Annotated in this window: 93 protein-coding genes (1 of these 93 running past the window's edge); 26 read left to right on the top strand and 67 right to left on the bottom strand. The window is 51.6% G+C overall.

The window, feature by feature from the left end; translation table 11 throughout:
* Positions 1-228: 228 nt before the first annotated feature.
* Both EHSB41UT_RS11415 and EHSB41UT_RS11420 read right to left on the bottom strand, forming a co-directional pair.
* Positions 229-1,005: an AraC family transcriptional regulator gene (locus tag EHSB41UT_RS11415; protein ID WP_087109900.1), complete on the bottom strand. Its 777-nt coding sequence runs from the start codon at positions 1,003-1,005 to the stop codon at positions 229-231.
* Between the two features lie 138 nt (positions 1,006-1,143).
* Complete coding sequence (locus tag EHSB41UT_RS11420) at positions 1,144-3,567, bottom strand: hypothetical protein (protein WP_133060481.1); 2,424 nt, start codon at positions 3,565-3,567, stop codon at positions 1,144-1,146.
* A 194-nt stretch (positions 3,568-3,761) separates the two neighbouring features.
* Between EHSB41UT_RS11420 and EHSB41UT_RS11425 the strand changes: the two genes are divergently transcribed.
* On the top strand, positions 3,762-4,193 hold the full coding sequence (locus EHSB41UT_RS11425) for a DUF333 domain-containing protein (RefSeq protein WP_087109904.1): 432 nt from the start codon (positions 3,762-3,764) through the stop codon (positions 4,191-4,193).
* Here EHSB41UT_RS11425 and EHSB41UT_RS11430 read toward each other — a convergent pair.
* The 12 genes from EHSB41UT_RS11430 to EHSB41UT_RS11485 form a co-directional block, all read right to left on the bottom strand.
* Complete coding sequence (locus EHSB41UT_RS11430; protein ID WP_087109906.1) at positions 4,190-5,404, bottom strand: phenylacetate--CoA ligase family protein; 1,215 nt, start codon at positions 5,402-5,404, stop codon at positions 4,190-4,192. The genes EHSB41UT_RS11425 and EHSB41UT_RS11430 overlap by 4 nt on opposite strands.
* 10 nt (positions 5,405-5,414) lie before the next feature.
* On the bottom strand, positions 5,415-6,260 hold the full coding sequence (locus EHSB41UT_RS11435) for an ABC transporter ATP-binding protein (protein ID WP_242667295.1): 846 nt from the start codon (positions 6,258-6,260) through the stop codon (positions 5,415-5,417).
* A 169-nt stretch (positions 6,261-6,429) separates the two neighbouring features.
* Positions 6,430-7,677, bottom strand: a complete 1,248-nt coding sequence (locus EHSB41UT_RS11440) for an ABC transporter substrate-binding protein (protein WP_087109910.1) — start codon at positions 7,675-7,677, stop codon at positions 6,430-6,432.
* Positions 7,678-7,744: 67 nt separating this feature from the next.
* The gene (locus EHSB41UT_RS11445) at positions 7,745-8,818 is read right to left on the bottom strand and encodes a branched-chain amino acid ABC transporter permease (RefSeq protein WP_087109912.1); all 1,074 of its coding nucleotides are present in this window, start codon (positions 8,816-8,818) and stop codon (positions 7,745-7,747) included.
* On the bottom strand, positions 8,815-9,708 hold the full coding sequence (locus EHSB41UT_RS11450; RefSeq protein ID WP_087109915.1) for a branched-chain amino acid ABC transporter permease: 894 nt from the start codon (positions 9,706-9,708) through the stop codon (positions 8,815-8,817). Before EHSB41UT_RS11450 ends, EHSB41UT_RS11445 begins: the two co-directional genes overlap by 4 nt.
* A complete protein-coding gene (locus tag EHSB41UT_RS11455; RefSeq protein ID WP_087109917.1) occupies positions 9,705-11,657 on the bottom strand; it encodes a long-chain fatty acid--CoA ligase in 1,953 nt (650 codons plus the stop codon). The genes EHSB41UT_RS11450 and EHSB41UT_RS11455 overlap by 4 nt, the downstream gene beginning before the upstream one ends.
* The gene (locus EHSB41UT_RS11460) at positions 11,654-12,460 is read right to left on the bottom strand and encodes an ABC transporter ATP-binding protein (protein WP_087109918.1); all 807 of its coding nucleotides are present in this window, start codon (positions 12,458-12,460) and stop codon (positions 11,654-11,656) included. The genes EHSB41UT_RS11455 and EHSB41UT_RS11460 overlap by 4 nt, the downstream gene beginning before the upstream one ends.
* A gap of 156 nt (positions 12,461-12,616) precedes the next feature.
* Positions 12,617-14,572, bottom strand: a complete 1,956-nt coding sequence (locus tag EHSB41UT_RS11465; RefSeq protein WP_087109920.1) for an RING finger protein — start codon at positions 14,570-14,572, stop codon at positions 12,617-12,619.
* Positions 14,573-14,690: 118 nt separating this feature from the next.
* The gene (gene cyoD, locus EHSB41UT_RS11470; RefSeq protein ID WP_087110585.1) at positions 14,691-14,996 is read right to left on the bottom strand and encodes a cytochrome o ubiquinol oxidase subunit IV; all 306 of its coding nucleotides are present in this window, start codon (positions 14,994-14,996) and stop codon (positions 14,691-14,693) included.
* A 5-nt stretch (positions 14,997-15,001) separates the two neighbouring features.
* Positions 15,002-15,601, bottom strand: a complete 600-nt coding sequence (locus tag EHSB41UT_RS11475; RefSeq protein WP_087109922.1) for a cytochrome c oxidase subunit 3 — start codon at positions 15,599-15,601, stop codon at positions 15,002-15,004.
* Positions 15,598-17,598 carry a cbb3-type cytochrome c oxidase subunit I gene (locus EHSB41UT_RS11480; protein WP_087109924.1) on the bottom strand — a complete coding sequence of 667 codons (2,001 nt, stop codon included), beginning with the start codon at positions 17,596-17,598 and terminating at the stop codon, positions 15,598-15,600. The genes EHSB41UT_RS11475 and EHSB41UT_RS11480 overlap by 4 nt, the downstream gene beginning before the upstream one ends.
* Positions 17,595-18,509, bottom strand: a complete 915-nt coding sequence (locus EHSB41UT_RS11485) for a COX aromatic rich motif-containing protein (RefSeq protein WP_207626626.1) — start codon at positions 18,507-18,509, stop codon at positions 17,595-17,597. Before EHSB41UT_RS11485 ends, EHSB41UT_RS11480 begins: the two co-directional genes overlap by 4 nt.
* A gap of 190 nt (positions 18,510-18,699) precedes the next feature.
* Between EHSB41UT_RS11485 and EHSB41UT_RS11490 the strand changes: the two genes are divergently transcribed.
* Positions 18,700-20,061 (top strand): SPFH domain-containing protein, encoded by a 1,362-nt coding sequence (locus tag EHSB41UT_RS11490; protein WP_242667296.1) that lies wholly within the window; start codon positions 18,700-18,702, stop codon positions 20,059-20,061.
* 81 nt (positions 20,062-20,142) lie between these two features.
* Here the strand turns inward: EHSB41UT_RS11490 and EHSB41UT_RS11495 are convergent, their stop codons facing one another.
* The 4 genes from EHSB41UT_RS11495 to EHSB41UT_RS11510 are packed head-to-tail and all read right to left on the bottom strand — an operon-like array spanning position 20,143 to position 22,116.
* Positions 20,143-20,574: a hypothetical protein gene (locus EHSB41UT_RS11495; RefSeq protein ID WP_087109928.1), complete on the bottom strand. Its 432-nt coding sequence runs from the start codon at positions 20,572-20,574 to the stop codon at positions 20,143-20,145.
* A gap of 57 nt (positions 20,575-20,631) precedes the next feature.
* Positions 20,632-21,126: a GNAT family N-acetyltransferase gene (locus tag EHSB41UT_RS11500; RefSeq protein WP_087109930.1), complete on the bottom strand. Its 495-nt coding sequence runs from the start codon at positions 21,124-21,126 to the stop codon at positions 20,632-20,634.
* Positions 21,119-21,889 (bottom strand): hypothetical protein, encoded by a 771-nt coding sequence (locus tag EHSB41UT_RS11505; RefSeq protein WP_087109932.1) that lies wholly within the window; start codon positions 21,887-21,889, stop codon positions 21,119-21,121. Before EHSB41UT_RS11505 ends, EHSB41UT_RS11500 begins: the two co-directional genes overlap by 8 nt.
* A 35-nt stretch (positions 21,890-21,924) precedes the next feature.
* A complete protein-coding gene (locus EHSB41UT_RS11510) occupies positions 21,925-22,116 on the bottom strand; it encodes a hypothetical protein (protein ID WP_087109934.1) in 192 nt (63 codons plus the stop codon).
* 135 nt (positions 22,117-22,251) lie between these two features.
* On the opposite strand from EHSB41UT_RS11510, the gene EHSB41UT_RS11515 reads away from it, so the two are divergent.
* Positions 22,252-22,941 (top strand): cupin domain-containing protein, encoded by a 690-nt coding sequence (locus EHSB41UT_RS11515; protein ID WP_087109936.1) that lies wholly within the window; start codon positions 22,252-22,254, stop codon positions 22,939-22,941.
* On the opposite strand, the gene EHSB41UT_RS11520 is transcribed toward EHSB41UT_RS11515, so the two are convergent.
* From EHSB41UT_RS11520 to EHSB41UT_RS11575, 12 genes are all read right to left on the bottom strand, one after another.
* Complete coding sequence (locus tag EHSB41UT_RS11520) at positions 22,929-23,429, bottom strand: rod shape-determining protein (RefSeq protein ID WP_087109938.1); 501 nt, start codon at positions 23,427-23,429, stop codon at positions 22,929-22,931. The genes EHSB41UT_RS11515 and EHSB41UT_RS11520 overlap by 13 nt on opposite strands.
* A gap of 30 nt (positions 23,430-23,459) precedes the next feature.
* Positions 23,460-23,678 carry a DUF4177 domain-containing protein gene (locus tag EHSB41UT_RS11525; RefSeq protein ID WP_087109940.1) on the bottom strand — a complete coding sequence of 73 codons (219 nt, stop codon included), beginning with the start codon at positions 23,676-23,678 and terminating at the stop codon, positions 23,460-23,462.
* Positions 23,679-23,691: 13 nt separating this feature from the next.
* Positions 23,692-23,946 (bottom strand): hypothetical protein, encoded by a 255-nt coding sequence (locus EHSB41UT_RS11530; RefSeq protein ID WP_087109942.1) that lies wholly within the window; start codon positions 23,944-23,946, stop codon positions 23,692-23,694.
* Between the two features lie 38 nt (positions 23,947-23,984).
* A complete protein-coding gene (locus EHSB41UT_RS11535; protein ID WP_242667297.1) occupies positions 23,985-24,695 on the bottom strand; it encodes an esterase/lipase family protein in 711 nt (236 codons plus the stop codon).
* Position 24,696: 1 nt separating this feature from the next.
* Positions 24,697-25,275 carry a hypothetical protein gene (locus EHSB41UT_RS11540; protein ID WP_087109943.1) on the bottom strand — a complete coding sequence of 193 codons (579 nt, stop codon included), beginning with the start codon at positions 25,273-25,275 and terminating at the stop codon, positions 24,697-24,699.
* Between the two features lie 26 nt (positions 25,276-25,301).
* Positions 25,302-25,970 carry an HAD family hydrolase gene (locus EHSB41UT_RS11545; protein ID WP_087109945.1) on the bottom strand — a complete coding sequence of 223 codons (669 nt, stop codon included), beginning with the start codon at positions 25,968-25,970 and terminating at the stop codon, positions 25,302-25,304.
* Positions 25,970-26,434 carry a hypothetical protein gene (locus EHSB41UT_RS11550; RefSeq protein ID WP_087109946.1) on the bottom strand — a complete coding sequence of 155 codons (465 nt, stop codon included), beginning with the start codon at positions 26,432-26,434 and terminating at the stop codon, positions 25,970-25,972. Before EHSB41UT_RS11550 ends, EHSB41UT_RS11545 begins: the two co-directional genes overlap by 1 nt.
* 161 nt (positions 26,435-26,595) lie before the next feature.
* Positions 26,596-26,994 carry a GFA family protein gene (locus EHSB41UT_RS25025; protein ID WP_087109948.1) on the bottom strand — a complete coding sequence of 133 codons (399 nt, stop codon included), beginning with the start codon at positions 26,992-26,994 and terminating at the stop codon, positions 26,596-26,598.
* A 122-nt stretch (positions 26,995-27,116) separates the two neighbouring features.
* Entirely contained in the window at positions 27,117-27,536 is a 420-nt protein-coding gene (locus tag EHSB41UT_RS11560; RefSeq protein ID WP_087109950.1) for a GFA family protein, read from the bottom strand.
* A gap of 593 nt (positions 27,537-28,129) precedes the next feature.
* On the bottom strand, positions 28,130-28,492 hold the full coding sequence (locus tag EHSB41UT_RS11565) for a hypothetical protein (RefSeq protein ID WP_087109951.1): 363 nt from the start codon (positions 28,490-28,492) through the stop codon (positions 28,130-28,132).
* Between the two features lie 129 nt (positions 28,493-28,621).
* Positions 28,622-28,906, bottom strand: coding sequence for a MazG nucleotide pyrophosphohydrolase domain-containing protein (locus EHSB41UT_RS11570; protein WP_087109953.1), 285 nt, complete (start codon positions 28,904-28,906; stop codon positions 28,622-28,624).
* Positions 28,907-29,318: 412 nt separating this feature from the next.
* Positions 29,319-29,975, bottom strand: a complete 657-nt coding sequence (locus EHSB41UT_RS11575) for a TetR/AcrR family transcriptional regulator (protein ID WP_133060482.1) — start codon at positions 29,973-29,975, stop codon at positions 29,319-29,321.
* Between the two features lie 228 nt (positions 29,976-30,203).
* Here EHSB41UT_RS11575 and EHSB41UT_RS11580 point away from each other — a divergent pair, with 228 nt between their 5' ends.
* Both EHSB41UT_RS11580 and EHSB41UT_RS11585 read left to right on the top strand, forming a co-directional pair.
* Positions 30,204-31,289, top strand: coding sequence for a hypothetical protein (locus EHSB41UT_RS11580; RefSeq protein ID WP_165767230.1), 1,086 nt, complete (start codon positions 30,204-30,206; stop codon positions 31,287-31,289).
* A gap of 68 nt (positions 31,290-31,357) precedes the next feature.
* A complete protein-coding gene (locus EHSB41UT_RS11585) occupies positions 31,358-33,154 on the top strand; it encodes an amidohydrolase (protein ID WP_165767231.1) in 1,797 nt (598 codons plus the stop codon).
* A 63-nt stretch (positions 33,155-33,217) separates the two neighbouring features.
* Here EHSB41UT_RS11585 and EHSB41UT_RS11590 read toward each other — a convergent pair whose 3' ends face one another.
* Positions 33,218-33,853, bottom strand: coding sequence for a CatA-like O-acetyltransferase (locus EHSB41UT_RS11590; RefSeq protein ID WP_165767232.1), 636 nt, complete (start codon positions 33,851-33,853; stop codon positions 33,218-33,220).
* Between the two features lie 95 nt (positions 33,854-33,948).
* On the opposite strand from EHSB41UT_RS11590, the gene EHSB41UT_RS11595 reads away from it, so the two are divergent.
* Together EHSB41UT_RS11595 and yghU are read left to right on the top strand one after the other, a co-directional pair.
* Positions 33,949-34,284: a DUF1904 domain-containing protein gene (locus EHSB41UT_RS11595; protein ID WP_087109962.1), complete on the top strand. Its 336-nt coding sequence runs from the start codon at positions 33,949-33,951 to the stop codon at positions 34,282-34,284.
* A 118-nt stretch (positions 34,285-34,402) separates the two neighbouring features.
* Positions 34,403-35,266: a glutathione-dependent disulfide-bond oxidoreductase gene (yghU, locus tag EHSB41UT_RS11600; RefSeq protein ID WP_087109964.1), complete on the top strand. Its 864-nt coding sequence runs from the start codon at positions 34,403-34,405 to the stop codon at positions 35,264-35,266.
* 2 nt (positions 35,267-35,268) lie between these two features.
* Here the strand turns inward: yghU and EHSB41UT_RS11605 are convergent, their stop codons facing one another.
* Positions 35,269-36,846, bottom strand: a complete 1,578-nt coding sequence (locus tag EHSB41UT_RS11605) for a hypothetical protein (RefSeq protein ID WP_087109966.1) — start codon at positions 36,844-36,846, stop codon at positions 35,269-35,271.
* Between the two features lie 150 nt (positions 36,847-36,996).
* Between EHSB41UT_RS11605 and EHSB41UT_RS11610 the strand changes: the two genes are divergently transcribed.
* Complete coding sequence (locus EHSB41UT_RS11610) at positions 36,997-40,254, top strand: hypothetical protein (RefSeq protein WP_133060484.1); 3,258 nt, start codon at positions 36,997-36,999, stop codon at positions 40,252-40,254.
* A gap of 10 nt (positions 40,255-40,264) precedes the next feature.
* On the opposite strand, the gene EHSB41UT_RS11615 is transcribed toward EHSB41UT_RS11610, so the two are convergent.
* Positions 40,265-40,771: an MgtC/SapB family protein gene (locus EHSB41UT_RS11615; RefSeq protein ID WP_087109970.1), complete on the bottom strand. Its 507-nt coding sequence runs from the start codon at positions 40,769-40,771 to the stop codon at positions 40,265-40,267.
* 49 nt (positions 40,772-40,820) lie between these two features.
* On the bottom strand, positions 40,821-42,653 hold the full coding sequence (locus EHSB41UT_RS11620; RefSeq protein ID WP_087109972.1) for a hypothetical protein: 1,833 nt from the start codon (positions 42,651-42,653) through the stop codon (positions 40,821-40,823).
* Between the two features lie 306 nt (positions 42,654-42,959).
* On the opposite strand from EHSB41UT_RS11620, the gene EHSB41UT_RS11625 reads away from it, so the two are divergent.
* From EHSB41UT_RS11625 to EHSB41UT_RS11635, 3 genes are all read left to right on the top strand, one after another.
* Positions 42,960-46,118: an inositol phosphate phosphatase SopB gene (locus tag EHSB41UT_RS11625; protein ID WP_165767233.1), complete on the top strand. Its 3,159-nt coding sequence runs from the start codon at positions 42,960-42,962 to the stop codon at positions 46,116-46,118.
* 155 nt (positions 46,119-46,273) lie between these two features.
* On the top strand, positions 46,274-48,973 hold the full coding sequence (locus EHSB41UT_RS11630) for a hypothetical protein (protein ID WP_087109977.1): 2,700 nt from the start codon (positions 46,274-46,276) through the stop codon (positions 48,971-48,973).
* A 222-nt stretch (positions 48,974-49,195) separates the two neighbouring features.
* A complete protein-coding gene (locus tag EHSB41UT_RS11635; protein WP_087109979.1) occupies positions 49,196-54,475 on the top strand; it encodes a 5'-nucleotidase C-terminal domain-containing protein in 5,280 nt (1,759 codons plus the stop codon).
* 113 nt (positions 54,476-54,588) lie between these two features.
* Here EHSB41UT_RS11635 and EHSB41UT_RS11640 read toward each other — a convergent pair whose 3' ends face one another.
* The 3 genes from EHSB41UT_RS11640 to EHSB41UT_RS11650 form a co-directional block, all read right to left on the bottom strand.
* A complete protein-coding gene (locus EHSB41UT_RS11640; RefSeq protein WP_087109981.1) occupies positions 54,589-54,990 on the bottom strand; it encodes an SMI1/KNR4 family protein in 402 nt (133 codons plus the stop codon).
* 102 nt (positions 54,991-55,092) lie between these two features.
* Positions 55,093-55,485: a hypothetical protein gene (locus tag EHSB41UT_RS11645; protein WP_087109983.1), complete on the bottom strand. Its 393-nt coding sequence runs from the start codon at positions 55,483-55,485 to the stop codon at positions 55,093-55,095.
* Position 55,486: 1 nt separating this feature from the next.
* Positions 55,487-56,527, bottom strand: coding sequence for a DNA/RNA non-specific endonuclease (locus tag EHSB41UT_RS11650; protein ID WP_087109985.1), 1,041 nt, complete (start codon positions 56,525-56,527; stop codon positions 55,487-55,489).
* Between the two features lie 185 nt (positions 56,528-56,712).
* Here EHSB41UT_RS11650 and EHSB41UT_RS11655 point away from each other — a divergent pair, with 185 nt between their 5' ends.
* A complete protein-coding gene (locus EHSB41UT_RS11655; RefSeq protein ID WP_087109988.1) occupies positions 56,713-57,075 on the top strand; it encodes a hypothetical protein in 363 nt (120 codons plus the stop codon).
* A gap of 550 nt (positions 57,076-57,625) precedes the next feature.
* Here EHSB41UT_RS11655 and EHSB41UT_RS11660 read toward each other — a convergent pair.
* Positions 57,626-58,447: a formylglycine-generating enzyme family protein gene (locus EHSB41UT_RS11660; protein WP_165767234.1), complete on the bottom strand. Its 822-nt coding sequence runs from the start codon at positions 58,445-58,447 to the stop codon at positions 57,626-57,628.
* Positions 58,448-58,499: 52 nt separating this feature from the next.
* On the bottom strand, positions 58,500-59,297 hold the full coding sequence (locus EHSB41UT_RS11665; RefSeq protein WP_165767235.1) for a formylglycine-generating enzyme family protein: 798 nt from the start codon (positions 59,295-59,297) through the stop codon (positions 58,500-58,502).
* 612 nt (positions 59,298-59,909) lie between these two features.
* On the opposite strand from EHSB41UT_RS11665, the gene EHSB41UT_RS11670 reads away from it, so the two are divergent.
* Together EHSB41UT_RS11670 and EHSB41UT_RS11675 are read left to right on the top strand one after the other, a co-directional pair.
* Positions 59,910-61,598, top strand: a complete 1,689-nt coding sequence (locus EHSB41UT_RS11670) for a type I secretion system permease/ATPase (RefSeq protein ID WP_087109993.1) — start codon at positions 59,910-59,912, stop codon at positions 61,596-61,598.
* Positions 61,595-62,908: an HlyD family type I secretion periplasmic adaptor subunit gene (locus EHSB41UT_RS11675; RefSeq protein WP_087109995.1), complete on the top strand. Its 1,314-nt coding sequence runs from the start codon at positions 61,595-61,597 to the stop codon at positions 62,906-62,908. The genes EHSB41UT_RS11670 and EHSB41UT_RS11675 overlap by 4 nt, the downstream gene beginning before the upstream one ends.
* A 15-nt stretch (positions 62,909-62,923) precedes the next feature.
* On the opposite strand, the gene EHSB41UT_RS11680 is transcribed toward EHSB41UT_RS11675, so the two are convergent.
* Together EHSB41UT_RS11680 and EHSB41UT_RS11685 are read right to left on the bottom strand one after the other, a co-directional pair.
* Positions 62,924-64,540, bottom strand: coding sequence for a hypothetical protein (locus tag EHSB41UT_RS11680; protein ID WP_133060485.1), 1,617 nt, complete (start codon positions 64,538-64,540; stop codon positions 62,924-62,926).
* 11 nt (positions 64,541-64,551) lie between these two features.
* Positions 64,552-66,000 (bottom strand): hypothetical protein, encoded by a 1,449-nt coding sequence (locus tag EHSB41UT_RS11685; protein WP_087109999.1) that lies wholly within the window; start codon positions 65,998-66,000, stop codon positions 64,552-64,554.
* A gap of 164 nt (positions 66,001-66,164) precedes the next feature.
* On the opposite strand from EHSB41UT_RS11685, the gene EHSB41UT_RS11690 reads away from it, so the two are divergent.
* Both EHSB41UT_RS11690 and EHSB41UT_RS11695 read left to right on the top strand, forming a co-directional pair.
* Positions 66,165-67,490, top strand: a complete 1,326-nt coding sequence (locus EHSB41UT_RS11690) for a DASH family cryptochrome (RefSeq protein ID WP_087110001.1) — start codon at positions 66,165-66,167, stop codon at positions 67,488-67,490.
* Positions 67,480-67,647: a DUF2256 domain-containing protein gene (locus tag EHSB41UT_RS11695; protein WP_207626637.1), complete on the top strand. Its 168-nt coding sequence runs from the start codon at positions 67,480-67,482 to the stop codon at positions 67,645-67,647. Before EHSB41UT_RS11690 ends, EHSB41UT_RS11695 begins: the two co-directional genes overlap by 11 nt.
* On the opposite strand, the gene EHSB41UT_RS11700 is transcribed toward EHSB41UT_RS11695, so the two are convergent.
* The 13 genes from EHSB41UT_RS11700 to soxR form a co-directional block, all read right to left on the bottom strand.
* Positions 67,642-68,025 (bottom strand): DUF4345 family protein, encoded by a 384-nt coding sequence (locus EHSB41UT_RS11700; RefSeq protein WP_087110003.1) that lies wholly within the window; start codon positions 68,023-68,025, stop codon positions 67,642-67,644. The genes EHSB41UT_RS11695 and EHSB41UT_RS11700 overlap by 6 nt on opposite strands.
* Before the next feature lie 167 nt (positions 68,026-68,192).
* On the bottom strand, positions 68,193-68,741 hold the full coding sequence (locus EHSB41UT_RS11705) for a sugar O-acetyltransferase (RefSeq protein WP_087110005.1): 549 nt from the start codon (positions 68,739-68,741) through the stop codon (positions 68,193-68,195).
* 153 nt (positions 68,742-68,894) lie between these two features.
* Entirely contained in the window at positions 68,895-69,386 is a 492-nt protein-coding gene (locus tag EHSB41UT_RS11710) for an HAD family hydrolase (RefSeq protein WP_087110007.1), read from the bottom strand.
* 77 nt (positions 69,387-69,463) lie between these two features.
* Positions 69,464-69,979 (bottom strand): GNAT family N-acetyltransferase, encoded by a 516-nt coding sequence (locus tag EHSB41UT_RS11715; protein WP_087110009.1) that lies wholly within the window; start codon positions 69,977-69,979, stop codon positions 69,464-69,466.
* Positions 69,980-70,135: 156 nt separating this feature from the next.
* Positions 70,136-72,220 (bottom strand): AAA family ATPase, encoded by a 2,085-nt coding sequence (locus EHSB41UT_RS11720; RefSeq protein WP_133060486.1) that lies wholly within the window; start codon positions 72,218-72,220, stop codon positions 70,136-70,138.
* The gene (locus EHSB41UT_RS11725) at positions 72,195-72,632 is read right to left on the bottom strand and encodes a hypothetical protein (RefSeq protein ID WP_087110013.1); all 438 of its coding nucleotides are present in this window, start codon (positions 72,630-72,632) and stop codon (positions 72,195-72,197) included. The genes EHSB41UT_RS11720 and EHSB41UT_RS11725 overlap by 26 nt, the downstream gene beginning before the upstream one ends.
* Positions 72,629-73,744, bottom strand: coding sequence for a hypothetical protein (locus tag EHSB41UT_RS11730; protein ID WP_087110015.1), 1,116 nt, complete (start codon positions 73,742-73,744; stop codon positions 72,629-72,631). Before EHSB41UT_RS11730 ends, EHSB41UT_RS11725 begins: the two co-directional genes overlap by 4 nt.
* Complete coding sequence (locus EHSB41UT_RS11735) at positions 73,741-74,742, bottom strand: ComEC/Rec2 family competence protein (protein WP_087110017.1); 1,002 nt, start codon at positions 74,740-74,742, stop codon at positions 73,741-73,743. The genes EHSB41UT_RS11730 and EHSB41UT_RS11735 overlap by 4 nt, the downstream gene beginning before the upstream one ends.
* Before the next feature lie 503 nt (positions 74,743-75,245).
* Positions 75,246-75,707 (bottom strand): NfeD family protein, encoded by a 462-nt coding sequence (locus EHSB41UT_RS11740; RefSeq protein WP_087110019.1) that lies wholly within the window; start codon positions 75,705-75,707, stop codon positions 75,246-75,248.
* A 1-nt stretch (position 75,708) separates the two neighbouring features.
* Positions 75,709-76,632 carry an SPFH domain-containing protein gene (locus tag EHSB41UT_RS11745; protein WP_087110021.1) on the bottom strand — a complete coding sequence of 308 codons (924 nt, stop codon included), beginning with the start codon at positions 76,630-76,632 and terminating at the stop codon, positions 75,709-75,711.
* Positions 76,633-76,738: 106 nt separating this feature from the next.
* A complete protein-coding gene (locus EHSB41UT_RS11750) occupies positions 76,739-77,632 on the bottom strand; it encodes a DMT family transporter (RefSeq protein WP_087110023.1) in 894 nt (297 codons plus the stop codon).
* A gap of 73 nt (positions 77,633-77,705) precedes the next feature.
* Entirely contained in the window at positions 77,706-79,112 is a 1,407-nt protein-coding gene (locus tag EHSB41UT_RS11755; protein ID WP_087110024.1) for a DASS family sodium-coupled anion symporter, read from the bottom strand.
* Positions 79,113-79,192: 80 nt separating this feature from the next.
* A complete protein-coding gene (gene soxR / locus EHSB41UT_RS11760; protein ID WP_087110026.1) occupies positions 79,193-79,666 on the bottom strand; it encodes a redox-sensitive transcriptional activator SoxR in 474 nt (157 codons plus the stop codon).
* A 109-nt stretch (positions 79,667-79,775) separates the two neighbouring features.
* On the opposite strand from soxR, the gene EHSB41UT_RS11765 reads away from it, so the two are divergent.
* The 3 genes from EHSB41UT_RS11765 (at position 79,776) to EHSB41UT_RS11775 (ending at position 82,611) form a co-directional block, all read left to right on the top strand.
* On the top strand, positions 79,776-80,348 hold the full coding sequence (locus EHSB41UT_RS11765; protein ID WP_165767237.1) for an FMN-dependent NADH-azoreductase: 573 nt from the start codon (positions 79,776-79,778) through the stop codon (positions 80,346-80,348).
* A 90-nt stretch (positions 80,349-80,438) separates the two neighbouring features.
* A complete protein-coding gene (locus EHSB41UT_RS11770; RefSeq protein ID WP_207626627.1) occupies positions 80,439-80,885 on the top strand; it encodes a GNAT family N-acetyltransferase in 447 nt (148 codons plus the stop codon).
* 166 nt (positions 80,886-81,051) lie between these two features.
* Positions 81,052-82,611: a SulP family inorganic anion transporter gene (locus tag EHSB41UT_RS11775; protein ID WP_087110030.1), complete on the top strand. Its 1,560-nt coding sequence runs from the start codon at positions 81,052-81,054 to the stop codon at positions 82,609-82,611.
* A gap of 71 nt (positions 82,612-82,682) precedes the next feature.
* Here the strand turns inward: EHSB41UT_RS11775 and EHSB41UT_RS11780 are convergent, their stop codons facing one another.
* From EHSB41UT_RS11780 to recC, 6 genes are all read right to left on the bottom strand, one after another.
* Positions 82,683-83,495, bottom strand: a complete 813-nt coding sequence (locus tag EHSB41UT_RS11780; RefSeq protein ID WP_087110032.1) for a hypothetical protein — start codon at positions 83,493-83,495, stop codon at positions 82,683-82,685.
* A 181-nt stretch (positions 83,496-83,676) separates the two neighbouring features.
* Positions 83,677-86,448 carry a hypothetical protein gene (locus tag EHSB41UT_RS11785; RefSeq protein ID WP_087110034.1) on the bottom strand — a complete coding sequence of 924 codons (2,772 nt, stop codon included), beginning with the start codon at positions 86,446-86,448 and terminating at the stop codon, positions 83,677-83,679.
* A 32-nt stretch (positions 86,449-86,480) separates the two neighbouring features.
* Positions 86,481-87,803, bottom strand: a complete 1,323-nt coding sequence (locus EHSB41UT_RS11790) for a protein kinase domain-containing protein (RefSeq protein ID WP_165767238.1) — start codon at positions 87,801-87,803, stop codon at positions 86,481-86,483.
* 104 nt (positions 87,804-87,907) lie between these two features.
* On the bottom strand, positions 87,908-89,734 hold the full coding sequence (recD, locus tag EHSB41UT_RS11795) for an exodeoxyribonuclease V subunit alpha (RefSeq protein ID WP_087110038.1): 1,827 nt from the start codon (positions 89,732-89,734) through the stop codon (positions 87,908-87,910).
* On the bottom strand, positions 89,728-93,360 hold the full coding sequence (recB, locus tag EHSB41UT_RS11800; protein WP_087110040.1) for an exodeoxyribonuclease V subunit beta: 3,633 nt from the start codon (positions 93,358-93,360) through the stop codon (positions 89,728-89,730). The genes recD and recB overlap by 7 nt, the downstream gene beginning before the upstream one ends.
* Positions 93,360-96,716 carry an exodeoxyribonuclease V subunit gamma gene (recC, locus tag EHSB41UT_RS11805; protein ID WP_087110042.1) on the bottom strand — a complete coding sequence of 1,119 codons (3,357 nt, stop codon included), beginning with the start codon at positions 96,714-96,716 and terminating at the stop codon, positions 93,360-93,362. The genes recB and recC overlap by 1 nt, the downstream gene beginning before the upstream one ends.
* A gap of 191 nt (positions 96,717-96,907) precedes the next feature.
* Here recC and EHSB41UT_RS11810 point away from each other — a divergent pair, with 191 nt between their 5' ends.
* Positions 96,908-98,728, top strand: a complete 1,821-nt coding sequence (locus EHSB41UT_RS11810) for an HAD family acid phosphatase (protein WP_165767239.1) — start codon at positions 96,908-96,910, stop codon at positions 98,726-98,728.
* Here the strand turns inward: EHSB41UT_RS11810 and EHSB41UT_RS11815 are convergent.
* The 4 genes from EHSB41UT_RS11815 to EHSB41UT_RS11830 form a co-directional block, all read right to left on the bottom strand.
* Positions 98,697-100,244 carry an FMN-binding glutamate synthase family protein gene (locus EHSB41UT_RS11815; protein WP_087110045.1) on the bottom strand — a complete coding sequence of 516 codons (1,548 nt, stop codon included), beginning with the start codon at positions 100,242-100,244 and terminating at the stop codon, positions 98,697-98,699. The two genes, EHSB41UT_RS11810 and EHSB41UT_RS11815, sit on opposite strands and share 32 nt — an antisense overlap.
* 121 nt (positions 100,245-100,365) lie before the next feature.
* A complete protein-coding gene (queE, locus tag EHSB41UT_RS11820) occupies positions 100,366-101,028 on the bottom strand; it encodes a 7-carboxy-7-deazaguanine synthase (RefSeq protein WP_087110048.1) in 663 nt (220 codons plus the stop codon).
* Positions 101,028-101,735 carry a 7-cyano-7-deazaguanine synthase QueC gene (gene queC, locus EHSB41UT_RS11825; RefSeq protein ID WP_087110049.1) on the bottom strand — a complete coding sequence of 236 codons (708 nt, stop codon included), beginning with the start codon at positions 101,733-101,735 and terminating at the stop codon, positions 101,028-101,030. The genes queE and queC overlap by 1 nt, the downstream gene beginning before the upstream one ends.
* Before the next feature lie 97 nt (positions 101,736-101,832).
* Entirely contained in the window at positions 101,833-102,993 is a 1,161-nt protein-coding gene (locus EHSB41UT_RS11830; protein ID WP_165767240.1) for an RBR family RING finger protein, read from the bottom strand.
* Between the two features lie 667 nt (positions 102,994-103,660).
* On the opposite strand from EHSB41UT_RS11830, the gene EHSB41UT_RS11835 reads away from it, so the two are divergent.
* Together EHSB41UT_RS11835 and EHSB41UT_RS11840 are read left to right on the top strand one after the other, a co-directional pair.
* Entirely contained in the window at positions 103,661-104,800 is a 1,140-nt protein-coding gene (locus EHSB41UT_RS11835; protein ID WP_242667298.1) for a serine hydrolase, read from the top strand.
* A 78-nt stretch (positions 104,801-104,878) separates the two neighbouring features.
* Entirely contained in the window at positions 104,879-107,155 is a 2,277-nt protein-coding gene (locus EHSB41UT_RS11840; RefSeq protein ID WP_087110054.1) for an ATP-dependent helicase, read from the top strand.
* Here the strand turns inward: EHSB41UT_RS11840 and EHSB41UT_RS11845 are convergent, their stop codons facing one another.
* The 3 genes from EHSB41UT_RS11845 to EHSB41UT_RS11855 all read right to left on the bottom strand — a co-directional run bounded on the left by EHSB41UT_RS11845 (position 107,156) and on the right by EHSB41UT_RS11855 (position 109,481).
* Entirely contained in the window at positions 107,156-107,641 is a 486-nt protein-coding gene (locus EHSB41UT_RS11845) for a DUF2147 domain-containing protein (protein ID WP_087110056.1), read from the bottom strand.
* The gene (locus EHSB41UT_RS11850) at positions 107,638-108,348 is read right to left on the bottom strand and encodes a hypothetical protein (RefSeq protein WP_133060487.1); all 711 of its coding nucleotides are present in this window, start codon (positions 108,346-108,348) and stop codon (positions 107,638-107,640) included. The genes EHSB41UT_RS11845 and EHSB41UT_RS11850 overlap by 4 nt, the downstream gene beginning before the upstream one ends.
* A gap of 146 nt (positions 108,349-108,494) precedes the next feature.
* The gene (locus tag EHSB41UT_RS11855) at positions 108,495-109,481 is read right to left on the bottom strand and encodes a GlxA family transcriptional regulator (protein ID WP_087110060.1); all 987 of its coding nucleotides are present in this window, start codon (positions 109,479-109,481) and stop codon (positions 108,495-108,497) included.
* A gap of 138 nt (positions 109,482-109,619) precedes the next feature.
* Between EHSB41UT_RS11855 and EHSB41UT_RS11860 the strand changes: the two genes are divergently transcribed.
* The 4 genes from EHSB41UT_RS11860 to EHSB41UT_RS11875 all read left to right on the top strand — a co-directional run.
* Positions 109,620-111,458, top strand: a complete 1,839-nt coding sequence (locus EHSB41UT_RS11860; RefSeq protein ID WP_087110062.1) for a beta-ketoacyl synthase — start codon at positions 109,620-109,622, stop codon at positions 111,456-111,458.
* A 186-nt stretch (positions 111,459-111,644) separates the two neighbouring features.
* Entirely contained in the window at positions 111,645-113,297 is a 1,653-nt protein-coding gene (locus tag EHSB41UT_RS11865) for a ricin-type beta-trefoil lectin domain protein (protein ID WP_087110064.1), read from the top strand.
* A gap of 79 nt (positions 113,298-113,376) precedes the next feature.
* Positions 113,377-114,324, top strand: a complete 948-nt coding sequence (locus tag EHSB41UT_RS11870; RefSeq protein WP_087110066.1) for a hypothetical protein — start codon at positions 113,377-113,379, stop codon at positions 114,322-114,324.
* 116 nt (positions 114,325-114,440) lie between these two features.
* A protein-coding gene (locus EHSB41UT_RS11875) for a DUF4139 domain-containing protein (protein ID WP_087110068.1) crosses the window boundary here: on the top strand, positions 114,441-115,343 show its 5' portion. 498 nt of this gene lie beyond the right edge of the window; 903 of the gene's 1,401 nt are visible here — the first part of the coding sequence; it begins with the start codon at positions 114,441-114,443; its stop codon lies beyond the right edge, outside the window.

The raw sequence follows: 115,343 nt of genomic DNA on the forward strand, positions 1-115,343 counted from the left end.
CGAGCTGATGTGATGATATTCCATCATCTATGTATTCGCTGGCAATGATACGTTTCAGCTCTGGGCTGTATTTGGACATAAAAGTAACCCCCAATAATTGGGTGTCCAACTATTGGGGGTCACTTCACAAAGATATTTGGAAATGGTCTTTTTTTTGTTGGAATCGGACACCGCCTTAAGAAGACGACATCTTGTTGATTTGTATCAACGCTTAACAAATTATATCTGTCAAGAGACTGTAAAGTATTGCTTGGGTGTGACCCCAAAAGTGCGGCGGAAGAGGGCAGTAAAGCTACTTTGACTCTGGAAGCCAACCTCCAGTGCGACCCGGGAGGCGGATGCCCCTTCAGAGAGCTTGCGCACTGCCATCAACAGGCGTATCTGCTGGCGACAGGTGGTGTAATTCATACCCAGCTGACTCTCAAACAGACGGCTTAGCGTGCGTACACTCATGCCAAGAGTGTCGGCCCAGTCCTGCAGGCTACGGTTATCGGACGGATTATCGTAATAAAAATCCAGAATCCCCTTCAGCCGCAGCTCACTGGTAAAAGGCAGGTAGAGCGGATCGACCGGTGACTCGATCAATTGATCCAGCAATACCTGAATCAAACGGCCATGGGCACCTTTCTCATCGTAAGGACGAGGAAGCTTCATAATCTCCAGAATCAGTTCCCGTACAAGCGGTGAGATTTGCATAACCGTTACACGCGATGGCAGTGAACGACTCATCTCCGGTGTGATAAACAGATCACAGCGCAGGGCTGACTTGGTCACTTCTACTTGATGGGGCTGATGAGCGGGAATCCAAACGGCCCGTTGGGGAGGTACAACCCAGGTACCTTGTTCGGTAGCAACAATCTGGGAGCCGCTTAATATGCCGGTCAGCTGTCCCAGTGTGTCCGAGTGCCACGGTGTTTTATAGCCGGCCGGGTAGTCGGATGCGATAGGAACAACCGGCTGGGAAGATTCCTGCAGCAGGGAGAAAATCTGATCCAGGGTAAGCACGCGTATCACCTGCAGCGGAAAAAGCGCGAGAGTCTAGCAACCCTGAAAACGGACGACAAAGACCGGAAAAACCGAAGGACATTGTCGCAGAGTTAATCTGGCCTGTACCGTTATTGTTCTTTGTTTCCAGCAGGGCGATTAAAGCGCGGTATCTTCCTCCTCATTCTCGTCTGTGGTGAGATCCGTCATTTGTTGTGTGAGAACCTCCACATCATCACCCTTGTTGTGAACCAAGAGTTGGGTCATCCCATCGTGCTCGCTTTCTGAGTGTGGTGCAGTATTCACGCCCTGCACAAACTTACCAACGGTCTGCCCTCCGAGCAGGGGTTCGATAGTGAATGGGGGAACGTCAATTTTTTCAATGTAAGTATCCTGGCGACTACGGGGAATAGCATGATTTTTTCGTATTTGGCAAATCCCGTTATTCGGTAAAAGTGTAAACCCGTCGTCGCCTTGATTGAGCATTTTGTCCAGATCTTGTTTTTCAGGATTCCAGCTCCAGGCGGCATAGGGTACCTGTCTGGTATAAGCATCTGCCCGTATAGCCGCATCAAAAGGTTGCCCGCCTACCATAACTGTCTCGGACTGTATAAAGTCATTCAACAGCATGCCACTCTGGGTAATGCCTTCAGGCATTAGAAAAGACTGGGGAGAGACCTTTAACTCGAGACTGTTATTCTTATAGGAAAGATCCGTAAACAAGGGATAGAGGCTAATATCCAGCTTGTCATCAGTACTGGTTCGCATCAAGTCACCAAGCACCAGCCAGTTCATGCCGCCACTTATGTTGACGGATACGGCTTTATCCCGGTTTTGGTGATAGATATGCCAGCTCTCACCACCATAACGTAATACCACGGAATAGAGGGTGTCTTGAATTCCTTTCTCTTTGTCTTCTGGGCTGTAATCGATACGTAAACCAAGCCATGGCGATTGCTCTTTCCGGGTTATACTCAATCTCATTCTGTTGCCACCAGAAACAAACTCATGGCTTTGGATCACATCTTCAAAAGGCCATCCCAGCTCCTCCAGGAACAGGAACTGCTGGCTGGCATCAGGTATGCTCCAATTGATGATTTCACCCTGAAGCTGTTTCTTTTGCCAGGGGGATTGGCTGATTTCTCCCCGGTCGGATATCTGCACCACAACCGCAGGGTCAAATGAAAAATCGGGTAGGATTTCATGTTTTTCGATGGGTTTGTCGGGGGTAGCTCCAATGGTGATGCGGTGAGATATCCGGTTTCCTCCCTCCAGACTATCAGAGATCAGCAGAATCTGGCTGTCCATGTGCGACACCTGTCTGGTTTCACACTTCACATCAAGGCTTCGAGAGGTCTGGCCCGTTTGGTGGAGTGTTAAAATGACCCGCCCCCGATCGAGGTTGTTCAGATAGGTACCTACACTCTTGCCATCGGCTGTATAGCGCCAGTAATACAGACCTCGGTCCACTTCCAGCGCGCTGGTAAACCGAGCGGTGATATCATTTAAACGCCCGCCAGATCTCGCTTGAGCAATTTTTAGCAGTACGGCACTCTGGTGCATATCATCGGGGAGGGTCTCAGTATGTTTTTTTCGCATTGGGTGGAAGCACCCAGGGCAGGGCAGGTTTTCTGCAATTGTCTCTGTCGTCGCATTTTGTCTGCTTTTACGGGTAGCCTGCTGGCAGTTCTCACATAATGGAAGCTCTCTGCGCATTGGGACGCTGCCGACTTTCATCAATGGCATGACCTGGTTCAACTGAAAATAGGAGCGGACGCTGTGGGCGAGTGCATGGGGGTAAGGTAGACTCTCAACTTCGATTGTCCCATCCGTGATCTGTTTCCATAAAGGCTGTACACCAACCGCCTGGCAATGAAACCGAAAATGGTTGTCCAGTTCATGCTCGGGAACGGATACACCACACAGCTCACAATCAACCTGCTCGCTATGGGTTTGCTGGTGCCGTTCGCTGTATTCATGCAGGTAACTGCGCTTGCAGGTTTCACATTTTATCGATTTCTTTGCGCATTCCGCTTGATGGCGCTCCAGTTGTGAAAATGCCCCCTGCCAATTACAGCCGTATTTTGCATTCCCGCAGAAAACCTGTTGGCTATTCAGTTCACTTTCAAACCAGGAAGGCGGTGCAGTAGATAATTTATAGCTGGGCTGAAAAATCTCCTGTTCTGTGGCATCAGCATTATTGGAGGCTCTAGCAGGTGAGAATTCTGAACAGACAGAGCAGGTAACCAGAGAACTTCTTTCTTTCAGGGCGTGGCTTTTCATGTAATCGTCCACGCAGTCCTTACAGACCAGATGCTGCTTTTTACAGTTCAGCGCCCTCGGGTCGCAGGCGTAGTGGTTATCGCCTTTGGCTAGCCCCTGCAGGCAATGAAGAGCGGGATTGGCGAGAGTGAAATGGGCGTTATTGTATTTATCCCCAAACCCTGCAATAACGGTTGTCGAAATTAACCAAAGACAGATGAAGGTTAACAATTTTCGACTTGATAACCTAACGGACGTGTCCCATTGATTCTTAGTGGACTTCCATTTTCTTTCTTTGAGCCAATCAATATTGTTGTTCATGCACGAGCCTCAAAATGCACGGCAGGAATATAGACAGTATTAATAGAATGAAAATTATTTTTTCGATGGTTTTAGTAAGCGTAATCCCTCGTATCTCGCAAGAGGGAAACAAAGGGTGCTGAACCGTTAAGGCAAAGAAGAGAAGGGATATGCCAGCTACACTTCAGAGTTTTTGACCAGACGTAAATATTGCCATGCGCTCTTCACGTATCCTGAAAATTAGCTGTGCTCTGCTCGGAACGGTGCTTGTACTTGGCTTTCTAAGCGCCTGCAGTTCATTACGGGCGGTGAAACAATCGGACACTCTCAAATACTGTTTTCAGCAGGGCGGCCAGATGATTATTGATGGTGAGACGGGTAATGGCGGCAGCTATCTGATCTGTGTCTTTACCGATAATTATCAGTGCGGACTGAATGCTTTGCACAAAGGCTTGTGCCCTAAAGGCGGGCTAAGAATCACCGGTTATACAACACCGGCCGCTCGATACTGTGTGCTGACTGGTGGGCAATATTCTGTTCAGCCATCGCTGCATAGTCTGCATGAGCAGGGCGTTTGCAGCTTCGACGGGCAGAGGTGCCCGGTACAGGATTACTATACCGGGGGTTGTGAGCTACCGGGTCTTTAGCGGTTATCGACAATAACCAGGTGAGTGTCAGCAAACTCTTCTACGGGAATTTGTCGCACTTGACCTTTCATACGGGAGACTGATTTAAGGCTTTTCTCGATGGTGCCGAGATCGAGTTCGCCCTCTGAGTGGCATAGCAAAGTCATGGTGTCCCTGCCATCATTTATATCAACAACCAGCTGGGCGCGGATGATTTCTGGATGCCTGCGCACAATATCATCTACCTGTTTCGGATGGATAAATAACCCTTTCACCTTAGTGGACTGGTCAGCCCGACCCAGCCAGCCTTTGATCAATGTGTTGGTGCGACCGCAGGAGGAGGGCACAGGCAGAGCCGCTGTCAGGTCACCAGTGGCAAAACGTGCCAGCGGATATTCTTCATTGAATACCGTGACCACAATCTCACCGACATCACCCGGTGTGACGGGTTCTCCAGTTCCGGGGCGAACCAGTTCCAGAATAATATCTTCAGCCACTATCAGCCCTTCCAAAGGATTCTGCTCATAGGCGATCAAGCCAACATCGGCAGTGGCGTAGGCTTGTCGGCACTGAATACCATGATCGGTAAAGAGCTGGCGCAGTTCATCAGGAAGGGGCTCTCCGGAAACCAGTGCTTTGGTAAATGGCAGGGGTTGCTGGTTTTGCTCGGCTTTCTCGATCAGAAGCTTCAGGAACGAGGGCGTTCCACAGTAGCCATTAGGCTGCAGTGTTTGGATAACCTGTAACTGCAGTTCAGTCTGTCCTGTTCCTGCGGGAATCACTGCACAGCCGCAGGCACGAGCTCCGGAATCCATAATAAAACCACCGGGGCTCAGGTGGTAAGAAAGGGTGTTGTGAACAATATCGCCTTCCCGAAAGCCCGCAGCATAGAAAGCCTGACCCATCCGCCACCAGTCGTCTGCTTTACCTTCCGGTTCATGAATCGGGCCAGGGGATTGGAATAGTCGGGCAACCTGGCCTGCATCCATACCATTCAGGCCTCCAAAGGGCAGCTGCTGGCTTTGCAGGGCAATCAAATCGGCCTTGCGAGTCAGGGGCAGAGCCGCCAATGCCTGACGGCTGTTGATGGAAGCAGGATCGATATCCTTTAACGTTTCCCGGTAATAATCGCTATTGGCTTTTGCCCGTTGCAGTGAAGCCTGCAGACGCAATAACAGATAATCTTCCCGCTGCTGTAAGGTCAGGGTTTCCTTGGGACTGAAATACGACATAAGGCCTCCGTTACAACCAACGCTTGCGGCGCTTGTAGGACTTTAAATTTTTGAAGCTTTTGTTGTGATCATTGCCGCCCAGATAGAAGTCTTTGACATCCTGATTATTCAGCAGCTCCTCGCGGGAACCGTCCAGTACGACCTTCCCGGACTCCATGATGTAGCCATAGTCCGCATGTTTCAGGGCAAAGTTGGCATTCTGCTCAACCAGCAGCATGGTTATGCCCTGTTCTTTGTTGATCTTCTCGATAATGCCAAAGACTTCCTTAACCAGCAGAGGAGATAGGCCCATAGACGGTTCATCCAGCAGGATCATCTTTGGATTCGCCATAAGGGCACGGCCAATAGCTAGCATCTGCTGTTCACCTCCGGAGAGATAACCGGCCAGCCCCGTACGTTCTTTTAACCGTGGGAAGTATTCAAAGACCCGTTCAATCTCATTGTTAATATTCTTCTGGTTGCGGGTGTAGGCTCCCAGTTTTAGATTCTCGATACAGGTCATATCCTCGATAATACGACGACCTTCCATCACCTGAAAAATACCGGAACGCACGATTTCTTCGGCGTTCTTCTTATCAATGCGTTCACCCATAAAGCTGATTTCACCACGGCTCACTTCTCCGTCCTCGGTTTTCAGCAGGCCGGAGATGGCTTTCAGGGTGGTGGATTTCCCTGCACCATTGGGGCCGAGCAGGGTAACGTTCTGACCCTGAGGAACATCGAGGCTGACGCCTCGCAAAACCAGAATCACTTCGTCGTAAACGACTTCAATATTATTAATGCTGAGCAAAGGCTCAGGTGTTTCGATCTTTCTTGCTTCCATAGTGTTCTTGTTCTCGAAAGCGTTTGTAGTCATTGAATGTGTAGCATCACAAACGGGCAAAACATTCGTTGTGGAGGGGCGGAGTCATATTGTGTTTTCAAAGGCCACGGATGGCCTGATAGCAGCCTCAGGGCAGGGATAGCCCTGCGGCGCGGAAAATACAATATGATCTCCAAGCCCGGATTGGTGAACACCGAAGCAATCAATAACCCAACCAGTCATCCCTACGTGGCAGTGTCACCTGAGACAGACGATTAATTTTGATATCACCGTCATTCCACTTGGCCTGATAAACATTGACCGAGTTGATGGCACGGTGATCTTCTGCCGTCCAGTTGGCTGGCAGACAGACGCCGTCCATACCTTCAGGCACCCAGTCCTTGGTGGCGTACATGCCTTGCTTGATATTGGCACCGGTAATGCCGCCATTCGCTTTCGCCCACTTCATGGCTTCAGCCATATACAGGGTGGAGCAAACACCGCGGATATAGTGGTGAGTCTGGAAGCTGTCATCACGGCCAGCGGCACGGGCAATGTTTTTCACCGTTTCCAGAGCCGGGACATCATCAGACCAGAACGGCGTTAAGGCCGGGAAGATATAGTTATCAATCCCTTCACCCACGGCGTTAAAGGTCAGCTTATCGCCACCCCAGATATTGGACATAAACTGGATATCCGTGCCCACGGTATTACAGGATTTAATCAGGGAAACAATGGAACCACCGAGGTTGGCGACATAACCGTAGTTGGCGCCGGAGTTCTTGATTGACAGGCACTGAGCCTTAAAATCACCCGGCTTCATGGAAACGACAACCGGCTGCTTCACATCAAAACCCAGCTCCTGGGCATATTCGCCACAAGCCTGCTTGGGCGCGTTGGGGTAAGGGTGGTTATCGCCGATATGGACAAACCCGGGCTGACCACTGCTGCCTTTCTTTTCCCAGTCCTCTTTGGCCCACTGAACCAGTGCCCGGCAGGTATCAGAATATGAGGCGCCATAAAAAAAATTGTACGGTGCGGGTTTGCGTGTCTTGGGGTTCTTGCCGGTTGGGTCGGTCAGGTGACCGGAGTAGGAAGCGGAATAGACCGGGATCTGGTCCTTAGCGACAAACGAGATCAGCGCTTCGGTATCCGCAGTGCCCCAGCCCTGCATGGCGACCATCTTCTTACGGGATTTCCACTTTTTATAATTACTGATGGCCTGCGGCACCTTGTAGGCGTAATCAATGGTTTCCGATTCCAGTGTGGTGCCGTCTATCCCGCCCTGCTTGTTAATCCACTGCAGGGTGTCTTTTATGCCATCGGCATAGTACTTGCCAACAAAGGCGGTCGGGCCGGAGTAGTCCGCCAGATGCCCGACAAACACCTTGTCCTGTGCCGTAGCGCTGGTGGCCAGCAAAGCAGCTCCGGCTGCCAGTGCCAAACCTGTTTTTTTGAGTTGTGTACGCACGGGTTGTCTCCTTGTTTTTATTCTTCTTGTAAAGCGATTCGCAACAACACTGACAACAACAGACGACTCAATATGCGAAAGGGTAAAACTTCCAATAGGCTTTAATTTGCTTCCAGCGGTGAGCCAGACCCTGGGGTTCAAAGATCAGAAACAGAATGATCACCAGACCAATCGCCATCTCCTTGAGATAGGCCATGCCTTCGGTCAGGCTGCCATGGGAAACCAGACCGGTTTCGGCCATTAAGGCAACCGTGCTCTCCAACACCTCGGGCAGTAACACGATAAAGATGGTTCCCAGAATCGCACCTTTTACCGAACCCAGCCCGCCAATAATAATCATGGCCAGAAACTGCACGGACATCATCAGGGTAAAACCTTCTGCAGAGACAAAGCCTAGATAGTGACCATAGAGCGCACCACCTATACCAGCAAAGAAAGACGACACCCCAAAGGAGAGCAGGCGATACCAGTTCAGGCTGATGCCCATAATCTCGGCCGAGAGATAATGGTCGCGCACCGCCACAAAGGCCCGACCGTCGCGGCTGCGCATCAGGTTGGTGGCCCACAGGGTCATAAAGACCAGGGCGAACAGAGCGACATAGAAAAAGGATTCATCGGAATCAAAGGCAAAGCCAAACAGGGTGAAAGGTTCCGCTGCTGCGCCATAGGCACCGCCGGAGAACCATTCCGCTCGGGCAAAGAAGTCCTCAATAATAAATTGGGCAGCCAGAGTCGCGATAGCCAGGTAGAGACCTTTAATCCGTGCGGCTGGTGAACCGAACAGCATACCGACGACCATGGTCAGCCAGCCTGCCAGCGGAATCGCCAACCAGACTGGAATGCCAAAGCTGTTGTTCAGCCATGCCGAAGCAAAGGCACCGAAGCCAAAGAAGGCCCCGTGGCCGAGAGATATCTGTCCGGTAAAGCCCACCAGAATATTCAGCCCCAGTGCGGCAATCCCTAGATAAGATATCTGGATAAACAGGGTCAGAAAGTAGGCATCCAATACCATTGGCGCGAAACAGAGCAAGCCGATAGACGCCATGGTCAGCCAGCGGATGGTTTTGGTCTCGAAAATCTGATTATCCGCTTTATAACTGGTGCGGAAGTCCCCGCAGGGACGCATGGAAAGTGTAATCATATCCGTTCGATATCCCTGGTTCCGAAGAGGCCGTAAGGCTTGATGGTGAGAATGATCAGCAAGATATAGAAGGGCGCGATCGTGTAGAGGTTGCCGATATGCAGATACTGGCTGTCGATAAACTCGGCCAGATTTTCCAGCAGGCCGATAATAACCCCGCCAACCACTCCGCCGACGATGGAATCCAGACCACCCAGAATCACCGCCGGGAACACCTTGATACCGATAAACGACAAGGCACTGGAGACACCGTTCACCATCCCGATCACGATACCGGCAGTTGCCGAGACCATGGCAGAGATTGCCCAGCTGGCGGCAAACACCTTGGAAACCGAGATGCCCAGACTGCTGGCTACCTGCTGGTCAAAGGCGGTGGCGCGCATGGCTAGCCCCATCCGGGAGTGTTTAAAGAACCAGTAGAAGCCAGCCATCATCACCACCGAGAAGATCAGGCTGAGGATGTAGGCCAGTTCAATATTCAGGCCGGCAATATTAACGACGCTGGTTTCAAAGACCTGCGGATAACTCTCTGCCGAGACGCCAAAGATCCACTTCATCAGCGACTGAAAGAACATCGACAGGCCAATGGTGATCATAATTACCGAGATAATCGGTTCCCCGATCATCGGTCTGAGGAACACTGCCTGAATCAGTATTCCAAACAGCGTCATAAAGCCAAGAGTCAGCAAAAAGCCGATATAGAACGGCAGATCCAGCCACACCAAAGTCCCCCAGCATACCCAGGCACCAATCAGCAGGAATTCGCCCTGGGCAAAATTCACCACCTGGGTGGACTTGTAGATCAATACAAAGCACATGGCGATGACGCCATAGAGCAGGCCAACGATCAGACCGTTTACGGTCAGCTGCAGCAGCAGTTCAGTATTCATGCGCTGGCCTCCAGTGGTTGGGGTTGTTCCTGGGGAATGGCGGCTGGCAGCTCACCCAGAGTAATCACTTCCAATGTCGTCTGTACTCGGCTCTGGCTGCCATCCTGGAAGGTGATCATGGTGTCGATATCGACATGGCTGTTGCCGTTGTAGAGTGCGTCGATAATGCTGGAATACTTTTCCGACACTACGCTGCGGCGGACCTTGCGGGTGCGGGTTAGCTCACCATCATCGGCATCCAGCTCCTTGTAGAGCAGAAGGAAGCGTTTGATACGCTGAGTCTCCGGCAGGGTTTCGTTTACCTCTTCCATGGCTTTACGCACCAAGGCCATCACTTCTGGTTGGGAGGATAGGTTGGTGTAGTTGGTGAAGGCAATGCCCTGGGCTTCGGCCCATTTGGCAACAATGCTGTAGCGAATACAGATCAGCGCGGTCAGGTAAGGGCGTTCATTACCCATAATTACCGCTTCCGCCACATAGGGGGAGAACTTCAGTTTGTTCTCGATATATTGCGGTGAAAAGCGGATGCCGGTTGCGGTGCGCGCCATATCCTTGACCCGGTCGATCACCACCAGATGACCACTGTCTTTGAGATAGCCGGCATCACCCGTATACATCCAGCCATCACGCACATCATCGTCGTAAGCTTTCTGATTATTGTGGTAGCCGGTAAACATGCCGGTGGTACGGGCAACGATTTCGCCCACGCCATTCTCGTCCGGCTGTTCAATCTTCAACTGGCTGTTATCGAAGGGAATGCCCACGGACTCATAATCGATATCATCACCAATATGAATGGTGTAGGCACCGGCCAGTTCGGTCTGGCCATACAGCTGTTTCAGTGGCACGCCCATGGCATGGAACAGCTTGAAGGTATCCGGTCCCATGGCTGCGCCACCGGTAGCGGCAGAGGTGAGGTTGGAAAACCCGAGCCGGTCCCGCAGGGCTTTCATCAAAATAAAGTCGGCCAGTTTGGAAGTACGCCCTTGCTCACGGGCTTTGAGGGCCCGGCTCAGGCCAAACTGAAACAGTTTCTGTTTGAGAGGTTGGGCATCCATCATCCGGGCATGGACTTCCGCGGCCAGGTTTTCCCACACCCGGGGAGCCAGTAGCACGAAACTTGGGCCGATCTCCCGCAGGTCAGCCATCATGGTTTCCTGGGTCTCGACAAAATTAATCACCTGTCGTGCGAGCAGGGCCTGACCCACTGCATACACCTGTTCCATAATCCACGGCAGTGGCAGTACGGAAACGTAGTTGTCTCCCGGTTGTTTCGGGTCTGCTCTCAGGTAGGCCGAACAGTGATCAAGAAACCGTCCGGAGTGGTGCATAGCCAGCTTGGGTCGGGAGGTGGTGCCGGAGGTGGTGCAAAGTATGGACAGTTCCAGACCATCAGTGGCTGCGACCATATCGGCATAGCGGTCCGGCTCAGCTTCATCCAGTGTACGACCGAGGGCATAGAGCTTTTCAATATCAATCAGACGCGGATCGTCGTATTTACGCAGGCCACGGGGATCGCAGTAGACAATCCACTTGACCGAGGGAATGCGATCTTCCAGTTCCAGCAGCTTGTCGCACTGCTCTTCATCCTCGGCGATCACTACGGATGCCTCGGCGAAGGTGAGCAGATACTCAGTCTCTTCATGCAGAGAATCCTGATAAACCCCCATGGAGTAACCCCGCAGGGCATGGGCGGCGATCTCGCCCCAGATCCACTCCGGGCGGTTATCCCCGAGCAGGGCGATCACTGCCTGCTCCTGAACACCTAGTTGGCTCAGGCCGAGAGTGAGCCACTTGACCCGGTTGTGGTAATCCTGCCAGGTATATTCCTGCCAGATACCGAATTCCTTCTCGCGCATGGCAATATCATCGCCATAGTTTTCTGCATTCCAGGCCAACAGTTTGGGGAAGGTGTCGGAGTGACTGAATGCGGTTGAGAAGCTCATCATAAGCTCGCCTCCAACTGCTCCAGCATTTCGTCTTCTTCTCCGAGATAGGCCTTACGAACATGGTCGTTGGCCATGATCTCCTCGGGCAGGCCTTCAGCAATCTTGCAGCCAAAGTCGAGTACCATAACCCGGTTGGAAATACCCATAACCACGCCCATATCGTGTTCAATCATCACCACGGTCATGCCCCACTCTTCATTCAGATCGAGAATAAAGCGGGCCATATCTTCTTTTTCTTCCTGGTTCATCCCGGCCATGGGTTCATCCAAAAGAATCAGATCCGGTTTCAGAGCGATAGCGCGTGCCAGCTCGACACGTTTACGCAGCCCATACGACAGGGTACCGGCCTGCTTTTTGCGTATATGGGAGATTTCCAGAAAGTCGATAATCTCTTCCACGGCGGCCCGGTGTTTGATCTCTTCGTTCTGGGTACCGGAAAACCAGTACAGCGGGCCGGTGGCAAAGTTGTTTTTCAGCAAGTGATGACGGCCCACCATTATATTGTCGAGTACCGACATATGGCCGAACAGTGCCAGGTTCTGGAAGGTTCGGCCAAGGCCGAGTACGGAGCGTTTATCGGGTTTGAGTCTTGTGATCTCCTGATCCTTGAACCGGACCGAGCCGCTGTTGGGTTGGTAACGACCGGAGATACAGTTGAGCATGGAGGTTTTTCCGGCCCCATTGGGACCAATAATGGAAAACACTTCACCTTTGTTTACCGAGAAACTGACATCGGTCAGCGCCTTTACGCCACCGAAGGTAAGGGTGACCTTGCTGACATCAAGGAGGATATTGCTGCTCATTGCCTGCCTTATTATGAATTGTTGTTGGCAATCACTTCTTATTCTTTTACTACAGCATCTTGAAGCTATCACAGGGTTTACGTGAACGTAAACGTACAGATATTAGACTTTGGTCTAATATCTTGTAACCGTGTGAAACAGTCTTGTTTATATTGTTTAAAGTCCGGCTTTAGAGGTCGCTTCGGTCTTTGGTTTTGCGTCAGTCTGTTGATTGTTATCGGATCGATACAGCGCAATAGTGATATCTTCCGTGATATACCCTCTGAACAGGTAGTAGAGATAGCTGCGAATTTTTTCCTGACTCTGCGTGGAAAGAATCATCATCTCTGGATGGGTGTAGGGCACGAAATAATAGTTGGTGACAGCGTGACCGCTGGTATTTTTGGGCTCGCTGGCAATCAGGTAAAAGGTTTCATACTCTGATGACGAGCCAACCCGAACAACAATCCGGGCAATGGTGCGTGGTGCTTCGCTGAACTTTTTAAACAAACCATCAAGAATCTGGTTGTGGCCGGTTTGGATCATTGATACCAGTGAGTCTTCGTGGATCGGAGCACCCGAGGTGGGAAGAAATTCCTGTGTATTAATCTGACCATCAAAGATGCCAACACTTTTTACGTTATTGGCGAAAAATTCAGCCCGAAGTGCTTTGTCGTCTTTGCAGTCCATCTGTCGTTTAGCAACAATTCGGGCCGTTATCTTCGGTAGGTCGTTACGATGAATCTTTAACCCCAGTGAGCTGGCATAGTTCTCATGCAGGCTGGAAAGACTCAGGCTTTTGTTCATAGGAAGAGGGAAGGTATCTATACAGAAGTCCGGAAGCCGGTAGTGAGGGATGTGTTCCGGTTGATCTATAGCGGGATGCTCGCAATCAAATTCCAGAAGTGCTACCTCTTGCGTACTGGTCAGCAATAGGCTGTTGAGTAGATAGAGAGCCAGCTCCCTCGGGCCTCGACCCTGATAACACACCAGATGATTATCGATCTGGGAATTGTTAACCGTAAACAGAAGCTTCAGCGTGCCCGGTTCATTATCCTTTCCCCGGGTTCGATAGAACTGAACCGGCATATTTACCCTGCCATCCTCCATGGTACAGCTGATAATCAGGGAGTGTTCACCAGGTAATCGTTCCAGAGCGGCTGTCAGAGTATCGATCCATGGCTGAATCTGATCATCAAAGCCCAGATTATACATGCGCCCGAACAAAGGCTCTTGGTGCTGCTGAATGTAGAGCCAGAATTCCTGTGCTCCCCGGCTTTGTTGCATGGGCAGACTATCGGGTGGGAAATCGTCGGGAGATGTAGCCTGAATGCCAAGGATGGTTTCCAGTCCATAGATATGTTCTGACAGCAGTGAACGACCACCAATTCCAGGGCCTGTTGCCTCCTGGCGCATCATGTGCGGGCCGCCGGGCATATCGCAGGGGGCCAGGGGAACAGGTCTGATGCGTACCGGTATATCTTGAGGCTGAATTTTCGGGTTTTCGACAATGGTTGGGGATCGATCATGCTCCCCGCTTTCAACAGACTGACTTTCATACTGCGGATGTTGTTCGTAGACAGTGACATTCTGGCCGACACCATAAGCTGCTTTGTGACGACCTGGGTCACTGGAGGGTTCAGCAATCGCTGCTCCTTGCTCGGTTTTTTGGGTTTCTGATTCTGGCTTGGACTTTACGCCTGATGACTTAGGCTGCGGTTCCGGAGAGTCAGCAGGCATCAGTTGGCTCCAGTTGAACTTGGCATACTCCTTCATCAGGGCTGTATCCTTGAAGCAGTAGCCTATAGGACCATCATCATCGCAGCCCGGAACCGGGCACTGGGAACGCGCTTCTATCAAGGTCTCGGCACAGGCTTTATCAAACGTATGGCCGCAGGATATCTGGTAGCAAATGTGCATCAGCCCCCGGCAAAGACCGCAGCGGCGCTTCTCGATCATGGTGTTGTCCGGGGTTGGCAGTGATGGCTCTTCCAGAAGCTGCTTTTCGGCACTGGCAGGTCTCACTAAGGAGCCTGAGGGGCTTGTCGCAGGCCTACCCGTTTTTACCTGCTCAAGAGCAGATTGCAGTGCCGCCAGTGATAGGGGGCCTTCAGAGGACAGTTGTTTATCCATGACCAGACCTGAAAACAATGAATGCAGTTCTTTTGGAGTGGTCGTGGGATAAATGGTTCTTGAAATGCGATCAGGCTCTGCAGTGGTACTGACCGGTTTGTTAGTCCAGCAAGCTACCTCAAACCATTCGCATATTTAGGTCCCACATAATCCATAGGCTGCCGCCGACCATAATCAGAATCAGCACACCGGCAAACAGCAAGGCGCCCAGCCAGATGCGATCCATATGAGATATTCGCAGATGCAAAAAGAACCGCAGATGAACCAGCAACTGGACCAGAGCACAGACGGCAAGCAGGGCAAAGGTCGCGCCGGACTTTAGAGGGTGAGTAATAACCAGCCAGAATGGTGCAATCGTGAGTGCGGCTGCCAGAACCAGGCCGGTGAGGTAGTCCCGCAAAGTGGATTCAGGATAATGGTTCATAGGCATTACCGGATAAATACGGGCAGATAGACCACGGAAAATATCCCGATCCAGATAATATCAAGAAAGTGCCAGAACAGCCCCAGCCGAAACAGGCGGGAGATGACCGGTGCTGTTCGGCCTTCCATGATTAATTGCCCGATCATCACCAGAATCCCAAGCAGCCCGATACTGACATGCAGACCGTGAGTGGCCACCAGGGTAAAAAAGGCGGAGAGATAACCGCTGCGCTGAGGCGTTGCCTGTTGGTTGATCAGATCGACAAACTCTTTGATTTCCAGCCCCAGAAAAGACACACCGAGCAGGCAAGTGACCACCAACCAGAGCACGGCTGTCTGTCGTTTATCGGCTTGTACCGCCAACCAGGCCAAACCAAAGCTGGTGGACGATAGCAGCAGGCAGGTGGTCTCCCAGCCGACATGGGATAGGTCGAACAGCTGTGCAGGTTCAGTGCCACCGGCGGTGTTGGAAAACATCACCACATAGGTAGCGAACAGCAGAGCAAAGATAATGGCATCGGTCATCAGATAGAGCCAGAAGCCCAACTCCCGGTTGGTCAACTCTTCCTGCTGGTGTTCCAGCAGCAGATTTTCGATGCCGGTCATATCGGGTCACCGTCGCCTATAAGGCCTGCTTGAGCAAGTGATGTTTGCCATGGCTTTTCCAAAGATTGAATAAGCTCTGGCTGGTAAATGCTTACCCGCTCTTCCCTTGAACTGCGTACAACTACCAGAGCAATAATGCTGATCAGAGCCAGCAGGGCCAGCCACCAGATATGCCAGACCATGGCAAAGCCCAAAATCCCTCCCGAGACTCCGAGTAACACCCCCATACCGGTATTGGCGGGCAGGATAATGGACGATGGTTGAGTAAATCGATAAGCCATCCGGGTTTGCTTCATCTGCCAAAAGGCATCGCGTTCATCCCCTTTTGGGATGGAGGCAAAGTTATAGGGGGCGGGTGGCGATGAGGTATACCATTCCAGTGTGCGGCCATCCCAGGGATCACCGGTGGTATCCCGGTTCTGTTCTCTTTCACGCACGCTGACCCATAGCTGGATAAAAATGGCACAGAGCCCGGCCAGTACAAAACAGGCACCGATAAAGGCAACAATCAGATAAGGCTGCCATTCGGGAGTTGTGTATTGTTCCAGTCGGCGGGGCATACCCAGCAGTCCTACGAGATACAGGGGCATAAAGGCTAGATAAAACCCGATAGTCCAGAGCCAGAAAATCCACTTGCCCCAACGTTGGTTCAACGTGAAGCCAAAGGCCTTGGGAAACCAGTACTGCATCCCGGCCAGATAACCAAACAGGGCACCGGGAATCAACATATTGTGGAAGTGAGCAACCAGAAAGGTGGTGTTGTGCATCTGGTAGTCCACCGGTGGTATCGCCAGCAGCACACCGGTCATACCTCCAATCACAAAGGTGACAATAAAACCAATGGTAAACAGCAGTGCCGGATGAAAGGTGATCTGCCCCCGAAACAGGGTAAACAGCCAGTCAAAAATTTTTACCCCTGTCGGTACGGCAATCACCATGGTGGCAATACCAAACACCGCATTGACGCTGGCACTGGAACCCATGGTAAAGAAGTGGTGCAGCCAGACGGTAAACGACAACAGAGCAATCACTGCGGTGGCATACACCAGTGAGCGATAGCCAAACAGCGGCTTGCGGGCAAAGGTGGCGGTAACTTCGGAATAGATACCAAAGGCTGGCAGGATCAGGATATACACCTCCGGATGCCCCCAGATCCACAGCAGGTTGGCAAAGTTCATCATATTGCCGCCCAGCTCGTTGGTAAAAAAGTGCATGCCCAGAGTTCGGTCCAGCCCCAGCATCGCGGCGACAACGGTCAGAGCGGGAAAGGCAAAGGCGATCAGCAGACTGGTGCACAGTGTCGTCCAGACAAACAACGGCATCTTCATCAAGGTCATGCCTGGAGCCCGGCAGCGCAGGATGGTGACAATAAAATTAATACCGGTCAGGGTGCTGCCCACGCCACTGACCATCAAAGCCCAGATCCAGTAATCCACACCGACCCCGGGACTGTACTGGATACCGGAATAGGGCGGGTAGCCTGTCCAGCCAGCGGTAGAAAAACGACCGATAACTAATGAAGTGGCGACTAGTCCGGCTCCGGCGGCAGTCAGCCATAAACTGACCGAGTTAAGGAAGGGGAAGGCCACATCCCGTGCGCCTATCTGCAACGGAACGATGATATTGATCAGTCCGGTCAGAAACGGCATGGCCATAAAGAAGATCATAATGGTGCCGTGGGAGGTGAAAATCTGCTCGAAGTGTTCCGGCGGCAGATAGCCTTCGTTGTTCAGGGCTATAGCCTGCTGGGCCCGCATCATAATGGCATCTATAAAGCCACGTACCAGCATGGCCAGCGCTAGTACGATATACATCACCCCGATTTTTTTATGATCGACACTGGTCAGCCATTCCCGCCAAAGCCAAGGCCACAGTCGTTTATAGCTGAGAAACAGCACCGGCAGCAGAACTGCCAGTAATGTGACCACGGCTCCCCCCATAGCCACCCAGCTATAGAATGGAAGGGCTTCAAGGCTTAAGCGACCCAGTAATGTCATAAGGCTCCATTCGCCAAAGCAGTTGAAGGGGCTGAGTAGCGGGCCAGAATATGGTTGAACAGGTCAGTATCGACCGATGAAAAATATTCGACCGGCGCATAGGATTTATTGGGCCTGGCCAGTTGGTGGTAATGCGCGGAGTTGAGCATGGAAGAGGCGTTTCGCACTGTGCCCAGCCAATCCTCGAAAGCCTTATCAGGCAGGGCTTTGGCAGAAAAGTACATCTGTGGAAAGCCGGTGCCGCTGAATTGGGTGTTGCGTCCGGTAAATGTTCCGGGTTGATCAGCTATGAGGTTTAGATGAGTGGTCATGCCGGCCATGGCATAAATCTGGCCGCCCAAGGCTGGAATCATAAAGGAAGTCATCACCGTGTCGGAGGTAATCTCCAAAGCCAGCGGCCGGCTTTGGGGAAAGACCAGTTCGTTGACGGTGGCAATGCCCAGCTCCGGGTAGATAAACAGCCATTTCCAGTCCAGAGCTACGGCTTGAACCGGGAACGGTGTTGTGTCGGTCGAGTGAACAGTAAGAGGTTTATAGGGATCCAGTCGAAAGGTATAGACGACAACCAGATAACCAATCAGCAGGATAATAATGAGTGGCCCACCCCAAACGCCGCACTCAACCAGAGTGGAAGAGCACCAATCCGGCCGGTACTCACCCTTTCCGCCTTTGCGATAGCGGCGGCAACACCAAAGGGTTAGCCCCCAGACCGGAATCAGGACGGTTAGCATAATCGCGATGGCAAACAGCATCAGTTCCCGTTCCGTTGAAGCAACCGGACCTTTGGGGTACAGCAGTGGTGAAGATTGCAGACTGCAGCCGGACAACACCACTAACCCGCACAGCATCATCAACCCGTACAGATGCAGCAGGGGAGCAGACGTCAGCGATCGAATAAAAAGACGAGCCATCTCGGTTTATGGGCGGCAGCGGATTCGCCTAGGAGACTAGATCACATTTTCAGGATTGCACGGCTGTAGAGACGGGCTGAGTGAAATGGTTGGCTATTGAAAGTGGGGGCAACTGTGCATAATCTAACCATGCGTTAAAACGCCTAATAAACGACAAACAAATATAAATAAACAACAGGGAATGACAGAAATGGATGAAGTGATTGAATCGGGGCGGAAGTTCTCGATTAATGGCAAAACTGTCGGCGGCATTATTGCCCTGCTGGTCATAATGTATGTGCTCTCACAGTCGTTTTTCTATGCGGAACCCGGTTATATCTACCATGTCCGCACCGTCACCGGTAATGAAACCGTAGTGACCGAGATTGGCTATAAATTCTATCCCTTCGGTCGTTATAACGCCTGGAAGCGGGCGATGACCGTGCAGGCCGTTTCCGGCTCGCAAAGTTCGATCACTTCTGAAAAGGATGGCAACAGTGCTTCGGCTACACTGCCACCGCTGAGCATTATGTATCTGGATCAGGTGGATGCTCATGCGGAAGCCACTGTACGTTTCTCGATTCCTTCGGATGAAGAGGGTTTCCTGCGTCTGGCCCACGAATACCGTTCTCCGGAAAACCTGCTTCGCACAGCTTTGTTGCCGGCATTCAAAGAGACCCTGCAGGCCAATGCTTCTCTGATGGCTGCAGAAGAGTATTACGCTGGTGGCCGGACGGAGTTCAACTCCGAGTTTGAGAACCAGATGCGCAATGGTATCTATCTGGTGAAGCGGGAAGAGGTAACGGTGAACTCCACCAAGAAGCTATCCGGTACTGCCAATGCCGCATTGGGCACTGATCAGGAAGAGTATGGTGAAGATGCCAAAACCATTTTTGTGGTGAAGAAGGTGCTGGATGAGGCTGGTCTGCCCATGCGCAAAACTCAGCGCTTTACCGATTACGGTATCACTGTCGTTTCTGCACTGGTTACCGATATGAAGCCAAACCAGAAGTTTATCGAGCGGATGCAGCTCAAGCAGAAGGCCTCTGCCGACCGGGCTATTGCCCGAGAGCAGCGGGTGCAGGAAGAAGAGCAGCGTCTGCTGGCAATTGCACGTGGTGAGCGGGAAGTAGCTGAGCGTCAGGCCAAGGCCAAGGTTGAGCAGATTCAGAAAACCACAGAAGCGGAAACTGAAAAGCAACTGGCCATTACCAAGGCAGAAAAGCTGAAGGCAGAAGCTCAGATTCAGAAGGAAACTGCGGAAATTAATCTGGATAAGGCCAAGATTGAAGCCCAGACCCAGCGCACTCTGGCCGATGCCGAAGCCTATCAGAAGAAGGTGATTCTGCAGGCAGATAACGCACTGGCCCAGAAGCTGGATGCGGAAATCAAGATCCAGGAACTGTGGGCTGCGGCTTATGCCAAACGTCAGGTGCCAACCAATGTCTTTGGCGGTAATGGTGGTGATGGCGCTCCGGTGGGCAATGATTATGAAACCAAAGCCTTTATGCAGCTGTTAACGCTGGATGCGGCCAAGCGTCTGAATTATGAGCGTGATCTGGTGAAGCAGTAATTATTGATATAAAAAATCCAAAAAAAGACCGCAGCCTGATTAGGGTGCGGTCTTTTTTTATCTGCCTGAGAGATGGATTGTTTAAACGGCAATCCGGCCATTCAAAGCGCTCAGCAGATTGTCAGCATCATTGGTGCCCAGCATAACCGTAGTCCCATCCTTCAGGGAAAGTTCTACAGCGGTAAGCCCGGAAACATTGTACAGCCAGCCGGTGGATGTCAGCCGAATGCCCAGTCCGTAATACCATTTAGTGCGAACCTTTTTGGCAGCCGTGATATCAGCAAGTGAGATAGACTTCTTCCAGAACCTCGGCCCAAAGAACCAGTTAATTGTGTCGCTGCTGACCTCGATGCTCAGTGAGGCAAACAGGAACATAGCACCAAAACAGATGGCAAAGGCAAACCAGAACAAAGGGGTTGCAGCGTCGCTGAGAGCAGTCGGCGTGATTATAGCGATCACCAGACCAAAAATAACCAGCATTGCCACCCCGATCTGTGTGTGTTTATAGGCCATAGGAACCTCCCTGGTTGGCTGGGTGAATCTTTATATTCTCAATAATAATATGTAATGTCACATATCCCGGAAGCGAACAAAAATATGTTCATCCAGCAGACCTTCCGGTTTGAGAATAGCCTTCTTTAGAATCGCTTCCCGATGATAACCGGCTTTTTCCAGTACGCGCATAGAGGCTGTATTGGGGCTGAAGACACCTGCGGAAAGTTTCTGGATATCCGTGGTAGCAAAAACCTCTTCAGTTAACTGTTGCAGGGCCGTTGCCGCAATCCCTTGCCCCCAGAAAGGTTCACCGAGCCAATAGCCAACAGAAGCCATATGCCGCTGTTCGTGTGTTCTTCTTACCGCAGCAACAGAACCAACAAACTCACCATTATGGAGAATGACTTTGGTAATACCCTGTTTGGAACCTGTGGTAATCCACCACTCGGCATCCGTATCGGTATAAGGGTAAGGGAATATATCCACCAGATAGCGGGAGACTTTGGGGTTATTGGCCAGACGCTGCAAAGTTTGGGCATCGTCGTGAATAAAATCGCGCAGCTCAATCATGATTATTAGACTTCTTATAGGCTGGAAAGCGGGAGGCAATGTTTTGAAATACCTCCCATTCCAGTGTTTTTAACAGCACTGTCAGATGTTGGTCAAACAGATTCGGATCAGCCTGCATGCGCAATATCTGCTCGGGAGTGAGATAAGCACTGAACGCATAGTGTTGCTGAGGGCTGGCCTCCTTTTTCAGGTATTCCTGTGTCTTATATTTTTGCGCGATCAAGGGTGTGGCATAGCCGTAGGCAATGGCCTGCATATCGGTGAATTGCTCATAGCTGCGGACCCACTCCGCCCAAGGGCTATCAGCATGATGGCTTTCATAGGAACGGTAGCGAAACCCCAACAGCAACAGCTCACGGGCGGAGAAGTACAGATAGTGCTGAGCATGGGCCAGCTCATGGGCAATCAGCCCTTGAATGGCCGGTTTGTTTTGACCGGGCTGCAGTTCGGCCATAAAAAGGTCGTAATTAAGGTTGATGATGGCGCCATCAACAGCCAATCGCCAATTCAGCGATGGCAGGGTATTACCCAGCCGTTCCGTCTGTTTCAGTACATATTTCTGGGTGTAGGCACCAATCTGGTAGTCGCGGGTAATATTGTCCTGAACATCAACTAGATAGGCGTAATGACGATTAATCCTGTCGTGCTGTTCGTCGGTAATACGAGCCTGTTGAGTGAGGATAACTGTTCCATTGTCTGGCTCGGTACATCCGGCCAATACGACAAGTGTAAGCAGTGTTAAGTGTCTTTTTATTGATGGCATCGTGGATATCCTTATCCTGATGGCAGTCGCAGATACTAGAACGTCGATTTGATCAGCCAGACAGCACTCGCAATTAATCCCGCCCATGCACAGAGCTTAATCATGGTGGCATTTTCTCCAAAGCGGCCAAATTCAAAATAGGCCAGCAGCGTGCCTTCAATACGACGGGCACCATCCATAAACAGAACCCATAGAAAAAAGAGTATGCTGAAAATGAAAAAAATCATAAGCATTATCCTTTTGATGATGTTGGCCGGCAGGAACCCGGTTGAAGGCCGCTCTGGCGCGCCTTAAATCCAATTTTGCGGTAATATGGATTCTGAGAAAAACGACAAATCCAGATCATAAATCCGAGTTCAGCCATGACCACCCGAATTCATGCCGACTTCAGCCAGCGTGTTGTGATCCGTCCACAAGACTACCAGTGGGTGGACTCTCCCATGCCCGGTGTAGAGAGGATGAAGCTTGACCGTATCGGTGATGAAGTGGGTCGGGCGACTTCTTTGGTTCGGTTTGCCCCGAACAGTCAGTTCTCAGCCCATCGCCATGATGGCGGTGAGGAGTTTCTGGTTCTGGAGGGTGTGTTCTCTGATGAGCACCAGGATTATCCGTCGGGCAGTTATGTGCGTAATCCCATTGGTACCGCCCATACGCCACGTATTGGTGAAAGTGGGGCGACAATTCTGGTGAAGCTTCACCAGTTCCGCCCGGAAGATCAGGAACAGAAGGCGCTGGATACGAACACCGGTGTCTGGCATCAGGGTCTGGTTGATGGACTACGGGTGATGCTTTTACACGACTTTGAAGGGGAGCATGTGGCGCTGGTGGAGTGGGCGCCCAATACCCGCTTTAATCCGCATCGACACTGGGGCGGGGAAGAGATCTTCGTTCTGGAAGGTACCTTTTATGATGAACATGGCGAGTATCCGAAGGGTACCTGGATACGTAGCCCACATCTTAGCCAGCATAAGCCTTTTACCAAAGAGGATGGGGCTCTGATTTTTGTGAAAACCGGGCATCTTCCCTGGGATGAGAAGCGTCAGTCATTTTGACTGGCTTTGATGCGAGCAAAGTCGATCTCGGCCGGGAGAAGTTCTTGACCGGTATAAACGACGGCATCCCGGGCTCCGGCTCCCAGCATCATTTCATGGAACAGCCGGGTTTCCACGGTGGTTAAGCCGCCCTCTAAACGCTCCATAGGCTGGACGATCACGGCTGGTGCCGGTGGCAGAAGCTTATTACCGGATATCTTTCGGATTACGGCCTTCACCAGAGTTTCTGCCTGATGAAAGTCTGCACACAGAATACGTGGATGATTGAAAGGCGACAGCAAAGAGAGAGTGTCGCTTTGTTCATGAGCTTGCGCGGCATAGCCAATGGCTTCGCAGAGTTGTTTACTCTCGTTCTCACCTTTTAAAGCGACAAGGGCTGGTTCATCAAAAGTCAGGCCAGAATCAATATCAACGGCCTTGATACGATCCGTCCAAATCTGGATATAAACGGTCGAGCTAAACAGCTTCTGTAATGCATTCAGGGTCATGGTTGTTATATGAAATTTGTCTGAGAAGGCTTAACTGCGCTTGGCACGTTTGGCGACACCGTTAAATACGGTTGGGCCACCGGGCATGGTAGGATCCATACGGAAATCGAGATCAATGATCTCCCAACCCTGCTGGCCCAGTGCGTTAAGGTAAGCCTCGGCCTGCTCCAGCGTACGACCTTTAAGAAAGCCACCTTTCTCTGCCTGTTCGGAATCGACAATTTTGTATTCCCATATTGTCTTCCACATAGAATCTCCTTCTCTAATTGATTACGAAAATGCTGATATAGAGTGCGACCGTTAAAATCGGCCCGATAATAAATCCAAGTGCCAGGGATTGATTCACGGAGATACTCTCGATTTCTTCTCGAGTGGCAGCCGATTTCTTTTTATTAAACGCGATAAGAAACCATACCACACCAATCATAGGGGCGATAAAGACTGCAAAGGCTAATACCAGTGCCAGCAACATATTGATCAGGGTGCTGGCGAGCAGATAGAGATATTTTTTATTCATGTGACAATCCCGGTCAGCATTTTGAATGGTTCGCGATGTTATCGGTTATTATGCTGAAACCGGCCTTCAGCCAGAAAGTGAATCACATTATCAATCACGGCTGGATTACTCATCATAAACGTATGCGTCACCGGCAGGGTGATATGATCCTTCATGCCCTCAAGCCGGGTATTCTCGACCGTGACCTTGCCATCATCTTCGCCCGGCAGAATGGTGGAGAGTATCAGGTTGATACTGCGTGAACCGGCAATAACACCTAGCTCAAAATTCGCTGGCCCGAGTGTATTGGGGACACTCAGTACACCTGTACCCAGTTGCAGACCGGCCGGGCCATTAATCAGGGTAAACCCGGGTACGTTGCCAAGAGAGTCCACCACTTCGCTGCCCTGGTTGGGAGGCCCGAGCATCACCACCCGCCCAAGGTGATCAATGGTCTTCTCCTGCAGATACTGACGAACCAGAATGCCGCCCATAGAATGGGTGACAAAATGCACCCGACTGGCTTTAGGGCATTGTCCAAGGGCTTTATCAATGGTGGGAACCGCCAGCTCTTCGATCGTGTGTCGGGTTGAGGGGTAACCCATATTTACGGTCGCATAGCCCTGTTCCTGTAGGGCGCCTTCAGTACGGGAGAGGGAGCTTTCACTACGCGCCAGCCCATGCAGCAAAATGACACAGTCCTGAGCTGTAGCTGAGGCTGAAAGCAGGGCTAGCAGAATGGGGGTGAGCAGGCGATGGAGTATCTTCATTTTAACGGGAGAGGTGCAACGTCTGGCTGTTAACAAAAACACCATTAGCGTATTCATCAATATTTACCACCAGGGTGTCGCCTTTCAGGGAAAGGTCCAATACCCGTTCAACCAGTCGCGAGCCTGCTCCGACTTTTTGTCGAATTTTATTACTGGAAAATATTGAGGCTTTTGAGGTGTTCAGAGAAAAGATGTTATCTCGCAGAAGAGGTTCCAGCTTATCGCCTCCGGAGGTTTTTGACGTAGCCATTTTTTTCTGAATCCGGGCTACAACCAGCGAGTTGTTTTTGCTGGAAAAGCTGGCCTTAACCGTACCTCGGTCAACCTCTCTTTTAGGGCGTTTATCGGACCCCGTGCAACTGGTTTCAATAATTTTTCCTGACCAATTACCTTTGATGGCTTTATTAATGGCTTTGATATTATTTTTGTTTCTTATGCTGACTTTCAGATTATTATCCAGTTCAAAGTACTGCTCTCCGGTTTTCCTAAAGTCAGATGACTTGCTGTAACAGGCGATATTACTGGCCCATGTGGTTTGAGACGCAAGAATAAGAGCTGCTGTAAGAGCGAGTTTTTTCATTATTATTATTCCCTTAACTGTTTTTATTATCCGGGCATTATTATCAGCCTTTTCAACAGAGCAAACAGTTGCTTGTGCGACGTGCTGTATCGGGCTGCGGTGCAATCAGGTGGATGGTTATAAACCAGCAGGCTATCGAGGCCGTAGTTATTTGCGCCTTGGATATCGGCAATCTCACTGTCCCCAACGACCAGTGTCGTAGACGGTTCTGCTCCTACGCTTTTTATTGCTTGTTCAAAAGCCAGAGGGCTGGGTTTTCTGTAGCCAATGGCACAGGACCAGATCGCCCGATCGAAAAACTTTAAAATACCGCGATGTGCCAGATCGTTCCAGAATACTTCTTCCGGGCCTGTAGCATTGGAGAGTAATACCAGAGTCACGCCTTGATCTTTCAGAGAAGAAAGCATGGCTTTTGTGTCGCGGTAGAGTGTTCCAGAGGCGCAGAAATGCTGAAGGTGCGCTATGCCAATGGCCTGTGTAAATGGTTCATCAAACTTCTTAAAAGCCTGTTCCCAGACCTCCAGCCAATCTGGCTGTTCTTTCTGATCTGGGGTATAGAGCCGAAGGATTTGTGCATCCAGCTCTTCGCCAATGGTTCTGGCGTTCCTTGAAGGAAGAATGGCTTCAAGGGAGGCGGTTAAGGAACCAACCTGACACAGTGTGTTGCCGTAATCAAAGATAATAGTTTGATACATCAGGGTATAAACGAACCGAGATTGTTTTTGGCAAGTGGAGTTATTTGGATATTAGGTTTTTGTTTCTCTAACTGATCAATGATTTCCCGAACAAAAATTCTCTGGCTATTGCTGAAAAATATCTCGTGCATATAGGGATATTCACCCTCGAACACAAGAATGTTCTTGTTGTAATGAACTTTAATGACTCGATCTAAATCAACCTGCGGGCAGTTATTCTGTCGGCAGTCTCCATAGCGGATAATGTTCCCTTGCCATTCAAAAATAGGGAATTCCTGCGACCGGCTGCGGATATAAAAAATTAATATGAGTAGCGCAGTAAAGCCAAGAGAGGTCAGGAGCAGCCCAGTGAAGGTTAATTCATCTATGCGACTAAGCTGAATTGCTAACGCTACACAGGCTAAGAAATTAACATAGCGAAATGACACTTTTTGCTGCGGTAGGGTGGTATCGGTGATGATCATTGTTGAAAGTTCAACTCTGTTATTTTGATTAATATTTTAGGTCTTGCACGCAGTATTTCTCATATCCACGCTACCGCTGATCAGTTGCACAATACCCAAGGCAACTAACTTTGATTTTCGATTGTGAAAATAATTATTCCGAGATTTATAGATGGGTTGGTTTATGGATTGATTTCTGGGATGTCTTTGGGGAGCTCTACCCAGTCGACCTTGTTGTTTGTATAGACTTGAATATTTGTTTTTAATCGTGGTGACTCGGTTATATTGCCACGAGATACGTATGTATGGTTCGGGAATTTTTTATTATTTACTGCGTGGATAGTTGATCCGCATTTCTTACAAAAACATTTTGAGAAGTGTTCAGTTGCATTATATGTATGTAAATGTTCTGCTCCGGAGATAATGCTGTAATCTGATGATTTGAAAATCACCCATGGACTATAGTCGGCACCATTCATTGCTCTGCATGTATTGCAGTGACAATTTAAAACGATAAAAGGCTTAGCCGATGCTTTCCACTCAATGCTGCCACATGAGCACTTTCCACGAGTCTCCATCATAGTTTTTATTACCGTTGTGATGATGTTTAATATGCGCTAGGTCTATAGCGTGCAAACCTTAATAAGTTGCGCTTCAGGTATCGCTTTGATTTATTTTTTTTGGTGCAAGCTGTTTATGCATGTCAGCTTTTGTTGCGTGATGGCTCATAGCTTTCGTAGCGCGGTAAGTCTGAATCTAGATCGTCCCAAGAAGCTTTGGATGTGACAAAGTTATGTGATATTGGACGCTCATTAATTTCAGAGTCCAGTATGCCGAGTCGAATTCTATATTTATTGGGGTTTCCCGAATTTGAACTGAACACTGGCGAACCACAATTTTTACAGAAATACCGTCTTTTTCCAGAAACTCTCTCATAAAACTCGAGTTGCTTATCTTTATCGAGGATTACAAAGTCTTCAGTATTTATAAATCCATTTGTCGCATAAGCTGTACCAGTGGCCTTACGGCATAGTGAACAATGGCAGTGTATTATATCTGTGATATGGCCATTCAGTTCAATTTGAATAGAGCCACATAAGCAGCTTCCTTTATATTTATTCATTTTATTTATTTTTCGAATTTGTTTAGTTGGAGGTAAATGTTGACGCTGATGATTTGTGGCATCTAACTCGTCCCACGATCGAGCTGAGAAATACCATGATCACTTGTTAGGTGCTGATCCACACAAAAAGCAATAATAATATAGCTACTGCCAAATAGGGTATTGGTGAAATGTACCATTTAATCGGTGTGTTACGTGAGCTTATAACTCGCTCTCTTATTTTTTCTCTGGTTCCTTTATCAGGGAAAGCTATGTTTGGAAACAATAGGCAAAACAAAGAAAAAACAAGAAGGGTGATGCCAAATGAATAATCCAGATACGTCAATATCATTCCTAGAACAAGAATAAATGTTAATGCTTTTTTATCTGAGATCTTCATAAATAACATTGTATTTTGTTTATTTATGTATCTAGTAATGGTAAAAGTATTGGATTCTTATTGCTACTCGGTTCAATTAACTCAGTTGCTAAAGTTTTGTATGGTGCCTGACGCTTGGTTCAGGTTTCGTCATTTGGATTTTTTGTTGGGTGTCTCTGAACTTGATAATGGCATCCTGATTTTAGGATTCTTTAATAAAATATTTTTAAAAAATCTATCGCTTTGGTATGGCTACTACTTGTTGATTGTCTTCATAGATTATTTTTCCAGGTTTATCTGAGTTGTTTTCACAAACCTCAAGACCACAAGCTTGTAAAATTGGTATGATGACTCTTACTTTTTTGATTGCTTCAATTGCTGTATTTTTGAACCAGTAGACGCTATTCTTATTTTCACCTAGCTCAAAGATTACAGGTGTAATTAGATGTTTTTGAAACCAATTTAAACAGTCATCAAATGATTTTTTAAATTCAATTGGAATTTCGTCGTCTTTTTTTAATTTAAATGCTGCGCCCAAAACACCCTGATCTACTCCAGAGTTTTTATTTTTATAATTTACTGTAAATCGAGTATACATAAATGCACCTGATGATATTTGAACAGCTAATGCCGCGCACAGTGGCTGGCGAAGCTGGCGGTTTTTGTGCGAATAGCACAAAAAGTGACAGGTTTGACAGTCCGTTGCTGCGCCTTGTTAAGTGCATTTTTACCTGCTGTATTTTACCTTATTGAGTTTATCTTTAAGGATATATGTCTCTTCTAGATCAATATCGTGAACGTTAGCCAGAGCACATACATAATATAAAATATCATTGAGTTCTTCAGCGATCGAACCCTTAATATTGAACTCTGTAGGCTGGCCTGACTTTTCCTTTCTAATTGCTTCGGAAAGCTCGCCTACCTCTTCGATCAGTTTCATGAAATATCCCGGCTTGTTTTCGAGATTAAAATCATGTTCCTTAATGGTCTCTTGTATTTCAGATAATTTCATTCACATTCTCGATGTATGCGTGCACTTAACAGTTGCTTATATGGCGTTCAGTATCGAATTGGGATGCACGTAAACTAGCAGTCTATCAAGACAGTAATGATTTTCACTCTGAATACCCGCCACATCAGTACCCCAGCTACCAGTGTATAAAATGTTACCCACGCTACCGCCGGTCAGTTGCACAGTACACCAGGCAGCCAACTTTGATTTTCGATTCTAAGAAATAATTATGCCGAGATTTGTAGGGGTATGTAAGGGGTTACGGTAAAACCAATCTCTGCTGTCTCAACGTGAATTGGTGAAAAATTATGCTTTATCAAGCTGATACTCATAGGGGATTCTATTTTCAGGTTTATTTATCGTGTGTCATAACCACGACCTTAGTACGTGGTTATGAAAGGTTATAAATGTACTATTCATCATGGTCAGGGAGGTAGTTTTGCATAACGCCGTGAATAGCCTGGTTAAACCATGTAAAGGCCTGTTCCGGGGAGCAGTTGGTATCGATAAGCATTGCTTCCAAACAATCACTCTGCATATACAGAAAGTAAGCCAGATGGTGACGGGTCTCGTCATCAATATGTACACCAACCCGGTATAGCAAGCTGGAAAGGGTGCTGACAATAATATCCCCATGCTCTTGCTCAATTTCCGTTAATTCCGGGTAAAGCGCCATACCTTTCTTCAGTTCATCCTGAAAACGGCTGTCGAGTTCAGAATGGAGTTCAGCCTGAAAAATAGCAGGCAATAGCTCTGCGGCTACCTCATAGAAATTACGACCATTGGTCTCGTCCGTATCAAACCCGACGACAACGTCCCGAACACCCTTCAGCCAGCGTAAATACAGTTCGTTAAGAATGGACTGTTTGTTGGGGAAGTATTGGTAAATTGACCCAATCGACATACCTGAGCGTCTGGCAATATGGTTGGTCGTTAATTGCTCCAAACCTTGCTCAGTCAATATCAAACGCGCTTCATCAAGGATGCGCTCGACCTTTTCCTGTGAGCGTTTTTGGCGGGGTGACTTTCTTATCGCCACAGTGCGCATATTGGTAGTTTCTGTCGACAATTGACTCTCTCCGTAGAGCGCTTAGCTGTTCTAATGCGAAATAAAACATTTTTACCGTCCAAAAGACAAATGTGAGTTGTGGCTCGCATATTGACCCGTTCAATATTTTGCACATAAGATATGTGAGCTTAAGCTCGTGTTTTGATGTTGCCGGTTTCACCTGAACCGGTTCTTGGGCTGGCAATGAATAAAAATAAAAAACATAAAAATAACAATGGATCCCTCACAATGATTAAGCACACATCCGCATCGCTGGCTGCCGTTATCGCCGCTTGCTCCGGCCTTGCCCAGGCTGGTGGTTTTGAAGGTGACTCACTGCCAATCGACCAGCTTTTTGTTGAGGGGAATAACCTCAATATTTCTGGTGCCTATGTTAAGGCCTACGACACGGGGCGTTACGCTGATGCTCTTGGTGGAGGGAATGCCGGCAAGCCTTACGATAATTTTGTGGTTCCAAGGATGAGCTATAAGCACCAGTGGGATGAAAACTGGTCCTCTGCTGTGATGTATAACCAGCCTTATTTGCTAAAGGCTGACTACAAACAAGGCGCTTATGCTGGCCAGAAGGGTGAAATCAATAGCGATCAGTTGACATTTTTGGCCCGGTATCAGATGGAAAATGATATATCCGTTTACGGTGGTATCCGTATGCTGAAAACGGATGTGTCTGGTGAACTTCCTTCAACGCTTGTTCCTGGCGGTTACTCCCTCAAACTCTCAGATACGACAGACTATGGCTATGTTCTGGGGGCTGCATATCAAATTCCTAATATAGCCTTGCTCGCTTCCTTAACTTACACCACAGCAATCAAGCAAAAATTCAGCACTACAGAAACCAGTATTCTGGGAACGGCACAATCCAAAACAACCATTGAAATGCCGAAATCCGTGACCTTGGATTTTGAAACCGGAGTGGCTGCCGATACCTTGCTGTTTGCTTCCATTCGCTGGGTGGAATGGAAGGAATCAGTGATTGCACCAGAGCAGTATCAAATGCTTTTTGGTGAGCCGCTGAACAGCCACAAGAAAAATATATTTACCTATACTCTGGGGCTTGGTCATCAGTTGGATGAAAACTGGAGCCTGGCGGCTCTTGCCAGTTATGAAGGGAAAGACGGTGGCGGTGTAACAGCCCTGGCGACTACTGATGGCTATAAGAGCCTTGGTGGAATTGTCAGCTACAGCACTGGCCCTGTGACGTTAAGTGCGGGTCTGGATTATTACGTGGCGTATGGGGGTACCGATGAGCTGGGTACCCGCTTCAAAGACGAAAAAGGCGTCACCGGTCTGTTTTCGCTTGATTACAACTTTTAAATCATAGCCCGTGGGCCTCATTATCAATGGGGCCCGCAGCCTTTGTCATGATAAGAGTGAACAAAATAATGAACACACTCATCACCGGGGCCTCATGCAAACGACTGTTTGCCAGTGTTGCTATCTTGAGTGCCACCCTGTGTTTAACGGCCTGCCAGTCCATCTCGACAGAGGTTGATACCGGTTCTTTTGCGGATGCCGTCTATACCGATGCCAGAATCAAAACCATGGATACCACCCAGCCGTGGGCTGAGGCATTGGCGATTAAAGATGGACAGTTTGTTGCCGTGGGTAGCCAACAAGATATCAGTCGCTGGATTGGCCCCCAGACTGATCAAAAACATTTGGACAACAAGCTGGTGTTACCCGGGTTGATAGACTCCCATACCCATCCGGGGCTGGTTTCTTTTTTAGCTCAGGTTGCACCCATGCCGGATGAGATGTCCCATGACAATACACTCGCGTGGCTGGCTGATTATGCGGCCGACAATCCAGAGCTTCCCATCATTATGGGAGGCGTCTGGGATGCTGCGCAATATGGTGTGAAGGGGCCCCATAAAAAAGATCTGGACGCTATCGTGAATGACCGCCCGGTAATACTTATGGAGTATTGGGGGCACAGTGTCTGGGTGAACAGCAAGGCGCTGGAGGCCATGGGGGTTGATGACGATACCCCGGATCCTGTCCCGGGCGTTTCTGGCTTTATTCGTGACGAGAAGGGTGAAGCAACAGGCTGGGTTACGGAATTTGCGGCGATGCCTTACCTGTTCTCTGTCGTTAAAACCAACGACAACTTTGAAATGATTCTGGAGTTGTTTCTTGAGTCATTATCTTCTTATGGCGTCACATCTCTGCTGGATGCCGGTAATCTGGCCCATGATGACGAGACTTACAGTGTCCTGGCGAAAATGGATCGCGAAGGGCGATTGCCAGTGCGTTATGAGGGTGTTTACCACGTCTATCTGCCAGAGCATCTTGATAACGCCATCAGCGAGTTCCATCGTTTGCGTTCCCGCTATACCACGGAAAACCTGACGTTCCATACCATCAAGATCCATTATGATGGCATCAAGGAGATTCGTACTGCGGGGATGTCCGAGGAATATCTGGATGATCCCGGTAACAAGGGCGGGATTCTGGTCGAGCAGGATAAACTGACCCAGTTTATCCGTGATATCAACGATGAAGAGATTGATCTGCATATTCACGTTGTCGGGGACGAGGCGACAACGATTGCACTGAATGCCTATGAAACTGTGAAGAAAGAGCTGGGTGACAAGCTGTATACCCGCTTAACCCTGTGCCATCTGGAAATAATCAAACCAGAAGATATGGGGCGTTTCGTCGAGCTGGGAGTGGTTGCCAATTTTACCCCGCAGTGGCATGGCGACCCTATGCATTATCTTGATGCTGTTATCGGGGAGCGCAATAAACGGGTCTATGTTGCTCAGCCGCTTTTGGAGAGTGGTGCAACAGTGTCGTTTTCAAGCGATGTTATCAGTCCTGCAGAGTGGGAGCGTGCCAATCCGTTTCTGGGTATGCAGGTTGCTCATAACCGCCAGGATCTGGAAGGAGGCGTGAATGCTCCATTAATGGAACCTGTCTCGGAACGACTGACGCTTGAAGCACTGCTGACGGGCTATACCCGCAGTGGCGCCTACCAGCTGCGCAGAGAAAACAGCCTGGGCATGATCAAAGAGGGGATGAGTGCCGACTTTGTGGTGATGAACGACGACCTCTTCACCATGGATCGTTACAAAATTGCCGAAGCCGAAGCCAATATGACGGTGAAAGACGGTGAGGTTGTGTTTAAACGCACCTGGCTGGTGAATGTTCAGGAATGGATATTTGATCTGATGTATTAATGGCATCCGTAAGATTGCCATGCTAATGAATCCCGCTACGGTCATCCGTGGCGGGATTGTTAGTTATGCAAACCACTGCTCAGGCGCACTGATTATTCTCTCCAGATCCTGAAAAAACACACACAGCTGATAACCATCGGCAACCGCATGATTAGCATGTATGCCCACCGGCATAATGATTTTGTCGCCAACCGGGGTGTACTTGCCCCAGCCTATACGCGGTATCTGATCCGGCTTCTTGAGAGGAACAGGCGTGCCGACGCTGGTAAAGCGCAGCCAGGGCAGGCAGCTGAGAATAATAATGTCGTCACTTTCGCAAAGTTCGGACGAATCAAAGTTGATAGTAAAGTCGTCCGACTCCCGGGCCTGATCGAAGAGAGGCTGAGCCAACTCAAGAAAAGCCTTGAAGTCGCGCAGCCAGTTCATACGGATAAACCGGACATTCCTATCCTTGCCCAGCATGGTGGTTGCCACCCGCAGGTTTTGATGGCGGATGGTGTCGTTGCCTCTGATGCGGGTAGCCATCCACTCGGTCTGGTGGGCAATCCCCATAAAAATATGCATAAGGGCCAGATAGCTGCTGATGTGATGGTGCTCGCAATAGTCCAGCAGCGGATGGACTTCTACCTCGGCACACACATGGGTGTAGGGGTAATCCATCTGGTTAAAGAAGGCCAGCTGCTCGGAGCGACTTTGCATAAAGGCTTCCTGCGGGGAATTTGTCGCTAAGCATAGCAGCGGCTCCATAAGCTGTTATCATCCGGATTTGTTTCGCCGATTTCCGGAGTTTATGGATGCCGCATTTCCGTTTTCGTGCCATAGCCCCTGAGTATGTCCAGCAGCTGTCCCAGCCGCTGGTGGATGAGCTTCACACTTTGATGGAGAGCCCTGAAGGGGACTTTACCATTGAGCATATTCCGGCCAGCTTCTTCTTTGCCGGTCAGCCTTCTGATGCCTATCCATTTGTTGAAGTGCTCTACTTCGATCGCGGGCAGGCGGTTCAGGATGAGATCGCCCGTGTTATCACCCGCCTGGTACGTGAGGCCAATGGTCAGCCGGAGCAGGATGTTGCGGTGATCTTTACCCATCTGCAGCCGGTGAATTATTACGACAATGGCGAGCATTATTAAGCTAATGTTCTCATTCTGTCGTCTGTGAATCCGTTTTCAGGTTTTGGCAGTACAAGTCTTTGTTCAGACAAAAGCACAAGCACGAGCAGCAAAAGAATCACAATCAGGAGCGTTTGCTATGAGCGAGAATTCGTCCAGCACTTACACCCCACCGAAAGTCTGGAAGTGGGAGCAGGGCAATGGTGGCAAGTTTGCCAATATCAACCGCCCGGTTGCCGGTGCAACACACGACAAAGACCTACCGGTTGGCAAGCATCCTTTGCAGCTTTACTCACTGGCCACTCCGAATGGGGTGAAAGTTACGGTTATGCTGGAAGAGCTGCTGGCTGCGGGTCATGTTGATGCTGAGTATGATGCCTGGATTATTAATATCCTCGAAGGGAGTCAGTTTAGTTCCGGCTTTGTTGGCGCCAATCCCAACTCCAAGATTCCGGCGCTGGTGGATCATAGTGTTAACCCGCCTCAGCGTGTTTTTGAATCGGGCTCGATCCTGTTCTATCTGGCGGAAAAATTTAATGCCTTTCTGCCGACGGAACCCGCTGCACGTACCGAATGCATGAACTGGCTGTTCTGGCAGATGGCGAGTGCCCCGATTCTGGGTGGCGGTTTCGGCCACTTCTATGCCTATGCTCCAGAGAAGTTCGAGTACCCGATCAATCGTTTCACCATGGAAGTGAAGCGTCAGCTGGATGTACTGGATCAGCATCTGGCCAACAATACTTTTCTGTGTGGCGATGAGTACACCATTGCCGATATGGCCGTTTGGCCATGGTATGGTCAGCTGGTTATGGGTGGGCTGTATGAAGCGGCGGAATTTATTGAAGCCGCAGGCTATACCCATGTTCTGCGTTGGGCAGAGAACATTGCCAGCCGTCCGGCTGTGAAGCGTGGACGCATAGTCAACAAGGGCTGGGGCAACCCGGAGGAACAGCTGCCGGAACGCCATGATGCTTCAGATTTTGATGCGTTGAATCAAGGCTGAGTCTAGAGATCATCCTCCGAATCCGATTCAAGAATTGGAGGGTGTGTCATCTGCTTCCTGCCAACCGGCATTCGTTTATTGGCAGCGCTGATCCTGGACACTGTTGGTAACGGCGGGTTGCTGCTGTCATAGTCATCATCTGACTCGGACTCTGACAGCGGCCGCCCACTGATCGAGTGGCGGGAGTAACGCTGTGGCCTCGACGGTGGTTGTGGGCGTGGCGGTTGGTAATCCCAGTCCATCCCATTTTCCTCTTCGCCTGGTGTCTGTGGGCAGCTTTCTTCATAAACGACTTGTTCCGTCGGTGTTGTCGATGACGTAGGTTGATAGAACACCGGGGCCGGAAACAAAGGCTGTAATGGCGCATGTTGGGTGTGCAATGGCAACAGCGAGCCTTCTTGCTCAGGCAGGGCATGCTTGCCATGCTGGAAAGTCAGCAGCCAGTCCCGCCAGTTGATAGGTGTGTCATGGAGTGTCAGATTCACCTGCTTGTTGTATTGCGCCATATCCAGCAGCAGAGCCAGCTTGTGCTTGCGGGCTTCATTTAGGCTGCTGTTAGAACCAAACAGGTAGCCCATGATGGTGGAAAAGTATTCGGAGTTCAGTTTGTCCTCTCGCCCGACATTAAATTCCCTGCTCAGATCCACTGTGGTCTGGGGATACCAGATCCGCTGAAAGGTGATAGCCAGCCGCCAGACCTGATCCGGAATGCCACAGCCGGCGGGTGGTGGCGTATCATCCTCACGGTCAACACTTTCAATCATCGCTGACACAACCTGGGGGCCGTGATTCCCAAACAGGCGTACACCCTGATCGATAATGGTTTGCTGATCGTTGGCAGCCACGCCCATATCCCGATGATGCATAGCCGGAGCTTGCACCGGCAGATTCCCCATCAGCAGGAAAATATCAGTCTTCAGCCCGGCCTGAATGGTACGGCAGGCAATAAACTGCATAAGAAAATGTTTTTGCTGACCGGTAAGCGGTGAATGATTGGCCAGAGCTGTTTTGCATAAAAACAGAGAGGTCTTCACTTCTTCCGGGCAGACAAGGCCAAAGCTGGCCGCCTGCTGCTGCCACATAGCCAACAGCAGATCCTGAGCCTGCGATGAAAGGTGAAGGCCTCGCTGATGTCGCAGGTCAAGCAGATAAATCACCGTAATCAGCTGAGTAATGGCGGGCCATAAACGGCCGGACATCTCCGTGTTAAGTGGACAGTCCAGGCGCTGGTAGTGCATCCAGGGCAGCCAGCTTTCCGGGCATAGATAAAGCGTGTTGTCCGGGATCAGATGTTGATTCCAGCCCACAGGGAAGCGGTCACACCAGTCTCTGATCCGAACAGGAATGGGGGGTAGAGGTGGTGGGCTGTCGACAGCTCTGGGCTGGCTGCGTTGCTTTTGTTTTGGTTTTTTGTGCCGGGGAGGTGGTGGCTGGAGCCTTTTTGTCCCTTTACCCTTTGCGACACTGCGGCCCTGACTCGTTTTGCGGGCCACTGGCAGGCTGAGAGGCCGCTGTTTGCCGGGCCTGCTTTTGCTATGCACTCTGGTGTCATGCAGCGCTGTTCTGGGTATCTGTTCCATACACCATCCCTGTCGAAACCCGCCAAGCCGATACTGCCGGGCACAAGCCGCAGCATCCCCGTTGTTTTGACCGGTAATAAGGAAGACAGTTCCGGCACTTTCCCGCTGTCCGCTTGTCCAAGCGGTTAGACTTCTGCCAGGGATTGCAGGATGAAAATGCATAACGCCCCACGTTCGGCTTTGAAGACAGGTTTTGGGAGGATTGCCAAACGGTCAGGCCGTATCGTTAAGCCCACCGCCGCCCGGCCGCTGTGGCGAAAGACTGTGCGCCAGTTTCAGACTCTCCAGTGGCAGTACCGACAGCCGGGGCGGGTTGAGAACCCCGTCAGGCCGCAAGTCGCCCATCAGCACCCACGATCTGTGATGCCGATGTCGGTGGAGCCCGAGCTTCAAGAGCCAGAGCTTCAAAGAGCATCTTCTCCTGTATCCCCTCAACTGAGCCGTTGCTCCAGCTCATCCAGCAGCTCAGGCTGTGAGCTGGAATCGGATATGGAAAGTGAGGCATGTACGCCATCTTTTCAGGGACAAATCGTACCCGAATCTGATGATGATCTGTGCTTTCTCTCCGGTGAGGATTGGTTTGATACCGAATCCCTGTATTGGAATCAATCCGAATCGTCTCCCTTTGGGCCTGACCTGACTGAGGAACCTGTTAAGAACCTGCCGGTTTCTATACCACTTAACAAACTTCCCCAATCTATTGTTGGTCAGGGCATGGATGATCAAAGCCCAGATGATCAAGGTAGTATCGCCTGCTCAATGTCTGTCGATGAGGGTTATGGCAGCAGTGCCGGTTCCTGCTGGTACTCGGATGTGCCGGAGTGGATTGGAACTCCGGTGGAATACCGACCGGCGGTGGAGGCTCTATTACGCCTACCGGCCCATGAGCGGGAAGGGCGGGTCTCTGATTGGTTGTCCCGGATGCCGGAACCGGTCTCCCTGACCGAGCTGCGACAGGTGATGGAGCTCAGTCAGCAGTATGCGCTGGTGGATGTGGGAGCAACCACCAAGCGCTTCAAAGAGCGCATGGTTGAAACCCGGAATGCCGATATTCAGGATCAGCTGAAAGCCCTGACGGAAGAGGTGTTGCCCCAGGATTCACGGGATGAGCGGCAGCATCGGGTGCTGGTGAAGGCAGAAGCCGCCCGGCAGTTGAAGTTTGTCCGCTGTGATGACCGCTGTTATTTCTGGCTGGCTCTGTGGCTGTCCAGCCAGACCGAAACCCGCAAATCCTATCTGGTGGAAGTGAACTATTGCCAGCCGGCCGGTTATACCGGTAAAACCCCCAACCATTATTTGTTGCTGATTCCCCCGGCCGATTTCCGGCAACGGCTGAATCTGGACCAAACCCATGCGTTGATGCAGCAGGGGCAGCTCAATACGGACTTGGCCGAAACTCTGGCGGAGGCTGGGTTTGTAATGGTCGATCCCACCACGCTGACCGTGCTGCCGGTCACCAGTGATAACCTGTCCCGCCATCTGGAGATGGTGGCCCATATTTATGGTTTCCGTCATCAGGGTGAGCTGTCTTTATCGGTGGTGGAACGCTGCACCAAAGCCTCTGTGGTAACGGGCGAGCAGCGTCGTCAGGCGAAGCAACAGGCCCGCCAATTAATTCCTCTGGCGGCCTTGCTGGCAGCAAGAGACAACACCGGTTATGTCGATCATCTGCAGCGACGAATGAATGTTCTGGGCCTGACACCGGCTGATATCTGGCCGGATAAGATCAGCCCTCAGGCGCCGTGGAATCATTCGGTTGTGTATTGTCTGCGGGATCTGTATCCGGAGTCGGACAGAATCCGCAATCTGATTGTTGATGATCAGCGCCCCAATGATTTTGATGTGATGGCCTGTTACCGCAGCGATAGATCGGAATACTGTGAGGCTCTGGCCCGTCAGACTATTCGCTATCTCAAGTTAGGCAAATCCACCAAAGAGTGCCTGAAGCGGATGAGCGAGCATGGCTTCCATGGTGATCATAAGGACGGCATCTGGGATGGGCGGGGCAATCCCTACCGGATTCCGGCGCTACCGGAGATTCCCAAGGCTTTTCATAACCAAACGGATTGGCTGGCTCTGGGGGAGCAAGGCCTGCGGGCCATAGGCGTTGAGCCGGAACGTTATGCGATGAGCCTCAAATCCTTGCTGGAGCGCCGAATGCAGGGCGTGAACACGGGCAGCGGTGGGGTTCACTCCAGCCTGACCTATGCCTATCGGGATATTTGGCTGGATCGGCCGGAGATTAAAACCGCAATCAAAGCCGTGGAAACCAATCGTCCAGCCCTGACCCGGCATCTAATCCATGAGAGTGGAGCCTGTGTGCCGGAGCATCTGCAAGATCTGGAGGCCTATCAATGGACACCTATAGACACCTTGCAGGTCTGTGATCCGGAAAGCATGGCCTATCGGCGGGCGATGGCGCTGTTTCTCTGCTCCGGTGGTGATGCCGAGGAGCTGGCTGGCCGACTGCAGGTGGCTGCATTGAGCCGCAATCCCGATGCCCATGACCGGACACTGGCGCAGGTGGAACTGCCGGCATTCTTGCGGACACAGTTCCGCCAGTGGTGCCCGGAAGCCGTACGCGTGTTGATGAAAGCCTGGGGCGTGCAGGAAGCCGATCCTCTGGTGCTGCTGGCCGAGCATGCCCGCAGTCTGTTTGATACCGATTATGACGGCGATACCGATGTCCTGATGAAGCGGCTCGAAACACGGCTGCGGCGTAATCCCCAGATATTCCGCTATACCCGGCTGGTACTGGAGGATGCCGGTGAGCAGGAGATGGCCCACCATCACTCAGCCCATCTGCGGGTGGTCTGGAGACTGGTTCAGACGACTTTGCCTCAACGGTTGCGTCGATCCATGCCTGCCGGTGTGCTTGAGGCGCTTCGTCCCCGGGATGATGATGGGCTGTTGATGATGAAGCCGGGCACCGCCAGTTGGAAGCGGGGCGTGGTCAGGTCTGTTCGCCGTGGTCTGAAACAGGGGCACAGCCTGACCGCACTGGCCATACGGCTGAATCACAGCAAGTGCTATCAGGTGGATCATGAAGGCGATCTTGACCAAGGTAGCGCGGAAAGCGAGTGGACCTTTGCCTCTCTCCATGCCTTTCTGTTGGCACAGGGCTTTCCGTTAGAGAAGACCTTCCGCAAGTTCGGTGACAGGGCACTGGCGGCCAAGATTGAATGCGGGGTGTACCGGCATCAGAGGAAGGTCAAACGCTTCGATGGCCTGTTGCTGGATGGATTGTTGAGCCGAGGCTTTAAATCGGCCGACTTTTCCTCGGCCCGACTGAGCTGCCTTCGTCGGGTACTGACCCGTCCGGAAAATAACCCCCGCTACAAATCCGTGGCCAAACGTGATCTGCAGGCTCGTTTCGAGCAGTTAAAGCGACAGGCAAAAGGGCGTTAAGTCCGAGACCTTATTGTTTGCGCCAGGGCTTTTCGGGAAGAGTTTTACGGAGTCGGGCATGGACACCTTTGGTCAGGCTTTTGGTCTTGGCCTCAACCAGATCCACACCATAGAGAATAACCACGGTCAGTAAGGCCAGTTTTACCGCCGCAGCGGCATGACCGGTGCCGATCATGATGCCAATTGCCGCCAGCATCCAGATCGTTGCCGCTGATGTGACACCCACCACCGCACCGTCCTTGACCAATGTCACCCCCGCACCCAGAAAGCCAACACCGGTGATGACCTGCCCGATAATGCGTGAGGATTGTCCGGTTTCATCCTGAAGATAGAAGGCGCTGGTCAGGAACAGATAAGTACCGAGAGGAATTAGCGACGCGGTCCGAATACCGACCGGTTTACCACGTAGCTGTCGTTCGAGCCCAACAATAATGCCGCACAAAACAGCGGTGCCGATATTGGTCCAGGAAAAGGGAGAAACATCGGTCAGCCAGAACAGGCCCGCGGCAATATCCATATCGGTTCACGTGTATTTTGCAGGGTTACTTTCAGTGTATGCAGCTTTGTCAGAGCTGGGAGTGCCTTTTTTTCAGGCGTGTATTCTTGAAGGTTCTGCGATTTTTCTGGTGAGTCATAATCCCGGGCTGCATCAGGGAAAGCTCTCGACTGACGCTGTCGGTCAGATCAATCAGCTGCGCCTGAAAGGTCTCTTCCTGGGCGAGTGCCGTGATTAACGGTGACTTGAGTTTACAGGTGCGTTCGATGGGGGGGCTGGGTAGCAGTCCAAGCAGGTTCACCTGGCCATGAGTGGCATTCGCCTCCATGGCATCGATCAGCTGGGCCCTGAGGGTGGAAATATCACTGAATTTGGGGTCATCACACAGCTGCTCTATATGACTGGTGGCCAGTGATTCATAGAGAGTGTCCTGTTCTTCCAGATTCAGACCCGCAACCTTGGACGATGTTGGCTTCAACGGCGCCAGCATTTTCATCAGCGTATTGATAACCTGTCGCTTGCTTTCGGGATCAGTCGACAGGCTTTTGTGAATGCTGGCCAGATACCGCTCAACTGCCAGTGGGCGGCAACCGGGAATGGTCAGTAGTATCTGAGCCATCAATTCATCGAGCATGGCATTGAACTTCACTGCCCTGGAGCGCACTTTTTCAGAGAGGCTATCCCGTTCCTGACTGGCCAGCATGATTTCAGTTTTCATATCCCGGACGGTGGAGCTGTCGGCCAGCAGTGCGATCAGATACTGCTTTGCTGTGGCCTCACCAAAATGAATAACGGCTTCACGAAACAGGCTGACCATCAGTAAATTATCCGGGTCATGGCGGCCCAGACGAATGCGCAGCTCGTCATAGAGCTGATAGGCCCGGCTCAAAGGCTGGATAGCTGCAGCCTGCTGGCCTTTCCCCAATATGGTAAACATCTCGGTGATTTCCCGCTGGAACTCGCTATAAAGTTCGCTGTTCAGGGTAATCTGCAAAATAGACAGTTTGCTTTCCAGAGTGCGTGCAGAACAGGTATTGCCGCCAGTGAACTGGTTTTGGAAGTCAGTCAGAGCCTGAGCAACTTCTGGCTGCTGATGGGTTTGGCTTAGGCGCTGATCAAGCCACACCAGCGCCTGACGGGTGAGAAAATACTGACAATGACTGTCATGGGACTGAAGCAGCTGCAGCCAGCAGATCAGCTGAGAATTGAGTGTTTCCAGGCTACCAATGCCAGAAACCACAATAGTATCTGCGCTGTTGATATGGCTTTGAGCCACCTCCCAGTGAATATTACCCAGCAGGTGCAGGGTTTCCAGAGGCTCGATACGGGTCAGGATAAATCCCTGCAGACTGCAGCAGTTCTGCGGAAGTTCATCCAGATCATGGTTCAGACTCCGGTGTTTTTCCTGGGAAATAGCCCCGATTCTCAAGGCATCGTTGATACAGCTCTGGGTTTGGGTGCGGTAGAGCTGCCAGAAGTCGGCCAGCGGCTCGCAATGGAGATGCTTGTTGTGCTCAGGTACGGCATACAAGGTGATAGAACCATCAATCAGGGAGCGGTTCATGGCGGGAAAGCAGTCAGTCCGCTTTTGGAACTGCCCCAGCCATCTACGCATCTGCACCAGTGTCGGTGGGGCAGGGAATTTCGCGGTCGGGTCTTCAGTTGTTGTACTTGAAAGGTCGGCGCCACTGACCACCGGACTCAGTACCGGGGGCAGGGAGGTCTGGCGAGCCATCAGCGGCTTAAACGGCCGCTGGCTGGTGGTGCGGGAGGATGGGGGCTGAAACAGTGGCCGATTCGGCTTCTGATCACCCGTGGGCAGAGACATGGCCGGATTCAGTGTTTGCCCACGCTCCCGTGCAACCGTGGTTGGGCTGCCTCCACCGCTTAGTTGTTTGGCCATCACTCTCTCCGTAATCCCGTCATAGGAGCCTGCTACTAAAGTCGGTAGACAGCGAGCCTGAGCATTGGTTGAGGAGCGTCAGCAGGGCTGCCTGCTTTGGCAGAAGGGCTGCCTGTTTTGCCAGAAGAGCTGCCGGTTACAGTTTTTGTTATTTCTGCTGACTGACCCAGACAGTGCGGCTGACATTCGTAGAAAACCCTTGCCCTATAAGGCCTCTAGGACCTTTGTCGAATATCACAAATCGGAACTTTTCCTTACAGTCTGCTTCCAAGTCCCCAGAAGATATTCTTTATGGAGGTCGCGGGTATGCAACCAAATCATGACAGCACAGGACGTGCTCAAGCATCACAATCCTCTTCGTGGTTCGATTACGCCCGCGGTGCGGCCAGCTGGGCCTCATCTGCGATTTACGGCGTCTGGCAGGTGTCCGCGACTCTCGTTTCCTGGCCGTTTACCAAGCTGGGTGCGGATGCCTACATCGAATCCCGTCTGGAAGATCTTGATCCTTCCCGTCGGACGGCGCCTGCGAAAGCCCCAGTGGTTGAGCGTGAGATCAGCACGGCCCCGGTGACAGAGTCTGTTCTGCCTGTTGCGCCGGAAACGGTCAGTGTGACGGCCTCTGTGGATGTGAACGAGCAGCCGCAGTCTGAAACAAGTGAAGAGATGATTGTGGACGAGTTGCTGCTCGAGAGCATCAACAGCCAGGTTCCGGGTAACCGTCTGCAGAAGCAGAACTCCGTTGAGAGCAATGCCAGTGATTCCGATCTGTATATCCATAGCGACAGCGGCAATGACACGGACAGCGAAGCCGAGCTGTCGGATGAAGAACACAATCTGGTGATGTCTGGCCTGATGGCTCAGTCGTTGCCGCACACCCTGCGTCACTCCGAAAGTAACAGCTCTACCGACAGTGAGGGCTTTGATCTGGATGCGTCTCGCACCCGGGCGCAAACCCTGAATACCCGGGATCTTCGCAACTTGATGACCAAGAGTCTCAGGGATATGAATCAGCAGCAGGTCCGTGCCGAGGTCAAGAAATACAACAAGGGTCTGAAAGAAGAAGCGAAGCTTGATAGTGGCGATGACTCCGGGGTTGAAGACCTGGATCTGGGGGATGAGGGTGAAGAGAGCATGCTGCAGAGCCTGATGCCAACCCTGCAGAATATCCAGAGCCTGCCTCAGTCCAGCTCTCCGGAAGATTCCCTGCGCAGTGTGCTCAGTGCTGCAGAAACCACCAACAAGCTGGTGCGCAGCGATGTGGCCAGAGAATTGGATACCACCCGTAACAACAGTTTTATCTCCGGCCAGCTTAAGCGGAAAGAGTTTAAGGCTATTCCAAAATCCGAGCATGCCGAGCTGGCTGCCACTTTTGCCCGTACTCTGGGCGAAGTGGAGCGCTTTAACAAGAAGGTAATGCTGGAAGCTTTCAACCAGTTTATGAAGACCTATGTCTCCCGCACCCACAGGCTAATGCCAAAAGTGGTGAATCTGGCACGGGCGCAGCGGGTTATGTTGTCCCAGCCAGTGGTGCAGGGTGACTTTAAGACGATGAAGAAGCATCGCTCCATGAGTGATGACAAGGCCCTGCTGGAGCGTTTCTCTGGTCTGGTCGATGAAGTTGGCAAGGCAGTCTATGCCCCGATCTACGGTGGTAAGGCCAGCACCTGGCAGGAGCAGATCAATCAGCTGGATAAAGTACTGAACAAGGTGAACAGCTTTGACAAGATCACCAGTAAGAATGCTGGTCTTGTTGCTGCCATTCAGGATGATCTTCAGGTTATGGCTGGTCAGTTGCTGGATCGTCAGGAGCAGCTCAAAACGCTGCGGAAGAGTGATGATCGCAAGATGTCGGTGACCATGAAGCAGATCAACGCCTGGGAAGCCGATACTCTGGCTGTTCTGGAAGCCTTGCAGTCTGAATACGAAGCCAAGGCGGCGGCAAAGGCTGAAAAGCTCGATGGTGCCCAGAAGACGATCCACGATTATCAGGTGCGTAAAGAGCAAAAGAAATTCAAAAAGGCCTTCAATGATGTAGCCAAGCTGTCAACCAAACTCCATAGTGAGCTGGCCAGCCGTCAGGTGGCTGCGGATAAGGAAGGCGAGATTGAAGTCCAGGATATGGTCAAGCTGGTCAACAGCCATGCTTCTGCCCTGAGCAAAATTGTTCAGCCGTTCAAAGGTGGCAAAAAGCGCCTTGGTGAAACGGTGGTTGCGCGTCTGGAAAGCCAGTCTGAATTGGCCCACTGCTCATACAAGGTACCGGTGCGGGTCGATGGCAAGCTGCATACCTATACGGTGACTTATACGCCGGCCAAAGACTTTGATATGACCACCTCGGAAGGCGTTGTGATCAACGATCCGCTGAATCTGGATGGCCGCTTCCCTTGCTCCGCCAACCGGATGTCCAAAGATGGTCAGACGCTGGTTGTCGTTGAAGTGTTCGACAGCAAGGAACAGTTGGTCCGTCGTGAAGTTCGTGAAGGTACCATGGTTCCTTACCAGGAAAAGGATGAGAAGGTTCGCCATGCGATGACCGACAAGCGTCTTCTGCAGGGTGTGAGCCTGGTGGCAGCCGCCAACCTGGAACGCTATCCGGAGCTGGATGAGGCACTGTCGAACTCGGAAGAGCAGGAGCCGGTAGATATGAAGATGAACTATGTCTGCTACCTGTCTCCGGATCAGCTGCGCAAGCAGGGTGTCCATGAGAACGAGTACATGATGGTGCAGGAAACCCAGGAAGCGATGGACAGAATGTCCGCTGCCCCTCAGACCCTGACCTTTGGTAGTGGCACCAATGCCCGTAGTGCCAAGGTGAATCTGCAGCCGAAGATGTTTGTCTTCCCGGTGAATATGCTGGGCTTTAACGGCGCACTGTCAACGGCCTTCCGCACCTTTGAACTGGCGGACCAGATCAATGATCAGGCGATGGCCAAGCTGATTGGCAAGAGCCGTGAAGATAATGGTCTGCCTGGTGGTGAAGTGGGTGAATACCTCGCTTCCGAGGCCGGCCAGAAGCTGGCACCGGAGGCACGCGATGAGCTGATTGCCCTGTGCCGTGAACTGCGCTCGCATATCTCCTACCGCCAGTATCACCATGCCGGTGACCGTCCTTTCTACGGCCCATGGCTGGTGGATGAGATCGTCAACCGCATCGGCCAGGGTTTGATTGATGGCTGTAAGAGTGCCAAGGACCGTACCAATAATGCCAACAAGGCGATTATTGCCGATGCCTGTGCCGCCCATGCACGCCGCAAGCAGAGCCCTGAGGCTCCGGTCTGGTCGAACCTGACTCTGGGCAAGGACATCACCAGCCCAGAGATGATGGACAACCACACCAACTCCCATATCGCCTGCGGCGCACTGAAGCAGCAGATGGTGAGTTGTGGCCTGACCGGCTACAAGGTAGACGATACCGCCATCGGCATGGTTCACCCGACTATGTACAATACTCTGAAAGCGTCATAACCGCCGCTGGATAAACCTGCATTCGACCTTGGTCGGGTACTGTATGACGCAGTATCCGACCAAGGTCGAATTGTTTGGGAACCGCCCTTTCGAGATAGTGTCTAACAAGCATGTTAATGGAATAAACAGGGCTTTTAGAGTCTCGGGAGGCCAGAATGGAAAGGCAGAACAGCACCAACAGTGTAACCGGCAGTATTACCCAAACGATTACCAACAGTTTTTCTTCCTTGAAAGAAGGCAGCGGCAAGATGGTCAGTGGGCTGTGGGGCTGGACTGTCGGCCTGGTTGAGCCAGTTGTTAATCTATTCCGCGGCGCCAGTAAAATGGATATCGATCTCAGTGATCTGGCTGAGGATTATGATACGAATCCCCTGATTGCTCGCCAATTGAATGAAAGGAATGCCGAGCCTGCCCCGGAACTCAGTCTTATACCTGCGTTATTGAAGCGTCAGGACTCCTCCAGTTCCAGCTCCAGCGAAAACAGCAGTGAAGGCGGCGATCTGTTTGATCGTGACTCCATCGACAACTGGGAGCTGCCCCCGCGTGATCCTCAGGATCAAGGCATCAATATGGCGTTGGAGGGTGGTTTGACTCTGGCCACTATTCAAATGATGCAGCAGTCACCGGTTGATGAAATGTCTCTCAAGCCGCTGGCAACCAATATTGCTCAACAAACCATCTCGGAGCAGCAGCCTGAGCCCAAGGGCGGGATTTTGTTCAGCCCGATGGTGCCATTGACCCAGAATCCTGCCGCATCTCTGTGTGTGCGTCAGCTTCCTCAGCTGGAACAGGGTTCCTTAAACAGCCGGGGTAAAGATCGTGTGCTGGAATCGGAAGCTGTGGCCAATATGCATCAGGCCAGAAAGCGTGCCCACACCGCAGCAGCCCTGGTTAAGCCAAGTACACTGGCTGCAGCGCAGAAGGCCCGTGCCAAGGTTCAGGAAGCCACCACAGTAACAGCCAAAGTCGAACAGTCGGTGGTTGAACAGCAGGATACCTTTGTTCCTGAAGAGCTGATCGATATTACCGGAAAAGGTCTGGCTGCCAACGACACGACAGTGGTGTTGGATGCGATGGGTGACTATATCGCAGCCGTAACCCGCTTTGTGAAAGACAAGGAAACCGTGTCACCGGTACAGCAGAAGCTGATGCGTGACTCTTATCTGGAACTGATGGCCCACTATCAGATGCTGTATATGTGTGCCAACCATGTAGAAGGTAAGGCGCTGGGCATCAAGGGTGGCAAGAAGACTATGGCCACTATGGTTGATGTGCTGGAGCAGGTACGGATGGCCATTCGCAACCACGACTGGGAGATGGCCAGCCAGATCAATAATGTGTCCCGCCAGGGTATTACCAACTGTCAGTGCAAGGGCGAGTTTGTTGATGACAAATTCCTGAAGGAGACGGCCCTGGGTAAAGGGATGAATATCAAGATGATCTCTTTGTTTGGTGCTGCCAAGGATATTGCAGATATCAAGAAATCACTGGAGCAAAAACAGCAAGCGCTTGCAGAAGAAGAGGGCAAAGGCCCGGAAGAGCAGGATGCGAAGGAACTGGAAAAACTGAGAAAGTCTTGTGATACCTTGCAGGGCATACTCGATAACAAGCGCAGCGAGTTGGATGCTAATAAAGCCACTTTTGCTAAAGATGACGTCTGTCACCAGGATCGTCTGGTGGTCGATGTGATGCCGGTACTGGCTCACAAGATGCAGACCGAAACGACGGTTGTGCGGCGCAAGCTGATCAAGCAGACCGCACTGGAGCGTAACCGCAAAAAGTACAACTCTCCTAAAGAGGTCCTGGGCAAGGTACGGGACGATATTCGCACCAATTGTGAAACCAAGGTTCTTGGGCACCAGAAAAACGACAAGTTCTCTCCGGCCGAGATCAAACGCAGAACCGATGCGGAACTCGCTCAGCGGATGCAGACCCTCTGGTGTGGTTACAACGAAGTATTGATCAACGATATGGGTATTGAGGCTTTCCTGAAGCTGTCGGAAACCAAAAAGCTGACGGATAGTGATCGCGGTATTCTTCGGGATCATATGATGCGCAACACCCCGGTGAATATTCCACTGGCCCATAAAGAGAAGGTGATGGCTGTAGCCAGAGCCGAAGGTCTGATTGGCACAGGTGGTTGTTCCGAAGCGCAGCTGGCAGCTGAACTGCAGTTTGCTGTTTCACCGTTCCAGCCGGCATTGATGACCGCTCTGGCCAAACAGGAGCCGGAAACCTTTGTACGACTGCTGAATGCTGTTAAGCCTCAGCATCTGAATGCTCAGGAAATGCATGCGGCTTACACTGGCTGTCGGGAGCTGATGGGCCAGGAGACGATTGCTCCGTTGCTGGCGCAAGGCAAATTGGGTGAATACGGCCTGCAGGCCGAAGAGGTTTGTCCTGAACTGACTGAGGACCTCTTTGATCAGGTAGAAGGTGGTATTAAGCAGCAGCTGGACGTCATGCGTGGTGAAGATGGTACCGATCCACGTTCACCACAGTACAAGACCATGAACTTCTCAGATCCTGCCCAGCAGTTAATGGTGGCCCTGAGCTTTGCCTACTACACCCTGGCGGGCGTGCAGTCGGGATTTGCCGTACTGGGCACTGAAGATGCCGATGATCTGATGGAACAGCTGATGGTTGTTGCTCCGGCCAAGGAAGTGCTGACAGCAACTGGACAGGAAGTTCTGCTGGCCAACGAGCCTGACTTCACTGGTGAGGAATCACAGCGTCGTCTGGTGTTCTGTGTTGATGGCGTGCCCGGCAAAGGTGCCATGAACACGGATAACTTCCAGGTTCGCGGTGGTCGTCATATCGATACCTTGCTGGAAAGGAAGAAGGCCAGACAGTAATTGCGCTGTCCGGCTTTAAAAACGGTAGTTGTCGTTAGGGCATCTGCCGTTTTTTATTGTTTGCCTCTCTGCGCAATAACTTTCATTAATCTTTCACTGCGCTGACATATTTCCCTGCCAAGTTGTTTTAAGTGCTTCCCATTCCTCATGGATTAGCCGGGCTGTTTACAGGCCGTTGAGGAAAACTTATCACGACAAAAGGACTGACAAAAGGACTGACAAATGGCGGCGAAATCACCGGTGATTAATGAGTTTGTCTTTGATCATAAAGGCACGGACACCAATGAGTTTATTGAAGTGTTGGGCGATCCGCTAACGGATTACTCCAACCTCTGGCTGCTCACCATAGAAGGCGACAGCTCCAGCTCAAACCTTGGAAAAATTACCAACGCCTTCCAGTTGGGTTCCACCGATGAGGGTGGTTTCTGGACCATCGAAGCCAATAACCAGCTGCAAAACGGTACAGAAACCATTTTGCTGGTTGAGGGTTTTACCGGCAGCAAAGGCGATTCCGTTGATACCGATCTGGATGGAGAGCTGGATAGCAGCCTGCCATTCACGAACGTTGTTGACTCCGTTGCCAAACTGGACAGCAATGGTCAGGGCTTTACCTACAGCCCGGCTGTTTTAACTCCGGGCTTTGATGGCATCTCCTATGAAGTGGGCGGTGCATCCCGGATTAATGGCGAAGATACCGACACCGCTAACGACTTTGTCCGCAATGATTATGATGGCGATGGTCTGCTGGACGGCGCGCCTGCAGCCGAAGAAGGCGAAGTCATCAATACTCCGGGAGCGGCGAATGATGTGCCGGACAGCACTGGGCCCACAGACCCGACCGATCCAACCGGCCCGGCGGTAAAAGCCATTTACGAGATTCAGGGCCGAGGTCACACCTCAGAATACGTGGGGCAGCTTGTTGCCACGGCCGGTATTGTGACGGCTGTGGATGCCAACGGCTTTTATCTGCAAGGTGAAGGGGATGGTGATATCGCCACTTCCGATGCTCTGTTTGTGTTTACCAACAGCACGCCAACCGTTTCAGTAGGCGACAGCATTACTCTGAAGGGCGAAGTTGCGGAATATATTCCCGGCGGTGCCAGTACCGGCAACCTTTCCACGACACAGCTTACCAGTATCAACGATCTGGTTGTTGTCAGTTCCGGCAATGCCTTGCCGGATGCTGTTGTAATCGGTGAGGGCGGTCGTGAACTGCCAACCGAGAATGTTGACGACGATGGTCTGACTTCCTATGACCCTGAAACCGATGGCATCGACTTCTTTGAAAGTCTGGAAGGGATGCGCGTCACGATTCAGGATGCCAAAGCCGTTTCCGCAACGAACAAGTACGGTGAAATCTTTACCGTCGCGGACAATGGCGATAACGCAACCGGTACCAACGACCGTGGTGGGCTTGCGCTGGGTGAGAACGATCTGAACCCAGAGCGGGTTCAGATCCAGTTTGATAATGATCTGCTGCCCGGAGGTCAGGTTGATGTCAATGTTGGGGATCAGCTGGGTAATGTAACCGGAGTACTGGATTACAACTTCGGCAACTATGAAGTGAAAGCTACAGAAGCGATCACTGTGACACCCAGCGGCTTGCAGAAAGATATGACTGCGCTGACCGGCTCTGCGAATGAACTCACGGTTGCCAGCTATAACGTTGAGAATCTGGATGCTCAGGATGCGGATGCCCGCTTTGAACAGCTGGCCCAGCAAATTATTAATAATCTGGGCAACCCGGATATTCTCGCCCTGCAGGAAATTCAGGATAACGATGGTGCCAGCGACAGTGGCAACCCGTCTGCTGATCAGACCTGGCAGAAACTGATTGATGCTATCGAAGCCGCCGGTGGCCCGAGCTATGAAGTGGTACAGCTGGACCCGGCCAATAATGCCGATGGTGGTCAGCCCGGTGGCAATATTCGGGTGGGTTATCTCTATAACCCGGACCGTGTCGACTATGTCGAAGACTCTGCGGTTAAACTGACCGACAGTGCCTTTGATGGTACCCGTAAGCCTCTCTATGCCCAGTTTGAGTTTAATGGTGAAACCGTTGATCTGGTCAATGTGCACCTGTCGTCCAAATATGGCAGTACGCCGGTCTATGGTGCCGAGCAGCCATTTATCAATAATGGCTATGAAGAACGTATGGAACAGGCGCAGGCCATCAATAATTTTGTCGATGGGATTCTGGCTGAGAATGCTGACGCCAATGTGATGGTGCTGGGTGATTTCAACTCTTTTGAGTGGGAAGGTCCGGCAGATGTTATTGAAGGTGAAGATGCGGAAAACGTGATGACCAATCTGATTGATGGTCTCTCGGAGAATGTGCACACCTACAACTTTCAGGGCAATGCCCAGGTGCTTGATCAGGTGCTGGTCAGCAATAATCTGGCAGGCAGTGCCGAGCTGGATATTGTTCATATCAACAGCGAGTTTGCCGATCAGGCCAGTGACCACGATCCGCTGGTGGCTAAGGTGACCATTGGTGAACCGGCTGTCGAAGACGACACCTTCACTCTGCAGATTCTCCATGCCTCGGATCTGGAAGGTGGCGTTGAAGCGATCGGCAGTGCTGCCAACTTTGCCGCCATTGTTGATCATCTGGAAGACACCTACAGCAACAGCATTACTCTGTCCGCCGGTGATAACTACCTGACTGGCCCCTTCTTCTCGGCCTCGGAAGACCGTAGCGTGTTCCGTGACAGTGACGTCTTTAACGACTTTTACAACAGTCTCTATGGTCTCTCTGGTGATGAAAGCTATCAGGGCCTCCGGGAAGGCGGCGGTCGGGTGGATATCTCCATTATGAATGCCATTGGCTTTGATGCTGCGGCACTGGGCAACCATGAGTTTGATGTCGGCACTTCTGTGCTGGCTGATCTTCTGGCACCGCAGTATAAAGGTGACGGTCTGGCGGATGATCGCTGGGTGGGCAGTCAGTTCCCATATCTCAGCGCCAATCTGGATTTCAGTAATGATCCGAACCTGAGCGGGTTGGCGACGGATGAGATTCTGCCTGCGGATGCGTTCCTGAGCGGTCCTGCTCAAAACGGGCAGAGTGTTCCCAAGATTGCTCCGGCGACCATTCTCGAAGAAGGTGGTGAGAAGATAGGCGTCATCGGTGCTACTACACCACTGCTGGCTCAGATCTCCTCACCGGGTGGAACCACCGTCAAGAACGGCGATGATCCTTACGATATGCAGGCGCTGGCGGATGTGCTGCAACCCTATGTCGATCAGCTGATGGAACAGGGAGTGAACAAGATTATTCTGGTCTCTCACCTGCAGCAGATCGCTCTGGAGAAAGAACTGGTGCAGCTTCTGCATGGCGTGGATGTGGTGATTGCCGGTGGCTCCGATACTCTGCAGGCCGACGAAACCGATGTGCTGCACGACGGCGATACGGCGGTTGAGGACTATCCGTTTACCACTACCAATGCCGATGGTGATCCGGCGGTTATCGTGAGTACCGATGGTCAGTACAGCTATGTGGGCCGGCTGGTGATCGACTTTGATGCCGAAGGCAGGATCATTCTTGATGAGAATGGTGAAGCGACCGATGTAGACGTCAGCGGTGCGTATGCGGCTACGGATGACACGGTTGAACAGCTTTGGGGTTCTGAGGATGCCTTTGCCGAGGGCACGAAAGGTGATCTGGTTCAGGATCTGACCGATGCCGTGCAGGATATTGTTGAGGAGAAAGACAGCAATATTCTGGGCCGTACCGATGTGTTCCTGGAAGGGCGCAGGGAAGAGGTACGTACTGAAGAGACCAATATCGGTAATCTGACTGCTGATGCCAATCTCGCCGCTGCCCAGGCTTACGACAGCAGCGTGATGGTTTCGATCAAGAATGGCGGCGGTATCCGTGCACCGATCGGTTCCATTGTGGGCGAGGCCGATGGCAGCTACAGCGAGCAGCCTCCGGAGGCAAATCCGGCCACCGGCAAACAGGCCGGGGATATCTCCCAGCTGGATATCGAGAACACCCTGAAATTCAATAACGGCCTGACACTGATGACTCTGACCGCTGAACAGCTGGTCGCAGTGCTGGAGCACGGTGTGGCTGCATCTGGCGAGGGCCAGACTCCGGGCCAGTTTGCCCAGGTTAGTGGTATCCACTTCAGCTTTGATACGACGCTGGAAGCGGGTTCCCGTATCCGCTCTGCTGCGATTGTTAACGAGCAGGGTGAGATCGTGCAGGTGCTGGTGGAGAATGGCGAGCTGGCTGTTGCAGCGGATATGGCGATCCGGATCGTGACACTCAACTTCCTGGCTGATGGTGGTGATGGTTATCCGTTTGCGGAAGGAACCGATGTCGTTCATCTCGGTGATGTTCTGACCGACACCGGTGCCTCGGACTTTGCTGCACCGGGCAGTGAACAGGATGCCCTGGCCGAGTATCTGCTGGCCAACTTCAGTGATCAGCCCTATCAGGCTGAAGATACCTCAGCTGCAGATGATACCCGCATCCAGAATCTGGCCGAGCGGGAAGATACTGTGCTGCAGGGGCCGAAGGTGGAAACCGATGGCAGCCGTGACGGCATGCTGGTGGGAGCAGCGGGTAATGATCGCCTGTACGGTGAAGCCGGCGATGATCGTCTTGACGGTATGGGCGGCGATGATCTGCTTGAAGGTGGCAGCGGCGATGACTGGCTCTTCGGTCGTGAGGGTGACGATACTTTGCGTGGCGACAGCGGAAATGACTGGCTGTATGCCGGAGCCGGGAAGGATGAAGTCCAGGGCGGCAGCGGTAATGATTACCTGTTCGGAGAAAACGGCAATGATCGTCTGTATGGCGAGCAGGGGAATGATGAGCTGAACGGCGGCAAAGGCAATGACCTTCTTCACGGCGGTTCCGGTAACGATTATCTGGTGGGTGGTAACGGGCAGGATCAGCTGTTTGGCGCCGAAGGTGATGATGACCTGATGGGCGGTAAAGGCAACGATCTGCTGGATGGTGGTTCAGGGCATGATTATCTGGCCGGTGGCTCAGGCAATGACCAGCTGTTTGGTGAAGACGGCAACGATGAGCTGGATGGCGGCAAGGGCCATGATGTGCTGATCGGCAATGTCGGCCATGATCAGCTGCAAGGCGGTCAGGGTGATGACGAGCTTTGGGGCGGCAGCCACAATGACCGTCTGGAAGGCGGAGCCGGTGACGATCGCCTTCTCGGTGGCAGTGGTAATGACTACTTGGCAGCGGGTGCCGGGGATGACTGGCTGCTGGGTGGTTCCGGCCGGGATATCTTCGATCTGGTTGCTGCTTCAGGCCACAACACTGTGCGTGACTTTGAAGCGGGCAGTGATCGTCTGTTGCTTAACGGTCTCGACTTCACCACGCTGGATGATGTGCGCAATGCCTCAACCGAACAGGGCCGTAATCTGGTGATTGCGCTGGACGACAGTGGTGATAATACCCTGACGCTGATTGGTACTTCACTGGATGATCTGGATGATAACAATGTGGGCTGGGAGCAGCCGGTTGTTTGATTTTGGAGTGATAGTGAGTGATAAGGAACCGGGGGCTTAAGTCCCCGGTTTACGTCACTGCTTAAGAGTTATATTTTATGTGTGATAGTAGGAATAATTACTTCAGAATGAGTTCAGACCTCATAGACTTTAGCTCGAATAAATGAGGAAAATGTATTGAAAGTCTTCTTGCTGCTCATGTCAGCGGGGTCTATTTCAACGACTGACCACATATTGTCCATGTCAAACCCAGAACAGTAACCCTGCATATCGTCACCGAAAATAATAGTATTACCGATAAGATCTGCTGTTGATTCGTCATAGATTTCATCAAGCGATACAACTGCATTATATATGATGAAAGATGCTTTTTTTATTTCCCCACAGCCTATTTCCAATAAAAAAGAAGTGTAGTCATCTGGTAAGCCTGGGTAGACGGCTCTCAACTTTTGAATTATTTCTATATCAACTCGCTCAAAGTTTTCAAGTCTACCCCCTGCTTGAACCTCCGATATGAGATCATCATATGCACCCATATTTTCACCTTTTTACCCTCAGAGGGAAAAGCCACTTGCTCTTAAACGAGTGGCTTTAGTTAATGGGGGTGTTATCTTTGAGTTGATGTTAATTGCTACGTTTTAGTCGAAGACCGGTCGTAAATGCTCTCGCATATCTATGATGTTTTTCGGGTTGATTGACCAGCGTTCAGGGTTATCAAACTCGAAATTGATTTTAATTCTGTTCTGTTTGCTTTCCATTTGAATAAGCAACTGTTTAAAGCTTTCACCATATTGCTGTCTGACCTTCTCTCTTAATGTTATAATCTTGTCATCTAGTCTCAGGGGATCGTCTTCAATCTCTGCACTTGCGGGAGATATTTCGTCGTCAATGTATAAAAAACCACTATTAGCAATATGGTTGTCAGAAATATCAAAAACAAAAGAAACAAAATCCCATTTAGACTCCATAACATCTTCGCACTGAAGGATCATTGCGCCAATCTCTAAAACTATTTTGTCATCGATTTTCATATCATTTCCTGAAAGATTTCATGTCGTTTTTTGAAACTCGTGTATATGTTTCACCCAATGTGTTGCTGAAGCACTCTCTGCGTTTAAACACCGCTTTTCCAGTTGCCGGGTCAATTACAGTGTATTTGGCTACTATATCTGTAGGGCGTTTTGATCCAGGGGGGTGAAGAGTTACTTTGAGTTTTACTTGGAACCCTTCGCTAGTCCAATCAGCCCACTCATTTTCCATCTTCTTGTATGCGCTGCGGTTCAGATTGGAATTTTGAGGGAACAGGTTTTTCTCGCCCTGATCTGACATAAACCGATGACCTAACATATGTCCACCATCATCATCGTCTAAACGTGCATCACCGCCCACATTTTTCTGTAGAGCCTTCTCCTCTGAGGAGCGTTTTGAATCATATGTGGAATCGAGTCTGGCTTCTACTGATATAGGTTTTCCTGCTTCATCCAAGGTCCAGGTTGCAGTATTGGTCCCATAGGACTCTTTTATCGTTTTTCTTGCGGGTTTTGGCGGTTCATTTGTGTGATAAGCTGATCCTTCGGTCTCATATAGTTCTAGTTGAGAAGAACCGATACCCGATTGGTATGTGATACTTGTAGTAGCTGGGGGCTTCTTCTTGCCGTTAAGTCTTTCTACATCACCAAAAAGCTCTCCAATCTTTCTCAGCTTTTCCATTAACTTGGTTTTGCTACCCGCACTGGCAATCACGCCAACGCCCCCAGTCAGTGCTGCCAGAATAATGGTCAACAACACTTCAAAGGCGGCCGAACCGGCCAATTCAGCCATTTCAAGACTATGCTGGGCACGGGCGTAGTCTTTTGCAAAGCGGGTGATCAGTTTTTTACTGCGTTCGTCTTCCCATAAAAACCGGGCCAGATCCCATGCTTCGGAAAACAGTTCCGGGGTAATGTGTTTGGGATCAAATCCGAGCGCTTCAACCAGTTCCTTGTATTCAGCTTCACGCCACTCTGAATAAAAGGTTCGTCCCCAATCCTCAAAGGCGCTGGTGCGTACGGCGACCAGGGCGGCATCAGCCATGCGTTCCAGTTGTTTGTGGGCGGAAATGACATCGTGGACATCGTTGGCCCAGACCAGCAGGGATTTTCCCGCCTCGTAAAGGCCTGCGCCGAATCGTTGTAGATGAACGCCTGCCTTTTCAGGTTGGAACGTTCCTGATGCTTTTTTTCAATGGCAGTGGCTTCTGCCTTCTCGGTTGAGATAATTTGGCCGAGCTGGCTCTGAATTGCGGTATAGGTGGCATCCAGTTGCTGTTTCCGCCTGGCAAGACCTGGATCTACGGCATAAACGCGAAGCTCACCAGAGCTGAGCCTGGCTATCAGGGCATCCCTTGGGCTTACGGCTCTGGAGTGGCTTTGCCTGATGGAATTGGGTTTGATCTGGTTGATTGTGTGCTTGCTATGGGAATCCAGATCAAAGATAAAACGAAACGCTCTCCCTTTGTCGTTAATGGGAAGGCGTTCATAGCCTGTAACCATGGACTTATTGGTGATAAGGAAGTGGTCACCGTAGAGATTTCGTACGCGTATCTGTGTGCGGTCATCCTGAAGCACAATGGATATCCCTGAGTTTTTGCGTTGTTTTTATTGATTCTGGTACCCGACAGAACATCCATAATCTGTGGGTTTAATTATTAGAGGCTATTGAACCAGAAACGAATGGCTGTGTGTAGCCGACACGGGCTGAATATGTGAATTCAGCGGTATTTCAGTTGCATCTAACCTGAGTGTGTCTGTTTGGTCGCAATAGTAATGACTACTAGGGATGGTATGAATAAGCCTCTGAGATTCAGCTAATCCATCAGCAGTGATTCTCAGCTTTTCCGACTGGGAGTACTCGTACTCACAAAAACGACGCTAAACTCATAAAGATAAGTTTCGATCCCGATTGGAAAAGCTATGTTCCATACTTGTGATTGGAAGTCGATATCGAGCCGCATTACCCCAAGCTTGGTAGAGGTCGACGCGCATATGATGGGATATAACAAACCCACCCACTTCTTCGTGTGTTCAAGCGCTGGTATGAGGTGAATCCGGCAGAATAGCGCCGGCAATATCGACAGAAAAAAAGGAAACAGGAGGCTGCAGGAACAACCTCCTGATAGGTCTGTTTATCGAATCAGTTCACACTGCTTGCGCAGCGGAAACCAATCACATAACCCTGCCCTTTAGGCGCATAACCAAAACGCAATGTACTGGCCAGACCACCATCGGTTCGCATAGTCCAGGCACCACCACGGATGGTTTTAAAGGTGCCGTTAGCCGGACCTTTGGTGTTGGCTTTTTTCGCAGCGGGCTTGCCGTAGAACTCCGGGTCATACCAGTCAGAAGTCCATTCCCACAGGTTCCCGGCCATACCGACAGCACCATAAGGTGAAGCACCGGCCACCTCAGCATGATCAACCGGGGTGGTAGTTCCACGACCACAACCGGGCATAGGCAGTCTCAGACCATTTTCATCCATAGCCGCATATTTGCAGGAAGCAGGCTCATCACCCCAGGGGAAGACCCGTTGATCCCAGGTGCCCCGTGCAGCCTTTTCCCACTCCAACTCGGTTGGCAGACGCTTTCCTTCTTGCTCACAGAAAGTTTTCGCCTGTTGCCAATCTACACAGTTCACCGGATGGTTATCATTCCAGCTGAAGTTCCAGTTGCAGGCACCGCCAATAAATGGCTCAGTACAGTCTCCATTGGCCACACACTCCTTGTAACGACGATAAGTCACTTCGTACTTATCAATATCAAAAGCATCCACATACACGTTATGCGCAGGCTTGGTGTCGGTATCACAAAGCTCTTGGCGGGAATGGTTACAGCCCATAGTGAACGAGCCCGCAGGCACTCGCACCATGGCCTCGTCATCAAGGGCGTAGCTGGTCGAGCTGATAAATGGCAACGCGGTGACCGCCACCAGTAACAGCAGTTTCAGATAGGTTCTCATTGTTCTTATCCTGAAGAAAGTTTGCTGTTTGAACATCGATTAAGACATCACCTTACATAGCGCAACGGAAACCAACAGCCGGACTGTAGTTACCATAGGCATAAGGGAAACGCGTCACTGTTCTCAGCTCAGCAGCTTTACGGGCGTAAAGGTCGCCCCCTCTGGCGGTTTTGTACTCACCCTGTTTTGGGCCTTTTGGATTGCTGTAAGATGAGTAGTTGTAATAGAACGGGTCATACCAGTCAGCTGTCCACTCCCACATACTGCCAGCCATATCCATGGCTCCATACGGTGATGCCCCCTTGGGCTTTGAACCCACATCATGGGGAACACCCTTACCACACCCCAGGTTTCCACCATTGGGATTATCAATCACCGCCTTGTCACAGCTTGGTGCGCTGTTCCCCCAGGGATAAAGGCTGAAAGTATTTGCCCGCGCAGCTTTCTCCCATTCCGCCTCGGTCGGTAAGCGTTTGCCGTCGTATTTACAGAAGTTGTCGGCATTCTTCCATGTCACGCAGTTCACTGGCAGCTGCTCCCGGCCTTCCCAGCCGAAATTACAACCGCCACCTATACCGAGTGGCTCACAATCGCCAGCTTCAATACACTCTTCAAAGCGACGGTAGTTCACCTCGTACTTGTCGATTTTGAATTTCCTCACCCATACCGCATGGGCTGGTCTTTCTGTCGCATGACAGTCCGGATCAATAGACTTTTCACAGCCCATCCAGAACTGACCGGCAGGAACAGTAACCATAGCTGCGTCATTTGTAGCATTGGCAGCAAGAACGCTAACAGACAGGCCAATGCCAGCGATAAGCAGCAGTACCTGCTTAATGATGGTATTCACGGGATTCTCCTGTGCTTTTTTATTTTTATTGGTGTGCAGGTTTGGAAAGTGTTTACTACAAGCAGCGAAGGTGAAACTTCCGCAGGCTGCTATCAAAACAACAGTTAACCCTGCCGAATACTGAACTTCCCTGTAACGCTGTTTACATCCTGATTTAATCACACCCAAGCTGTTGTAAAAGCTTTGTGTGAAAACCAGAATAAGCAACATAAAACCTGCATGGGTATACCGGGTTGCACCTCAGCATATCCCTGCAGCACTATATCACCGAGCGTTTATTGTCCTGTATTCAGTGAACGTCAAATCAGTAATCATCCAGTGACAAAAGAAGTGTTGTCCTGTGCATAAGATAACCTCATCAAATGGTTGAGGAAGAGGCAATCTCGTCTTCTATCGTTAATCGGAAGGAGCTCATAACCAGTGATGATTGATTTATTGGTGATAAGGAAATCATCACCGTAGAGATTTCTTACACATATCTGTGTGTAGCCGACAGGAACCGAATATGTGAATTCAGCGGTTTTTCTGCTGAAGCTGCTGAGTGTTGGAACCCCGCAATCTTCCTGCAATATTTCTCCGTCACCCTATGGGAAACACAAGGGAGTGTAACCGGTGACGGAGAACAGGAGTTCCACCTTCCAAAAGGCTGTCAGTGCCGTGCGAAGCCAGCTCGGTATTGTGCTGGGCTTTAGCTTCTTTCTGAATCTGCTGATGCTGACTGTACCGCTGTATATGCTGCAGGTCTATGATCGGGTGTTGACTGCGGGCAGTGTGCCAACCTTGATGGCTCTGACGCTGGTGGCGGTTGGACTGGTGTTGATGGCCAGTGTGCTGGAGTGGGTGCGTTCACGGTTGCTGGTTCGTTTGGCGGCCTTGATGGAGCAGGGGCTTGAAGTTCCATTGTTGCAGCAGTTGCTGCAATCTCGCAATGAACAGGCCGATCGTCAGCGGTTGGCGGATATGGAGCGGGTGTCCGGTTTTTTGTCCGGGGCAGGGGTGTTGGCGCTGTGTGATGCACCCTGGTTGCCGGTGTATCTGCTGGTGATCACCGCCTTGCACCCGGTGCTTGGGCTTATTGCTACGGTGGGTGCGGTTGTTCTGGCACTGGTGGCGCTGGTGTCTGATCGTACGACACGGGAGCTGTTGATCACGGCATCCGGGTTGCGTACCAAAGCCAGTCGGTTTGCTGAACGGGCGCTGGATAATGCCGAAGTGACCCGCACTCTGGGTATGGCTGGTGGTCTGGTCAAGCATTGGCAGGAACAGCGTGTGCAGGCCAGTGAGAGCCATTTCCGGGCCAGTGACCAAGGCGGCAATTATCAGGCCATCGGCAAGTTTCTGCGGCCTGTGCTGCAGATCAGTATGCTGGGTGCCGGTGCTGTTCTGGTGCTGAATCAACAGATGACCGCTGGTGCCATGGTCGCCGGTTCCATTTTGCTGGGCAGAGCTCTGGCACCGTTGGAGATGACTATTGGTCAGCTGCGTAATATTCGTCTGACCCGACAGGCGTGGCGGGATTTAATGGAATTCTTTACAACCTCTGAGCAACCGGCCTCTTCCATGCCATTGCCACGGCCAGCCGGGGAGTTAACGGTTGAAAAGCTGGTGGCTCCGGTACCGGGCAGTGAGCGGCCAGTGATTAAGGGGATTGGTTTCTCTCTGCAGGCGGGGGAGAGTCTGGCGGTGGTTGGCCACAGTGCATCCGGAAAAAGTACCCTGGCCCGGTTGCTGACTGGAAGCTGGGCCCCCTCAAGCGGAGCGGTGCGGCTGGATGGTGCGGATGTCAGCCAGTGGCAGCGTGAAGAGCTGGGCCATTGGCTGGGTTACCTGCCTCAGGATGTGGAGCTGTTTCCCGGCACTGTGCGCGACAATATTGCCCGGTTTGGTGATGTGGATGCCGAAGAGGTGGTACGGGTGGCCCGGATGGCCGATATCCATGAGCTCATTCTCTCTCTGCCCGATGGTTACGAAACCCTGATTGAAACCACGAGCGGCTTTCATCTCTCCGGCGGTCAGCGGCAGCGGGTGGCTTTGGCCCGTGCACTTTATGGAAACCCGTCGTTTATCGTGCTGGACGAACCGGATGCCAGTCTGGATCGGGTTGGTGAACAGGCGCTGGTTCAGGTGCTTCAACAATTAAAAGAGAATAAAACGACGGTCGTGGTGATAACCCACCGCCCAACGTTATTGCGTTGTGTTGATAAGGTGCTGGTGCTCGCCAATGGCTGTATTGAACACTTTGGCGAGGCTCGGCAGACACTCACTTCGGTCAGCGATACCCGACAGGAGGTGGCGGTATGAATACAGCAACCGATCATACCGGACGCTGGACACCGACGCCCTATATCCGGATTGGCTTGCTGGTGGTTGGCCTGACCTTTGTTGGTTTCCTGGGTTGGAGCTGGCTGGCCATTCTCGATAGCGCGGTACTGGCCAGCGGCAAGGTGACGGTGCATAGCCAACGTAAGGCGGTGCAAAGTCTGCAATCAGGCCGGGTGGGTGAGCTGGCGGTCAGCAATGGTGAGATGGTACGCCGTGGTGATGTGCTGGTACGGCTGGATGATACCCGGGCCAGGGCCGGTCTGGTCATTCTGGAAGACAGTCTGTTCTATGCCCGCGCTACAGAAGTTCGGCTGGATGGGGAGATGGTAAAGGCTGAAGAGCTGTTATTCCCTGATGCTCTGATTGTGCAGACGGCCGGTAATCGTCGTTTGAGTAATGCCCTGACTCTGCAGGAGCAATTGTTTTATGAACGTCAGCGCTCTCATAAGGGCAAGGTGGAAATTATTCGCCAGCGGATTGAAAAGATCGGGGAACAGATTGTTGGTTTGCAGGGGCTGCATTCGGCCAGCACCAAGCGGCTGGCTGTGGTGCAGGAGGAACTGGATGGACTCAATAAACTGCTGGGGCAGGGCTTTATCCAGAAGATGACGGTAAACAGTTCTCTCAAAGAAGAGGCTGATCTGCAGGGCAAGGTGAGTGAGTATCTGGCAGATATTGCCGAAGCCGAGACCAGTATTACCGAAGCCCGTCTGGAAATTTTGCAGCTGGAACAGGATCGGCGTGAGCAGCTGGTGAGTGATCTGAACAGCACTCGCGCGCAGATTAATGATCTGGAAGAACGGGTGCGGGCGTCCCGTTATATGCTTGAACAGCTGGATGTGCTGGCCCCGGCCGATGGGGTGATTGTTGATCAGCAGATTCATACCGTGGGCGGTGTGGTGCAGGCCGGTGAAACCCTGATGGAGATTGTGCCGGAGCGGGATGCGTTAATTATTGAAGCCCGGATGAACCCCATGGATGTGGATCAGGTTCATATTGGTCAGTCGGCACGGGTGCAGCTGACCGCCTTTCCCCAACGGACCACGCCGCAGTTAAATGGCCGGGTTCTGTATGCCTCGGCAGACAGTCTGGTGGATGAGTCCACCCGTGAACCTTATTACCTGGTGCATATCGAGGTGGGCAGCGCAGAACTGGAGCGACTGGGGGATAAGCGTCTGCAGCCGGGTATGCCGGCGGATGTGATGATCACCACCGGTTCCCGAACCGCGCTGGAATATCTCACCCAGCCGCTGCGTGACTCTTTTAATAAAGCCTGGCGGGAGTCGTAGGCTTTATGTACTCCATTAAAGCACGCGGCTTAGACCATAAACCGCCAGACCCAGGATAGCGGCTTTATCCGCCAGCCCAACCGTGTTCCAGAACAGCGGCCACCAACTGCGCTTATCGAGGTGGTCCGGGGTGGTGAATTCCACATCCAGCGTCTTATCGGAGAAATAACCGCTGCGATAGCGGGTCGGGCTGAACCAGCCTCCGCCGGCGTAGAGCTGGCAGTCCCAGGCGTTGGGATCATCCTCGCAGGACTGGAAGTAGATCGACAACCCTTTCTGGTAGACCGACAGGCTCAGCCGGTAACTGGTGCCGGGTTTGAGGTGGTCTTCATAACTCAAAGCATCGGCAGGAAAGAAGACACGAGCCGGGTAATACAGAAACCACGGAATCGTGCTGCGGTAGAGATGCTGTTCCGGGTGGTTACTGTTGGGTGTTAAGGCCAGCTCCCAGAGTTTGGACCGGCGGATGGATTGCTCGTCCGACAGGGCATTGAAGCTCTGGGCCGCACCCTCCTTGATGTAAATTGCATTGCGTGCCCAAGGCCAGGCAAAGGTGGAGTTGTCGTATAGCTCAATACGCACTTCGATATTTTTAAACAGATCGCCACTATCCCGGGCAAAGTCGTTGAGTGATGAGGCCGCATAGTCCTGCACCCGCAGGGTGACCGGAAAGCTTCTGTCTTGCCAGTGGTTATTAATATCCCGGGCACCGGACCAGACCAGCGGTGAGATTTTCTCGCCATTATGATCCACGGGCAGGGCGAAACCGTTGCCAGAGCGGGACTGTATCCGTTTGACCGGCTTGATGGTGTAGCCGATATGGTAGTCACTGTTCTGCCGACACATCAGGCTGCCGCTATCCAGATCATGTCCCTTCAGACGGTTCACCTGATACTCATTGCGGGGTTCATTAAACGACAGGCGCGGGCTCATGCTTCCGGCATTAAAAAAGCCAACACCGTTATCAATCATCACTCCCTCCTGCTCGCCGGGCAGCAGATCATAACCATTGGCGAGACGATCCGGATAGTGGCTGCTATCGAGGTCTGAACGCTGGAATTGCACATCGTAGGTCAGGATTTCATGGCTACAGTGCTCGGACTCATCGATCACCACATCGAGATAGCAGGTATTGGGTTCTTCGTGGCAGGCGTCTTTCTCTTTCCCATCCTGGTCTTTCTCGGTGGTGCATACGGTATGAGAGCCGCACTGAAAACTGGTCACCAGCTGACAGTCTTCCCAGGACCAGTGCAGATAAGAGGAATACTGCACCTTGCCGTGCCATTGGGGCCGGGCCATCTGTCGCAGCAGGTCCCGGGCTTCACCCGCGTCGGCACTGCGCAGATCCTGCCAGGTCTCTTCATCGAACACTTGCGGATGACGGGTATGGGTATCGCTCCCGCTGCCGCAGCGTAAGTCTTCGGAGATAAAGTTCCGGGTCTTGGAGCGTGGAATCACCTTGCCCTGGCAGTACACGCTGTTGCGAACCATGGGAATGCTGGTGGTGGTGCAGAAGTTGTCGTAAGCCTGCCCGGTCTGGCTGAAACAACACGCCAGACTGAACAGTAAAACGGCAACGCCCACCCTGCGGACACACGACAAAGGTGTGCCTTGTTGATGCCGGGTTGTCATGGTGGTTGCCTTTAAATATCTGCTCTTTTCTTACGCTTGTTCATGGACTGGCTGGATTCGGTCAGCAGGGCGAGGGTGTCCTGCAGCTTGCGGGCTTCATCCAGACGCACTTCCATCTGTTCCAGCACATTGCTGCACTGGGCAATAGCGCTTTTCAATGTGCCGGTACTGAGAACGCCGACATCGGCTTCCAGATCATCATCGTCAGGATCACCAAAGACTGTCTGGGCCAGGTTCTGGTAGAAGGTTTTGCTCTCTTCACTGGTGTAGTAACGCTCACGGTAACCGGCGCGCACCGCTCTTAAGCCACCGCTGCGACTTAGCTCCAGCTCCTGTTCCAGGTCGGCTTTGACCAGATCAACAATAAAGTGCTTGGCCTGATCATCAGCCTTGCTGCCGCTGACCCAGACCAGCAGGTGACGCAGAAATGCGGTTTTGCTGCCAGCACCCTTGTCGTGTAGTGTGGCCTGGGCTTCGGTGGCCAGATTCAGAGCTTCTACCAGATGGTTTTCATCCCAGAGTGACATCGCACCCACATGAACATTGCTGAGGAAGTAATCAGCATTGAAGATATGTTTCTGGTAGTTAACCGGGATGCTGCCAATCTTCACACCATACACCGAGCGAATATAGGCGCGGGCCCAGAACACATCACGCAGGGCTTTGGCGGCTTTGATTCGCCCCTGTTGATCGGAACTGGTGCGGTAACGCTCGGACGCACCAAAGGCATCAATATAGGCCTGCAGAGCTTTCTGGGTAAAGGCGTTGATGCTCTGGTCAATGGTGGTGCGTTCCCGGGATGTCATCAGCTTTTTCACCAGAATCTGCCGTTGCAGCTCATTGATTTTGGCGGCGCTCAGTAGCTGCATCTTGCCAAGATCATCGGTGTTCACGCCGGTGTGCAGATGATGGCTGCCACTGGGCAGGGCCAGTCGGAACTGCATCTCGGCAGCCTTGCGCCCCTGCTGGCTGAGCTGAGTCAGGTAGTGCTCCTGCAGGGTTTCAAAACGGATATCCCCGGAGAGTTCAGGGTGGGCATCCTCCCGTATGGCCGGGGGCAGAGCGAGGCGATGAATATGGTCTTCCAGCAGTTCCCGGGTTTGCCGGTAGTCGCGCACGGCCGCCAGATAGTCCTGTACGGGAACGGTATCGGTGAGTGAGGTGTCGGCCAGTGTCTGTAGAGTTTTCAGGGCGATCTGCAGATCACGGAAGCTGCCGTGCAGGGTTTCCAGAGCGGAGAACAGGTACTCATAGGTGCGTTGGTCGCGCTCTTTCAGCACGCTCAGGTATTCCACCTCAAGACGGGACTTATCAAACAGATTGATATTGGCATCCCCGGCTGCGGTATCACCAAGAATCAGGACTTTTTCAGGCGACTCGGAAGCCTGAGATAGGCAAGAAGTGAGAGAGAAAGGAACGGAAAGGGTGGCTGCCAGTATTGCCAGATGAGAAAACTTCATCGATGTAACCTCACTGTAAATGGACAGGTGTACTGACAGTGAGGTTAGGGAATGGTTCCGGTGGGGGCTGGGGAGATTTGTAACCGGGGATCGCCCAGAGAAGGTGGGTTGATCTGTTGTAATCAGGGCTTCGTATAACGTTGAATAGCTAGCAGGAATGTTCTATGGGAACCGCCGTTTACCTCTTTACCCATGATCTGAGACTGGATGATAACCCGGCCCTGTATCGGGCTTCCGGTTTTGAGCAGTTGGTTTGTGCCTTTGCCATCGATGCACGCTGGTTTCAGCCATCGCGGTATCAGACTGCGCCTATGGGAGCACATCGCTGGCAGTTTTTGCAGGAGGCCCTTGATGACTTGGATCACCGACTTGAAGAAAGGGGGCAACACCTTCATCGTCTGTACGGTCATCCGGTCAATGAGCTGGGCGAGCTGGTCAATCGCTTTAGGGCGAGCACGCTGATTGTAAGCCGACAGTTTGGCGTGTATGAGAAGCGTATGCTGGCTGATCTGAAAACAGTGAATCCGGGATTAGAGGTCATTGAAGTAGATAACCATACTCTGTTTGAAAAGGGACAGGGGGAATGGTTAACCGAGACACTGCCCAAGCAATTTACCCCCTTCCGAAAAATGGCCGAACGCCAACCCATATCGACCCCGCTGTCAGTACCCGTGAGCCTGCCACCTTCACCGTTATACAGTGTTCCCCGACCAGTGCTGCCATTGTGGTTGCCCAAACAAGAGCGGCTGCAATCACCGTTTCAAGGAGGCGAATCAGCGGCCCAGACACACCTTGCAGAGTATTTTTCGTCTACGGCTCCCAGCCACTACAAGCAAACAAGGAATGCGCTGGAGGGTTGGGAAGCATCGAGCAAGTTCTCTCCCTGGTTGAATGCCGGTTGTCTGTCGCCTGGTCGGGTCTGCAAGACACTGGCTGACTATGAGCAACGGGAGGGGGCTAACGATTCGACCTACTGGCTGTTATTTGAATTGTTGTGGCGTGAGTACTTTCTGTGGTCGGCACTACGGAACGGCAAACAATTATTTCGGTTCCAGGGACGGGCAAAAACAGCACCACTGACCTCGTTCTACCCGGAGCGATTCCAGGCATGGTGTGCAGGTAATACGACCAGTCCGTTAGTGAATGCCTGTATGAAGGAGTTGCAGGCGACCGGTTATATAACCAACCGGGCCAGACAGATTGCAGCCAGTTATCTTATCAATGAATTGTCGATCGATTGGCGCTATGGCGCAGCCTGGTTTGAGCATTGGCTGGTGGACTACAGCGTGGCAGTGAACTGGGGTAATTGGCAGTATATTGCCGGAGTAGGGGCGGACCCTCGCGGCGGGCGACACTTTAATATTGAGAAGCAGCGCCAGCAGTATGATCCTGAGAATACATATACCCGCAAATGGACGACTCGCGACGTGCCGGACTGTATAGATACTCAAGACCCAACGGGTTGGCCGCTAGGTTATGATGGGCATTAAGAAGCAGCATCTGCCGGAGAAGGTGTGCCCACAATGTGAGCGGTCGTTCCGCTGGCGTAAGAAATGGCAAAGGTGTTGGGAGCAGGTTGTGTATTGCTCGGAGCGGTGTCGCAGGAAACGCAAAGCCGTGTCAGCCAACACGATAAAGAACTTATAGGCTGGGCTGCACAGCAAGGAGAATTAAGCCACCTATCACCTCAGCAAGAAACAAGAGCTTAAGAATACCTGTCGTGTGGCCACCTCTGAGAAGCGCAATGCATCGTCCAACGGGCTGGGCAAGAAGGAATATGGCAACAAGGTTGCCAAGCATTGCATCTTCAATACGAATAAATGCCAGAGCGCATAATAAAGCTTGTGCCAGGAAAACACCGACATAAATTGCATGAAACTCACTGATCGAATTACTGCTCTTAAGCTCATAGCCCAATGTGGTGGCTAATGATTTTGGTTGAATTAACGCCCAAAGTGAAAAAGCCAAAAAAGTACAACCAGTGGCAGCCAATAATATTTGCCGGATGGAATCATCGTAGAACATAACGGGTTGCTCTTGATTGATCTGTTTTGTTTACTCTACGCGTTAAAGGGTATTTATGTAAGGGGAGCAGTTATTAAGAGGGGAAGGCCGGAGAATGGGGTGTTCGTGGGATAAGAATTCAATCCCACGAACAGTGCCAAGGCTAAAGCTTCTATAAAGCGAACGGGTTATAGAAGACTTTTAATAACCTTTGCCGGAGTGCCGCCCACCAGAGTATCGGGAGGAACATCCTTATTCACTACAGAGTTGGCTGCAATCACAGAACGTGCACCGATAGTGACACCCTGATTAATAACCACATTGCCGCCAATCCAGACATCATCCTCAATGGTAATAGGGTGGCAATAGGTTTCCCAATGTCTGCGTTCAAGGTGATTTAGTGAATGTGAAGCCGTATAAAACTGAGAGGAAGGCCCAATCATCACATTATTGCCGATAGTGATTTTGGCACCATCCAGCATGGTTACACCCATATTGATAAAGGTGTTTTTACCAATAGTGATCTGCTTGCCGAATTCGCAGTAGAAGGGCGGTTTTACAATGGAAGTATCGTCTAACTGATCGAAAAGGTTTTTCAGTAAAGACTGGGATTCTACAAAATCATCACAGGTGTTTATCTGAATGGTGAGTTTCAGGGCGTTGTCGCGGACAAGCGAAATTTCCGGGTCTGCGCCTGCAAAGGCCTGCCCATTCATCATTTTTTCGTATTCAGTCATGCTGAGGCGTTCATGATAGTGATGTACGGGAGGGATTTTCGGAGAAATAGTGGTGGTTGCCAATGGGCTTGTGGCGAATATTGTTGGTAGAAGTACTTATTTGTGAGGGTGTGAAGCGGGTGGGCTGTAGAAATGGGGCAGGGGGAGAGAATGTCAGATTTGGTCTGAGCTAATACATGTGACTATCTCATGTAGATTATTAACTTTCCGGGTTTTAACAGAGCAGTCCCGATCTTTAGCAGGGTATAGCCAGTAGGTGTTTAAGCCTGCTTCGATTGCCGGAAGGATATCATTTTCCAAGCTATCACCAACCATGGTGACTTTATGGGCAGGGACGTCTAATTTTCTAACTATTCGATCGATAAACTCACGTGTGCCTTTTCTTATGCCAAGATTCTCAAAACAAAAATAGCCATCAATAAATCGATCCAGGTTTACTCTCTCGAATGCTTTGGCTATGTCGTTAACCGACGAGTCTTCAGCGTTGGTGGCAATGTAGATTTTGTTGGAGATAGAAAGCTGGGATAGTGTATCAAAAGCACCATCGACGGCCTCGACATACTCCCAGTCACACATTTTACCTTTGGATTCGGGGAAATCGACCATAAGTGTGCCTCCCCAGTCGAACAGTATTATCTGATCCATTCTGATCTCTTAATTGCGAATAACACCTGAATCAGTTGCGCCCTTGGCACTGCCTGGATTTACTGGTTAGCTGTATTTTAATTAGGAAGGACGTACATTTTCACCTGACGCATGGTTCCGTTTACCGAAAGTGTACTGTCGCCCGTACATTGAAAGCCACATTTTGTGAGTACCTGGCCTGAAGCGAAATTCTCAGTGATATGTTGAGCTGAAATTTCAGGGTGATTGCTGTGTTTGAAGAAGCTTGTGGTTAATGCGTTGACGGCCTCGGAACAATAACCTTTGTTCCAGTAATCAGCGCCCAGCCAATAGCCAAGGTTTGCGAAGTTATCAGTGATTTGTGTTAAGCCGACAGTACCGATTAGCTCACCAGAATCTTTTAGTGTTATTGCAAAGATAACAGCCTTTCCCTCAGAAACAGCTTGCCGGTGTGAGTTTATCCAGGACTCTGCCATTCCATCTTTATAGGGGTAGGGGATGTTGGCTGTTAGTTCTGATACTTTGCTATCGCCTGCTAGTTCTTGAACTCGTTTAGCATCGGAAAGAGTGTATTCTCTTAGGGTCAATCGTTGGGTGTTTATACTTTTGATCATGTTGTTTTATTGCTTGATTTCCTGTGCGCCTAAATGTAACGCTGCGACAGAACACTTGTTCTGTATATATATATGCATTATCTAGCTTGGATTTCACGGGGGCTTAGACAATTAAATAACGGATTCTTGGCTGTGATAATATAATCATAAGAAAACTTATGATTCAGCATGGTTATTTGTAATTGTTTTTGGAGATATACAATAAGTTTTATCTTCGATATGAAGCATATGAATGTTTTTAGGTTCAATACCATCGATTAAAGCTGATATATTTACATCTTTTTTGTCATAGTCTCTATCTTGGGAGATTGCCAGAATAACCTGCTTTTCAAGTTTGGAGCAATGAGATAATAACTCTTTCATGCTATCAACACGCATCTGATGCTGCCCTGGCTCATCCATTAAAAGAAAACCAGGATGTAAGGTTCCTATTTCCAGAAGACAAAGATAATAAGACCAAATTGATCGTACAAAATCACTGGCGGAAGAAACATATCTTATATATTGAGGCTCTTGCCCCTCGATGAATACAATTGGCATCAGTCTATGAGGCGATTTATCTCTGATCGTTATATTTTTTACGCCATTACTTTTATAACCGAAAGAATCTAACAATGAGATATAGTGTCGTTTGAATTGAATTATCTTTTCTTCATCACCTGAAACTAAATTTTTAAGTCGTTTCTCTTCTCGATCTAATATAAAATAAATTTTACTTAATTCTTTCAAGTGGCTCTTGGTTGACTCAAGATATGAATTAAATTGGTTGATATCATTAAGGCGATATTTTAACTCTGCTTGAAGTTCAAATTCTCCTCGGACTGATTGTGAACTAGGTGAGTTTAAGTCTTTGTAAATGCTATCAAGCTGTGTCCTCTTTAAAGAAATGCTCTTATCGTAATATGCTAGGACGGATACATATCGTTCCAGAACAGCCTCTGATGCTTCTATATACTTTTCGTAGGTGGATTTTTGAGATTTTAGAAATGCAATACTTTTGTCAATGTTCTCTCTTGATAGCTCGCTATCTTTTTTATTCTCAACGCTGTTTTCGCAAACTGGACACCTTGATGTAGAAAGGATCTCCCAATTTCTACTGATTGATAGTTTTTTAACGTCCTGAAATCCTTGGATGTCTTTTATCGTAAAATATAAAGAGCTCTTGAATTTTTCCAGTTTTATCTTTTCTTCTTCATATGATTCAAAAGCATCATTTCTTTCAGATAGGAATGTTTCTAGTGATTCTCTTATTTTGTCTCTATTACGAATTAATTCTTCAGAGGTATCTCCAGTAATTTCTGTCTTTTTGATGCGTTTGTTAGATTCGTCAATTTCCTTTTGAAGGGATTTTGTTAGCTGGGTCGTCTTTACTTCGTTTTCTTCATGATTTAGTTCGGCTGCATAAATGGCTTCAATCTTTTTTTCTGGTATTGGCTTGTTTTTATCAAAGAACGACAGGTAAAGCTGAGTTGCTTGAGCCCTATATTTTAGGTCGTTATCGATTCGCTTCCATTTTTCTTTGATCTGGTTTTTATCAGACTTTATTTTATCAAGTTTCATGTTGAGCGCTAGAGAGTTAAGCCCGAGAGAGTATTCAATAACTTTCTGTTTTGGGTCTTTAATTCCAAAGCTAGGCATCATTGAGAATATATCTGACCAGCCTTTTGTCTGTTCAATAAAGGCTAGTGAAAAAATATTCTGCATATAAAGAGGTTTGGTTGACTCATTGTTGAACGATTCGACATTGAGTATTTCCAAACCATTGATTTCTGCTAACCATTGATAGAATCCCTGGTCACCGTGATCTCTTGCAGAATGTACAAACTTAGGCGTGGTTTTAGTGCCATCATTTATAAGTATTTCATTTATGGTAATCTCGTCGGATGAAGATATTCGACGTGTAAGAGTGTATTGGTTGTTGTTATTTGCAGTGATGGTGAGTGAGCACGTGGATTCATAAATGTTGCAAGCATGACCATCAAAATTAAGTACCTGATGTAAAGCTGGACTAAGTGCATTGGTACCCTTACTTCCCATTAACTGCTCCATTCCTAGGCAGTAATATATACAGCTAAGTATGGTTGACTTCCCACTAGAGTTGTCACCAGTTAGAATGTTAAGCCCAGGCTTAAATTCATACTCAAATCCAAATGGCTTTAGCCCATCTTCTGTTCCTGCAGTAATTGTCGCTGATACTGAATTGATGTGCATTTTGTCAACTTCTAATGATTGGGTTTTCAAATCTATTTTCGGGAATTTTAATTTCCTTCAAATATTCTAAATAGTCTGCAAACGCATGATGCGTTTCAACTGAGCTTAGGTATATATCGCCTTTATCTGTCAGCGATATTTTAATTTCTTTAGATGACTTGTCTGTTAGTAGCTCTATAAAATGATTGGATTCTGCCATTATGAGTGATTTCTTAAAGTCATTGTCAATCGTCCAGGGTAGCAAAGTTATCTTGGATGAGAATGCATTGGCTTTCAGGTTTATTGTTTTATCAAATATGTAAGTAAGCTTGATGAATGACATAGTCTTTGCATTTCCAAGACAATGTTTCAGTGCACCACATATAATGGCAAGATGTGTTAATGTGCTATTATCTGGAGCGCTATCAAGGAAGTGAGATTTAAGTTGGATTTCTATGCTCATTTTTTAAAATCCAATGTGCAGTTTGCTAATAGTCGAGCAATTTCACCTGCGGCTATGACGGAGCTAGTGGACTTGATTGATGTTCCATCTAGCTCGTCTTTTAAAAGCGCAGTTAGATCATCAAGGATTTTATGGAAACGTTCGTTGCCTTGCTGAATGCTGCTCACTTGGAATTTTTTATTGCCAGATGCCCATATTGCTTTAGCATTTTCAATAAGGTCACGGTATGAACTGTGGTTTCTGATTTTTGATTGTTCAATATCCTCCCATACTAAAATGTCATTTATGTATCCATCAAGATCTTCAGTAGTCCAATCCGCCATGAACGAATTCATCTTTCTAGTTAGGTTTTCGACATCTCCATAATTATTAGATTTCTTTCTTTCATCTATCATGGTTTGAGTAACGTTTCTTTTAATTTCAGCAATATTTAGCTTCAATTGAGCATTGCCGCCATGAAAGTCTGTGATGTCAATGTTAGGTAGAAAGAAATCTTTAATTACTTTGATGGATCGGCAGTTTACGCCTGTGAAATCGTCTTTGTCTATATTTTGAGCTATGCCAACCAAATAGTTGTTATCCGTTTCTCTTATGAATATTCCGCTGCCTGAATATCCTCCCAGTACCTCTGCCCCAACACCCCCTTTCATGTCTGTGTAAGCTTCAAATGGTATCTTAAGGCAAAAAGTTCCATTGTCATTTAGGGGAGTGTCTAATTGGCAAGGGGTTACGGTATGGGATTTTAAAGCAGCAGATTTTTGTGTTCCTCTAAAGGCATATGAAATTTCAGGGAAGCTAATATCTTCACAGAAGCTGATTCTAGGGAAATCTGAAAAGCTGTGCTTTTTATCAACAGAAATAACAACAATATCATACTGCTGAGTTGCTTTCTGTTCTTCTATTAAAGAATCAAACTCAATTTTTCCGTACATGTCTGATATGCCGTGAAACTCTTCAAGCTTTATAGGCTGAGTGATATCTTGGCTAAAAACATGAGCAGCACTGAAAACATAGAATTCGCCATCTGTTTGAACTAAAACACCGGATCCATGATAGGTCTCAGACTGGTAGATCTTTATGCTGGTTTTTATTAGTACATCTAATTCGTTCATTTTATACAAAAGCTACTTTGTTCAATTAATTTGATATTGTATTTTGTTCTTTCTTCTGGGCTAATTAAAAGGCCGTTTCTGGCGATAATTTCTTCAATTGGATAGTTGAAGAAAAAATTAATGTCGTCACTACCATTCCTGTCAACATTTAAAGCTAATTTTGCCAGTGTCTCTCTGCTAGGGTGAAGGCTACGAGCTTTTCCTCCATTGGTGCTCAATATGTAGTTAGAACAACTTATCATTGAGATGAACTTATTAGATATGCTTGTTATGCTTCCATGATGGGAAAGTTTGATGTAGTCGAAAATGTATTTCTGATCTCTAGAAATGCCTATTTTTTCTAGATAGTCGGTAATGACTGTTGGATGAGCATCTCCCAGAAAAAGAAGTTTTTTATTTTTGTAGCTCAGTATGAAGGCTATTGATGCAGCATTTGTAAAGTCTGATTTCTTGGATTTATATAGATCTTTTCCCTTTGCCAGTGTTTCTATTGATATGATGTTACTATTTTTTGATATTGGGTCAGGACTAGAGGAATCTTTAAGTGATTTATACTGTCCAATAAAATATTCCAGATCTTCCTTGGATGGTGAAATTATTTCTAAGCTAATGTTTTTTGAGATCCTAACCGTTTCGCCCGATACTAGGCTTTGATAAGACAGCTCTTTTTCTTTAAGTAAGTTTTCTAGTGTTATAGCTTGTAGAATGGATATGTCTCCACTCTCAGCCTTTATTTCATATGAGCTTGGTACATTTACAAATACTTTCCCAACGGAAAATTTGTGGGGATAGTCTTCAATTAATGGAATCGCACCATTAATGTGATCTTCGTCAGAGTGTGTCAGGATTAGATAGTCAACACTGGAAGTCAATTGCTTGATTTTATATTGAAAGGTTAGCTTGAACCCGCAATCTAGCAGCAGTTTTTTGGAGTTATCGGTATCTTCGATTAGGAAGCTGTCTCCACATTTAGCCTGAATGTTTGTAATTTTCAGCATGGTATTGATTAACTACAAAAGGAGAAGGTTAAAGTATCTAAATTTTTTCAATATTGCATAGGGGGGGATTATTCTATTCAACCCTATACTCTCATTTTCAAACCGGTTAATGAAGTAGGTCTCAGTGTCATAAATTGGAGAAGTTCATTCAGGTGTCGAATATTTCAGATACGCTACCGCCGCCGATTCTGCACGTCCTACTGCCTGTGCCTGGTGATTCCGGAACCCTGTATTGGTCAGATATTATGCAGTGGTTGGTAGCGGAATGTAAGGTTCTAGATCAATGTAATGGATTAAATCTTTGTGTCGTTCAGTAGGAGTATCAACGTAATTCACTCATCTACCCTAAAATTATCGTTAGATTTATATGCTGCATCGGCTGTCACAAAATTGATCGTGATATGAGCATAAATCAAATAATTAGCCACTAAGCTCGGCTATCAGCGATATTAAAACCAAAGAACCCGCAAAGATGCGGGTCCCTTCACGCAATCTATCAACAATTAAGCGGTCGGATTATCCATCCGCTGAAGCGTAAGAGTCATCCCCTCAGCACTCGCTACCAATACATGGTCGCCTTTATGAAGCGGGCCAAATGCACTCACTTTCCATTTGGTATCACCAATCTGTACACGGCCTTGTCCGGCAGGAATATCTTCTTCCAGGGTAATCACCCGTCCAATCATTTGTGCGGCGCGATTATTTAACAGCGGATCGGCGGTGTTCTGGCCCGGCTTACGCAGAAACACCCACCAGATAATGGAGAAGACCAGCGTCATAGAGCCATAGCTGGCCAGTTGCCATGGCCAGCTAAAATCACCAATCATCCATAACAGCAGTGCCTGTACAACAGCCGCAGCGGCGGCTCCCAGTAAAAATCCGCCTGCACCCAGCGCTTCAACACCTAACAGCAAAAAACAGAGAATGACCCAGTGCCAGGGTTCCAGTTCTTGCAAAAAGTCCATATCAGCCTGCCTTGCCTTTGGCGGTCACTTCACCCACAAGTTCTTTAATGCCACCCAGTGCGCCGATCACGCTGCCGGCTTCCAGAGGCATCATTACCAGTTTACTGTTATCGGCACCGGCGACATCTTTCAGAGCCTCAACATATTTCTGCGCCACAAAGTAGTTAATGGCACGGTGATCACCATCGGCGATGGCTTTGGATACCACATCGGTGGCCTTTGCTTCCGCTTCGGCCAGACGTTCCCGCGCTTCTGCTTCACGCTTGGCGGCTTCCAGTTCACCTTCGGCCTTCAGAATCTGAGCCTGCTTTTCACCTTCGGCGACTTTAATCGCCGCTTCCCGGGAGCCTTCGGCTTCAAGAATCTGAGCGCGCTTCTCCCGCTCGGCTTTCATCTGACGGGCCATGGCATCAACCAGATCCTGCGGAGGGGAGATATCACGGATCTCGATACGGGTGACTTTTACGCCCCATGGGTCGGTAGCTTCATCAACCTTGTCCAGCAGGCTGGCGTTAATGCGATCCCGGTTGGAGAGCATTTCATCCAGTTCCATAGAGCCGAGTACGGCACGGATATTGGTCATCACCAGATTTTGCATGGCGCGTAGCAGATCGTTGACTTCATAGGACGCCTTAACCGCATCCTGTACCTGGAAGAAGCAGACGGCATCCGTCGTGACCTGGGCGTTGTCGGCACTGATCACTTCCTGTGGGGGAATATCGAGTACCTGCTCCATCATATTCTGTTTGTGGCCAATCTGATCCACAAAGGGAATAAGCAGGTTAATACCCGGCTGCAGGGTGCGGGTATAACGACCCAGTCGTTCAACGGTGTAGTTAAAACCTTGAGGAACAATGCGAATGCCCGTGCCAACCAGAATGGCTACCAGCACCACAAAAATAATCGCCGTGAGTTCCAGTCCCATGGAAATACTCCTTTCCTTTTTGTGTTGTCTTTAAAAGTTATTTTTGTTGATTACAGACTCTATCGTTGTATCTGCTGATTAGCAACGCGGGTTGAGATGAGTGGCGTCAAGAGAAGGAACGGCTTTTATTACGGATTAAGGTCCCGGCAGTGATAGCCAGTAGAATCACCGCGCCGCCTATCAATGTGTTGCTTGATGGCACATCACCAAACAGGGCTGCAGCAAAGACAATGCCATACACCGGCTCCAGACAGGTCACCAGGCTGACCAGCTGGGCTTTCAGATGCCGGAGGCTATTGAGGAACATCAACATGGGCAGGGTGGTACACAGCAGCCCCAGCGCCAATAGCAGCGGCCAGTGGTTGGCCATAATGCTCAGGCCCCCTGCAGGAATTAATAGCAGTGTGATCAGTGCTGCACCGATATTCTGCTGGCAGGTCAGGGTGACGGCATCAGTGTTTTGTATTCGGAAGCGGTTGGCGAGTGAGAGCAGGGCAAACAGCAGGGCACTGACTACGCCCCAGGCGATACCAGCAACCTTATCGGCCTGACTGTCCATGGACGAAAGCGGGAAAATAATAAACAGACCGAGCACGACGCCTGCGGCGGTCAGTAAATCCAGTAGCCGTAACTTTTCCCGAAATAAAAGCGGTTCCAGCAGGGTGACAAAAACCGGGAAGGAGGCAAAGGCCAGCAGGCCAATAGCCACGGAGGAAACCTGAATCGCTTTGAAAAAGGTAATCCAGTGCAGGGCCAGCACAATACCCAGCAGCATATTCAGTGGCCATTGGGCTTTGCTCAGTGACCAGCCACCGGCAAAAGCCTGCTGCAGTCGTTTTTGAAACAGGAGTATGCCTGCCAGCACCGCAGCACCAATCACGGTACGCCCCAGAACAATTAAGGTGGGATCAATCGGCAGCAGTTTGCCAAACAGTCCGGAAATGCCCAGCAGCACGATAGCGATATGCAGATTCAATAGTGCCAGGCGTTGCTCTTTCATATTCTTATGATGTTCTTGTTATGGCCGGTTTGGGATGAAAGCCTGTTCATTATTATATTGTCAGGCACGGATTTTATAGGGTAAACAATCCCAGAATCACCAACCCGCCAAGATAGATACCTCCAAAGATTGCTCCAAGACCCCACCACGCGGATTGGGAAATATAACCGGAACCATACCAGACCGGTGAAGGGCCGGTCGCGTAAGGGGTAATAATGCCCATAACACCCATCGTACCCACCAGTAGATAAGCCAGCGCATGCACCATGGACACCGGCAGCAGGCTGTTGGCGACTTCCAGAAACAAGGGCAGCAGGGCAACGATATGGGCGGTGACGCTGGCAAAGAAGTAATGGAACACAAAGAACAGCACCAGCAGGGTTAAGGCCACATGCATGGGGGCGAGGTTGGTTAGCGCCTGGGCGGCCAGATCGGCAGACCAATCCAGAAACCCGACCTTACGCAACCCGGTTGCCATAGCCACCAGAGTGGCAAACCAGATCAGCACATTAAAGGCAGCCGTGTTGCCGATGATATCGTCCCAGGTCACTACGCCACTCAACACCAGCAGACATAACACCAGCAAGGCCGCTACGGTACTGTCGATGCCGATGGCCTGCCCAAAGATCCACAGTACCAGTGCCAGCAAGCCCAGCCCCAGCATCAGCCATTCATTACGGGTAACGCCACTCATCTTGGCCAGCTCTTTGCGGGCCCAGTCCGGTGCATCGGGGGAGGACTTCTGGGTTGGCGGGTAGATGATATAGGTGAGCAGGGGAACCAGTAACAGTAGCGGAATCATTACCAGCGCCATGGTGTAAAACCAGCTTTGCCAGGTAATTACCAGACCAGTGCCTTTCTCCACTAGTGAAATAGCCAGCAGGTTCGGGGCCATGGCCGTCACAAACAGGGAACTGGTAACCGTGGTGGATGCCATCGCCACCCAGGCAATATAGGAACCGATTTTGCGCGGTTCATGATCGGGCAGCGAATTAAACATCTGGGGAATATTGATCGCTACCGGGTAAAGCGTGCCGGCACTGCGGGCGGTGTTGGAAGGCATAAAGGGAGAAAGCACACCATCGGCCAGAGCGATGGCATAACCCAGACCTAACGGAGTTTTGCCCAGCCGTTGAATCAACATCAGGGCAATGCGTTTCCCCAGCCCGGATTTTTTGTACCCCAGTGCAAACATAAAGGCAGTGAAGATCAGCCAGATCACGGTATTGGAGAAGCCGCTTAAAGCCCAGACGGCACTCTCTTTCGGGCTCTCTGCCACTAACCCCAGAGATGCAGCGATGGATACGCCAATCAGGCCGATCAGTGCCGGGGGTATCGGTTCAACAATCAGGCCGACAATCACCCCCAGAAACAGGGCAAAGAAATAATGGGCGGTGGTCGTTAGCCCTTCGGGTGTAGGAAGCAGGGCAAGAATGACGGCAACCGCAACCGGGGTCAGGTATTTTGCTGTTTTTCCCATGGTCTTATCTTGAATCTTGTGGTGATGAGCCGTTAAAAACACCCGGCACAAGATAGACCGTTTTCTCACGTCGTCTGGATTTATTCGAGACTGTCTGCGGTGGCCTCGCTTTCTTCCGTCGGCATCAGAAATTGCGGGCCGGGGCCACTCTCTGCCGCGACATCATCAGGGTTAAACAGCGCACAGGCCTGCAAGGAAAGACAGCCACAACCGATACAGCCACTGAGCTTGTCCCGCAGGCGCTTGAGGTTGTCGATGCGCTCGTTGAGCTGCACCTGCCATTCGCTGGAGAGTTTTTCCCAGTCCTGCTTTAAAGGAGCCCGGTTTGCCGGCAGGTTCTCAAAGGCTTCGGCAATTTCACCCAGTGTCAGCCCCAGGTTCTGTGCTGCCTTAATGATCGAAACACGTCGTACCATAGCATTGTGATAACGGCGCTGGTTGCCTTCGGTACGCACAGAGGAGATCAGCCCTTTCTTCTCATAAAAACGTAATGCCGAGGTGGCGACTTCGCAGCGTCTGGCAACTTCACTGATGGTGAGAAAGCGCGTGGGCATGATGACTTCCCGATCATAAGAGAGAGTCGTTAAATTATCTTGACTTAAACTTAACTTCAACTTTTAGACTGCATGCACACACTGTGATTGTTTTTGAAGGATCATGCCCATGCAGAAGTATTTGTTGATTAACAGTAGCGTCAGAACTGAAGACTCCCACTCCCGTCGTTTGAGCCAGCAAGTGCTGGAACGGTTGCTGCCTAAGAATGCCGCTGATAATGAGATTGTGTATCGCGATCTCGCGGCGCAGGCATTGCCGCACTTCAGCGTGGAGACCTATGCCGGCTTTGGTGGTGGGGAGACTCGGGAAGCGCGAGCAGCCTCGGCGCTTTCTGAACGTTTGATTGAAGAAGTGAAAAACAGTCATACCCTGGTGATTGGCGCACCCGTTTACAACTACGCTATTCCTTCCACTCTGAAAGCCTGGTTTGATCATATTACCCGGGCGGGGGTGACCTTCCGCTATACCGAGAATGGCCCGGAAGGCGCACTGGCCGGACGCAAGGCTTATATCGTGCTGACCAGCGGTGGTGATGCAGTTGAGTACATCTCGACTCAGCTGAAGGATATGCTGGGGCTGATCGGTATTACTGATATTACCTTTGTGTACGGTGCCGGGCTGGATATGCCTGATAGTGCGCAGGCTTTGCAGCAGGTGCAGGAGCAGATTGCTGTTCTTTGATCTGAGGTGAATCCAAGAGCTAGCTAAGGAAAAGCCCGAGGAATACACTTTCAACTATCTGATTTGGCTGTGTATCGGGCCTTTCCATTTATGAATTTTACTGAGTGTGCTGCCAGCGAGGTTCCCATGCCTTTGCTGTTGGAAGCCGATCCTTCCGAAGATGTGGTGAACGGCTATCTTGCAGATAGCTGGTGCTTTGTCGCCAAGGAAGGAGCGGATGTGGTTGCGGCCTGCGTTGTGCAGCCGCTAGCCACCTCCCATGCCGAGTTAATGAATATTGCCGTCTGGCCGGACCGGCAGCAGGAAGGTATTGGCTCTCGGTTGCTACGCACTGTGCTTGAAGTGGTCAAAGCCAAAGGTATTCAAAAGCTGGAATTGGGTACCGGTACTTTTGGTCATCAACTGACCTTTTATCAACGGTTGGGATTTCGGGTGGATGCGGTAATCAAAGACCACTTTCTCGACCATTATCTCGAGCCGATTTTTGAATCCGGCATTCAACACAAAGATATGTTGCGCCTGAGCATTGTCTTGTAACTCGCCAATTTTATTGATGAAGATCAACCCTTAGCCGTATAATTCTCCCGCTTTTGTCTTAGGCCCGAACAACAAGATCAATTCACGTTGGCCGATTAACTCATTATTCCAAGACTCAAAATGCCGGTTCTCGTGTGTGGGCGCGGGGAAGGGTGGGAGAATTTATTTGTTTGAACTTCACGCCAACAAGGTCGCCAGTGTTAAAAGCGACCTTCTCTCAGGGCTGACAGTTGCGCTGGCACTGGTGCCGGAAGCGGTGGCTTTCGCATTTGTGGCCGGTGTTGAACCGCTGGTCGGTCTTTATGCCGCCTTTATGGTGGGTTTGATTACCGCTGCGATTGGTGGCCGGCCTGGCATGATCTCAGGTGCAACCGGTGCCCTTGCCGTGGTGATGGTGGCGCTGGTAGCCGACCATGGTGTTCAGTATCTGTTTGCCACTGTCGTGTTGATGGGGATTCTGCAGGTGCTTGCCGGGGTGTTCCGGCTGGGGAAATTTATTCGTATGGTGCCCCATCCGGTGATGCTGGGCTTTGTAAACGGTCTGGCGATTGTGATCTTCCTTGCTCAGCTGGGGCAGTTCGGGGTGAATGGTGAAGCCGGCTGGCTGGAAGGCACCTTTATGCAGGGCAGTGTGATCGATGTGGCCTGGATGAGCGGAAGTGAGCTGTGGATTATGCTGGGCCTGGTGGCGCTGACCATGGCGATTATCAAGTACCTGCCTAAGCTGACGACCGCGATTCCATCCTCCCTGGCGGCGATTATTGCCGTTTCCGCACTGGTGATTGGCTTTGGTCTGGATACCCGCAGTGTTGGTGATGTTGCTGGTATTGCCGGTGGCCTGCCAAGCTTCAGCATCCCGATGGTCCCGCTGAACTGGGAGACCTTTATGATCATCCTGCCTTACTCGGTGGTGCTGGCAGCGATCGGTCTTATTGAATCCCTGCTGACCCTGCGTATGGTCGATGAAATTACTCAGACCCACGGCAGCAGTAACCGCGAATGTGTAGGCCAGGGCGTGGCTAACGTCGTGACCGGCTTCTTTGGTGGTATGGGTGGCTGTGCCATGATCGGCCAGAGCATGATCAACGTAAACTCCGGTGGTCGTGGTCGTCTGTCCGGTATTGCCGCGGCGCTGTTCCTGCTGTGCTTTATCCTGTTTGCCGCTCCGCTGATTGAGCGTATTCCGGTGGCTGCGCTGGTGGGTGTTATGTTTATTGTGGTGCTGGGTACCTTTGAATGGTCCAGCTTCCGCATTATCCCGAAAGTGCCTCGCGGTGATGCCTTTGTACTGATTCTGGTTTCCGTAGTCACTGTACTGACCGATCTGGCAGTGGCTGTGGTGGTTGGTGTGATTGTGTCTGCACTGGTGTTTGCCTGGGAGCATGCCAAGCAGATTCGGGTGGAGAAGCAGGAAGACGATAACGGCGCCACCGTATACAAGGTGCATGGTCCGCTGTTCTTCGGTTCCACGACCACCTTTATGGAGCAGTTCAATACCCGTCAGGACAACACCGAAGTGGTTGTTGATTTTGCCGACTCCCGCGTCTGTGACCATTCCGGTCTGGAAGCGATTGATACGCTGGCGGAACGTTATCTGAATGCGGGCAAGACGCTGCATATCAAACATCTCAGCCCGGATTGCCGTAAGCTGCTCACCAAGGCCGGTAACCTGGTGGAAGTGAATGTGATTGAAGATCCAACTTACTTCGTCGCAACCAACGCTTAATTTCACGTAATACGAACAAGACCCGCAGAGTGTGAACTCTGCGGGTCTTTTTTTGGCTGACGTGTTGCTGATTAATTGTTCAGCAAGGTCGCGAGATCATTTTCCAGCTGGGTTCTGGCTGGAGCCAGAGCCGCTTCCTTGTTCACCATCTTGAGCTGGTGATCCAGGGCACTCTTCATATTCTCCAGAGTTTTCAGCTGCTTGTTCTGGCTCGCGTTACGGCTCTTGATCAGTTTCAGGGCACCGATATGGACATCCACCTTGGTGGCCAGCACTTCACGGTCTTCCTGATTATTTACCATCTTTATTTCAAACTCGCCTTTGAAGACACCCTGCAGGCGGTTCAACTCCGTGCCGATACGGCTGTTGGCTTTCTTCAGTTGCTTCTCCGCTTTGGTGTGACGCTTGCGGGCATTGATCATCAGATCCTGAACCTTCTTCTCAACGGTCAGGCCTTTGGCCTGCTTCAGACCGGTATGGATACCACCGGCCAGTCCGATGCCGCCGCCCATGACTGTACCGATCGCGCTCATCACCGGGACAGTGGTTGGATTAAAGGTAAAGATCATACCCACCACGCCAGTACCAAAGCCTACGATACCACCGCCGGCTGCGCCTGCCGCTGTGTAGCGGGCTACGGTCTTGAGGAAGGTCTTCACCCGGTCCATTTTTGAAATCTTATAGTCGTTCAGCAGCTTCTCTTTAGCGGTCTGCGGCTTGCTCTCAGACGCAACGGCGACTGATGCGGTTGGGGCGACTGTCTGAACGGTGTGCGTTGGCGTTTCAACCGTTGGCGTCTGGATCGCCAGTGGATCAGCAAACGGGTTGAAATCAGAAGAAATAGAATCAAACGGATTATAAGACTGACCTTGTAATGTATTCATAATGCTTTCTCCCTGAGACTGTATTTTTGAATTCGTTTTGATTTGGTTATGGTTGTGCTGGACAGTGTTTGTGTTAACTGTCTTCTCAGTTTTGTCCGGGATCGGCAAAGGCGCTATAGCCCCTTGGTCGTATCACCACTAAGGGTGTACGACCAAGGTATTAGCCTGATTTTAAAGGGTTTTATTGTGGGGCGGTCTGGTTTGGCGGAAGCTTGTTGCCGGACGGATTGTAGGGCTGATTATAAGGCTTGGGTGGATGCAGACGTACGGGCTGCTCCGGCACCAGAATCGGGCGGATCTGGATAAAGCCATCATCGGCGAAATGCATCAGCCGATCCATCACCAGGTCTTCCAGATCCTGCTTCTGATCAGGGCTTTCTATAAGCTTCCAGGAACCCTCATTACTGTCATCGACAATAATGTAGGGGACCTGCCCCTTGGGTGCGTAATAGAACACCGAAATTGTATGGCGGCCGGTCGTCACTGCCAGCTGATTGGAGAATTTCAGCATGGCCAGCAGCTTATCGGTATCCAGGCGGGTCTTGTTATCTTCAGATCGGGAGACAGAGACCGGCTCCCCCAGAAACTTATCCCGGTTACGGCGCAGGAAGTCCAGTTTGTCTGGCAGATGGCTCCAGTGGGTAGTGTCTAGTCTTTCGCGTTGTCGCTCTGACAATCTGTAGCGCAGGACCATCGGATCTTCCTGCGGGTGTCTGGCCTCTTTCAGGGCAAGGTAGATACTGTGTCCGGAACAGATACCGCCTCCTCTGGCTCGCCAGCCAAGCAGTGGTGTCTGATTCCAGGGGAGAAACCATGGCAGGAATTTCTGGGTAGGGGCGCGAAACAGATCGTAGTAACGAGCCACAAACTCTTCCATTGGCTCCTGCTCAACAGGGGTGACTTCAACCTCTTTACCCTCTGCCGAGTCGGCCCCGGTAGTGGACTCCTGCGAATCCACGGCCAGTTCTGTTGTGGACGTGGCCGGTGTGCAGAAATAATCCTCATCATCATAGAACTGAAAGCTGTCATCGAGTTGCACCTTCGCCAGACAAGGGCGCAGCTTCTGCAGTCCATTCCATTGGGATTCGATCAGCAGGGCGATCAGGTCGGGACGCTTGGCCAGCACTCGGGCCACCGTATCGTGGGCTTTGACGAGGGTGAATAATTCATCACCCGTGAGTTCTTCCAGACGATTCTCTGCTACCCAGCGTGCTGCCAGTGCCTTCTGGTGAGGGCGTGACAGCAGATCAACTACCAGTCCTGTGCTGCGCAGGGTTTCCGTCATGGTTTCGGAATAAAGCGCCGGCGACTCAAGCAGTTCCTTGAGAGTCTCGGTAAACATCATTGCTGCCCAGGCCTTTTGCTGGTCTGAGTAATGCGGGCTGGCCATTATGGTGCGGGCGCAGTGAATATCCCGATCAGCGATTGCGGTGATCCAGCGTCGATTGAACTTCAGATTGTGGCCAGGTTCGCTCAGCAGGCGGCGCATAAGCACGGGATAGCGCAGCAGCATCGGCCAGTGACTGTCACCTTCAATGGGGAGATGGGTGAGCTCTTTGGTTAGAGCTTCGGCATCTTTGTAAGCGGGCTGGCATTGGTCGAGCAGAGCCTCGCCTTTGAAAACATCGCGTAATAAGCGGCGGGACCAGGGGCTGACCAGATACTTTTTAATCAGATCACCATGTTCTTTATCCGGCACACTGCCGTGGTAAAGGTTGTAGAGAAAATAGGCCGCAAAGTTGGGTTCCCGGTCACAGGCTTTGGCAAGCTCCAATGAGCGTGTGAAGTACTGGCCGGTTTCCTTGAGCAGAGTAAGGACATCGGTCTTGCTATCCCTTGGCACAGGGAAGGCCTGAGAAATCATATGCGGATAACGCAATACCAGCCGGACTTTAAACTCCGGCCGAGCCTTGCAGGGTGTGAACTGCTCGTAGATATAAGGGTACTGACGCAGGTAGAGAACGGTGGGCAGTTCATTGTTTTCGCTATTTAGTAAACGCTGCAGGCTGTCGGGGCTCATGAGTTGAGGGTGCCAGGAAAAGACTTCCAGAGCCATGCGGTCTTGTTGTTCTGGAATCATATAAGGGCCGGCCAGCTCCAGCATGATTTTCCGGGCACAGCTTTGGCTGGTGGTCAGAATCAAAAAAGCTTTGATATCGTCTTCGGTGCAGGCTTCCTGGCGGAGAATGCGTGCTTTCAGTTGTTGGTAAAAAGTTTCAGCCCGTTGCGGGTTAACCACGGCAATGGCGGCTCGATGCCCGTCATGGAGCGGAGCAATAACAGCGGACTCTTTGCCCAGCACGGCCTCGGCTGCTGTAGGGCAAAGCCGGGCCAGGGGAACCAGCAGATCCATCGGGTCTTTATCGGCAAACGCCTGTTTATTCAGCAATGTCTGGAATACCAGTTCACTATGGGTTCGGGCTATGGCCAGTAACTCCTCGTTATTAAACTTTTGCCAGTGATTTTCCAGAATCTCCTGCGCTGTGGCATGGCCACAGTGTCTGGCGATATAGGCGAGGTCGGCGGGTTTTAACGTGTCGAGGGTTTGCTGCAGAGCCGACAGCTGATGCCGTTCATCGGCGATAAGAGCGATCAGTTGGGCACTTTGGTGTGATTGCGCTTCCGGTGTTGGTGCGACCAGCGCTGTCAGGTTGCGCTCTAGAAAGTCATCAAAGGCACCGACAGAATCAAAGTGTGGATTTTTATCCTCACTTTTAGAGCAGGGCAGCCACGGGCAGAAATGACTAAACCAGTGGTAATGGTGGTTTACGGCTTGGCAGAGACGCTCCTGAATGGCTTTGGGCGTGTGGTTGTTATCCGGATTGTCCAGGGGATGGTTGTAGCAGTGCAGCAGGTAGGGAATATTCTCGGCCTGTGCAGATACTTCCGGACCCGGAGCTGTGTCGGTCGTTATTCCCGCAGGTGCTGGGGTGAGATCATCCTTGATATTCATTGTTGATTGTTCCTCCGCCGGCTTTCCATCTGTTACGCCTTAACTGCCAGTTCATTGCGCATTTTCAGTTCGTCTGGATGAGGTTTTTGTTCAAACAGACTATCAGTACCGCATGGGCTGGTTTTGGTGGTGGTTGATGCCGAGCTGCTTATCCGGCTTTGGAGTTGTTCAGGGGTTGGCCTCAAGGTGGGCACTTCCTCTGTCATGCTGCTCAGCAGAGTCTGCAACAGTTTCTCCTGGCTACCGGCACTGCCCGGGTAACGGAGATCGATCTGAGGCACTTTACGGGATGCCGGTACGGCACGGCTGCCGGGGCAGTGGTAATCCAGCAGGCCGGCTTCATGGCCCAGCAAGGCCAGACTGACACCGGAACTGTACATATCGACGGGGAAGCTTTGGTCCTTTCCGGCGACCACCTCCGGTGCCCGAAAGCCCCGGGTGCCTGCCATGCTGCTGACCGATTTGAGGAGAAGGTTGGCCGACAGATTGAAATCAAACAGTTTGACCACACCTTGCTGCTGGCGAAGGTTATCCGGCTTAATATCCCGATGAAGAATATTGTGGCTTTTCAGATAGGCCAGGGCGCTTGCCAGCTGAGACAGGTAGTTAACAAGCGTGCTGGCACTGACGGTACGCTTCCCCTGTTCATGGCCAGCATTGACTTTCTGCTCTTTGGGAATATCCAGCGGCAGGCCGGCATATTCGGTAAACAGGCTGAGGGTGAGGGCATTCTCTTCCTGGATAATACCGATGCCCAGGAAGCGGGCGATATTAGGATGTTCAAACGAACGGTGAATCTCTACTTCCTTGACCAGGTTGCGCAGGGCATAACGGCGCTGGTCTTCGGTCAGCTTTTGATAGGCACGGGAGCGTTTCACCCATTGCTGCCCCTTGGGCTGATCGGGAATAAAATGGGTAACCACCAGTTGGCTTTCCAGCTTCTGACGGCTGTTCTTCCGGGATTCGGATAGCAGGGTATGCTCTTTGCCAGCCTCAACCGGATTCTGCCCTGCCGGGAAAATATAATTAAACAGAAACTGCAGACCATCGTTGGCAATCGGTGTCGTGATCGGCGTTGGGGGCGTGAGCTTGCCTGAATCAGAGGAAGAGCACTGTTCATTCAGGCTGACGCTGCGAGATGAAAGAGTCTGACTAGGCTCGCCGGAGTTCTTAAAGCTGATATGCAGCGCTCCGGCCAGTGTCCGGTAACGGTTGTTGCCCAGCTCACTGGAAGACGGCTGGCTGATACTGGGGGGAGCCGGAGCCTGCCCGTCATCGTCTGACCAGGAGATCGGCCCAGTAGAGCCACTCTGAGAGCCGTGTGATCCAGCACTGCTTGAGGGTTTAGCAAACATTTTAAGACTCCCTGTCATCAAACAGCAGAGTCTTAACAGTTTTGGCAAGGCTTTAAACAACAGGGCTGTTAGTCGGGATAACAACCCTTTTGCGGTTATTACAGTTATTGCAGGCGATCGGCCAACCCGGTTACCCGCTGGACCGGCCGGTCAACGGCGGAAGTGAGGATATCCGGTTTGGAGAACAGCATCAACGAGGACTTGGCCCGGGTAATACCGGTATACAACAGCTCCCGGGTGAGTACCGGCGATGGCGTATCCGGCATGACCAGCAAAACCCGATCAAATTCCGAGCCCTGACTCTTGTGTACGGTCATAGCGAATACCGTGTCATGCTCAGGTAACCGGGACGGCAACAGAAAGCGGGGTTCGCCATTGGCTTTCGGGAATATTACCCGATAGCGCCCATCCTGCTTGACGGTGATACCGATATCACCGTTATACAGCTCCAGCGCCGGATCATTGCGGGTGATCAGCACCGGACGGCCCGGATACCAGGTATCGTTGTCGCCAGCTTCAATCAGCCCGGCCTTGGTCAGTGCCTTACGAATGCTGTCGTTCAACCCGCTAACCCCCTGTGGCCCTTCACGCAGGGCGCAAAGAACCTGGAACTGGTCAAAGGCTTCGAGAATTTCCTCCGCCGGTGCTTCGCCGCGCACCTTTTCAAGATAACCCCGGTAACCGGCAATAGCTTCATTTAACAGCTGTTGTTGAATATCACCGCTATAGCAGAACTGCAGATCATCCCGCTGTTCGCCAGCGAGGTTATTCACCTCAGCCTTGTTTTGGGTGTTGACTGCACGTGCCAGCAGGCCAATACCGGACTTCTCATCAAATCGGTAGCTCTTGCGCAGCAGACACAAACCATCCCGAATAGTCGGGCCGTGGGCTTTGATATGTTCCATCAAGGCGGCACCGGTCAGCTGTTGCAGCGCCTGCACCTGTTCGGGGGAGTAGCCAAAATCCATGGCCGAGCAGATATCGCCCAGTACGCTGCCAGCTTCTACAGACGCCAGCTGATCACGGTCACCGAGCAGAATAAGCTGGGCATGATCGGGCAGGGCATCAAGCAGGCGGGACATCAAGGAACTGTCGATCATCGAGGCTTCATCCACCACCAGAATATCCAGATGCAGTGGGTTCTCCCGGTTATGACGGAACTCGGCTTTACCGGGAATCACTCCCAGCAACCGGTGAATGGTGCTGGCCTGATCGGTAATGGCATGGCGTACCACATCTTCACAGTCCAGCTTCCATTTCGCTGAACCGATGGACTCGGTCAGACGGGCAGCAGCCTTGCCGGTCGGTGCCGCCAGATGAATAGTCGGGTTGCGGTACGGGTCCTTGATATGGGCCAGCTCAACTAGCAGGGCCAACAGGCGGGTAACCGTTGTCGTCTTACCGGTGCCCGGACCGCCACTGATGACTGAGATCTTGCGTGAGGCAGCTACAGCCGCTGCCACCATCTGCCAGTTAATGGTCTGACCTTCGCCGGAACCGGCAAACAGCCGTTCAAGAATGGCCCGGGTGCGGGCTGTGTCATGCTCGATCACCCGGTTATGATTCATCCGATAGGCGATAGAGGCTTCGTATTGCCAGTAGCGCATCAGATACAGACGACCATTGTCGAGTACTAGTGGGGTGGCCTGATGGCCATCACCCACCGCCGCCAGTGTTTGCAGATGGGTGGCCCAGCTGGTGATCGATGGACAGTTACGGATGGCTTCCAGATTACGGCCGGTGCCCAGCAGTTCCAGCGAATCCTGATTCAGTTCCAGGCAGGTATGGCCATGGCCCAGCTGCAGGCTGGTGAGTGCCGCAGCCAGCAGCAGTACCGGGTCATCATGCTCGGCAGCCAGAAAGCGGGCAAAGTGGTAATCGAGTGGACGGATAATATTCTGATCCGCCAGTTGTCGCAGCGCGTTCAGCATGTGACGGTCTCCTTCTGTCCATGGAACAGGCTGTCCAAAGCCTCAATCAGGGATTTATCCGGACGGTGATAATAGATACCCGTGCGTTCGCCTGTGTCGTTCAGTTGCACGCCGCGCAGGAAGATATAGAAGGCACCGCCCACATGGGCGTCATAGTCATAGTCCGGTATGCGGGTTTTCAGCAGACGATGCAGGGCCAGGGTGTAGATCAGGTACTGCAGGTCATAGCGGTGGTCGATCATCGCTTCGGCCATGGCTTCCCGGGTATAGGCGGCGGTGGTATCGCCCAGCCAGTTGGACTTCCAGTCGAGCACATACCAGCAGCCATCGTGCTGGAAGGTCAGATCGATAAAGCCTTTTAACATACCCTGCAGATCATAGAAGTTCAGTTCACCGGCACGGGCGGCCAGTGGATCCTGTGTCTTGAGCAGGGTGTTCAGTTCCTGAGCCTTCAACAGGCCCAGCGGAAGATTAAACTCCAGTTCGGGCTTGTAGCCATCTTTGGTCAGATCAGACAGTTTCATACCAGTGTCGTTCATTGGGGTATGAATCACTGTCTGCACCATCTCCTGAAGTACCGGCAGCCACTGTTCATCAAAATTATTAATCAGCAGCAGATCACGAATCGTGGCTTCAATTTCCTGAGGATTCGGGTTTTCAAACGCTACCCGTTCAAAAATTTCGTGCAGGAAGGTACCGGGCTGAGCACCACGGGGAAAGTCCAGCAAGGAAGTAAACGCCGGACGTTCAATAACGGCAGTCTGGCTCTGGCCTTGTACTTCGAGATCAAGGCCCGGTTGTTCGTGGCTGGCATCCGGGGTGACTGCCGCCTGCGCATGGCTGGCATTACGGGACAGTGCCGAATAGCTGGTCATCCACCAGTTACGGGTAATCTGGCCGGTAAACTGACGGGCTGACAGTTCCGGCAGCTGATCAGCCGGTGGCTGGTAACGGGGTAGCTGGCTGTCTGGCAGATCGGCCACGGTGATGGCCGGGCAATTCTGTTCCAGTCTGTCAAGCGCATCACGGAACTCGGGCACAGTGATCGGGCCGCCCGGTTTGAGCAGATGACCAAAGGCGGTTTTATTGAGATCGGTCAGATCTTTATTCTTTGCTGTGGCTCGCAGTTTGACCGGCCCCAGCCCCAGATAGCAGGCATGGACCGAACGGGTTAACGCCACATACAGAAGGCGCAGGTCTTCCGCGAGACGTTCCCGGTCAGCGATCTCCACCGACTCTTCGCTGTTCAGCAGGTCGGCCACCACCTGTTGCTGATCGTTATGGAACAGGGCTTTGTCCTGCTGTCGCCAGGTGCAGACAAACGGCATAAAGACGACGCCGTATTCCAGCCCCTTGGATTTATGGATGGTGACGATCTGTACCAGATCCCGCTCGCTTTCCAGATGTAGCTGCTGTTCCTTGGCATTGGTATCCGGACTGCTGATGCGCTCCTGCAGCCAGCGGAGCAGGGCATGGGGTGTTTCCCGTTCCCGGGCGGCGGCTGCAAGTAGCTCACCAATATGCTGAATATTAGTGAGTCGTCGTTCACCATTGGGGCTGGCCAGCAGGTTCTCTGCAAGACGACGGCGGGTAATCAGCTGTCGCAGCATGGGCAGAACACCGCGACTCAGCCAGATCTGGTGGTAATCGTTAAACTCTTCGACGGCCTCTTCCCAGTGCAGCTCATTGTTATTGAGCTCATCCAGGGTTTGTGCGGACAGGGCCAGCAGCGGTGTTGCCAGAGCGGCTCGCAGCTTGCGCTCATTGGTGGGTTCCAGGCTGGCCGCCAGCAGACGACTGATATCGAGCGCCTCCGGGCTGTCGAATACCGAGCTGCGATCAGACATATAGACGCTGGCAATATTGCGGGCCACCAGGGCATCACGCACCTTTTCGGCCTGAGTGCCGGTGCGCACCAGAACTGCTACTTCATTCGGTGCCAGAGGTTCCTGCTCAGAACCACCGGTCAGACAGCGTTGTTCTTTGGCCAGAGTCAGCAGACGGTTAATCTCTTCCGCCGTCGCTTCGGCCATGGCGGCTTCATAATCGCCCTTGCCGATATTGCCGTCGCCATTGCTGGTGTACCACAGCTGCATGGCGGTCTGGCGCTCACCATCGACAAACAGGCCGCGCAGGCTGGCTTTGTCGGAATAGCCCACCGGCTGGAACGGAATATCACTGTTGTAAATAAATGGCGATTGTGCCTGGGCAAACAGATGGTTGACCGAGGCAATCATCTCCTGAGAGGAGCGCCAGTTGGTCGGCAGGGTGTAGTGATGGCTGATCTGATGCTTGGCATGGATATAGGTAAAGATATCCGCGCCCCGGAAAGCATAGATCGCCTGCTTCGGATCACCGATCAGAAACAGTCCGTAATCCTGAGTATCCGCTACTACCGGATAGATATTGCCGAAGATCCGGTACTGCACCGCATCGGTATCCTGGAATTCATCAATCAGGCCAACCCGGAAATTATCACGAATCTGCTGGGCCAGTATTGGGCCGGTTGGGGCCTGTAGGGCCTTGTCCAGCTGGGTCAGCAGATCATCAAACGACATCTTGCGCAGTTCCAGACGACGCTGGATCAGACGACTGCCGACATCCTGTAAAGCATCCCGCAGGATCATACCCTGCAGAGCCTCTTTCAGATCCATGTCACTGTCGTTCAGTCCGGCAATACTGCGGAACACTTCAAGGTCTGGTGGGGTTTTGCCTTTGGCACAGGCCGTTGCCAGCACTTCCGGGGTATAGCAGAACCAGCTGGTCTCATCGGAGAAGACCGGCACCAGTTCATCGCTGTGGGCAAATTCACTCATCTTCTCCAGCCGTTTCCAGGACTTGGAGTTTTTCTTGAGGACTGCTGCCAGACCGGTATGGATATCCTGCTGGCTGTCCCGCCACTGGGCTTTAACTGCCTTAATGGCGTTGATCTGCTCATAGATGGCAGTGAACGACGCGGGAATATTATTGTTGACCAGCTGCAGATCCTGCTGGTGCAGCCAGAAGATCAGGTCCTTTTCCAGCTTGCTTGGTTTTTCCCAGATACTGCGCACCAGACCAGCCATCTCAATATCCAGCGGGTACATGGTGCGGCGCCAGAAGTCAGCCACGGTATCGGTAATCAGTTCCGACTGGTCTTCCATCAGCTCACTGGTAAACAGGGTGCCACTTTCAAAGGCATGCTGCTTGAGCATGCGCTGGCAGAAACCGTGAATGGTAAAGATCGCCGCTTCATCCATCTGCCGTTCCGCAGCCAAAAGCCGCTCGGCCTGCATGGAATGGTTATCCAGTTCGGCCAGCAGCTGGCTGATAATCGGGTCTTTGGATGAACCTTCCAGAAACGCCTGTCGGGCTTCATGGATACGGGCCCGGACCCGGTCCCGAAGTTCTGCAGTCGCGGCTTCAGTAAAGGTCACTACCAGAATCTGGTCGACAGTCAGCGGTTCTTTATGGGCTGAACCGCTGGCCCCATGACCCAGCAGCAGGCGCAGATAGAGTGCGGCAATGGTAAAGGTCTTGCCGGTGCCGGCACTGGCCTCGATCAGGCGATGGCCGTGCAGGGGCAGGGTCAGGGCGTTCAGGGTTTCTGACGCCGGATGGGTGTTCGCGGTCATGATATCGGTCATTACTTGTCCGCCTCCAGCTTGTGCAGATGGCTGGCCAGCGGCAGCAAAATGTTTTGGGCGAGCTGGCGAAGCTCGGGCAGCGCCAGTTCAAAATCAGGCCAGCAGCGCTGGATATAGGCGTCATTGGTCCCTTCACCGGCGAAGAAGCTGTCACCGATAAAGCTCTTGCGGGCTTTATTGTCGGCCTCTTCGAGCTGGTCTTCGTCGTCGGACATAACCGAGTCGCTGCGGGCCTTGTCGATCCAGGTCCAGGCGGTTTTCTGGAAAAACGGCAGTGGTCGGTTAAGGCCTTCCTGCATCAACTGTTCAAGGTCGGCCAGCATCGACAATGCACGTTCCTGCTCCACCGGACGAAGCTCAATACAGTTGTCCAGAGTCAGAAAGAAGGTGGAACCGGCCTGTTCCCGACCGGCGCAGTAGCACAGGTGTTTCACCCAGGCCTGGAAACGGTGTTTGTCCCGCAGTTTACCTGTGCGCCAGAACACCTGACCCTGATCGTAAATACAGTCCAGCCAGCCGGTCAGACGACTGTGGTTCAGAGGCAGGTCAATCTCCCGATCCGGACACTTATTCTTCACCCAGGGTGCGACAAGATCGGCCAGCTGGCTGGCCTCACTCTGCAGTTCATTCATGGCGATCTGACCAAAGCTGCCATGGGGAAGTACCCCGGAAGCCCGCGCCTGCAACCGGAACTGGCGATCATCCATACCCTGCAGGTAACCGTTCACCAGCTGGTCTTTCAGGTTCCAGCCGGTCAGACCATCGAGAGCAAAAGGCTCACGGGTCTCCGCCGCTTCATCATCGTCGTTGAAATAGACTTTCAGCCGCTGCTGGCAGAATGCCTGCGACGAGTTGTTCCAGAATCCAATCAGGCGATCCAGCGGCAGTTCCAGGGCATTGTCTTCATCAGGTATTGGTGTGGCTGCCAGAGGCTGGGGCAGGAAGGGCGCTTCCGGTTCGCCTTCACCGCTGGCGGCAGGTAGCCACTCACTGGCAAAGCTCTGGAAACGGTTGGTCTGGCCATTGTCCTCAGCAATAAAATTGTCCGGACTAAATGCCTGCAGACTGTGCTGGTGGAACAGGCTGTTGACCAATGCATCACCATCACCGCCTTGTTCAGGTACAAAGCTCTCTTTAATCAGGTTCTGCAGTTCGGTGACCAGTACCGATGGGAAACGTTCGGTGTTGTCGCGAATATTGCGGCTGACGTAACTAATATAGAGCTGTTCCTGGGCTGAGAGCAGGGCTTCCAGAAACAGGTAACGGTCATCTTCCCGGCGGGAACGGTCCCCTCGACGTGGCTCTTTCGCCATCAGGTCAAAGCCCATCGGCGGCAAGCTGCGTGGATAGGCACTGTCGTTCATACCCAGCAGGCACACTACTTTGAACGGGATGGAACGCATCGGCATCAGGGTACAGATATTCACCTGTCCGGCCAGGAACCTTTGGCTGCTGCGGGTGTTGCCAAGGTGTTCATTGAGCCAATCAACGAGTACGGCTTTAGGCAGAGTTTCGGTAAAGCGTGCATCGTTGAGCTGTTCGCGGAATTTCTCCATGGATTCGCGCACCTTGCGAATCACCGGCTCATCAGTTTCATCCGGGGCGAAGAACAGTTCCAGCAGCTGGTTAATGAACAGCAGCCAGTGATCGGCATCCCGGGCGGTATCAATCTCCGCCAGCAGCCATTCGCAGTGTTCGACAAAGTCAGCCAGTTTGCCGGCCAGCTCCGCTTCCATACCCTGAGCCAGATCAGAAGGCAGGGTATCGTCGTACAGGCCCATGGCCGATGGCATGGCATAGCCCAGCAGCATACGACGCAGGCCAAACAGCCAGGTGTTTTCAGCGCGGGTGGGAACATCAAAGCGGGACTGGTGCTGTTCGTTAATACCCCAGCGAATGCCGCTTTCCTCAATCCAGCGGGCCAGGGTGTTGATATCAGTCTCTTCCAGCCCAAACCGGTTCTGGATAGCTTTGACTTCCAGCAGCTCGATCAGCTCCGGTGTGCTGGCGCGGTTCTGGTCAAGGGTCAGCAGACGCTGCAGGGCAGCAATGGCTGGATGTTCCTGGCTGGCGCTTCGGTCCGACAGGGCAAAGGGAATATAGCGTTCGCCGCTTACGCTGCCGCCGGGATTGGAAAACACCGCTTGCAGATACGGGGAGTAGCTGTCGATATCCGGCACCATCACGATAATATCGCGGGGTGTCAGGCTGCTGTCGTTTTCAAACAGACTGAGCAGATGATCATGCAACACTTCCACTTCCCGCAGCGGGCTATGACAGCCCCGGAAGCTAATGGAGTGATCTTCTGCCTTGATCGGGTGCTTCAGGCCGGTACTGTCCTGCAGTTCCAGAATATCGTGCTGAATATGATGCAGCAGGGAGTCGGTATTGATATCGGCAAAGCCATCAATCTCGGTGACCGGGTTTAACTCAGAGGTCTGTTCGCCAGAACTCAGTTCCTGCAGTTGATAGAGATAATCACGCCCCAGTTTGCCCAGTGAGGCCAGCAGTGGATTGCCGGTGTCGTTCAGTGACTCGGGCAGTTCCGGGTTCATGCCGTCTTTAAACCGGCGGGCATTGATACGGGCCAGATAGCGGGCATCGCGAATATCGCCCCAGTAGTAACGGCAGGGGTTAGTCACCATCAGGTGTACATCGCAATGCTGTCCCAGTGCATGGAGTGCCTGCACATAACCGGGGGGCAGGGCGGAGATGCCAAATACAAATAACCGCTTGGGCAGTTTGCCGGTGAAGTTGCCTTGGGTGAGGATATCGGCAAAGGTCTGGTGCATATTGGCCCGGTGCCAGTGGGGTTGGCCCAGTTCCCGGGTACGTTCCACCAGAGCACGCCACAGTATTGGCTGCCAGCTCTGCTCTGCGGTCAGCTGTGGCAGATCGTCTCTGGCTTCCCAGCTGGCAATCCATTCCGGGCGATACACCAGATACTGGTCGTAGATATCGGCAATCTTGCCGGCCAGCTGGTAGCGACGAATACGATCATCGTCGTTTTGCAGATAGTGGGCCAGTGGCTCAAAACCCGGTTGATCCTTCCAGCTCTCCAGCAGTCCCATCAGCTTCCAGGTCATGCTCTCCTTTGCAAAGGCGGAACGCTTGGGAACATCATCCAGTACCGTGACGAACATCTCCCACAGAAAGGTCGCCGGCAGCGGAAAGGCAATGGCCGCAGCTATGCCAAAGGCACTGGCCAGTTCCAGCTGCAGCCAGCGAGCCATACCCGGACTTTGTACCAGGATCTGCTCTTCAGTGAGCGGATTATCGAGGGGCAGGCTGCGAATCCGGTCAACCAGCAGTTCCTTGAGAATATCGAGATGGTTGGAATGGTGAAGGGTGAGCAACGGCGTCTCCGGGACTGGGGATGGAGAGAAAAATTTATTGTCAGCAATTAGGCGGCAGGTGGCAAGTGATGCTGACTGAGCAGACAGAATTCCTGACTGAAAAAGGCTCTTGCTGCGGGATGACGGTCTAACCGGAAAACCAGTGCTCAGAAAACCAATTATCAGAAAACCAGTTGTCAGGGATGATTATTATGCAGGCCAGCCAGCCCGGTTCAGGATTCCAGTGTCCTGACCTTACTCACTACTCTCCAAAGGTCAAAGAACTCCATAAGCCCGATCATATCGCCAGCGAGGAGGCTGTTGATGCCGCCGGTCGTCTGGTTACCGAGGTGCAAGGGGAAAAGTCTATCCAGCCACCGGCTAACCCTCAGGAAGAGAGGGTGCTTCGTCGCCTGCATGAACAGACCCTGACTGCCTCCGTCTGGCAGGATACCGAAGCCCGTGCCCATCATCGTCAGACCTTTGCCTTGTCCCGTGAGGCTCTGGACCAGCAGCTGGCCGAGCTGAAAGCCAGTCAGCCGAATGCGCTTCCGGTGATGTTTGTTGATATCGACGATATGCTGGTGGACAGCCATACCTTCTTTAACGGCTTTATCAGCCAGCCCTGGCGGATTCATGGGTACCGGGACTGTGCCTGGTTTATGGCCCAGCACAGCAAACCGTTGGAAGGTGCCGTTGAGTTTATGAATTATGCCGCCTCCCGTGGCGTGATGATTCACTATATCAGTGCCCGTACTTCCCATCCGGAGATTGAAGATGTCACCTTGACCATGCTGCGCAAGAACCGGTTCCCGGTGACTTCAAAGAGGTCTGTTCATATTGCCAGCGATAAGATGGCCAAATCCCAACAGCTGCTGGAAGAATACTCCCAGGGCGCTTTGAACTATATGGTTGCGGACTATATGGTGCCGGTGTATATGGCCGGTGATAAGCGTACGGATATCGGTTGCCCAAAGGGGGCTGATCCTGTACGACAGCAGGTTTGGGATGAGCAGCATGGTGAGTCTGTGGGCAAAAGCCTGTTTATTCAGCCCAATACTGTTTACGGACGCTGGGAAACGGCCCTGCAGTTTAAGTATGACCATAGCCCGGAGCAGGAAGTCTGTAATCGTCTGCAACAGGTGCATCAACTGGCTGGCCGGCCGGATCGCCCTTATCAGGTCGGCAGTGATGAACAGATACAGGCGTTGCTTTATACCCAGTCGGTTGAACGTCGTCTGGCATTACAACAGGCACTGGTCGGTGCTGAGCGGCGCTGTAAAGAACTGGCAGCCGACGGTCAGACACCAGAGCTTTCCATTCAGCTTGAAGGTGTGCTGCTAGATACCGTACCGCTGGTGGCGGATCTGATTACCAAAGGCTGCTATGCCGATGTGCACGCTTATCAAGCCGGCGTTTTGCCGCCCTGGCTGGACTACGGCCTGGCGCTGGCCGACCCGACTGTGACAGCCTTTATTAAACGGATGCAGTGTGAATACGGTGCCAAGGTCGTTTATCAGACAGAGGTTCCCGCCTCTGAGCAGGAGCAGGAGTATTGTGGTCAACTGTGTCGCTGGTTGCGTAGTCAGGGTGTTGATCAGGAGCCAGTGATATCAACGAATCCGGCAGTTATGGGTAATGAAGCGTCACAGGTCGTTTTGGTAACACGGAATGGCAATCAGCCACAATCGGATTCGGTGTTTCTGGTGCCCTCTCCGCACCAGCTGTGGGAGTGGTGGCCGAAGAGCTGCAGCCGCAAGACCACAGCCAGCCGCTTTGAAGCCAAGGTGCGACGCTGGCAGCTTCCCGAAGAGTGTCAGGATCGCAACAGCCGCAAGGCCTGTGAGGAGCAGCTGCAGAAAGCCGAAGAAGTGCGCCGTATGCGTGAACTGGAAGATGATTTTATGGGCGGTGGCGGGCCATTACACACGGCCTCCCGTCGTCCGTCGGTTCCAAGGGTTGTGCGCTCCGAGTATGTGAAGGTCGTCGAAAAGAAAAAACCTAAAAAGAGGAAGATACACGACGCTCGTTAATCTGCTCCGGATAGGGATAGAGTTCGCTCAGGCTCACTGAGCGACCATTATCGCTGACCTGATGGGCATGGTGACGACGCAGCTGCCTCGGTTCAGTCACGCCACAGGAGTGGCTGATCAGCTCCAGATCATGGATCAGGTTGTTGTGATAGCTTGCCACTCGTTTGGCCTTATCTCTGGGCACCAGTCCGCGCTGGAGTTTTTTGTTGTGGGTGGTGATACCGGTAGGGCAGGTGTTCTTATTGCACTGCAGAGCCTGAATACAGCCCAGTGCCAGCATAAAACCCCGGGCGGATGAAACAAAGTCCGCTCCCATACACAAGGCCCAGGCGACATCCGTCGGGTTGATCAGTTTCCCAGAACAATTAATTTTAATTCGGTCTCGCAGACCCTGTTCCAGCAAGGTGTTATGCACCAGCGGCAGACTTTCCCGCAAAGGTAAACCTACGTCGTCCATCAGCGCCATAGGCGCCGCACCGGTGCCGCCATCGCAGCTATCGATCGTCATAAAGTCAGGTGCTGAGGCTTCTCCGCGTTTATGGATTTCCTGACACAATTCCTTCAGCCACTCGGAGCTGCCCAGCACAAACTTGATGCCCACCGGTTTACCGGTCACCGAACGAATACGTTGAATCATATCCAGCAGATCGTTAGCGTTACTGATATCCGGATGACGGTTAGGGCTGATGGAGTCTTCACCGGCGGGGATTAGGCGAATGCGGCTGATCTCTTCCGTCACCTTATTACCTGGCAGAATGCCACCCTTACCGGGCTTGGCGCCCTGGCTAAGTTTGATCTCAAACATTTTGACCTGCTCATGGGCGGCGACTTCCCTCAGGTGTTCATCACAGAGCTGGCCCTGTTCATCACGGACACCGTATTTTGCCGTCCCAATCTGGAAGACCAGATCACAGCCGCCTTTCAGATGATAATCCGAAAGCCCGCCCTCGCCGGTGTTGTACCAGCAGTTCACCGCCTTGGCGCCTTTGGAGAGGGCAATAATCGCCGGTGCTGACAGGGCACCATAACTCATCCCGGAAATATTAAAGGGTGAGCCGGGCAGGTAAGGGTGTTCGCAGTCCGGGCCAATCAGTACCCGGTCAACGGGTTTAGCTTCACCGTCCAGAGTGGGGAAGGGAGAGTTTAGAAACAGGATGGAGCCCCGCTCCTTAATAGGTTTAGTCGAGCCAAAGGCGACGGTGCGGTCAACATTCTTGGCTGCCCTATAGACCCAGGCCCGCTGCGCCCGGTTAAAGGGCATCTCTTCCCGGTCACTGGCAAAGAAGTACTGGCGGAAAAACTCGCCAATATGTTCAAACAGATAGCGGAACCGGCCAATCACTGGGTAGTTTCGGCGAATGGTATGGGTGGTCTGGTTTTTATCGACCACATACATCACCACCACGGATACCAGGGCAATGCCGATGCCGACAACCAGCAGGGAGGCCAGAATCTGCAGGGCGGTGGTCAGCAAGACAATATAGTGATGATCGAGAATTTCCAGACTGTTATCCATAACCCTTTTCGCACGGCTGAAATCTGTGACTGCAAGGGTTATCGTCCGGGGGCGGCGTAGGGGCAGGAAGTGTTGAGGTTCTGTTCTTTCCCGGTATCAGGAAAGAACAGAAGGGCAGAGATCAGGCAATATTGACGATCTTGTGGGTCTGCAGGTTCAGCCGCCAGCGCGGATGCTGCAGGCAGTAATTGATGGCTTCGCGGGTTTCCGGGTTCTGGTAGAGCGGGTCAGTATCGTCCCGATGGGGATTAACCATCGGGCTGAGGTAGTAGTGGCGGGCCTGAATATGAGCAAACCGCTCCGGCGTGGCTTCCGGTTGCGGGTACACCAGTTTCAGCTCATCACACCGGGTTACCACTACTTCGGCCAGGCCTTTTGGGCTGACCACAGACCAGTCAATCCCTTCCGGGATGGGCAGGGTGCCGTTGGTTTCGATAGCGATCTCGAAACCCGCCTGATGCAGGGCATCAATAGCAGGTTGGTCGAGCTGCAGCAGCGGCTCACCGCCGGTGCAGACTACCAAAGGCTTGGCCTGACTGTCGATCACCCGGGGCCAGAGTGCAGCCACGGCTTCGGCCAAGGCTTCGGCATTGGCAAATTTGCCGCCACCATCACCATCGGTGCCGCGGAAGTCGGTATCACAGAAGGTGCAGGCTGCCGTAGCGCGATCCTTCTCAAGCCCACTCCACAGGTTGCAGCCGCTGAATCGGCAGAATACTGCGGGGCGTCCGGCATTGGCGCCTTCCCCCTGCAGGGTGTAGAACATCTCTTTTACGCTGTACATCAGGCTGACTCACCCTGCGCTTCGCGGGTTTCATAAGCCAGAGGGTCGGTGGCGTTGTTGAGGGTGAAGGCTTCCAGGCGCTCGGCACAGGAACCACATTTACCGCAGGCATGTTCCCGGCCGTTGTAGCAGGTCCAGGTCTGGCCGTAATCCAGCCCCATGGCCAGACCATCCCGGAGGATTTCAATCTTGCTGGCATAGAGGTACGGCGCTTCGATGGTGACCGGGGTCCAGTCACAGATCTGGGTGACCTTATTCACCGCTTCGACAAACTCAGGGCGGCAGTCTGGATAGATGGTGTGGTCACCGGAGTGAGCGCCATAAAAGACCTTGTCCGCACCGATGGACAGGGCATAGCCAGTCGCCAGAGAGAGCAGAATCATATTACGGTTCGGGACGACGGTTGCCTTCATATTCTCTTCGGCGTAGTGGCCTTCAGGAACGGCAATTTCATCGGAGGTCAGGGCGGAGCCACCGACCAGTTGGTTGATGGCGGTAATATCCACCACTTTGTGGGGAATCTGCAGCTGCTCGCAGACCCGGGCGGCGTATTCCAGCTCTTTGCTGTGACGCTGGCCATAGTTGAAGGAGAGGGCAAACAGTTCGTAGCCCTGCTGGCGGGCCTTGTGCAGCACGGTGAAGGAGTCCATGCCGCCGGAATAGATAACAACAGCTTTCTTGCTGGAGCCGGTTTCTTTATTGGTCATTACGCGATCCATAAGTGAAGCCCGGCAGATGATAGAGAAGCTGGCCTGCGAAAGCGAATCCTTAGAGCTTGTCTTAGGGGCGGCTTCTCTGAGGGGGTTAGAGTGTTACCCGCAGGAAGCGGCAATGGTTCGGGTTGCTCAGGGTGTTATGGCCTTCGGTCCAGGGGTTATGGCAGGTGGTGCAAAACTCATGGAACGGATTATGGTCGCGGCAGGTCGCCTTATCACTCTTTTTATCGACAATGACATTGCTCTTGCGGTTGCACAGTGGACAGAAGGTGCACTTGTAAAAATTGTCGTGGGAGTTGGGATTGCACGGCTTACCAACAACCCAATCGCGTTTGCACAGGAAGCAGAACTGATGTTTGCAGACTGTGCAGTTCATATGGTTACAGCCCTCGGGCTTTTCAATAGGGGCATTGCAGGTTTGGGATGGCACCAAAGGCTTGCCCTGTGAATCTTTCAAAACACCGGGGCAGCGCGCTACACGATGGTCATGCTGGTCAAGCTCGATCTGCTTCAAGGTATCCAGTTCGCTTTGAGCCGCCTGATCACCTTTTCGGACACGCTCTTCCAACGCTTTCATACAGCTGATTCCTTTATGGAAGGGCCAGGTTGTGCAGTCCTTGCAAAAGGATTGTTCGCACACTTTGCAGAAAAGCTGGCTGTTGGAATCTCTGGGGTACACATCAAAACTCAGGCAGCTGGTGTTTTTACAGATGGAACCAATACCTGTCGCTCCACTCTCAAGGGTCTTTTCCAGTACCCGGGTTTTCTGCTGATCAACAGCACGAGGTCCAATCGCATGGCCCAGCACCAGATCGGGAATTCTTTTGTTACACCAGGATGAGGCGCAGGTGTAGGGCCAGGTCGCACTGCTGTTAATATGGCCTTTTACGCATTCGTTGCAGAACGTGTGCTTGCAGGCTGGAATAACGGAGGTGAGATCCCGGGTGACTTCGGCAACGCAGATATCACACGTCATTAAACTCTCTTCTTCATTCAACGTCATTTTTTCCAGCTGGATACGTTTCTGCTGCTCTTGATGGAGTTGCTGCATAATCAGCTGCTGCTCCCAGAGCTCACTTTGGCTCAGTATCGGCTCATGGTCTTCGGGGGGCGGTAGCGGCACAGTCGCTGTCGAGGTGCCGGGCTGTGGTCTTTGGTAAGGCTGTACGGAGGTTGTGAGGTGTTGCCGGACATGTCGGGTAGGGCCACCACGGCCTTCACTGGAATTATTGCTTCGTGTAGTGGTCACGTAGGACACGGTATGGGAGGTGATAAATTGCCTTGTCCCGCTGGGGCGCGTGTTCTCGGAGTATCTGCCCTGAAACTCTTGTAATGGTGCTCGCGCAAGATCACCGTAATGTGTCTGCGAGGTTGTTGTAGCCGGTACATCCTGCTGGGGAGTCAATGCCGAAGTCTTTGGCTTCCGTTTTGGCTTTGGCCCTGCCTTTGGAAGAATGGTTTTCCTTCTGAGTGGTAACATGTGTCTTAACTCCCTGGTACCGACTGCGCATGGTCTACAGGCGTGGTAACCCGTTACGGCCTTGGAGTGTTGGGCAGGGTGAAGGTTCGTAGGCTCTGGCGGGCTGGTCAGTGTGGCTGACAGCGGGATATCTGTTCTTTAGAGAGAAGTTTGGTATCGAAAAGAGTAAGCGCAGTGCTTCCCTTACCGGGGACGTTTATGGTACGTATAACGCACGTTATTCAGTTGCAAAAGGCACTGGTAACATAACAAAATAGAATTCCTTTGGCCGGGATAATCTACGACAGAAGCCACTGCTTAAGACAACTGACGTTTTAAGAAGAACAGTTCTAATGAGTCGTTTATCCCGGAAGATAGTTAAATCCGGATAAGATCGTTTATGCCAGTTTCTTTCAGGGGCAAATGTGTCCTGTCAATTCTTGCCGCAGGCAGCCTGATGTCTTCCCTGGCTTATGCGGTGCCATCCATGCTCCCTTCTCCGCCAGATATCAATGCCAAAGGCTATGTGCTGATGGACTTTGATTCCGGAAAAATCATCGCTTCCGGCAATGAGAATATGGAACTGGCACCTGCCAGTCTGACCAAGATCATGACTGCCTATGTCGCCGGTCAGGAGATGAACAGCGGTCGTCTCAGCTTTGACGATACTGTGACCGTTGGCCGTAATGCCTGGTCCAGCAACCGCAAGTTTGCTGACTCCTCAAAAATGTTTATCGAGCCGGGTGACAATATCTCGGTAGAAAATATTCTGCATGGAGTGATGGTTCAGTCCGGTAACGATGCCTCTGTCGCGATCGCCGAGCATGTGGCCGGCAGCGAAGATGCCTTCGTAACCTTGATGAATGGCTGGGCTGCCAAGCTGGGCATGAAGAACACCCAGTTTATTAATGCCCACGGTCTGGATGGTCGGGATATTTCTACCTCGCCGATGGATATGGCTATCCTTGCCCGGGCGATGATTCATGATACCCCGGACGTTTACAAAATTTATGGTGAGAAGTCGTTTACCTGGAACGGTATCACCCAGAGCAACCGTAACCGTCTGCTGTGGGATAACTCTCTGAATGTGGACGGTATGAAAACCGGATACACCAGCGGTGCCGGCTATAACCTGGTGACCTCTGCCACTGAAGGCGATATGCGTCTGATCAGCGTGGTGATGGGTACCCCAAACCAGAAGGTACGTCTGGAAGAGAGCCGTAAACTGCTGACCTATGGCTTCCGCTTTTTTGAAACCGATGTGCTGCTGGAAGAAGACGAAACTGCCATCACCAGCAAGGTCTGGAAGGGCAAGCTGGATATGATCAATCTGGGTATTGATGAAGATGCAGCTCTGACTCTGCCACGTGGCCAGATGAAAGATCTGAAGGTTGAGTATTCTGTTAACGAGCCGCTGCAGGCACCAATCGCTGAAGGCGATGTGCTGGGTGTGGCCCGCTGGACCCTGAATGGCGAAGTGGTTATGGAGCACGAGCTGGAAGCACTGACTGCCGTAGAGCAGGGCGGTTTCTTCAAGCGTCTGCTGGACAGCATCAAGCTGTTCTTCTCCGGCCTGTTTGGCGGCATGCTGGCCTGATCTGACATTTCTTACTCTTGATTGGGCCCGGCTGATTGCAGGTGTGGCCCAATCAACGACACTGGCTAGATATTCCTGATGCACTGGACAGATGAACAACGGGCGGTGATTCACCACCAGGGTGGACATGCCATCGTGACCGCCGTGGCGGGCAGTGGCAAGACCAGTACGTTGGTGGCCCATGTGCTGCATCAGCTGGAACAGGGACAGGACCCTTCCAGGATGCTGGTGCTGATGTTTAACCGCAGTGCCCGGGAAGACTTTGAGCGCAAGCTGGCCAAAAGTCTGACCTCCCATGTACGCCTACCGGATATCCGTACCTATCATTCCATGGGGCTGCGGCTGTACCAGAGCTTTGCCAAAGAAGGCCTGTTGCCAAGTTGGCATGGTGATCCACTGTCCAATGTGCGGATGGAACTGGAATGCTGGAAAATTCTGACCCGCATTGCCCCAGCCAGTATGCAGGACTCCCTGAAAAATAATAAAAGCAGCTGGGTCAGTGATATGACCGGGTTTATCGATCTGGTCAAAAGTACCACTCGCTCCCCGGAACAGGTGTTTGAGGAATATGACTTCGACAGCCGCAAGAAACTGCTGTTGGAGGGCTACCATGCTTTTGAAAGCTGGCGACTGGAGCAGGGGCTGATTACCTATGCCGATATGCTCTATCAGCCAGTGATGTTGATGCTGCGTCAGCCAGAGCTGGTGAAGCGGGTGACCAATCGTATGGATCTGATGCTGGTGGATGAGTATCAAGATACCAACGAAGTGCAGCATACCCTGTTGCGGATGATTGCCGGGCGTCGGGCCCAGGTGATGGTGGTCGGTGATCCGGATCAGACTATTTATGAATTTCGCGGCGCGCGCCCGGAATATATTCTGCGCACCTTTGCCGAGGACTTTCCCAACCCTACGCCTTATACCCTCAGTTATACCTTTCGTTATGGCCATACCCTGGCACTGGTGGCGGATCATCTTATTATCAACAACGCCGGGCGCACCGATACGCTCTGTATTGCCCACAGCAGCACTCCGGAAACCCGGGTAGAACGGGTGGAAGAGAGTGATCATGCCCGCTGGCTGGTGGCGAGAGTCAGTGAGCTGCAGCAGGATGGGTATGCACTGTCGGATATTGCTGTGCTGGTTCGGTTATGGAGTCAGTCGGTCACTCTGGAACTGGCTTTGCTGGAACAGGGCATTCCCTTCAACAGTGATGGCGAAAAGAGTGCGTTCGATCGGCAGGAGATTGAGCTGCTGATGGCATTAACTGAGTTGGCGGCCGGACGGTTCAGAGCACTCACAGTCGAGAAACGCTACCAGAAGCTCTGGCAGATTCTGCGTTTTCCCCATATCGGTATTAAGGAGCAATGGCTGAAAGGCTTCTGTCGTCAGTTGGCGGAGCGGGAAGACGGCTTTGGTCGCTGGATGATGAAACAGGCGGAAGGGTATCTGGATGGGCTCAGTGATTTTCAGAAAACCCGGGTGCTGGAGCGTGGTCGTCAGCTGTTGCGAATGGAGCAGGGTGGTGACGAACCGACGGCCCGCTTGCTGCAGCGATATATTCTGGCGGTTGAGCTGAAGCGCTGGCTGATTGATTCAGCACTGGATCGGGATCGGGCTGAAGAGCAGTTGTTGGCGATCGACAGCTTCAACCGCTATCTGGCGAAAACCAAAATGGCGCCGGCTGCCACCTGCGAACTGATTGATGATCTTCAACAGCGTCGTAAGGCCAACAACCGTAACAAGTCGTCTGCAGCTCTGGTGTTGACCAGTATGCACAAATCCAAGGGGCTGGAGTGGCCGGTGGTGATTCTGCCGTCACTGATCGAGAAGCAACTGCCCTGCAGTATTGGTGATGATGCGCTGGAACCTGTCGGTCTGGAGGCGGAACGTCGATTGTTTTATGTGGCCATGACCCGGGCCAGAGAACATCTGATTCTGATGACTACGCCATTGCCTTCTGCTAAAGGGGGCAGTGCCGAGAGAATGCCCAGCCGGTTTATGACCGAGCTGCGGGATCGTCTGTCCTGTGAGGCAGGGGAGCAGTTGCATAAGCTATGTGCTGATACATCAGCTGCTGATGAACGCACCCTGACTATTCATTATCCTCGATCGGAAGTGTTGCAGCGTTATATCGCCACGGAGTGTCCGGATGTGCAGCTGGTGCAGGGCGCGAACCTCGACAAGACTGAGCTGGTTGCCGGCCTGCCCTGGCAGAAAAAGGAAGTAACCCATTCTATCTTTGGCGAGGGCATAGTGCTCTCTGAAACCGGAACCGACTTCAAGGTCCGGTTTATCGAGGATGGCAGTGTGTACGATTTCAGCAAAAAGAGTGCGCACCTCTATTTTGCCTGATTACTGGATGTTGTCCTGAGCTGTAGCCTCTTTACGAACCCAGACCTGGGAGCGGCCAACCAGTGGAATGCCAATATAACCGCGCACTTTCAGCTTGCGGCCGTTTTCCATCAGTTTCATATTGGCGGAATAGGTCTTGCCGTTATCCGGGTCGAGAATCTTGCCATTATCGTAGTTATCGCCGTCCGGCTGCATATTCCAGATGATTTCCATACCTTCAATCGGCTGGTTTTTATTACTGCCGGTGCAGGCAACACAGAGTTTGTCGGCATCGGTGCCTACCAGAATCTTCTCAACCTTGCCGTTATAGATACCGTTGTCTTCGGTGATACGCACGTAGCTAATCGGCTCATGGGTGTTTTCATCGTAGGTGATCCATAAGCCTGCCGGGGACGCATACTCCGGAGCGGCCGAAGCCCAGGCTTGTGATACAAGTGCAGTCAGTGCCAGTAGAACCGGCAGAACCCCGCGGGTGATCAATCTCATGATTCATTCTCCTCAAGCAGATCTTCAGGTACGGTTTCGTCGTCCTGAGGCATTGCGGACAGCTGACGCCTTAACCCTTCGAGACGTAGCTGCAGACGCTCATAGTTGTATTGCTTATCCATGCGCTCCCAGAAAAACCACACAGTCAGAACCGTGAGTGCCATGGTGCTGTTAAACAGACTGACAGTGGTCGGGGATTGCTGAAACAGGCTGCTCCAGCTGGATATGCCACCAGTATGAATGCTGGAACCAGTCAGAGTATTGGCCAGTAAGGTGTAAACCGAGGTCGAAACAGCCGATGCTCCCAGTCCGGCCAGCAGTGGTGTGCGAATCTCTTCCATAGGCAGAGCCGGAGTATTGCCACCTTCTGTCATAACACCCATCCAGGCGCCTCCGAGAATGGCGGGTAGCCAGTTGTGCGCGAGGCTGTGCAGGCTGGCACGCAGGTAGCGGTTACTGAGTCCGGAGGTGGATTGATAATCGGTCAGAGGTTGCAGGGCCGGGTTGGTGATGGTTTGCAGCAGATTCCCGCACAGTCCGGAAGCCAGAATGCCCAGCCCGGTGTAGATCGCGGCCCGGGTTCCGGAGGTCTGTTCATTAATGGCATCTACCTGCTCGACGTCACGGCTGACCCGCTGGATTTCATCCAGCAGATGTTGACCATAAGCCTGAGGGTTCCATTGAGCGGGCTGATCCGATTCTGCCATGACAGGGCTGCCTGTTGTCAGCAGCCAGAGTGTTACCCCGGCAGTTGCTGCAAAGCCTGCCCGTCTGATCTGGTGTTTACTGATGAAGTGCTCAGTTTCTCTCAACCCTGCGCCCACCCTTTTTTATCAAAGGCGGGCAATTATAGTCACGGGCTAAAGAGCTTGCTGCGTACCGAGCTGCGGTATTGGCCCGGAGTTGTTTCCATATGTTTCCGGAATACCCGGGAAAAGTAACCGGGATCCTGAAAACCGCAGCGCAGGGCAATATCACAAATATCAAGATTGGTGCTGGTCAGCAGATCCCGGGCCTTTTCCACCCGCAACCGCAGCAGCCATTGAGAAGGCGTGAGCCCGGTGGCTTCCAGAAACCGGCGGTTGAGGGTGCGCTGGCTCATGGAGAACTGTTTGGCCACATCAGCAAAGGAGAGGAGAGTGGGGTAATGCTCATGTAGCCACTGCTGAACCATCACAATACTTTCATCCTGATGGGGAGAGCTGTTTTCAAAGGAGTAGAACAGTTCGCTGTAACGGCGGCGGATTTCCGGTGAGAACTGCTGGGCCACCCGGGATGCAGTGGCTGATGAGAACATCTGCTCGATCAGGTGGATGGTCAGATCAGCGATGGAGTTCACGCTGCCGGCACAATAGAGATTGCCGGACTGGGTTAGCAGATGGTGCCGCTTCAGCAGCAGCTCCGGATGAAGCTTGTGCAGCCTGTCCAGATAGTACCAATGGGTGGTGGCTGGCTGGCCATCCAGCAGTCCAGTATCCGCCAACAGAAACACACCGGTGCCGGTGGCACAGATTTTCGCTCCCCCTTGATGCTGGATAATCAGCCACTCCTTCAGGGTTTGCCACTGTTGGGAGCGGACGGAAGGGTTGCGCCAGAATGAGGGGATAAAAATCACATCGGTCTGGGGAGTGGTGCTCAGAGTGGCGTCGGGCTGCAGTCTCAGACCGCCGGTACAGCGAACAGGCTGGCTGTTTTCTCCGGTCACCAGCAGCTCGGAATCCTGATCGTGGATGCGGTTGGCCCGCTGCATATGCAGGGCGGCGGTCAGCATCTCCAGCGGCAGTGACAGGCTGGTGGTGATCATCCCTTCCAGGGCGAGCAGGCAGATGGTTTGAGGCATATAAAGGACGCCAATAAGACAAAATGAGTGCTATGGCTAAATAGTTGCACTGTGTGGCTAAAATGTCCAATCACGAGCTTACATAAGTGCTTAGAATGCGTTCAATATTTTTCCCCTTTGTCTCTGGTCGAGGTTGCTATGTCCCGACTTCCTGTCATTGTTGCCCAGGGCGGTATCGGCCCGGCCGGCCGCACCTCCGGCTTTCACGCCTATCGTCGGTTGGTCTTTGATGCCCTGTCTGCTCCTCAGGCCTCCAGTACTCTGGCCAGTCTGTCCCGGTTAACCGGTTTGGCAGCGGATAATGCTGATGCTCTGCTGGCCTCAACACTGGTGCGTAAGCTGGATGGTTCCCTGTTTGATGCTGATGCGGTGCTGAACCATCGGGCGCTGACCGCTCAGGGTACTGCGGAGCTGTTGCTGTCCCGCCGCCAACTACCAAGCCCTCTGCCTGCCGGCTGGGTGGTCAATGAAACGGCCGACCGGAAGATTGTGAAAGTGACCATGCCGGCCGGTCAGGCACTGCTGGTGCCGGAAACCATCAGTTTACCGGTGCATGCCGCCGGTCAGCTGCCAACCGGATTCAAACCGGAAGCCTTATATCCGGCGCGCAGCCATCCCCGCGGTCTGGCCATGACTGTCTATGGTGCCTCTGATGCTATCAGCTCCATGGGCATTGACTGGAATGTGATTGATCAGCTGGTGCGTCCGGAACAGGTTTCCGTGTATGCCGGCAGCAGCATGAGTCAGCTTGATCAGAATGGTAATGGCGGTATGCTGCAGGCCCGGTTGAAGGGAAAGCGGGTAACTTCCAAGCAGTTACCATTGGGTTTCTCGGAAATGCCGGCAGACTTTATCAACGCCTATATCCTTGGCAGTCTGGGTGCTACCGGAACCAGCATGGGGGCCTGTGCCACCTTCCTGTATAACCTGCGTCATGCCATGGACGATATTGCCAGCGGCAGGACCCGTGTGGCTCTGGTGGGTAACAGTGAAGCCCCGCTGACCCCGGAAGTGATTGAAGGCTATGCCACCATGGGCGCACTGGCTTCAGACAAGGCACTGCGAATTCTGGAGGGATTGTCCGAAGCTCAGGAGCCGGACTATCGCCGGGCCTGTCGTCCGTTTGGCAATAACTGTGGTTTTACTCTGGCGGAATCGGCACAGTTCTTTGTGCTGATGGATGATGAGCTGGCGTTACAGACGGGTGCCGATATTCTGGGTGCAGTCGGTGGTGTGTTCGTTAATGCCGATGGTCATAAGAAGTCGATCTCCAGCCCGGGGGCCGGTAACTACATCACTATGGCGCGAGCTGCGGCTTTGGGTCGCAATATTCTCGGGGCTGAATCTCTGCAGCAGCGCTCCTTTGTTCAGGCGCACGGTACCGGCACCGGGCAAAACCGAGTGACCGAATCCGCCATCCTCAGCGATACTGCTAAAGCGTTTGGTATTGAGAACTGGGCAGTATCAGCAGTGAAGAGTTATGTAGGTCACTCTCTGGCTACCGCCGCAGCTGACCAGCTGATGTCTACTCTGGGTGCATTTGCCCATGGTCGGGTACCGGGCATTCGGACGATTGCCGGTCAAACGGCAGATGACGTGCATACCGACAACCTGAATATTCTGACGAACCACCTGGAAACCGGTGCCGAGAACCTGGATATGGCGTTGCTGAATGCCAAAGGTTTTGGTGGTAATAACGCCACAGCGCTGGTCATTGCTCCGCATAAAGCCCGGGAAATGCTGGCCAAACGTCATGGCAAGCCGCTGATGAGTGTCTGGGAAAAGAACCATGAAACTGTGCAGGCGAAGCAGGAAGCGAATGAGTCCCGCCACCTTTCTGGTGAATACACGCCGGTTTATATATTTGGTGAAGGTGTGATTGAACCAGAGGCGATTACAGTCACTTCTGAGCGCGTGACACTGGCAGGCCGTGAAGTCCCTCTGCCGACCGAAAATCCGTTTGCAGATTTTGTCTAACCCGCATTAATTGATAAAACCTTTCCTACCCCTGATATACCTGTGTCGTATGTCAGGGGTGTTTTTATTGGCTGTATTTTGTACAATCCCGACAAATAACGTGTAATTTCTTGTAAGTATTACTGGAGGTTGCGCGGTTCTTTCCATGTAGTAACGCTGTATTCTAATAATAACAACAGGTACGTTATGCTACCGAAACTCCCCTCCTGGTCTGCCCGCGGGTTGGCCGGCTTGCTGATATCCGGTGTATTGGGTTTTAGCTCTTATGCTGCAGCCGGCACTGTCGATGACTTTGAAAACAGCTGGGCCGGCAAGGCTCTAAAGCATCAGAGCCAGCTGAGTAATCATGCGCCTCTCAGTACCATCAATATGATGGGCACCCATAATTCCTATAACTCCGAAGTGTATACAACACCGTTACGCTATCTGGATCCCCAGCAGAAATTCTCCATTGGTGATCAGCTGAGGATGGGAGCCCGTTTTCTGGAACTGGATGCCCACTGGACTGCCCATACCCACGGCTGGGCCTGGGAGTGGGGCGTGGATATGCTGCTCTGTCACTCCGGTATCGGTGCCGAGATGGGCGATCTGGATGTAGGTTGCAGCCTGACCGATCGTCGTTTGACCGATGGTTTGCAGGAGATCAAATCCTGGCTGGATGGTAACCCCAATGAAGTGATCATTCTTTATATTGAAGATCATACCAATGGCGAGCATGCCATTCTCAGAGAACAGCTGAACAGCAAGCTGGGCGAAAGAATTTACAAGAGTGGCAGCTGTCGTGCGATTCCGGATGAGCTGAGCCGTGCTGATGTGTTGGAAGCCGGTAAGCAGGTGGTACTCTGGAAAGACAAGGGCTGTGCCAATGATACTGAGCTGGCAGGTATGGCGTTTTCCGGTCTGGGTAATGTCCGTCGGGTGTATGAGGATGCGACCAATGTTGCCGCTATCAGTGACTTCTTTACCGGTGGTGGCGGTGTTGAACGGATCAGCGCCGAAGACGTAGGGCAGGCATTCCTGCAGGGTGTCAATATCGTCAACCTCGATGATATGACCCCGAAAGATGGACGACTGCAGGCGGGTGTCTGGAGCTGGGATGTTAATGAACCCAATAATTATCAGGGTAACCAGGACTGTGCAGTCAGCTGGGCCAATGGCCGCTGGGACGATGCCCGGTGTAGTGTGTCCGAATTCTTCGCCTGTGAAAATGCCGAAGGCCAGTGGGCCGTCAGCCAGCGCGATGGCGAGTGGTTTGAAGGTGTTGCTGCCTGTGAGGAATTAGGTAATGGTTTTGCTTTCTCTGTACCGGACAGCACGCTGGATAACGAAGCTCTGAAACAGGCCAAGGCCAGCATCGGGGTTGAGCGGGTCTGGCTAAATTATCACGATCTTGATCAGGAAGGTGTCTGGGAAGTGGTGGGTCGTAAAACCTTTAGCGGCCTGATCTTCCGTGAACTGCGTGATGAGCGCAGCGGCCGCTGCCTGGATATCAGTGGTAACAACAGCAGCAACGGCACCAATGTTCAGCTGTGGGATTGCAACGGTACCGGCGCGCAGAAGTGGGCCTTGAATGCTCTCACTGGTCAGATGATTAACGCTAATGGCCGCTGTCTGGATATTCCAGGTGATGACAATGGTGTCGGCAATGGTGCCAATGTTCAGATCTGGTCCTGTCAGGAACAGGCCGTCGATCAGCGCTGGATACTGGACGGTGGCGTGCTGAAAAATCAGAAGAACCCCGCCATTGTTCTGGATGCCTATGGAACCGACAAAGGAAGTAACGCCGGTCTCTGGGAAAGCCATGGTGGCAGCAATCAGCAGTGGGTGTGGGGGCAGTAAAACACCTACAGTGGGCAGAGTGTTACGCTCTGCCTGCTGATACAGATTGAACATAGACTCACAGCAAGGAGCACTGTCTATGGGACTTGATTACAAACTGGTTTTCAGTGGTGACATTGACGACGATATCAGCCCGGAGCTGGCTCGTGAAAACGTCAGTCGTCTTTTGAAAGTCCCTGATCAGCGCAAGATTGAATTGCTGTTCTCAGGTAAAACCGTTGTTATAAAAAAAGGGCTGGATGCCCGTCAGGCCGAAAAATATCGACGGGCACTCAGTGAAGCCGGATTGCTGGTATCCATTGACCCGCCTTTGGAGCTGGTTAGGGATGACCCTGATTCCGAGCTGGTGCTGGAAGCTGATGTCTTAAAGGCCATAGATCAGGCCCATTCACAAATGAACTACAAGCTGGTGGATAGCCCAATTGCACCAGTGTTCGCCACCGATTCCATGGATTCTGTTCACTTTATTGCGGACCAGGCTGTTGATGCTAAAGAGTCTGAGTCGGAAGAAGTACAGACTGAGGAAACTCTTCAGCCACGCAAAGCCGATGCCAGGGATTTTATTCAGCCAGCGGCGGACAGTGATAACAGTCCTTCGATTAACGACAGCTTCTCTCCCTTTACAGAACCCGCACTGACTGAAACCTTTCAAAAGGTCGAACTGGCTCAGCCTAAACTTGACCGAAACAACTCTGGTCGAGATGAACCTGATATTCCTGAGGAAGTAAGGGGATTGTCGTGGGGTGGCTTCTGGCTGACCTTTATCTGGGGTTTGTTTAATCGCACGTATATTTCCCTGCTGGCCTTGGTGCCGGTTGTCAATCTGGTGATTCCTTTTTATCTGTTGTTCAAGGGCCGTGAACTGGCCTGGCGCAAAAAACACTGGGACAGTTTCGAGCATTTTCAGCGAGTCCAAAAATTTTGGGGCGCTGTCGGGCTGGTTCTGGTCTTGGGAGTACTCTGCACCTTATTTCTTATCGCGCAGTCGGAGGTGGGGGAGTTTCTGCGCCAGCATTCTTCCGGTTAAATCTTGAAGGAGCAGGACAGGCTCTTCCCAGAGCGCAAAGAGATTGTCTATGCTGAGGCAATTTAAGATACTGCCACACTCAATTTGCTGGTGAATCACCGTTCACGGAGACTGACATGATCAAGGCAAGCTCTTCCCGGGCACTGTTTCCTGCTGTGTTGTCCGCGGCTCTTGGCTCCTCCCTGTTATGCACACCGCTGTGGGCGGATGATGTCCCAGTCTTTGAAGTGAAAGCGGATCAGCTCAAATCGACGGCTTTGACCCTTTATAACGGCAATGGTCTGGTCAACCAAACTATTGAACAGACGTTGTCGGAGGGCAATTCAGAGTTACGGTTGAAGCCGGATTTCTCATTCTGGGATCTGGCAACCCTGCATCTGTCTACCCAAGGTAACAGCCAGCCCGTGTTACCAGAGTTGCTGACCTGGAATACCCCTCTGCAGGAGACTGCTGATCTGATTGGAGCACTGGTCGGTCAGGAAGTTGAACTGGTTCGGGCCGGCAGAGAGTCTTCCATTCGTGGGAAGCTGCAAGCCTGGAATGGCGTGACAGGGTTGCTGCAGCTTGCCAATCAGCAGCAGGAGCTGTTTCAGTGGCAGGAAGGGTTCAGTCTGCGCAGCCTGAATAAGAATCCGTTGAAGCCCGCCGTTCTTTCACCTCGGATTCAGGCTCACTTCAATCTTAAGCAGCCAGCGAGTGCGGTGGAATTGAGTTATTTCAACCGGGGGCTGAGTTACAGCAATCTCTATCGTATTGTGATGGATCCGGAAGCCGGCAAACTCGATCTTGGGTTGACAGCGACAGTGCGTAACCAGTCGATCACCCCTTATCGACAGGCTAAGCTGGCTCTGGCATCCGGAGATTCCGGCGTGACCAACGAGCCAGAAATGTTTATGGCCCGTAAAGCGATGGCCATGGACAGTGCGGGTATTGGTGGTGGTCAGCGTGCCGGAGAATTACTGTTTATTCCTGTGCCCGGCGAATTTGATTTGCCTGCGAGAGGGGCAGTGACCGTACCC

The sequence above is a fragment of the Parendozoicomonas haliclonae genome, from assembly GCF_900174585.1.
Classification (GTDB): domain Bacteria; phylum Pseudomonadota; class Gammaproteobacteria; order Pseudomonadales; family Endozoicomonadaceae; genus Sansalvadorimonas; species Sansalvadorimonas haliclonae.

Bases quoted from the DNA above. Each gene is read 5' to 3' on its own strand.
- EHSB41UT_RS11785 (WP_087110034.1), bottom strand. From the start codon at position 86,448: ATGAATATCAAGGATGATCTCACCCCAGCACCTGCGGGAATAACGACC.
- EHSB41UT_RS11790 (WP_165767238.1), bottom strand. From the start codon at position 87,803: ATGTTTGCTAAACCCTCAAGCAGTGCTGGATCACACGGCTCTCAGAGT.
- EHSB41UT_RS11630 (WP_087109977.1), top strand. From the start codon at position 46,274: ATGGAAAGGCAGAACAGCACCAACAGTGTAACCGGCAGTATTACCCAA.
- EHSB41UT_RS11515 (WP_087109936.1), top strand. From the start codon at position 22,252: ATGACCACCCGAATTCATGCCGACTTCAGCCAGCGTGTTGTGATCCGT.
- EHSB41UT_RS11455 (WP_087109917.1), bottom strand. From the start codon at position 11,657: ATGATGAGCTTCTCAACCGCATTCAGTCACTCCGACACCTTCCCCAAA.
- EHSB41UT_RS11750 (WP_087110023.1), bottom strand. From the start codon at position 77,632: ATGAAAGAGCAACGCCTGGCACTATTGAATCTGCATATCGCTATCGTG.
- EHSB41UT_RS11570 (WP_087109953.1), bottom strand. From the start codon at position 28,906: ATGAAATTATCTGAAATACAAGAGACCATTAAGGAACATGATTTTAAT.
- EHSB41UT_RS11735 (WP_087110017.1), bottom strand. From the start codon at position 74,742: ATGCTGAAAATTACAAACATTCAGGCTAAATGTGGAGACAGCTTCCTA.
- EHSB41UT_RS11420 (WP_133060481.1), bottom strand. From the start codon at position 3,567: ATGAACAACAATATTGATTGGCTCAAAGAAAGAAAATGGAAGTCCACT.
- EHSB41UT_RS11730 (WP_087110015.1), bottom strand. From the start codon at position 73,744: ATGAACGAATTAGATGTACTAATAAAAACCAGCATAAAGATCTACCAG.
- EHSB41UT_RS11430 (WP_087109906.1), bottom strand. From the start codon at position 5,404: ATGTCGTATTTCAGTCCCAAGGAAACCCTGACCTTACAGCAGCGGGAA.
- EHSB41UT_RS11715 (WP_087110009.1), bottom strand. From the start codon at position 69,979: ATGATCAAAAGTATAAACACCCAACGATTGACCCTAAGAGAATACACT.
- EHSB41UT_RS11815 (WP_087110045.1), bottom strand. From the start codon at position 100,244: ATGGATAACAGTCTGGAAATTCTCGATCATCACTATATTGTCTTGCTG.
- EHSB41UT_RS11770 (WP_207626627.1), top strand. From the start codon at position 80,439: ATGAATTTTACTGAGTGTGCTGCCAGCGAGGTTCCCATGCCTTTGCTG.
- EHSB41UT_RS11695 (WP_207626637.1), top strand. From the start codon at position 67,480: ATGGGCATTAAGAAGCAGCATCTGCCGGAGAAGGTGTGCCCACAATGT.
- EHSB41UT_RS11675 (WP_087109995.1), top strand. From the start codon at position 61,595: ATGAATACAGCAACCGATCATACCGGACGCTGGACACCGACGCCCTAT.
- EHSB41UT_RS11490 (WP_242667296.1), top strand. From the start codon at position 18,700: ATGGATGAAGTGATTGAATCGGGGCGGAAGTTCTCGATTAATGGCAAA.
- EHSB41UT_RS11510 (WP_087109934.1), bottom strand. From the start codon at position 22,116: ATGATTTTTTTCATTTTCAGCATACTCTTTTTTCTATGGGTTCTGTTT.
- EHSB41UT_RS11480 (WP_087109924.1), bottom strand. From the start codon at position 17,598: ATGACATTACTGGGTCGCTTAAGCCTTGAAGCCCTTCCATTCTATAGC.
- cyoD (WP_087110585.1), bottom strand. From the start codon at position 14,996: ATGAACCATTATCCTGAATCCACTTTGCGGGACTACCTCACCGGCCTG.
- EHSB41UT_RS11840 (WP_087110054.1), top strand. From the start codon at position 104,879: ATGCACTGGACAGATGAACAACGGGCGGTGATTCACCACCAGGGTGGA.
- EHSB41UT_RS11640 (WP_087109981.1), bottom strand. From the start codon at position 54,990: ATGGGTGCATATGATGATCTCATATCGGAGGTTCAAGCAGGGGGTAGA.
- EHSB41UT_RS11565 (WP_087109951.1), bottom strand. From the start codon at position 28,492: ATGTATACTCGATTTACAGTAAATTATAAAAATAAAAACTCTGGAGTA.
- EHSB41UT_RS11645 (WP_087109983.1), bottom strand. From the start codon at position 55,485: ATGAAAATCGATGACAAAATAGTTTTAGAGATTGGCGCAATGATCCTT.
- yghU (WP_087109964.1), top strand. From the start codon at position 34,403: ATGAGCGAGAATTCGTCCAGCACTTACACCCCACCGAAAGTCTGGAAG.
- EHSB41UT_RS11690 (WP_087110001.1), top strand. From the start codon at position 66,165: ATGGGAACCGCCGTTTACCTCTTTACCCATGATCTGAGACTGGATGAT.
- soxR (WP_087110026.1), bottom strand. From the start codon at position 79,666: ATGCCCACGCGCTTTCTCACCATCAGTGAAGTTGCCAGACGCTGCGAA.
- EHSB41UT_RS11485 (WP_207626626.1), bottom strand. From the start codon at position 18,509: ATGGCTCGTCTTTTTATTCGATCGCTGACGTCTGCTCCCCTGCTGCAT.
- EHSB41UT_RS11865 (WP_087110064.1), top strand. From the start codon at position 111,645: ATGCTACCGAAACTCCCCTCCTGGTCTGCCCGCGGGTTGGCCGGCTTG.
- EHSB41UT_RS25025 (WP_087109948.1), bottom strand. From the start codon at position 26,994: ATGATGGAGACTCGTGGAAAGTGCTCATGTGGCAGCATTGAGTGGAAA.
- EHSB41UT_RS11700 (WP_087110003.1), bottom strand. From the start codon at position 68,025: ATGTTCTACGATGATTCCATCCGGCAAATATTATTGGCTGCCACTGGT.
- EHSB41UT_RS11545 (WP_087109945.1), bottom strand. From the start codon at position 25,970: ATGTATCAAACTATTATCTTTGATTACGGCAACACACTGTGTCAGGTT.
- EHSB41UT_RS11500 (WP_087109930.1), bottom strand. From the start codon at position 21,126: ATGATTGAGCTGCGCGATTTTATTCACGACGATGCCCAAACTTTGCAG.
- EHSB41UT_RS11460 (WP_087109918.1), bottom strand. From the start codon at position 12,460: ATGAGCAGCAATATCCTCCTTGATGTCAGCAAGGTCACCCTTACCTTC.
- EHSB41UT_RS11745 (WP_087110021.1), bottom strand. From the start codon at position 76,632: ATGGGACTGGAACTCACGGCGATTATTTTTGTGGTGCTGGTAGCCATT.
- EHSB41UT_RS11425 (WP_087109904.1), top strand. From the start codon at position 3,762: ATGCGCTCTTCACGTATCCTGAAAATTAGCTGTGCTCTGCTCGGAACG.
- EHSB41UT_RS11605 (WP_087109966.1), bottom strand. From the start codon at position 36,846: ATGGAACAGATACCCAGAACAGCGCTGCATGACACCAGAGTGCATAGC.
- EHSB41UT_RS11620 (WP_087109972.1), bottom strand. From the start codon at position 42,653: ATGGCCAAACAACTAAGCGGTGGAGGCAGCCCAACCACGGTTGCACGG.
- EHSB41UT_RS11445 (WP_087109912.1), bottom strand. From the start codon at position 8,818: ATGATTACACTTTCCATGCGTCCCTGCGGGGACTTCCGCACCAGTTAT.
- EHSB41UT_RS11705 (WP_087110005.1), bottom strand. From the start codon at position 68,741: ATGACTGAATACGAAAAAATGATGAATGGGCAGGCCTTTGCAGGCGCA.
- EHSB41UT_RS11465 (WP_087109920.1), bottom strand. From the start codon at position 14,572: ATGGATAAACAACTGTCCTCTGAAGGCCCCCTATCACTGGCGGCACTG.
- EHSB41UT_RS11710 (WP_087110007.1), bottom strand. From the start codon at position 69,386: ATGGATCAGATAATACTGTTCGACTGGGGAGGCACACTTATGGTCGAT.
- EHSB41UT_RS11810 (WP_165767239.1), top strand. From the start codon at position 96,908: ATGCAGGCCAGCCAGCCCGGTTCAGGATTCCAGTGTCCTGACCTTACT.
- EHSB41UT_RS11850 (WP_133060487.1), bottom strand. From the start codon at position 108,348: ATGGCAGAATCGGATCAGCCCGCTCAATGGAACCCTCAGGCTTATGGT.
- EHSB41UT_RS11475 (WP_087109922.1), bottom strand. From the start codon at position 15,601: ATGACCGGCATCGAAAATCTGCTGCTGGAACACCAGCAGGAAGAGTTG.
- queC (WP_087110049.1), bottom strand. From the start codon at position 101,735: ATGACCAATAAAGAAACCGGCTCCAGCAAGAAAGCTGTTGTTATCTAT.
- EHSB41UT_RS11435 (WP_242667295.1), bottom strand. From the start codon at position 6,260: ATGACTACAAACGCTTTCGAGAACAAGAACACTATGGAAGCAAGAAAG.
- EHSB41UT_RS11615 (WP_087109970.1), bottom strand. From the start codon at position 40,771: ATGGATATTGCCGCGGGCCTGTTCTGGCTGACCGATGTTTCTCCCTTT.
- EHSB41UT_RS11835 (WP_242667298.1), top strand. From the start codon at position 103,661: ATGTCTTCCCTGGCTTATGCGGTGCCATCCATGCTCCCTTCTCCGCCA.
- recB (WP_087110040.1), bottom strand. From the start codon at position 93,360: ATGACCGATATCATGACCGCGAACACCCATCCGGCGTCAGAAACCCTG.
- EHSB41UT_RS11860 (WP_087110062.1), top strand. From the start codon at position 109,620: ATGTCCCGACTTCCTGTCATTGTTGCCCAGGGCGGTATCGGCCCGGCC.
- queE (WP_087110048.1), bottom strand. From the start codon at position 101,028: ATGTACAGCGTAAAAGAGATGTTCTACACCCTGCAGGGGGAAGGCGCC.
- EHSB41UT_RS11530 (WP_087109942.1), bottom strand. From the start codon at position 23,946: ATGAATAAAAAATATCTCTATCTGCTCGCCAGCACCCTGATCAATATG.
- EHSB41UT_RS11590 (WP_165767232.1), bottom strand. From the start codon at position 33,853: ATGCAAAGTCGCTCCGAGCAGCTGGCCTTCTTTAACCAGATGGATTAC.
- EHSB41UT_RS11505 (WP_087109932.1), bottom strand. From the start codon at position 21,889: ATGCCATCAATAAAAAGACACTTAACACTGCTTACACTTGTCGTATTG.
- EHSB41UT_RS11680 (WP_133060485.1), bottom strand. From the start codon at position 64,540: ATGACAACCCGGCATCAACAAGGCACACCTTTGTCGTGTGTCCGCAGG.
- EHSB41UT_RS11585 (WP_165767231.1), top strand. From the start codon at position 31,358: ATGAACACACTCATCACCGGGGCCTCATGCAAACGACTGTTTGCCAGT.
- EHSB41UT_RS11660 (WP_165767234.1), bottom strand. From the start codon at position 58,447: ATGAGAACCTATCTGAAACTGCTGTTACTGGTGGCGGTCACCGCGTTG.
- EHSB41UT_RS11685 (WP_087109999.1), bottom strand. From the start codon at position 66,000: ATGAAGTTTTCTCATCTGGCAATACTGGCAGCCACCCTTTCCGTTCCT.
- EHSB41UT_RS11540 (WP_087109943.1), bottom strand. From the start codon at position 25,275: ATGAAAAAACTCGCTCTTACAGCAGCTCTTATTCTTGCGTCTCAAACC.
- EHSB41UT_RS11560 (WP_087109950.1), bottom strand. From the start codon at position 27,536: ATGAATAAATATAAAGGAAGCTGCTTATGTGGCTCTATTCAAATTGAA.
- EHSB41UT_RS11635 (WP_087109979.1), top strand. From the start codon at position 49,196: ATGGCGGCGAAATCACCGGTGATTAATGAGTTTGTCTTTGATCATAAA.
- EHSB41UT_RS11535 (WP_242667297.1), bottom strand. From the start codon at position 24,695: ATGAAGATACTCCATCGCCTGCTCACCCCCATTCTGCTAGCCCTGCTT.
- EHSB41UT_RS11610 (WP_133060484.1), top strand. From the start codon at position 36,997: ATGAAAATGCATAACGCCCCACGTTCGGCTTTGAAGACAGGTTTTGGG.
- EHSB41UT_RS11725 (WP_087110013.1), bottom strand. From the start codon at position 72,632: ATGAGCATAGAAATCCAACTTAAATCTCACTTCCTTGATAGCGCTCCA.
- EHSB41UT_RS11595 (WP_087109962.1), top strand. From the start codon at position 33,949: ATGCCGCATTTCCGTTTTCGTGCCATAGCCCCTGAGTATGTCCAGCAG.
- EHSB41UT_RS11780 (WP_087110032.1), bottom strand. From the start codon at position 83,495: ATGAATACATTACAAGGTCAGTCTTATAATCCGTTTGATTCTATTTCT.
- EHSB41UT_RS11755 (WP_087110024.1), bottom strand. From the start codon at position 79,112: ATGGGAAAAACAGCAAAATACCTGACCCCGGTTGCGGTTGCCGTCATT.
- EHSB41UT_RS11495 (WP_087109928.1), bottom strand. From the start codon at position 20,574: ATGGCCTATAAACACACACAGATCGGGGTGGCAATGCTGGTTATTTTT.
- EHSB41UT_RS11520 (WP_087109938.1), bottom strand. From the start codon at position 23,429: ATGACCCTGAATGCATTACAGAAGCTGTTTAGCTCGACCGTTTATATC.
- EHSB41UT_RS11870 (WP_087110066.1), top strand. From the start codon at position 113,377: ATGGGACTTGATTACAAACTGGTTTTCAGTGGTGACATTGACGACGAT.
- EHSB41UT_RS11650 (WP_087109985.1), bottom strand. From the start codon at position 56,527: ATGGCTGATGCCGCCCTGGTCGCCGTACGCACCAGCGCCTTTGAGGAT.
- recD (WP_087110038.1), bottom strand. From the start codon at position 89,734: ATGCTGAACGCGCTGCGACAACTGGCGGATCAGAATATTATCCGTCCA.
- EHSB41UT_RS11855 (WP_087110060.1), bottom strand. From the start codon at position 109,481: ATGCCTCAAACCATCTGCCTGCTCGCCCTGGAAGGGATGATCACCACC.
- EHSB41UT_RS11550 (WP_087109946.1), bottom strand. From the start codon at position 26,434: ATGATCATCACCGATACCACCCTACCGCAGCAAAAAGTGTCATTTCGC.
- EHSB41UT_RS11525 (WP_087109940.1), bottom strand. From the start codon at position 23,678: ATGTGGAAGACAATATGGGAATACAAAATTGTCGATTCCGAACAGGCA.
- EHSB41UT_RS11580 (WP_165767230.1), top strand. From the start codon at position 30,204: ATGATTAAGCACACATCCGCATCGCTGGCTGCCGTTATCGCCGCTTGC.
- EHSB41UT_RS11450 (WP_087109915.1), bottom strand. From the start codon at position 9,708: ATGAATACTGAACTGCTGCTGCAGCTGACCGTAAACGGTCTGATCGTT.
- EHSB41UT_RS11845 (WP_087110056.1), bottom strand. From the start codon at position 107,641: ATGAGATTGATCACCCGCGGGGTTCTGCCGGTTCTACTGGCACTGACT.
- EHSB41UT_RS11740 (WP_087110019.1), bottom strand. From the start codon at position 75,707: ATGGACTTTTTGCAAGAACTGGAACCCTGGCACTGGGTCATTCTCTGT.
- EHSB41UT_RS11765 (WP_165767237.1), top strand. From the start codon at position 79,776: ATGCAGAAGTATTTGTTGATTAACAGTAGCGTCAGAACTGAAGACTCC.
- EHSB41UT_RS11625 (WP_165767233.1), top strand. From the start codon at position 42,960: ATGCAACCAAATCATGACAGCACAGGACGTGCTCAAGCATCACAATCC.